The following is a 115,343-nucleotide window of genomic DNA, read 5'->3' as shown; positions in this document are numbered from 1 at the left end:
CGGGTCTGGAGACCGACCTGGACAGCGGCCTGGCGCTGGAACGCGCGCTGTTCACGGGCCTGTTCGCGACCCAGGACCGGGAGACCGGGATGCGCAGCTTCGTGGAGCAGGGACCGGGGAAAGCACAATTCCGCTGAGGCGTTACCCGGTTGAGGTCTGTACGACTCTCGTACAGGCACTCGAACATCGGTAGCCCGCCGGTGGCGGCCTTTCCTTAAGACAGGCTTATGCCAACCTTAAGAATTTTTGTGCCGCCACCGATCACCGGGAAGGTTGGGTTCGGCAACACCGCAGGTCGAATGGGTCGATTCCAGGGAATTCATGCCGCTGGAATATGCCGAAACACACGGGTGGAATGCCGTCCTCCCCCGGGGCAATTCCCCGGGATGGCACGCGGGAGGGCAAGCGGGCGGCCATCATGAAGGCATGGCGGGCAGGGGTGGATCCGAGCGGCCGCAGCGGGTGGAATCCGGTCCCGCGGCGGGCCCCTTACCCGTACTCGCGGCCGGGGCCGAGGGTGCGGAGGCGAGCGCGCTGGATCTGCTGGGCGACCCCTCGCTGGCCGAGGTCCATCTGACCTCGCGGCCCGAGTCGGCGTCCACCGCGCGCCGGATGGCACTGGACGTGCTGCGCAAATGGGCCCTGCCGGCCTACGGCGAGACGGTCGAGCTGCTGGTGTCCGAGCTGGTCGGCAACGCGGTGCGGCACACCGGGGCGCGCAGCTTCGGCCTGCGGTTACGGCGGCGGCGCGGCTGGATCCGGGTCGAGGTGCGCGACCCCTCGCGCGCGCTGCCCTGCCTGCTGCCGGTGCGCGAGACGGACGTCAGTGGACGCGGCCTCTTCCTCGTCGATCACCTGTCCGACCGCTGGGGTGTGGACCTCCAGCCGCGCGGCAAGACCACCTGGTTCGAACTGCGGGTGCAGGACCGCGGCTGATCCCCCCGGTCACACGTGAAGAGGCCCTTCGCGTCGGGGTAACGACAGCTGGAAGGGCCTCTTCATGACCGCCGCGGAGCAGGGGGGTGTGGTCCACGGCGCTTGTGGAACGGCCGGGCTCGGGTCGATCGGCCGTTGAACCGACTCTCGCACGCGGCCCCGCACGCATGCAAACACCCATACGGTACAAGTTGTGCAATTCGGACAAAATACCGCTCACTGTGGGGGTGATGTGCGCCACCCGCCTTGCAAACCACGGAAAGTTCGCACTGCCGTCTTCCAATGTTCCGGTGCGAGCCCTCCGCGGAACCGCGGAGAACCGCGGGAACGTCCCGGCCGCCCGGCTCCTCCTGACAGGGCAGGAGAGAGGGCCGTACCGGCGAGACGGTGGTCCTCGTGACCGAGGAGTCGACATGACCAGCGACGTTTCCGCGACGGGCACCGCACGGCCGGACCTGCCCGATCCGGTGGAGCTGCCCGAGCTGCCCGAGGTGCCCGAACTGCGCGGGCTGCCCGAGGTGCCCGGCGTCCGGCACCGCTTCGTCACCGCGGGCAGCGTGCGCCTGCACGTCGCGGAGGCCGGGGCGGGGGAGCCCGTCGTCCTGCTGCACGGCTTCCCGCAGCACTGGTACGGCTGGCGGCGGATCATCCCGCCGCTCGCCGCCCACCACCGGCTGCTGTGCCTGGACCTGCGCGGCTTCGGCTGGTCCGACGCCCCCGCCCGCGGCTACGACACCGCCACCCGGGTCGCCGACGTCCTGGCCGCGATGGACGCCCTCGGGGTGCCGCGGGCCCGGCTGATCGCCCACGAGTTCGGGGCGTGGACGGGCTTCATGGCGTGCCTGACCGCGCCCGAGCGCTTCAGCCACTTCCTGGCGCTGAACATCGTCCACCCCTGGCCGCTGCACCGCCGCCTGCTGCCGCAGGCCTGGCGCTACTGGTACACCACGCCCCTGGAACTGCCCCTGTCCGGCCGCACCGTGCTGCGCCGCCTTCCCGCCTTCACCCGCTACCTGCTGCGCAAGGGCCTCGCCGACCCCGCCGCCCGGGAGTCCGCGGCGACCGAGGAGTTCGTCCGCTCCGCCGCCGAACCGGACCGGGCGCGGGCGGCCGAGGCGATGTTCCGGCAGTACGCGGTGCGCGACATCGGACGGCTGGTGCGCGGCACGTACCGGGGGCTGCGCCTGACCACGCCGACGGTCCTCCTGTCCGGCGACCGGGACTTCGCGCTGCCGCCGAGCGTGCAGACCGACCCCGGCGAGCGGGCCGACGACCTGCGGATCGAGATCGTGCCGGACTGCGGCCACTTCGTCCACGAGGAGCGGCCCGACGCGGTCGTGCGCGCCGCGCTGGAGCTGTTCGCCCGCGCCTGACGCCGTGCCGCCCGCCCGCGGACCCGGGCCCGCGGGCGGTCAGGCGCCGCGCCGGGCCTCGACACGGCGCCGGGCCCGCTCGATCATCTTCCGCCCGCGGTACGGCCCGAAGCCGCGGGCCGCGAGCAGCGACACCGGGAGCAGGGCGCGGTGCCGGGCGGCCCCCAGCACCGCGAACCGGGTGCCGTCGCCCTCGGGCACCGCGGCCATCCCGCCCACCACGCCCCGGCTCTGCATCAGGCACCAGCCGGGCCGCAGCACCACCTCGAAGTACGCGCGGTGCCCCAGCGGCCCGTACGCCCAGGCCCCGGCCCGCTTGCCGGCGCCGTCCGGGGCGCCCGCGGTGTCCGTGCCGTCCCCGCCGTCCGGGGCGTCGGACATGCGGAACGCGCGGATCGTCGGCACCAGTCGGGGCAGTTCGCCCGGCAGGTCCGAGGCCATCGACCACACCTCGGCGAAGGGCGCGTCCACGTGATCCTCGGCGTACACCGCGGCGCGCAGGACCGCCGCCATCACGCGCAGCCGCCGCACGGGGTCGAGGTCCGTCGCGGGCCATGTGCCGGTCATCGGGTCCATGCCTTCCGGAAGCTGGTGCGGGCCCGGTGCAGCCGGGACCTGACCGTACCGCGGGAGATGTTCAGCACCTCGCCGGCGGCCTTCTCGTCCAGGCCCTCCAGCTCGCGCAGCACCAGGATCGCCCGGTGCTCCGGGGTCATCCGGCGCAGGACGTCGTGGACGTCGCCGGAGAGTTCCGGGCCCGCCGTCGGCGGCAGGCCGTCGACGTGCTCGACGGGGGTCTCGCGCGCCGCGCGCCGGGCCACCCGTACCGCCTCGCGGACCGTGACCACGCGCACCCACCCGTACAGCGCGAGCGGGTCGTGGAGTCTGCCGATGCCGCGGAAGACGGCGATGAGCGCCTCCTGCACCGCGTCGGGCGCGTCCCCCCGCGCGATCGGCGCGCACAGCCGGGTGACGTACGGGGTCAGCAAGTCCAGCAGATCGCCCAGCGCCAGGGCGTCCCCGGTCTGGGCCGCCCGCACCAGCGGGACGGCCGTGACCCACGGCCCGTCACGGGGCTCCCGGGGTTCCTGGGGCTCGGGGGGCGGGTCCGGTGGCCGGGGCGGTGTCCCCTTGCGTACCGGTGGCATGCGCGCGTTCCTCTCCTGGGCGGGTCGTCCACCCCGTGAGGAGGAGGCCCGCGCCGCGGACGATCCCTGCGTGCCGACAATTGTCCGCGCGGATTGCGCTGGGCCCGCAAAGGGGGAGGGGGTGCGCGGGCCGGAGCCCGCGCACCCCCTCGTGCCAGCTTCGTCCCGTACTACGGGCGCAGCCGGATGACCTGCGGGTCGTGGTCGCTGGTCTGGTTCGCGAACTCGGAGTTGATGTGCACGACGTCGTAGTCGACGTGGCTGTCCAGGTTCGGCGAGACCAGGATGTGGTCCAGCACCTGCGAGTTGCCCTCGTAGACGTAGGAGTAGCGCTCCTTGACCGGGAGGGTGTTGACCAGGTCGGTGAGCACCGAGCCGTTGCCGGTCAGGCTCTGCACGGCGGGCGAGAACTGGTAGTCGTTCAGGTCGCCGAGGACGACGACGTCCGCCTTCTTGTCGGCGGTCTCCAGCTGCTGCACGAAGTCGTGCTCCAGGATCGCCTGCCGCACCCGCTGCACCTCGGAGCTGCGCACCGGGGGCTGGAAGCGCGAGTCGATGCCCTGGTCGCCGCCCTTGCTGTCGAAGTGGTTGGCGATGACGAAGAGCTTCTTGCCGCGGAAGGTGAACTGGCCCACCAGCGGCTTGCGGCTGGTGTTCCACGCCTGGTCGTTGGGGGCGATACGGCCCGGGGAAGCGGTCAGCGCGGTCGCGGAGCCGGTGCCGGTGACGCCGACCGCGGTGGTCGAGTCGCCGCCGGGGATGTCGGTGAAGCCGACGCGCTGCGGGTTGAACAGGAAGACCTGGCGGATGTTGCCGCCGGGCTGCCCGCCGTCCTTGTCGTTGACCGGGTCGATGCCGCGCCACTGGTAGCGCGGGCCGCCCGCCGCCACGATCGCGTCGGTGAGCTTGGTCAGCGTCTGGTCGGCGGCCACCGTGCCGTCGTCCGTCGCCCCGTTGTTGTCCTGGATCTCCTCCAGGGCGACGATGTCGGGCGAGCGCAGGTTGTGCACCAGGCCCTGGGCGAGCGCGTCGAACTTCGACTGCGGGTTGCCGGGCGCGAGGTTCTCCACGTTGTACGTGGCCACGGTCGCCTGGTCGGCGGCGGCCTTCGCGGTGACCTCGGGCGTGATGCCGCCGCTCTTGACCGTGCCCAGCTCGCGCGCCTGGACCGCGTACGTCCCGGCGAACTGGTTGTAGTCCAGTGGGCCCGACGTCGTGCCGCGCAGCGTGTCGCCGACGTTCGCGACCGGGAAGGGCGAGGTCGCCGTCGGCAGCAGCGACTGCACCATCAGGCGGCCGGAGTTGGGCTGGTCGTAGCCGGTGTAGAGGGTGCCGCCGCGCTTGGTCGGGTCCTGCTTGGGCTTGACGGTGACCCACAGCTCGGAGTACGGGTCGGTCGCACCGACCACACGGGTGTCCTTGATCTGGACGTTCATGCCCTCCAGCGACGCGTACAGGTCGAGCGCGTAGTCCGCCGGGCGCAGCGGGAGGTCCTCGATGCTGCCGCCGCCGGCGCTCGGCACGAAGGCGTCGGGCACGTGCTTGTCGTCCAGCACGACGGGCGCGGGCAGCGCGTTGCCGGAGGAGACCTTGGTGACGGTGGGCTTGGTGAGTTCGGTGACCGCCTGCACGCCGGTGTCGGCGCCGCCCGGGTAGTACTGGGAGACCGTGCCGGCCACCGTGACGGCGTCGCCGACCGTGACGGTGGGGCTGGAGCTGGTGAAGACGAAGATGCCCTCGCTGGTGCGCGGGTCGGCGTCGGGCTGCGGGTCCTGCATCCAGAAGCCGCGCGAGGAGCCGTAGTCGCGCACGCCGGTGACGATGCCGGTCACGCCGGTCACCGCCTTGCCGGCCAGCGGGCTGTTGCGGGTGTCGCCCTGGATGTCGTGGATCTTCGCCTCGACGCCGGTCGGCGGCGGGGTGGTCGGCGGAGTCGTCGGGGGCGTGGTGGGCGGGTTCGTCGGGCCGCCGGTGCCGCCGGAGTTCTGCGGGGTGGGGTCGCCCGCGGTGAAGTCCGCCGCGTTGTCGTCGGTGTCGGTCAGGCCAGCGCCGCGGGCGACCGAGGCGGAGTTGCTCGCGCCCGCCGCGGCGCCGCTGCCCTCGTGGACGACCGCGGTGCCGTAGCCGACCAGGTCCTTGACCCGCGGGTCGGCGGCGCAGTCGGCGGCCGTCAGGCAGCTCAGCGGGTCGGCGCCGGAGACCAGCGCGACCGTGCCGGTGGTGCCGGACATGTTGATGGCGCCGGTCACGTCCGGGGTGGGCAGCGCGCTGCTGCCGCCGGTGCCCGCCGCCTCCTGGACCAGCAGGTGGCCGCCGCCGGCCAGCGAGCCGGTCAGCGCGGTGGCCTGCCACTTGGAACTGGCGGTGGGCGCGCCGGGCAGGTACTGCACGCTGTAGCCGCTCAGGTCGACGGACGCGCCGCCGGCGTTGGCCAGCTCGATGAAGTCGTTGGTGAAGGTGGCGCCGGAGTTGCCGCCACCTCCGTAGACCTCGGAGATCAGCGCGTCGGCCGAGGGCGCGGCGAAGGCGGCGTGCACGCCGACCCCGGCCAGCACCATGGCGCCCGCTATGCCGATCGGCAGGAAGCGCTTGCGGAGGCCGGCGGGCAGCTGCCCCGCCGGGCGTGGTGACGTCTCGGTGGCCTCAGAGGGGTGCGACACCGGGGGGTATCTCCTTCATGCGGGGCGGTCGTTGGTGACGGCGCGTCACCACGGGGCGGTGCGCGCACGGTCGGGCCTCAAGATACGCGCGTAGACTCGCCGGGGAAGGGGTTTTCCGGTGAATTCTGGGTGCCGGCCGCCGCTCGTGCGGCTTACCGTCCGATACGTCCGGTCCGCGTACGTGACCGCGCGTCACGTACGCCCCACGCGCCCCGGGTACGGGCGGTCGGCGGACGGCTCCGGGGTGGCGCTGCGGTGTCGCGGGGTGACGGGACTCCGCGTGCCGGGCTAGCGGCCGGCGGCGGCTTCCGTGCGGGCGGCGTCGCGGATGCCGCTCATGATCATCTCGATGCCGCGGTCGAAGTAGATCCCGGTGTCGGCGCATTCGGCCAGCGGTTCGGCCGCGGCGACCACGTGCGGGTAGCGGCGCGGGGAGAGCGCGAGCAGCGTCGCGCGCTTGGCGCGCACCGCGTCGTCGGCCGCGTCCGGATCGGCGCCGGGCGGCGGTCCGGGGGCGACGATCGCCAGTGCGACGAGCGAGCCGAGTATGTGGCTCGCGGTCTCCGCGCAGTGCTCGACCGACATCCCGCCCTGCCCCATGAGGGCGAGCGACCGGTCGGTGATCTCCAGTCCGGCTTCCGTCGTGACCATGCCGCGGAAGGCGAGGACGGCGGCGTTGGGGTGCGGGCGCAGCGCCTCGGCGAAGGCGACCAGCACGTCGCGCAGTTGGTCGTACCAGGGCCGGTCGTCCGGCTCGGGCAGCACCGCGCCGGACAGCAGCCGGTCGGCGAGTGCGAGCAGCAGGCCGTCCTTGTCGGGGAAGTGCCGGTAGAGCGCCATGGGGGTGACGTCGTGCTGCTGGGCGACCCGGCGGATGGTGACCGCTTCGAGTCCCTCGGCGTCCGCGACGGCGAGGGCGGTGGTGACCAGGTCCTCTCGGTTCAAACGCTTCTGTGCGGCCATGTCCGCATCCGCACCCTTCACTCGCAGCTCCCCCCGCTCGGTCGACAGCGTACACACGGCCTGCGGAGTGTCGTTGTTTACAGCGTAAGCTCTGTGTGTATGGTTGTGCCGTAAGCATACGGTGTAAACATCCCTCATCCGAGGTAGCAACCATGCGACGCAGTCCCTGGGCCACCCTCGCAGTGCTGGCCCTCGCCCAGTTCATCGTGGTGCTCGACGTCACGATCGTGAACGTCGCCCTCCCGCACATCCAGACCGATCTCGGTTTCTCCCCCGACGGCCTGCAATGGGTCATCAGCGCCTACACCCTGGTCTTCGGCGGCTTCCTGCTGCTCGGCGGCCGCGCGGCCGACCTGCTCGGCCCCCGCCGGATCTTCGTCGCCGGTCTCGTCCTGTTCGGGGTGACCTCGCTGGCCGGCGGCCTGGCCGGCTCGCCCGGCCTGCTCGTCGCCGCCCGCAGCGTCCAGGGCCTCGGCGGCGCGCTCCTCTCGCCCGCCGCCCTCGGCATCCTGACGGTGACCTTCCCGCACGGCAAGGAACGCAACATCGCGATGGGCGTGTGGGGCGCGCTCGCCGGGCTGGGCGGCACCCTCGGCGTGGTCGCGGGCGGCTTCCTCGTCGACGCGCTGAGCTGGCGCTGGGTCTTCATCGTCAACGTCCCCCTGGTCGTCCTCCTGGTCGCCGTCACCCCGCTGTTCGTCCGGCCCATCCCGGCGCAGCGCACCAACCGCTCCTTCGACCTGCTGGGCGCGGTGCTCGCCACCGGCGGCCTGCTCGGCGTCGTCTACGGCGTGGTCCGCGCCGAACCGCTCGGCTGGTCCTCGGCCGAGGTCATCGGCTGCCTGGCCGGCGGGGCGGTGCTGCTCGCCGCCTTCCTCGCCGTCGAGACCCGCACCGCCGCCCCGCTGGTGCCGCTGCGGCTGCTGCGCTCGCGCAGCCTGAGCACCGCGGGCGGCACGATCGCGCTCAACGGCGCGGCCTTCCTGTCGATGTTCTTCCTGACCGCGATCTTCCTCCAGCAGGTGCGCGGCGACAGCGCGCTGCGCACCGGCGTGGAGTTCCTGCCGATGGGCGGCGCCGCCATCGCCTCCGCCGTCGTGGCCAGCCAGCTCGTCACCAAGTTCGGCACCCGCCCGGTGCAGACGGCCGGCAGCGTGTTCGGGGTCGGCGGCCTGCTGCTGCTCTCCCGGGCCGACGCCACCGGTTCCTACCTGGGCCAGATCATGCCCGGCACGGTGCTCTTCGGCCTCGGCTTCATCGCGGTGGCCGTGCCCTCGCAGATCGCCGCCGTCGCCGAGGTGCGGCACGACGACGCGGGCGCGGCCTCCGGCGTCTTCACCGCCTTCCAGCAGGTCGGCGGCGCCATCGGGCTCGCCGTCGTCACCACGCTGGCCAACTCCCGCACCGCACACGAACTGGCCACCGGCGCCTCGCAGTCCGCCGCGCTGGTGGCGGGCTTCCAGCGCGGCCTGCTGGTCGGGGCGGTCTTCGCGGCCGGCACCTTCGCCGTCTCGCTCGTCTCACCCCGCATCGAGCCGACCGCCGAACAGGTCGCCGGGGCGGCGGCAGCGGCGTAACACCCCGGCGTCCGCGGAGCGGGCGGCGGCCGGGCCCCTGACGGGGGAGTGCCCGGCCGCCGCCGCACGTGCGCGGGGCCGCCCCGGACAACGGCCGGAAAACTGCGGCCGACGCTGCCGGGGGAGAGTGCCGGGCGCCCGGCGCCGGAGGAGGGGGACGGCGCCGGGCACCCGGCGGGAGGGGTGGTCTGCGGGAGGCGGCGACGCCACCACATGCGCGGCGGGTCGCGCCGTACCGTTCGCCCGCGGGGGCATTCCTGACGGTATCGCCGCCGCCGCGGCCCGGAGCAACATCTGGCCACCCGGAGCGGCGCCGTCCGCCCGCCCGCCCCCTCCGGGACGCGCCGCGGCCCGGCTCCCGCGGACGGGGAGCCGGGCCGGACGGACCTCGCGCGTACGGTGGTTCAGGCCGCGCGGATCAGGACGTGCGGATCAGGCTGCGCGGATCAGGACGCCGTGCACGTCGGCACCGGAAGAGGCGCGGGCGCCGTCCCGTTGGCGGTGAAGCCGAAGGAGACCGAGGCGCCGGGCGCCACCGCCCCGTTGTAGGGCGCGTTGGTCACCGTGACGGCGCTGCCGCTCTGGGAGAGCGTGCCGTTCCACAGGCTGCTGATCGTCGCACCGGACTGCGTCCACTTCACGCTCCAACCGCCGAGCGCGGAGGCGCCCTTGTTCGTGACGCTCACGTCCGCCTGGAAACCGCCGGACCAGGAGTTGGTCAGGGTGAAGGTGGCCGTGCAGCCGCTGCCCGCGGGCGGGGTGGTGGGCGGAGGTGTCGTGGGCGGCGGGGTGGTCGGCGGAGGAGTGGTCGGCGGGGGCGTGGTGGGCGGCGGGCTGGTGGGCGGCGTCGTGGTGCCGTACGTCAGCCCGTAGCCGTACGGGAAGAGCGGGGTCTTGCCGTCGCCGTCGTTGATCGGCTCCTGCGAGGCGCTCTGCATCCACGACATCGGCAGCTTGCCGGTGGGCGCGTAGTCGCCGAAGAGCACGTCGGAGACGCCGTTGCCCTCGGTGCCGGGCAGCCAGGCCGCCACCAGCGCCTTCCAGTCCGGGAGCTGGGCGGCGATGTCGAGCGGGCGGCCGGACACCAGCACGGTGACGACCGGCACCCCGCTGGCCTTGAGCTTGGCGAGCACGCCCAGGTCGGTCTGGTCCAGGCCCATCGACCCGGTGCGGTCGCCCTGCCCCTCGGCGTACGGGGTCTCGCCGATGACGGCCACGGCCACGTCGTAGGCCGAGGAGATGCCGTCGCCGGTCTTGCTGTACGTCACCTGCGAGGAGTTGTTCACCGCCGACCTGATGCCCTGCAGGATCGTCGTGCCCGGCGTCGTCGCGCCGCTCGCGCCCTGCCAGCTGATCGTCCAGCCGCCGCTCTGGTTGCCGATGTCGTCGGCGGACTTGCCCGCCACGAAGACCTTCGCGGACTTCGCCAGCGGCAGCACCCCGCCGTCGTTCTTGAGCAGCACCTGCGACTCGCGCACCGCCGTGCGGGCCAGCGCCCGGTGGTCGGCCGAGCCGACCGTGGAGGTGTACGAGCGGTCGGTCAACGGGTGCTCGAACAGACCGAGTTCGAACTTCTTGGTGAGAATGCGGCGGTTGGCGTCGTCGATCCGGGCCGTGCTCACGGCGCCGCTGGAGACGTCGCTCTTCAGGTCGGCCACGAATGCCTTGTAGTCGGTCGGCACCATCACCATGTCGATGCCCGCGTTGACGGCGGTCGCGACCTCGGCGGCCGTGAAGCCCTGCGCGCCGTCGATCTTGTCGACGCCCGCCCAGTCGGAGACGACGAAGCCGGAGAAGCCGAGTTCACCCTTGAGCAGGTCGGTGATCAGGTAGTGGTTGGCGTGGTCCTTCACACCGTTCCAACTGCTGTACGATACCATGACCGAGCCGACCCCGCGGTCCACCGCGGCCTTGAACGGCGGCAGATGGATCGCCCGCAGCTCCGCCTCCGTCAGCGTGGCGTTGCCCTCGTTGACACCGCCGTCCGTACCGCCGTCGCCGATGTAGTGCTTGGCGGTGGCCAGGACGGAGGCGGGCCCGCCCAGCGTCTCGCCCTGGAGGCCGGTGATCTCCGACGTCATCTGCGAGGGCAGGTCGGGCGTCTCGCCGAAGGACTCGTACGTACGGCCCCAGCGGTCGTTGCGCGCCACGCACAGGCACGGGGCGAAGTCCCAGTCCACGCCCGTCCCCGACACCTCCTCGGCGGTCGCCCGCCCGATCCGCTGCACGAGCCCGGGGTCGCGCGTCGCGCCCAGCCCGATGTCGTGCGGGAAGATCGTGGCGCCGTAGACGTTGTTGTCGCCGTGCACGGCGTCCACGCCGTAGATCATCGGGATGCCCAGCGGCGTGCCGAGCGCGGTGCGCTGGAAGCCGTCGTACATGTCGGCCCACGAGGTGGCGTTGTTCGGGCTCGGCGCCGAGCCCCCGCCGGAGAGCACCGACCCGATGCGGTACGTGGCCAGGTCGTTCGGCGCCGATGCGAGCGCGGTGCGGTCGACCTGCGTCATCTGCCCGACCTTCTCGTCGAGCGACATCCGCCCGAGCAGGTCGTCCACGCGCTGCGCCACCGGCAGCGACGGATCCTGGTAGGGCAGCCCGGCCGCCTGCGCGGCCGCGTCCGGGGAGGCGGCGCCGGAGGCGTGCACGGCGGCGGTGGTGAGCGAGAGCATCGCGAGCACGGCGCCGAAGGCGAGGGCCGCTCTGCGGTGATGGTGTCTGTGCGTCCTGCTGCTGCTTGGCATGGGAACTCCGTGTGGGGGGTGGCCCGGTGGGGCCCGATGGAGTATGGGAGCGCTCCCATAGATAAGGCCAGCGGTCGCCTGCCGCTGTCAAGGCCGCGGTCGCCTGCGGCGGGCCGGGGCGGTAATCCGCTGGCCGGGCGGCGGGGCGGGTAGGTAGCGTGGCGCGGCCTCCGGCTGTAGGGCGGGGTGTGCTGCGGGCGGCCCGGTTCCGGGCCGGTCGGGCGGGGTGTGCTGCGGGGGGACCTGGTCCGGGGCCGGTCGGGCGGGGTGTACTGCGGGGGGACCTGGTCCGGGGCCGGTCGGGCGGGGTGTACTGCGTAGGGACCGGTCCCGGGCCGGTCGGGCGGGCTGTCCTGCGCGGTGGCCCGGTCCTCGCCCGGCGCGGGCCGACCGCATCGTGACGTGCCCCCGGCCCGTTGGGCGGGTCGTCTCGTACGGTGGCCCGCTTCCGTCGCGCGGGGCGCCCGGGGCCGGGCGCGTACCCGTCGCCCGCCCGCTTCGTATCCCCGACGAGGAGTCCCCGCATGAACCTCCCCGGACCCGACGTGACCGCCGCCTTCGGACTGACCGGACACCCCGTGCCGCTGCCGGGCGGGCAGGGGCAGAGCGTGCGGGTGGGGGACGGTGTGCTCAAGCCCGCCGGGGAGGACACCGGATACGCCGAGTGGCTCGCGGGCGTCATGGCCTCGGTCGTGGCGGACGGCTTCCGGGTCGCCCGCCCGCTGCGGGCCGTGAGCGGCGGCTGGTGCCACGGCGGGTGGACGGCGAGCCGCTACGTGCCCGGCGTCCCGCACCCCGCGGAACCGCGCTGGGGCGACATCCTCGCGGCGGGGCGGGCGTTCAACCGCGCGCTGGCCGGTGAGCCGCGCCCCGACTTCCTCGCCGGGCGCGGTGACCCGTGGGCGGTCGGCGACCGCGTCGCCTGGCAGGAGCAGGCGCCCGACGTGACGCCCGAACTGCTGGCGTCCTACGAGGAGTTGACCGCGCTCGCCGGACCGCCGCCGTCCGCCGACCGGCCGCAGCTCGTGCACGGCGACCTGGCCGGCAACGTCCTCTTCGCCCCCGGACTGCCGCCCGCCGTCATCGACTTCTCGCCCTACTGGCGCCCGCCCGCCTTCGCCGAGGCGATCGTCCTCGCCGACGCCCTGCTCTGGTACGACGCCGGCCCCGGCCTGCTCACCGCGACCACCACCGCGAACGGTACGGGCTTCCTCCGCTACGTCGCCCGCGCCCTCGTCTTCCGCCTCGTGACCGACAGCGAGCGCTTCCGTACCCCCGAGACCCCGCCCGACCTCGACCTCCCGACCGAGTCCCGCCGCTACGCCCGCGCGTCGCGACTGCTGCGCGCCGCGAGCTGAGGCGTGCGTCGGCAGCCCCGGGCGTCGGCTGTGCCGTCCGCCCTGGGAGGCCGGCGAATACCTAGACTGGACGGTGTGCCGGATGTGCTGGGAACAGGTGCGGACGATGGAGGTGCGCGACGACGGTCACCGAGGATCGGTCCCAGATGCTCGCCGAGGAGTTCGAGCGTATTGCCGCCGCAGCTGAGCGGGAGGGCGTTCGGCTGGAGTTCGTCCACGGGAAGCTGGTGGTCAAGGCTGCGCCGGACGGGGATCACGACGAGATCGTCCGCTGGGTCATGGAGCACTGCATGCAGCAGCGCCCCGATCTGTGGCTCTACCCGGAACGCGGACTGAAGGTGGAGACCTACCGCAGGGGCCATGCCAAGCCGGACGGGACCTTGGCGCCCAAGGGCAGTTTCGCCGGTCAGGGGGAGTGGGCGGGCGCCGACCAGGTGGTGATGGTGGTGGAGGTGACGTCGTACGACACCGACGCCGACACCGACAAGCGGGACCGGGAGGAGAAGCCCCGCGCGTATGCCGAGACCGGCATCCCGGTCTACCTGCTCATCGACCGCGAGTCCTGTGAGCTGCTGGTGTACAGCGAGCCTGAGGACGGCACCTACGGCAACATCGCGCGGCGGTCATTCGGCAGGACGACGACCCTGCCCGAGCCCGTGGGGATCACCCTGGACACCGAGCCCTTGAAGGACTGGGTGCGCTGACGCCCGCCGTCATCTGAAGATAGGCGGGTCCCGGCGTGTCGCGGTCAGGGGTGGAGGACGATCTTGCCGTGGGCGTGGCCGCCCTCCAGGTCGCGGAAGGCATCGCGCAAGCCGCGCGTCTCCGGGCCGGTCTCGACCACGACACCGGCCAGGTCGCTGCCCTGCCCGGAGGGGAAGGACGCGGGCCAGCGCCCGTGCCGCGCGCCCTCGCGGATCATCACCTCGCCCGGCTGGATCCCGGCCGCCCGCACCGCGACCAGCACCTGCCCGGGACCGGGCACCGGGCGCTCCACGTCCTCGACCCGCAGCACGTCGATCCCGCCGTACTCGTGGAACCGCACTGCCTTCATGGTGTGCTCACCGCATCTCGTCGTCCGGACAGGGCTGCGACGGCGCCGCGCCGGATGACCGCGGGATCGTCGTCGGGCTCAACGCCCGGGGGAGGAGCGGACTTCCGACGGCCGGGGTGCCCATTCCGGCTGCGGTGGGGGTGAGTTGACGCCCAGGCGTTCTGGCGGCGGCGGCTCGCCCGCCCTAAGGTGCTGCGCGCGTCCCCGGCGTGCTGTCGCCCGTCGGCCCGATCCTCCCCTACCGAGTGGAGAAAACCGTGGGCCACACCATCGTCGTCGCCCGGAGGGCGGCCGCCCTGCTGGGCGCCCTGGCGCTCGCCGTCGTCGGCTCGGCCGCCACCGCGCACGGCACCACCGCGCACAACGCCGCCGGGCACACCGCCGCCGCGCATCCGCACGGCAGTTGCGCGGACGCCCGGGGCGCGCTGCTGTTCTGCGAGGACTTCGAGGGCATGCCGCGCGGGACCACCACCGGCCGGGGCTGGACGGCGAACACCGACAACGGCACGCTCACCGTCGAGCGGGACACCACGCACGGCCGCGAGCATCGGGCCGGGCAGGTGCTGCATGTGCGCACCGAGGCCAACGGGCATGCGTTCGTCCAGGTCAACGGCCTGTCGGCGCCCGGCAACAGCTTCTACGGGCGGATGCGCGTCCGCATCGACGCGCTGCCGACCGCCCCGGACTGGGCCCACTTCACCCTGGTGGAGGCGACCGGCACGGGCGACGGCAGCGTGGTCCGGCCCATCGGCGGCCAGTACGTGCCCACCGTGGGCGGCGGTACGGACCTGTGGGGCGTCGGCTCCGACGGCGGCCCGACCGGCGACTGGACGAACTGGCAGGCGACGTCCCCGGCGCGGGCCGGCCGCTGGACGTGCGTCGAGTGGCGCCTCGACGCCTCCGACAACCGCGTCTCGGTCTGGCTCGACGGCCGCCCCCACCCGGACCTCACCGTCGACACCACCGACCACGGCGGCAACCCGGTGGACTTCGTCCTCCCGCGCGTCGACACCGTCCGCATGGGCTGGCAGCTCTACCAGCCCGGCCCCACCCCGTCCGCCTACGACCTGCGCCTGGACGACCTCGCCCTGTCCACCCACCGGCTGGGCTGCGCGTGACGGTACGCGAGCAGAGCGCTCGTCAAGTCCCCTATGGGGAAGGCGAGATAGGGTCGTCGGCAGCCGCGTCGCCGCCCGGCGGCGGGCTGCGAGGCGAAGGGGGAGAGCCGCGGTGGCCGAGGGGACGATGTTCAGCGTCTACGGGCGGATGACCGCGCTGCCGGGGCGGCGGGACGAACTGGCCGCCGTGCTCGCCGAGGGCTTCCGGGCGGGCGGCGAGGGCAGCGGGCTGCTCGCGTACAGCGTCAACGAGGCCCTCGACGACCCGGACACGCTGTGGCTGACACAGCTGTGGGTCGACAAGGACGCGCACGACACCACCACCCGCTCCACGGCCGTCGCCGCGGTGAGCGCGCGGGTCCCGTCGCTGCTGGCCGCGGCGCCCGAGGGCTGTTACGGGCACGCCGTGCACGTGCGCGGCTCCGCCGTCGGCGGAGCCTGACCGCGGCGCCTCCCACGCTCCCCGCTCCCCGCCTCGCTGCTTCCGCGGAAGTCGGTGGAGCCGGTCTCCCGCCCGGTGCTAGCGTGCGGGAGACCCGGGGGGACCCGGGAGACCGCTGCCGCCCCGTGAAGGACACGCCGTTGTACACCTCGTGAGACACCCCGAGCGCTGAATCCGTCGCGCGTCGCGCCCTGTCCGTGCGCCGCGCTGCTTTTCGCTGCATCTCGCTGTGGTTCTCTCACTGGAAACGGTGTCTGTCTGTGTCCACGACCCCTCGGGCGGGCGTGCCCGCCTGCCTGCTGAACGTTCTCCACCGCTGCCACGGGTGCGCCTGCGGGCGCCCGCGTACGGACGGCGGATTCCTTCCCGACGACCTCTCCGCCGTCTCCGGCGCCTCCACGGGCTGCCTTCGGTGCGTCGCCGTGCTCGCCCTCCCGGAGCGGGCGGGCCTGCCCGGCGGGCGCCGCCGGGCCCGGGGCGACCGGGTCCGGGGCGGGCGCCCCGCCTGGCAGTCGCCGTACGGTCCGGCCCCGCACCGCGCCCCCCGCGACCGGTGGGCGCGCGCGGCGGCGCCGACGCCCACGCGGTCCGTCCCGCGGCGCGGCCACGTGTGCGGGCGCTGCGACTGACGACGGCCCGGGGCCCGTCCGGCGCGATCCCGTCCGCCGGGCGGGCCCGCCGCCCTGGGGCCTGTCGTGTGGATCTCCGCGGCGTCGCGTGCCCCGGCAGGCACCTCTTCCCCCTGCCTGGGCGGACCCCACCGCTTTGCCCCTCGCATCTGCGGGTACCTCCCAGGCGAAGCTCTGGGGGAGCACCGGACCCCGCTCCTCCCTCCACGGAGATCCACACGGCAGGCCCCAGCCCCTACGCTGCCGTGGCATGCAGCAGACGCGTCTCGACCTCGACCGGATCCGGGCGGCCCGCCGGGTCATCGACCCCGTCTTCCTCGACACCCCGCTCTACCGCTGCGACGCGCTCGCGCCCGTGCTCGGCTGCACGGTGAGCGTCAAGCTCGAAACGGCGAACCCCGTGCGCAGCTTCAAGGGCCGCGGTACGGAACTGGTCGCGAGCCTGCTCGCGGCGCAGGGGGCGGCAGCCGCGGTGTGCGCGAGCGCGGGCAACCTCGGGCAGGCCCTGGCCTGGTCCGGGGGACGCCGGGGGCTCGACGTCACCGTCGTGGCGTCGCGCTTCGCCACCGCGGCCAAGCTCGACCGCGTCCGCGCGCTGGGCGCCACGCTCGAACTCGTGGACGGCGACCACGAGTCGGCGCGCGAACGCGCCGCGGACATCGCGCGCCGCGACGGCATACGGCTCGTCGAGGACAGCCTCGCCATCGAGACGTGCGAGGGCGCCGCCACCATCGGCCTCGAACTCGCGGCCGCCGCCGCGCCGTTCGACGCCGTCCTGATCGCCCTCGGCGGCGGCGCGCTGGCCACCGGCGTCGGGCACGTCCTGAGAGCCCTGGCCCCCGCGACCGAGGTGATCTGCGTCCAGCCGCTGGGCGCACCGGCGTTGACGCTCTCGTGGCGGCAGCGGCACGTCGTCACCACCGACACGGCCGTCACCATCGCCGACGGCGTCGCCGGGCGCTACCCCATCCCGGCCGTCCTCGACGACCTCCTGCTCGTCGCCGACGACGCGGTCCTGGTCCGCGAGTCGTCGATCGTCGCGGGTATGCGGCTCCTCTTCGACCACGCGGGCCTCGTCGTCGAACCTTCCGCCGCGCTCGGCGTCGCGGCGATCCTGGAGGACCCCGCCCGTTTCGCCGGTCGCCACGTGGCCACGATCGTGTGCGGCAGCAACGTCGACATGCCCGCCTACCGCGGGTGGGTGGGCGGAGGCCCGTCCCCCGCCGAGAGCTGACCGCCCCCCGCCGGGGGAGGAGCACCCGGGGCCGCGCGCCCGCGCGGCCGGAACCCCCCGCCTCCCGGTTCCGTGCGCTGAACGACGTTCAGCCCGTTGACGGTGCAGCAAGCGCTTGCTACGTTGGCGTGCGCTCACCGCGCCCGTGCGGCAACGGCGGGGCCAACACAGCCCCTCGATCCGCACCCGCGTCAGTAACCGCTTTCACGCACGCACGCTGATCCGAGCTGCCCGCACACGCACCGGGCAGCTCACCCCCCCCACGCACCTTTCGGACGAGAGGTATCAGCACCGTGAAACACACCAGCACCCCCCTTTCCCTCCGCGGACGCGACGTCCGCGCCAAAGCCGCCGCCGGGGTCGCCGCCGCGGGGCTCGCGGCCGCCGGGCTGCTCGCGCTGCACCCCGGCGTCTCGCAGGCGGCGCAGCCGCTCGCACAGCCGCAGCTCAACGCCAACGCGCTGTACGTCGCCCCGAACGGCACCGACGGTGCCGCCGGTACACAGGCCGCGCCGACCACCCTCACGTCGGCGATCGGCCGGGTCACCGCGGGCGGCACGATCTACATGCGCGGCGGCACGTACCACTACGCGCAGACCGTCACCATCGCCGACGGCAACAACGGCTCCTCCGGCGCCCTCAAGGAGTTGTCGGCCTATCCCGGTGAGACGCCGGTGCTGGACTTCTCCGCGCAGAGCGAGGACTCGGCCAACCGCGGGCTGGCGCTCATGGCGTCGTACTGGCATCTCTACGGGCTCACCGTGCAGCACGCGGGCGACAACGGGATCTACGTCGGCGGCAGCAACAACGTCATCGAGCGTGCCGTGACGGCGTTCAACCACGACACCGGGCTGCAACTCGGCCGGATCGCGTCCACCACCCCGCAGAGCAACTGGCCGTCGAACAACCTGATCGTCAGCTCGGAGTCGCACGACAACGCCGACTCCGACGGCGAGGACGCCGACGGCTTCGCCGCCAAGCTCACCACCGGCACGGGCAACGTCTTCCGGTACGACGTGTCGCACAACAACATCGACGACGGGTGGGACCTCTACACCAAGACCGACACCGGTCCGATCGGCCCGGTGACGATCGAGAACTCCCTGTCGTACGACAACGGCACGCTGTCCAACGGCGGCCAGGCCGGCAGCGGTGACCGCAACGGATTCAAGCTCGGCGGCGAGGACATCAAGGTCAACCACATCGTCCGCAACAACATCGCCTACCACAACGGCCACCACGGCTTCACTTACAACAGCAATCCCGGCTCGATGACGATCTCGGGCAATGTGAGCATCGACAACACCGAGCGCAACTTCTCCTTCGACGCGGGCACGTCGGTCTTCCGCAGCAACACGTCCTGCCGCAGCGGCTCCGGCTCCAACGACAAGACCGTGGGCGACGCGGACGGCTCCAACCAGTTCTGGAGCGGCACCAACGGCTCGCGCTGCTCCTCCTACGACGGGGCGCTCAGCTGGTCCTTCGCCTCCGACGGCACCCTCGTGGTGACCTTCGGCGGCTCCACCCCGCCCACGACACCCCCCACCACCCCGCCGACCACCCCGCCCACCACCCCGCCGACGACGCCGCCCACCACCCCGCCGACGACCCCGCCCACGACCCCGCCCACCGGCGGCACGCTGCTCAGCGACGACTTCGAGGACGGCAACGCCAACGGCTGGACGACCACGGGCGGCGCCTGGGCGGTGCGCGCGGCCGGCTCGCACGTCCTCACCCAGTCCACCGTGGCCGGGACCGCGGTCGCGCTGGCCGGGTCGCCGGGCTGGACGGCGCAGAGCGTGCAGGCGTCCGTCACGCCCACGCTCTTCGACGGCTCCGGCGAGTACGTCGCCGTCCTGGCCCGCGCGCAGGACGCCTCCGACTACTACGCCCTCGTGCTGCGCGACGCGAACAAGGCCGAAATCCGCCGGGTCTCGGGCGGTACGAGCAAGGTGCTGGCGAGCGTCTCCTTCCCGGTCGACACCGGTACCGCGTACACGGTGCGGCTGTCCGCCCAGGGCAGCGCGCTGACCGGCTACGTCAACGGCGCGGCCGTGGTGAGCGCGAGCGACGGCACGTACGCCTCCGGTGCGGCGGGCCTGAGCACGTACCAGGGCACGGCCGACTTCGACAACGTCGTGGTCACCACGCCGTAACCGCGTCGTCGCACTGCGTGCGGGCGGTCGGGCCGCGGGAATCGCGGTCTGACCGCCCGCACGCTTTCGGGCGTAGCCTGAGGTGGACAGCGCCTGCTGCCGGTCGGCCCGCGGGAGGTCCTCATGTTCAACATCCTGGAAGATCTGTTCGCGCCGTCCCGCAAGCACACCGACGACGAACGCAACCGCCTGGAGCTGTTCCGCGAGGAGGAGGGCAACGGCGATCCCGCCCGCGGCCCGATAGATCTCTCGTCCGGCAAGGTCGTGATGCGTGCCCAGCGCACGTCCCCGGAGGACGCCCCCACGGGCAGCGCACCGTAACCGCGCGGCTACGCGGCGCCGAACCGGCGCGCGGGCAGCCCCGGCACCGCCGCCGTACGGCGCAGCACCGCGCCGGACAGCGGCCACCGCGCCAGCTGCTCCTCGCTCAGCCCCCGGGAGGCGGACGTGACGAACATCGTCCGCAGGTCCGGGCCGCCGAAGGCGATGCTCGTCGGCCGCAGCACGGGCAGCCCGACGCGTTCGCGCACGGTGCCGTCCGGCGCGAAGCGCGTGAGGTGGGCGCCGTCCCAGAACGCGCACCACAGGTCACCGGACGCGTCCACCCGCAGCCCGTCCGGGACGCCCTCCAGCGCGGTGGTGTCGGCGAGGACCTCGCGGGCGCCGAGCGCGCCGGTCGCCGGGTCGAAGGCGTAGCGGTGGATCCGGTCGCGGCCGGAGTCGACGACGTACATCCACCGGCCGTCCGGCGACCAGTCGATGCCGTTCGCGCACCGGAAGCCCTCGTCGGCCGCACGGTACGAGCCGCCGCTCTCCAGGACGTACAGGTGGCCGTCCGGGCCGGGCGGGTCGTCCTCCAGGGTGCCGGACCAGAAGCGTCCGGCCGCGTCGACGGCGCCGTCGTTGAAGCGGGACGACGGGTGGCCCGGCTCCGGGTCGGCCAGCAGCCGCAGCGCCCCGGTGCGCAGGTCCAGCAGGTGCCAGCCCGTCCGCAGGGCCGCGAGCAGCACATGCGGGTCGGCGGTCAGCCCGAGGCAGCCCACGTCCGTCCCGACCCGGGTCACGCGCGGGCCGTCCGCGTCCTCGCGGCGGCTCAGCACCTCGCCCGCGACGATGTCCACCCAGTGCAGGGTGCGGGTGCGCGCGTCCCACAACGGGCCCTCGCCCAGCCGGTGCCGGCCCGCCGAGAAGACCTCGACCCCACCGGCCCCGCCGGGCCCAGCAGCACTGCTCACGAGACGGCTCCCCTCGGCGGGGCGCGCCCCCGCCGGTAGTTCCGGACAACCGCGAACCGTATCCGACCAGTTCGCGGCGCATCCGCCCGGGTCCGGGCCGGGCGGATCTGACGGAAGGCTTACGGGCACCCGGCGGCCCGTCCCACCGGCCCGCCGGGCGCCTAGCGTGCGGGACATGCGCGTCCTCGTCACCGGCGGAGCCGGGTTCATCGGCTCCCACATCGTCACCGCCCTCGCCGCCGAAGGCCACGAGCCGCTCGTGCTCGACGCCCTGCTGCCCGCCGTCCACCCGGGCCCGCCCGCGATCCCGGCGGGCGCCGCGTTCCTGCGCGGTGACGTCCGCGACGCCGAACAGGTACGGGCCGCGCTGCGCGGCGTGGACGCCGTCTGCCACCAGGCCGCCATGGTCGGCCTCGGCTCCGGCGTCCACGACGCCCCCGCGTACGTCTCCTGCAACGACCTCGGTACCGCCGTCCTGCTCGCCGCCATGGCAGAGGCGGGCGTCCGGCGGCTGCTCCTGGCCGGGTCGATGGTCGTGTACGGGGAGGGCCGCTACGAATGCGCCGAGCACGGAGCCGTACGCCCCGGCCCGCGCCGTGCGGCGGACCTCGACGCCGGGCGCTTCGAACCCCCCTGCCCGCGGTGCGGCGCGCCGCTGCGGCCCGGACTCGTCACGGAGGACGCGCCCACCGACCCGCGCAACGTCTACGCCGCGACGAAACTCGCACAGGAACACCTCGCCGGATCCTGGGCCCGCGCCACCGGCGGACGCGCGGTGGCGCTGCGCTACCACAACGTCTACGGGCCCGGCATGCCCCGGGACACGCCCTACGCGGGCGTCGCGTCCTTCTTCCGCTCCGCCCTCGCCCGCGGCGAGGCACCCCGCGTCTACGAGGACGGCGGCCAGCGGCGGGACTTCGTCCACGTCACGGACGTCGCCGCGGCCAACGTCGCGGCGCTCGCCGCGGTCGGAGGCCGTGCGGAGGGGGTGTGCACCCCCTACAACATCGGCAGCGGCTCCCCCCGCACGGTGGGCGAACTCGCCGCGGCCCTGGCCTCCGCGGCGGGCGGCCCCTCCCCGGTGACCACCGGCGCCTACCGTCTCGGCGACGTCCGCCACATCACCGCGGACTCCGCCGCCGCCCGCCACGACCTCGCCTGGACCCCCCGCACCGCCTTCGCGGCGGGCGTCACCGAATTCGCCACGGCGCCACTGCGCGAGCCGACCGCGGGCTGAGCGTTTCCGCCGGGAGCGTTTCCGCCGGGGGCGGTGAGCAACGGTGTGCGGCTTGCTGCGGGTCCGCGACCGGCCCCCGTCGGGCGCAGGATCGCGGCACCTGCCGCAAGGGGCGATTCGGGGCCCCGTCAGGGAAGGGGCGTGCCCAGGGGGAGGGCCACGTCGAAGCGGCAGCCGCCGGGGACGTTGTGGACGTCGGCGCGGCCCGCGTGGGCCTCGACGATGCCGCGGACGATCGCCAGGCCGAGGCCCGCGCCGGAGGGCGGGGTCCGGGCGGGGGTGCCGCGCCATCCGGTGTCGAAGACCCGCGGCAGGTCCTGTTCGGGGATGCCGCCGCACGCGTCGGTCACGGACAGCAGGGCCGTTCCGTCGTGGCGGGTCACGGACACCGCGACGGTGCCGTCCGGCGGGGTGTGGCGGATCGCGTTGCTCAGCAGGTTCGCGAGTACCCGCGTCATCTCCTTGCCGTCCACCTCCACCGGCACGTGCGCGATGCGGTCGCCCACCAGCCGTACCCCGCGTTCGCGCGCGAGCGGATCCGCGCCGAGCATCGCGTCGGCCGCGAGGTCGCGCAGCGAGACCCGGCTCGGGCTGAGGGTGAGGGCGCCCGCGTGGATGCGGGAGAGTTCGAAGAGGTCGCCGATCATGCCGCCGAGCCGTTCGACCTCGGTGCGGATCTGCCGGTGGTAGCGGGCGGGGTCGGCCGCCATGCCGTCCTCCAGTGCCTCGGCCATCGCGCGCAGCCCGGCGAGCGGGGTGCGCAGGTCGTGCGAGATCCAGGCGACGAGCTCGCGGCGCGACGACTCCAGGGCGCGTTCGCGTGCGCGCGAGTCGGCGAGCCGGTCGCTGGTGGCGGCCAGTTCGCGGGTGAGCGCGGCGAGTTCGGCGGTCGCCGGGACGGGCGGGGCGGCGAAGCTGCCGCCGTCCCCGAAGGCGCGCGCGGCGAGGGTCAGCGCGCGGCTGCGGGCGACCACCCAGCGCCCCATGAGCAGCGCGGTCGCGAGCGACACGACCGCGGCCATGGCCGCGACGAGCGTGACGACCCGCAGGTCGTGCGGCGACAGGAACATCGCCTGGGCGACGGCCAGCGTGCCGCCCAGCATCGTCGTGACGGCGACGACCGCGACGACCGCGAGCGACACGGCGACGGACCGGTGCCGTACGAGCCGCAGCGCGACCGCTCCCGACAGGCCCGCGCACGCGGCGCCGCCGAGCGCGAACAGGGCGATGAGCGCGATGTCCTTCATGACGCCGCCGTCCCGCCCGCCGTGGGGGCGGCCGCCTCCTCCGTGCCCGGCGGGGGGTCGAAGCGGTAGCCGACGCCCCACACCGTGCGGATCAGGCGGGGGGCCGCCGGGTCGTCCTCGATCTTCGCGCGGAGGCGGCGGACGTGAACGGTCACCGTCGACAGGTCGCCGAACTCCCAGCCCCACACCACACGCATCAGCTCCTCCCGGCTGTGGGCCCGGCCGGGGTGCGCCAGGAACCAGGCCAGCAGGTCGAACTCGCGCAGGGTGAGGGTCAGTTCGGCGGCGGCCTTCGCGGCGCGGCGGGCGCCGGTGTCGACGGTGAGGCCTGCCGCGCGCAGCACGCCCGTGGGGCCGGGCGGGGCGCCCGGTCCGGAGCGGGCGCGGCGCAGCACGGAGTCCACCCGCAGGACCAGCTCGCGCGGGCTGAACGGCTTCGTGACGTAGTCGTCCGCGCCCATTTCGAGGCCCGCGATGCGGTCCTCCTCGTCGCCGCGGGCGGTGAGCATGATCACCGGGAGCGGGTGGTCGGCCCGCAGCCGCCGGCAGACCTCCAGGCCGTCGATGCCGGGCAGCATCAGGTCCAGGACGACGAGGTCCACCGCCCCCGCGGCGGCCTCGGCGAGCGCGGCGGGGCCGTCGGGGGCGTGCAGGGCGGTGTGGCCGGCCCGGCGCAGATAGCCGGTGACGACCTCCGCGACGGTCGGGTCGTCGTCGACGACCAGGATCCGGGCCGGTGCTGCTGGCGTACTCATGCCCTCCAGCCTCGCACCGGGCCGCCGTGTGCGGCCTGCCCGGGAGCGCGGGACGGCCCGGCGTCCGCGTTTCGTAAGGAGTCCGTGTCCGCTATGTCCGCCGGGAATTCCTACGGTTGCAGGCGTGACATCTCACCGTGTGGACGCCCCCTCCGCCTCCGCCGCCGCGATCCCGGCCCCCGTCCCGGTACGGGCCGCGGATCCGGCTGCCGTGGGCCCGCCGCCCGTCCTGGACGGAGGTCCGGCAGCGGATCCCGCCGCCGGAGCGGCGGGCGCGGCCCCTTCCGTGGACGTCGTGCTTCCCTGTCTGGACGAGGCCGCGGCCCTGCCGTGGGTGCTCGCGCGGATCCCCGCGGGGTGGCGGGCCCTGGTCGTGGACAACGGTTCGCGGGACGGGTCGGCGGAGGTCGCGCGGCGCCTGGGGGCGGTCGTCGTGCCGGAGGCGGAGCGCGGGTACGGCGCGGCCTGTCACGCCGGGCTGCGCGCGGCGACCGCCGACATCGTGTGCTTCTGCGACTGCGACGCCAGCCTCGACCCCGGTCTGCTCACCCGCTTCGTCGGGGCGGTCGCGCAGGGCCGGGCCGATCTCGTGCTCGGCCGCCGCCGTCCGGTGTCCCGCGGCGCCTGGCCCGTCCACGCGCGGACCGCCAACGTCGCGCTCTCCGTCCTCCTGCACCGCCGTACGGGTCTGCGGCTGCACGACCTCGGCCCGCTGCGGGCCGCCCGCCGCGAGGCACTGCTCTCCCTCGCCCTGACCGACCGGCGCAGCGGCTACCCGCTCCAGACGGTGGTGCGCGCCGCCGACGCGGGGTGGCGGGTGCGCGAGTACGACGTCCCGTACCTCCCCCGGGAGGGCAGGTCCAAGGTCACCGGTACCTGGCGCGGCACCTGGCAGGCCGTGCACGACATGCGCGCGGTGCTGGCGGAGCCCCCGTACGCCCCCGGTGTGCCGCGCGCGGCGGACGGGAGCGGGCGGTGACGGACCTCGTGGTGATCGCCAAGGAGCCCGTCGCCGGGCGGGTGAAGACGCGGCTCATGCCGGACTTCTCGGCCGCCGAGGCCGCGGCGCTCGCGGCGGCGGCGCTCGCCGACACGCTCCGCGCGGTCGCGGCGACGCCCGCCCGGCGGCGCCTGCTGGTGCTCGACGGGCGGCCGGGGGCATGGCTGCCGGACGGCTTCACCGTCGTCCCGCAGTGCGCGGGCGGGCTGGACGTACGGCTGGCCGCGGCCTTCGCCGCGTGCGCGGGGCCCGCGCTGCTGATCGGCATGGACACCCCGCAGGCGACCCCCGCGCTGCTGCGTACGGGCACGGACTTCGCCGGGCACGACGCGTGGTTCGGCCCCGCCGCGGACGGCGGCTTCTGGGCGCTGGGCCTCGCCGCCCCCGACCCCGCGCTGCTGCTCGGCGTGCCGATGTCGGTCGCGGAGACGGGCGCGGTGCTCGCGGCCCGCCTCCACGCGGCGGGCCTGCGCACCGGCCGCCTGCCGGTCCTTCGTGACGTGGACACCGCCGCGGACGCCGCGGCGGTCGCGGCCCTGTGCCCGGACGGCCGCTTCGCCGCGCTGCACGCCCGGTTGACGGGACGCGGGGCGGCGGCGCGTGCTGCTGCCCGGCCCGGGTCCGGTACGGAGGACCCGGCGTGCGGCGGGACAGCGGGCCCTTCCGCGGGCTCCGTCGGCGTCGCGCCGCCTGTCCGGTCGGCGGGACGCCGGGACGCGGCGGACCCGGCGGCGGGCGGGCGCGGCCCGGTGCACGGCGGGGTGACAGGCGCCCCCGCGGTTGCCGTCACCTCCACGGCTGCCGTCGGCGCCGCGGCTCTCGTTGCCTCCACGGCTGCCGTCGGCGCCGCGGAGGCGGGTGGCACGGGGGCCGCCGGGCGCGCGGCCGGGCGCGCCGCGGGCGGTGCCGGGAGGGCGGCGCGGTGATCGAGGCAGGGGGTGGGGCCGTCGTCGTGGGGGTGCGGGGCGGGGCGTGGGGGGAGGACGCGTACGACCGGGCGCTGCGGGCGGGCGGGGGACCGCTGTTCCTGCGGCGGCGGGACGGCTGGCTGCTGCCGCTGGAGGTCGAGCGCTGGCTCGCGGACGCCGACGCCGCCGACGAGAGCGTGCTGGCCCGCTGCCGGGGGGCCGTCCTGGACATCGGGTGCGGGCCCGGACGGCTCGTCGCCGCGCTCGCCGGACGCGGCCACCGCGCGCTCGGGGTGGACGTCAGCTCCGCGGCCGTGCACCGGACGGTGCTGCGCGGTGGAGCCGCGCTCCACCGTTCCGTCTTCCACCCGCTGCCCGGGGAGGGCCGCTGGGCCACCGCCCTGCTGCTGGACGGCAACATCGGCATCGGCGGCGACCCGGCGGCGCTGCTCGCCCGCGTCGCCGAACTCCTCGCGCCCGGCGGCCGGCTGGTCGCCGAGGCGGCCGCGGTGGAGGTGGACGAGCGCTGCGAGGTCCGGCTCGACGGCGGTCGCGGTGACCTCGGCGCCCCCTTCGCGTGGGCCCGACTCGGCCCCGCGGCCCTGCGCCGTACGGCCGACGCCGCCGGCTGGACCACGGCCCGCGCCTGGCGCGCGGCCGACCGGCACTTCGCCGAACTGCGCCCGCCGCAGGCGTAGTCCGGCCACGGGAGCGGAGGCCGCGGGAAGCCGTCAGGCTCCGGCGGAGTCCGCGTCCCCGGGGGCCGGGAGGGCGCCGCGGGCGGCGGGCCATATCCGTCCCGCGTCCGCCCGCGTCAGGCGGCCGACGACGGTACGGCCCCTGCGGATCTCGACCACCGCGGCCGAACCGCGGGGCGCCAGCCGGTCGTCGGCGAGCAGCAGCGCGTCCCGCGTCTGGGCGGCGTGCCCGACACGGGCCTCGGCGTGCCCCGCGACCAGCGACGTCACCCCGTACGCGTCCGGCGCGGCCGGGTCGTCGAGCAGCCGCACGCCGGCGGGCGTGAGGGCGAGGACGAGCCGCTGCCCGTCGAGCACGTCGACGCGGTCGCCGGCACCCGCCCGGAGCCAGGCCGCCGCGACACCGGCGGCCTGGGCCGGACCGCGTGCCTCCCGCACGTCCGAGGGGTTGCGTGGCCCGACCGGGCGTACGACGTCACGCCGGAGGCGGTAGACGGGCGCGGCCTCCCGGCCGGGCGGCGCGTCCGGTGCGTCCGGGTCGATCAGCAGCAGGGGCGCGGACGACGCGATCCCCACGTCGCCCCACGCGCCGTCGAGGCGGTAGCCGTCGGCCGTCGCGGTGAGGGCGTCGACGCCGCCGTGGTCCCGGGATCCGTCCGGATCCGTCGTCGGCGCGGCTCCCCGGCCGGTCCAGCGCAGCTCGCGGACCTCGGGGAAGACGAGGGCGGCCGGGACGCAGCAGAACCGCCTGCCCGGCGGCGGCCGGTACCGGGGGTGCTCCGGCAGCAGGTGGAGTTCCAGCCGCACCGTCAGCACACCGGGGTGCGCGGCGATGTCCAGGACCCGGCTGTCCTCCAGGCGGACGTGGTCGAAGGCGGGGATGTCCGTGATGTCCGGGTAGGGGTTGGTGGTTACGGTGCTCTCCTCACGGGGTGGCTGGGGCCATGATGCCCGCCGCGCCCGCCGCGCCCGCCGCGCCCGCCGCGCCCGCCGGACACGTCAGCGGCGGCGCGGGCCGTGGGACGGGCGGGCCGCGCGGCGGGCACGCAGGGCCGCAGGGGCCGCCGCCGCGAGGGCCGCGAGCGCGGTCGCCGCCAGGAGGACGAGCAGGTTGCGCGCGTACGGCAGCGGCAGCACCGAGGGGTTGGCCGCGGGCCCGGGGCGGAGCAGCGCCGGGAGGGTGACCAGCAGCAGGCTGCCGCCGGTGAGCAGCGCCGTGCGGACCGCCGCCCGCGCGCGCAGCCGCGCCACGGCCAGCCCCGCCGCCAGCACGACGGGGGCGATCACGGCGTCGTGCAGCAGCACCGCACCGGCCAGCCACTCCAGGACGGGATACGGGTCGCGCACCCGCGCGAGCAGCCGTCCGCCCACGGCCAGGAGGAAGAGGCCGGGCACGGCCAGCCCGGCACGCAGCCAGACCATGGCGGGCACAGGACGGTCCCGGCGGAACCGGCGGCGTCCGGCGCGGCGGGCGCCGCACCACCGCGCCCCGGCGGCGACCCGCGCCCCCCAACGGCGGTTGTCGGAAGGGGATTTCACGGTGCCTCCGGTGGTGTGGTGGGGGACACCCCGTCGTCCCGCGGGGGTTCGGGGCGCCGCCGTACGGCCGCGCCTGCGGCGGGAGTTCACCGGATCTCCAGGCGGGTGACCCATTTCGTCTGGAGGACGCCGGGGCGGTTCGGGGCGATGATGCGGGCCGGGTGGCCGTGGTCGGGGGTGAGGGCGGCGCCGTTCAGACGCAGGGCGAGGAGGGTCAGGGGGTCCCACGCGTATTCGGGGCCCATGTCCATGACCCGGTAGGCGCCGTGGCGTTCCAGGGAGACCACGCGTACCGCGGAGCCCGGCGGGGCGCCCGCGCGGTGCAGCAGGTCGCGCAGGCGGACGCCCTCCCAGTGGGCGTTCACGCTCCAGCCCTCGACGCAGGCGATGGGCAGGCGTGCCGCGGTCTGCGGGAGGGCGGCCAGTTCGGGCAGGGTCAGGCGCAGCGGCGCTGCGCCGCCCGTGACGTCGAGGTGCCAGTCGCGTACGGCGGCGGCCGTCACCCCGGCCGCCGCCGCGGTCCGGTTGACGGGCAGGTGCTGCGGACCGTGGTCCGGGTGGCGGGGGGCCAGCAGGTCCAGCCGGGCGAGCGGGGTGAAGGACTGGCCGGCGGTCGTCACCGTCACCGCGCCGACCGCCACGCCCAGCCCGGCCAGCAGCGCCCGGCGGTCGGGGCCGTCGCGCTCCTCGGCGGGCAGCGCCCGGGTTCCGGACGACCGGCGGGTCCAGTGCGCGGCGATCTGCGGCGCCTTCGCCGCGAGGTGCAGCAGCAGCGCGCCCACCAGGACGTACGCCACCGCGTAGTGCACGGGCACGAAGGAGAAGGGCCAGGGGTACCACTGGACGATGTTGAGCAGTCCGCTGAAGACCTCCAGCATCGCGGCGGCCACCAGGACGGCGACCGCGAGGCGTTCCAGCGCGTGCGGCACCGAGCGCACCGGGGGCCGGGCGAAGAGCCGCGGGTAGACCGTCCACAGCTTCGCGAGCAGCAGCGGGATCGCGGCGAGGCCGGACGCGATGTGCAGGCCCTGCGTGAGGCGGTAGCCCCACACGGGGCGGGTCGCGAAGCGGCCGGACATCCAGCCGGTCGGGTGCTGGAGGAAGTGGCTGACCAGGCCGGTCACGAAGCACACCAGCAGCGCGCCGCCGAGCCACCGGCCGATCGCGGTGGCCGTCCGCGGGTCGTGCAGCCGCCCGGAGAAGGCGGGCGGCGGGGCCTCGCGCAGCCGGGTGAGCAGGGTGCGCGGGTGCGGGTCTCCGGTCGTCGTCCTCATGCCGCCATGCAACCCCCGCACGGCGGCCCGTGGCCCGGACGGACACCTTACGAATCACGGACGCCCGCCGTCCCGCCGCAGACCCGGACCGACTCCTTACGAATCACGGACGGCCGCCGCCGTCCCCCGCGTTCGGCCTCCCCGCGGTGCCACGGTGATCAGGTGACCACCCCAGCCGACACCCCCCGCCCCCGCTCACGCCCCCGTCTCCGCGTCCTGCTCACCCTCCTCCCGCTCGCCGGGCTCTGCGCCGCCCTGGTCTGGACGCTGCGGGCCGGAGGGACCGGGTACGCCGCCGGGAGCACCCTTCTGACGTGGCGTTACACGGCCTGCTGGGGGCTGTTCTGCGGGGCCGCGGCGGGGTTGCGGGCCGTGCCGCGCCACCGCGTGGGGGCGCTCGTGGTCGCCGGGGGAGTGGCCGTCGCGCTCACCGGGCTGGTCGCGCCGCCGCGCACGAGCACGGACGTCTACCGCTACGCGTGGGACGGGCGGGTGCAGGCGGCCGGCATCTCGCCGTACGACCACGCGCCCGCCGACCCCGCGCTCGGCGCGCTGCGGGACGGCTGGCTCTTCCCGGCGCCGCAGGACTGCGGGCGGCGCGAGCTCGCCAAGCTGCCCGGCGGGGGCTGTACGCGGATCAACCGGCCGGGTGTGCACACGATCTACCCGCCCACCGCCGAGCTGTACTTCCTCGGGGTGCACGCCGTGTCCCCGCACGGTGTGCGGTACAAGGCGCTGCAGATCGGCGGCGCCGCCCTGTCGGTGGCGACCACGGTGCTGCTGCTGCGCGTCCTGCGGCGGCGCGGTGACCCGCGGTGGGCGGCGTACTGGGCGTGGTGCCCGGCGGTGCCGGTGGAGGCGGTGAACAACGCGCACGCCGACGTGCTCGCCGCCGCGCTGTCGGTCGCGGCGCTGGGTCTCGCGGTGCGCCGCCGCGGTGCGGGCGCGGCCGTGCTGGGCGCGGCGATCGCGGCGAAGCTGCTCCCGGCGGTGCTGCTGCCGGGAGCGCTGTCGGGGGTGCGGCGGTGGCGGGACGCGGCCCTGACGGTGGGGACGGCGGCGGGTGTGACGGCCGCGCTGTACGCGCCGTACCTGGCGGTGTCGCACTCCTCCGTGCTGGGCTACCTCGGCGGCTACGCGCAGGAGGAGGGCTACGACGACGCGGGCGCGGGCCACCGCTACGCGCTGCTGCGGCTGGTGCTGCCCGACGCGTGGGCGCTGCCCGCGGTCGCGCTGGTGACCGCGGGCGTGGCCGCGTACACCGTGCGCCGCGGGGACCCGGAGCGCCCGTGGCGCGGCGCGCTCACCGTCACCGGGACGGCGTTCCTGCTCATGACGCCCGGCTACGCCTGGTACGCGCTGCTGCTGGTCGCGCTCGTGGCGCTGGACGGGCGGTGGGAGTGGCTGGGCGTGGCCGTCGCGGGGGCGGCCGCGTACCTGCTGACGGGGCACTTCGCGGACACCTGCGGATACGCCTACGGGGCCGCCGCCGTGCTGGCGGCGGCCGGGGCCGCCGGACGCCGGGTCAGGCGCCGGGACCCTGCGCGGGAAGGCGAGCGGCGGCCTGGTCACGGGCCGCTTCCAGGACCGCGAGGAGCAGTTCCTTGCTGGAGGAGCGGTTCCGTACGTCGCACAGCACGACGGGCGTCGAAGGGTCCAGGTCCAACGCCGTCCGCACCTGTTCGCTGGAGCAGTCACGACGGCCGTTGAAGCAGTTGACGCCGATCGCGAAGGGGATGTCGCGCGACTCGAAGAAGTCGATCGCGGCGAACGACGCCTCGAGCCGCCGGGTGTCCGCGAGCACGACGGCCGCCAGCGCGCCGGTGGCCAGGTCGTCCCACATGAACCAGAAGCGGTCCTGCCCGGGGGTACCGAACAGGTAGAGGACCAGCTCGGGGGCGATGGTGATGCGCCCGAAGTCCATGGCGACGGTGGTCGAGACCTTGCCCTCGATGCCGGACAGGTCGTCCACGCCGAGGCTGACCGTCGTCATGCGTTCCTCGGTCTCCAGCGGAGGCACCTCGCTGACCGAGCCCACCAGGGTCGTCTTGCCGGCACCGAAGCCGCCCGCTATGAGGATCTTCAGTGCGGTCGGCATGACCGGTTCAGAGCCGACGGATAGCATTCATCACCTTTTCAATGATTTCCACGCTGGGTCGGTCCTCCTGCCCTGGCGGGGCCTGGACCAGGATGAGCGAGGCGTGCAGCAGATCCCCGCAGAGGATCTTCACCACGCTCACCGGCAGGTCGAGGTGCGCGGCGATCTCGGCTATCGCCACCGCGCGGTTGCGGCAGAGCTCCAGGATCTGAACCGACTCCGGTTCCAGGTGCCCCTGGCCCGGATCGTCCACATACCGCGCGGCGACCAGCGTGATCAGTGAGAAGTTGTGCCTACTGTGCCGGGTGCGTCCGCCGGTGATGGCATAAGGCCGCAGGTGGCGTCCCGTCTCCTCGTCGTCGTGCCACCGTGGCTCACGCATCCTGGACGAGACCGCCGGGCTGGCTCGGCACCCGAGGCGCAGCGCTCAGGTACTGGCCGACCTGCTTGACGAGCGTGCCCATCTCGAAGGCCATGACCCCGACGTCGACGCCCTCCGACGCGATCGCCGCCAGACGGGCGCCACGGCCCGCCGCGGTGACGAACAGGAAGGCCCGCTCCATCTGGATGACCGTCTGCTGCACCTCGCCGCCCTGGAAGTGGCGTGCCACCCCGCGGGCGAGGCTGTGCATGCCGGAGCCCACGGCCGACAGGTGCTCGGCGTCGTCCCGGCGCAGGTCCTTGGACTTCCCGATGAGCAGACCGTCCCCGGACAGCACGATGGCGCAGCGGATTTCCGGGACGCGGTCCACGAGCGTGTCGAGGAGCCAGTCCAGTTGAGGTCCGGGCTGCACGTGCTCAGTCATTGAAGTCTCCCTCCCATTGGCCGGCACCCGAATCCCATTGGTTGCCACCCGACCTCCACGAATCCTCCGGCGGCCTGGTCGCACCGCCCGGCTCGCTCGCCTCGGGCGTCCTCGCCCGTTGCAGTCCCTGCTGTATCGCGATCATCGCGCGCGCCGACGCCTCGGGGGAGATACCGCCCGGCTGGCCGTCACCGCCGCGCTGACCGCCGGCGGTGCCGGTGCCACCGCCGTTGCCCTCCATCTCCGTGGCCTCCCTGCGCAGTTGCTGCGCCAGGCTGGCCCCCCGGGTCCGGTGCGGCAGCACCGGCGGGGTCGTCAGATGACGGTTCGGGTCGCTGACTCCGCCCGGCGCGGCGGCCGGGGCCGCGGGCCGCCCGGGAGGCGGGGGAACCGGGCCGGTGCTCGGGCTCAGGCCCGCGCCCCGCCCGGCCGAGGCCGCTCCCATGGGGGTCGCCATCGGCGGCGCCGCGTACTCGCCGGGACGCGGCGGGCCCGCCGGGTAGCCGCCGCGGTCCTGGCCGCCGGGCACGTCGCCCCGCACGGCCGCGCCCCGGATCGTGTCCGGCCGCTGCGGCTGGGGCTGCGGCTGGGGCTCGGCCCGCCGCGGCTCGGGGCGGTAGGGCTGCTGGGGGTGCTCCTGGCCCGCGGACTGGCGGTGCGCCGGGTGCTCCTCGGGCGCGACCCAGCCGGTGGCCGCGGGGCCGGTGGCGGGGGTGCCGGCGGAGATGCCGGGCGCGGGGAACTCCGAGGTGGCGGGCAGCAGTCCGGCGCCGCCGTACTCGGGGAAGCCGCTGTGGTCCGGGATCCGGGTGTGGGTCAGCGGCGTGCCGTCGTCGGGCGCGCCCGCCGTCACCAGGTCCCGGGCCGCGGACGGGTCCGGTGCGCTCGCCGCGGCGCCGACCGCCGGGGCGGGCGCCTCGCGCCGCCCGGCGTCCATCGCCATCATGCCGCTCGCGCTGGCCGCCGACTTGAGCTGGTCCAGGACCGGCGAGTCCAGCTCCTCCAGCAGCGCGCTGGGCAGCAGGACGACGACCATCGTGCCGCCGTACACCGAGTCGCGCAGCTCGACCTTGATGCTGTGCCGCTCGGCGAGCCGGGCGACCACGAAGTGGCCGAGCCGGGGGTCCTCGCTGAGCGCGCGCATGTCGAGCTTGGGCGGGTGCGCCAGCAGCGCGTTGGCGTGGTCGATGACGTCCTGCGGCATGCCGAGGCCGTGGTCCTCGATGTGCACGACCAGGCCCTTGGCCACCTGCGTGGCGCTCACCGACACCTGGGTGTCCGGCGGGGAGAAGGCCGTACCGTTCTCGATCAGCTCGGCGAGCAGGTGGGTGACGTCGGCGACCGCGCGCCCGGCGAGGGCCATGGGCCGCTCGGCGGGCAGGTTCTTCACCCGGACCCTGGTGTACTGCTCGGTCTCGGCGACGGCGCTGCGCAGCACGTCGATGATGGAGACCGGGGTGGCCATCCGCCGGTTGGGCGGCGAACCGCTCAGGATCACCAGGCTCTCGGCGTGCCGCCGGACGCGGGTGGCGAGGTGGTCGACCGCGAAGATGTCCTTCAGCAGGTCGGAGTCCTCGTGCTTGCGCTCCAGGTCGTCCAGCAGCGAGATCAGCCGGTGGATGAGGCTCTGGGTACGGCGGATGAGCTGGCCGAAGACCTTCTCGCCGCCCTCCCGGCCGAGGGACTGGCGCAGCATGTGGTCGGCGGCGACCCGGCCCAGCCGGTCGATCGACGCGGCGAGCTTCTGCACCTCCTCGGCGGACGCGGGGCCCTGCGGGGGCTGCATGGCCGTCGGGTCGATGCGCTCGCCGGCCTCGATCCGCGCCATGAGCCGCGGCAGCCACTGCCGGGACAGCTCGTCGGCGTGCGTCTGGAGCACGGCCAGCCGCCGGGCCAGCATCTTGCGGTCGCGCAGCGACAGGTACGCGCCGCCGGCCAGCGCCGCGAGCGTGGCGAGCGAGCCGAGCAGCAGGCCCAGCAGGGCGTTGTCGGCCCGGTGCGAGGCGGCGTCGGACAGGTCGCTCAGCGCGTCGCTGCTCAGCGTCTGGAGGTTGCCGGTCACGGTGGTCGCGGCGGTGGGCCATGCGGAGACGGAGCCGGGCAGTGCGGTGCCCTGCGCGGCGGCGACGGCGTCCTCGATCTGGGTGAGCGAGGTGAAGCTGATGCTCTCGGTGATCCGCGTCCAGCTCGCGGCGGTGCCGGCGGGCAGGCCGGTCGCGTTCATGCCGGCGCGCAGGGCGCGCTGCACGGCGAGGGCGTCGGTGAACTGCTGGCGGGCGGCGGCGTCCAGCTTGCCGGTGGGGGCCGCGGCGGACAGCAGCGCGTCCTCGCGGGCGAGCATCTCGGCGATCTGCGCGACCGAGGCGGTGGGGGCCGCGCCGCGCGCGAACTCGCCGTCGTCACTGCGCAGCGAGGCGTTCAGCAGGCTGATGCCGTCGGACACCGTGCTGGTGAAGTACTGGAAGGCGTCGGTCGACGACAGGGTCTTGCCGTCGATCGAGTTGCGGCGCTCGGGCAGGAAGACCAGGGCGTCGTCGAGCGCCTTCGCGGACCCGCGGGTCGCGCTGTCGAGCGCGGAGGGTGACGACCGGCGGTAGTCCTGCACCGCCGCGTCGGTCCGGGTGCGCGCGTCGTCGAGGTCCTTGCGGGCCGCGTCGGTGTACCCGGCCTGCCAGATCGCTGTGAAGCGGCGCTCGGCCTGGAGCCGGGCGAGCACGGTCTGGGCGGGGCGGGCGACGGCGGACGTGCTGTCCGCCTCTGAGCTGAACTGGCTGTGCCCGTCGACGAGTCCGGTCGCCACATACCCCCACAGTCCGCACAGGCAGACGGCGGGTACGACCAGGGGCAGGGCGAACGAGAATCGCGAAGATCTACGCGGGGCGGACCGGTGACGCGTCAACCGGTCGCGGGAGCCTGGCATCTGATTCCTCGTACGGCAGCGGAGCGCTGGTGTTCTTCGGGGGGTTATGCAAGAAAAATGCCGATTCTTGTCGGCGCGGCAACTTGACTCACCGTCACCGAAGTGGGCTAACGCGGTGACCCTACCAGGATCATGGCGGAGCGTCAGCGTCTGCCTCTGGCAACTACCGGATGACCGGATCCGACCATCCGGATGTTCGAACAGGGCGGCAAAGCCCCGTGGCGCCCGCTATGAGCAGCCACAGGGGCCACACCCGTCACAGCAGTGACAGAAGTCTAGGCGTGTACAGCGCGCTCGCGGAGACGATTCCGGCGACCATGTCGAAGTAGATCGAGGTGAGTTCGGCGTCCGTCTGCACCGCCCGGAGCAGCGACATCCGCTGCTCGTGCGGTGTGAGCTGCGCGACCGCGAGCGTCGCCTCGTACCCGGGGGTGAGAGTTTCGTCACGCTCGGAGCCGAAGTCCCTGAGTGCGGCGTCGAGTTGGGCGGGGTCACCGGTGAGCTTTCCGGCCACGTGCCGGACCAGAGCCTCGGCCTGGAGGAAGGCGTCGCTGATGCCACGCGCGGTGATCGAGTCCTTGTGGTGCCCGGCGTCGCCCACCAGCGCCCAGCCGGGACCGGCCGCCTGCCGGAAGTAGTTCTGCTGGTCGCCGGTGCCGCGCAGCCGCTCGGCCGGCTCCCGGCCGCCGAGCCGCTCGTGCAGCGCGGGCGCGGTCCTGCGCACGTGCTCCCGGTAGTGCCGCAGTGCGTCGGTGCGCACCTCGGCGAAGCGCGGCTGCGGGAAATAGGCCAGCACGAGGGTGAGCCCGTGGTTGGTGGGCACCGCCGCCGTCCAGCTGCCCGGCGCCTCGTACAGCTCCAGATCGGCCGGCACGCCCTCGAAGTAGGTGTAGTAGGCGCAGGTGAGCAGCGGGTCGCAGGCGGTGAAGGGCGCCTCGACGAGCCGGGCGACCGTGGAGCGCATGCCGTCCGCGCCGATTACCAGCGGGGCGTGCTCGGCGAACGGCACCTCGCCGTACCGCCCCTGGACGCCGGTGACCCGGCCGGTGGCGTCCCGCAGCAGGCCCGTGACCCGGCAGTCCTCGCGCAGCTCGACGCCCGCCGCGACGGCCGCCCGCGCGAGGATCGCGTCCAGCACGTACCGGCGCGGGGCGTAACCGGCCCGCTGGCCCTCCACCCCGCGCGCGCAGCCCTCCAGGTGGATGTCGGCGATCTCGTAGACCACGTTCTCCAGCGGCGGGCAGCCCGTCGCGCGCACGTCGTCCAGCAGCCCCCAGCGGGCCAGCGCGGCGACCCCGGGCTGGTGCAGCAGATGGGTGGACAGGGTGTCGGTGCCGGTCTGCCCCTTGTCGAGCAGCAGCACCCGGTAGCCGGCGCGGGCCAGCAGCATGGCGGTGGGTGCGCCGGCACAGCGCGCGCCCACCACGATGGCGTCGAACATGGTGCCTCATCACAGACGTCGGAACGGGGGACATGGTCGTGCCCGTGCTCGGTCCGCCGACGGCACTGTCGGCGGACCCCTTCTTCCTACGGCTTCGCCGAGAAATCCTGACGGCTTCCTGACAACTTGTCGACGGCTCCTCCGCGGGGTCCCGGCGGGCGCCCGCGCCGCCGCCCGCTCAGCCGGTACGCGCCAGCACCGCGCCCAGCGCCCGGCGGTCGATCTTGCCGTTGGTGTTGAGCGGCAGGCTGTCCAGCACCGATATCCGGCGCGGCAGCATGTAGGGCGGCAGCTGGCCGGTGAGCCCGGCGAACAGCGCGTCGGAGCCGAGCCCCGCGCCCGTGACGGCCGCGTGCAACTCCGGCTCGCCGTCCTCGGTGGGCAGCGCCAGCACCACGGCCTCGCGCACCCCGGGCTGCCGCCGCAGCACCTCCTCCACCTCGCCCAGCTCGATCCGGTGGCCGCGGACCTTCACCTGGTGGTCGATCCGGCCCAGGTGGACCAGCACCCCGTCCTGCACGGCGACCCGGTCGCCGGTGCGGTACCAGTGCCGGCCGGTCAGCTCGCCCCCGGTGAAGGGCTCCTGGTCGGGCGTCAGGAAGCGCCCGGCGTTGTTGCCCGGATCCTGGTATCCGGGGAAGCGCAGGTCGCCGCGGACGCACAGCTCGCCGCTGTCGGCGGGCGAGCCGTCCTCGTCGAGCAGCACGAAGTCCAGGTCGCGGTGGATCGTCCCGATCGGCGCGGTGCCGTTCGGGGTCCGCGGCCAGTCGGCGGGGTCGGCGGGAAGCTCGTAGGAGGTGCAGGAGATGGTCAGCTCGGTCGGCCCGTACAGCACCTCGATACGGCTCGCCGGGGCCGCCGCCTTCCACTCGCGGGCGGCCGCCAGCGGCAGCGCCTCGCCGCCGAAGACGCTCCACCGCAGCGTCGGCATGCTGCCGGGGCCGAGCGTGCCCAGCCGGGAGGCGAAGGTGATGAGCGAGGGCACCGAGAACCAGTGCGTGAGCCGCAGGTTGTTGACCGTGCGCGCGGGCGACAGCAGTTGCCCGCGGGCGGGCACCACGAGGGTGCCGCCGTCCTGCCAGGCCACGAACAGGTCGTGCACGGAGCCGTCGAAGGTCAGCTCGAAGGTCTGCGAGAGCCGGCTGCCCGGCCCGATGCCGTACCGCCCGGCGAAGCGGTCGAGGTAGCGGGCGATGTTGCGGTGCAGGATCGGCACGCCCTTGGGCGCGCCCGTCGAGCCCGACGTGTAGATGAGGTACGCCACGTCCTCCGGCCCGGCGGGCAGCGCGGGCAGGTCCGGGGCCGGCTCCTTGGCCAGCACCTCCAGCTCGCCGGGACCGATCCGGGTCACCGGCACCCCGGGGTCGGTGCCGTCCGCCGACGGGTCGGCCACCACCACGTCCAGCTCCGCGGCGGTCGCGATCTGCCCCGTGCGCGCCTGCGGGTGCTCCGGGTTGAGCGGGACGACGGTCGCGCCCAGCCGCAGCGCGGCCAGGTAGCCGGCGTAGGCGGTCACCGAGCGGCCCGCCAGCAGCCCGACCCGGCGCGGGGCGGTGCCCCCGGCGTGCGCGACCAGATGGGCGGCGAGCCCCTCGGCCAGGTCGCGCAGTTCCCCGTAGCTCAGCCGGTCCTCGCCCACCTCCAGGGCGGTGACGTCGTATCCGTGCTCCGCCGCGGAGCGGGCGAAGCGGTCGTACGCGGTGTGTTCGCCGGTCATCTGGCGCCGGCCTCCAGCCCGCGGGTCCACTGCCGCAGCTCGCCGACGGTACGCAGGCGGCCGAACTCGTCCGGGTCCACCTCCTGGCTGGAGCGTTTGGACAGCTCCACCAGGATGCGCAGCCGGGCGAGCGAGTCGATGCCGATCTCGTTGAGCGTCGAGCCGTCGTCGAAGACGGTTCTGGCGTGCTCGCGCAGCATCCACGCCGCCAGGTCGTTGCTGCCGCCGCCGCTCTCGGCGGCCTGCTGCTCGCCGGGCCAGTAGCGCTGGGTCTGCCACGGGTAGTGGGGGAGCGGGACGAAGTGGCCCGGCGCGCCGAACACCGCCTCCCAGTCCAGCTCCTCGCCCCAGCGGTAGCGCTCGGCGAGTCCGGACAGCGGCTGGCCGCCCAGGCCCGGCAGCCCGGACAGCGCGGCCGTCATCTGCTCGTGGGTCGAGCCGACGACCGCCATCCGGTGCTCCAGGTGCTGGCGGCGGGTGGCCGCGCTGAAGCAGATGTCGCGCAGCGCGTACCGTGAGCCCTCGCCCCAGGGCGCGAGGTAGTCGGCGTAGGAGCGGGCGAGGGCGGTGAGCGCCTCGGGGCTACGCGCGGAGAGCACCAGAAGGTAGGGCGCACCGGGCATCGGCTCGGCCGCCGCCGGGGCGCCGGCGGGCTGCATCTGGCGCAGCACCACATGGGCGTTGAGCGCCGAGGAGCCCTGCCCGGAGACGCCGGCGACGGCCGGGCGGCCGCGGTCGGGCAGCTCGCGCAGCGAGACCGGCACCTCCAGCGGCAGTCCGGCCCAGTCGACCCGCGGGTTCGGGGTGCTCATGTTGAGGCTCGCGGGCACCTGCCCGTGCTCCAGGCACAGCACCGCCTTGATGAGCCCGGCCAGGCCGCCGGCCGCCTCGGCGTGCCCGATGTTGGTCTTGAGCGAGCCGACCAGCAGCGGCCGTTCGGCGGGCCGCCCCTCGCCGAGCACCTGGCCCAGCGCGGTCAGCTCCAGCGGGTCGAGGGCGGGCGAGCCGGAGCCGTGCGCCTCGACGAAGTCGACGTCGCAGGGGGCGATCCCGGCGTCCTCGTAGGCCCAGCGCAGCACCGACTGCTGGCCCTCCAGCGAGGGGTTGAGGACGCTGTCGCTGGTCCGGCCGTCGTTGCCGACCGCGCTGCCGCTGATGACGGCGCGGATCCGGTCACCGTCGGCGAGCGCGTCGCCCAGCCGCTTCAGGACGACCACGGCGACGGCGTCGCTGGGCGCGTGGCCGTCCGCGGCGGCGTCACCGAACTTGCTGCGCCCGTCCCCTGACATGGCGCCGGCCTGGCTCATCACCAGGCCCTCGTCGGGGCGCAGCGTGAGGTTGACGGCGGCGGCGACCGCGAGCGGGGTCTCGCCCGCCCGCAGGCTCTGCACCGCCTGGTGCACGGCCACCAGCGCGGAGGAGCACGCGGTGTCCACCACGACGCTCGGGCCGCGGAAGTCGAAGACGTAACTGAGCCGGGCGGGCAGCAGCGATCGGAAGTTGTGGAGCTGGGCGGCGGTGGCGGCCTGCGGGCCCTGGCGCAGCGCGTTCTCCAGGAAGTCCGCGCGGGCGTTGCCGACGAAGACGCCCGTCCGGGAACCGGCGAGCAGGTCGGGGCGCTGGCCGGCGTCCTCCAGCGCCTCGTAGGTGGTCATGAGCAACAGGCGCTGCTGCGGGTCGAGTTCGACGGCCTCGGTGGTGGACATGGTGAAGAAACCGGCATCGAAGTCGGCGACGTCGCCGAGATATCCGGCCCGGCGGCTGGCGAGCCGTCCGGGCCGCGGAGCCGCCGAGTGCAGTGTGTCGACGTCATAGCGATCGGGAGGCGTCTCGCCGGTGGCGTCCACCTCGTTGCGCAGCAGTGTCCACAGTGCGTCCGTCCCCGTGGCACCCGGGAGGCGGCAGGACATACCGATCACTGCCACGGACCGCGCGTCCACGTCCGACCTGATCATGGGGAAACTCCTTCAATGCTTCGCCACCATCTGTGTGGGGTGGCGGAGTTGACCTTGCCTTATGGCCTCGGAGCGACTGAACGCGGGCTTACCGCCGTCGGACGGCGGTGACATCGCCGTCCGTCGTCCGGTGTAAGGCCCAGGCGCGCGGTGCGGAGTCCGGGGGGACATCGCGTATGTCCGGCTGGCCGAAAAGGTCCTGACCCTGTCTCCGACGCGAGGCCCACAGCTCGGACCACACCTGCCCCACCCCACCGTGCCCTTTCTAGCTGGAAATCGGACATATGGCTCGCGACGGCCTGTGGCGACAGCCGCCTCAGTCCACCCCCGTCGGCGGGTCCGGAACACTGCCTTCCAGCCCCGCCGGTGCGCGGTCACCGCATGATTGTCGTACGTAGCCTCGCATCTGCTCGGTTGTCGCTCAAGGAATGGCGGGAAGTGATCGGCGAAGGTTGAAACCAGGAAGTGTTTGGACAGACTCCCGAGTTGGGCATATGCGCCCGGCCGGTGCTCCGGGGCATGGTCACCCGAACGGCAGGATCCGGTCACTGTGGGTGCCCGGCTCGATCGACTGGGGCACGTGATGCGGACAATATCGGAAGGGGTGATCCGTCGGCGCGGCTCTTCTGATTTGATCTGGTGCCATGGATCCCTTGTCCTCCGATCAGGCCCGACTCGCGGGCGAGCAGCGGAAGTTGAGACTGCAGATTCTTGGGCTGAACACCGTCGACGCGGAGGCCACCTTCGACCGCGTCGCCAGGCTGGCGGCCACCTTCACGCAGTCACCTCTGGCCATGGTCAACTTCATCAACGACGAACAGCAGATGTTCCGGGGGATGTACGTCCCCAACGGTGACGACGACGCCCCAGGTCAGGGCGGCATCGTCTTCGACCTGAGCAACATGGCGCGGGAGGCCCCCGGCGACTACGGCTTCTGCCCCCACGTGGTGGCGCAGGGCTCCCAGCTCGCCCTCGAAGACGTCTTCGACTACCCCCGCTTCAAGGGCAACCCGCTGGTCAACGACATGGGGGTGCGCTCCTACCTGGGTACCCCGCTGGTCGACAACACCGGCATGATCCTCGGCACCGTCTGCGTCGCCGACACCAAGCCGCGCGCGTGGGACCGCAAGCTGCGCGCCGGGATGCAGGAGCTGTCCGAGACGCTGCTGTCGGAGTTCAAGCTGCGCGACAGCCTGCTGGCCCAGCAGCAGGAACTGTTCGCCGTCTTCGACGGGGCGCCCTTCCCCATCATGCTCACCGAGGGCGCCGAGCACCTGCTGCGCTACGCCAACGGACGGCAGGGCGCCGCCTTCGGGATGGTCCCGCAGTTCAGCCCCGGCCGCCAGGTGCTGCCCGGCCTGGACTCGGTCGGCGTCTTCAACGCGATGGACGAGGCCTACCGCTCGGGCGCCCCCACGATGATCAACCAGGCGTCCGTCATGACGTACGACGACCCGGCGCCGCAGAACTTCAACTTCCTGTGCACGCCGGTGCGGACATCGCCCGGCGCGTCCATCAGCGGGGTGCTCACGGTCGCCATGAACACCACCGGGCAGGCGCACGCCGGCCCCGAGCAGCAGGCGTTCGCGGCCAATGTGCAGGAGCGCTTCGAGCGGCTGGGCGCCGGCGGTCTGCCGGGCGCCCCCAGCTACGGGCTCTGAGCCGGCGCCGCACGGCGCAGCACGCGGCGGGTGCGGCCGCGTCACCACGTGACGCGGCCGCAGACCCTGCCGCCACGGGTCCCGCGCAGCCGCAGACCCGCCGCCCTTCGGCCGGGGCGTGACATTCCGGCCAATTCACTTGCCCGGCGCAACCGTCGGCGCCCGCAGCCGTCCGTGACCACCTGCCGGACCGGGGCCGCCGGGGTGCGCCCGGCCGCGTCCGCGGCCGCACCGGCAGTCGCCGCGGCCCCGCCCGGCCGCGCGGGGGGCCGCAACCACGCGTATTCCGCCGCTCCGGCCATTCGCCCGTCCCGCCCGCGGAACCACCGCCGCCGTGCCGTGGAATTCCGACGGTAGGGACCGTCGGCGCGGCCCGGCAATGCGGGGCCGGGAACATAGGGGCCGGATAGGGGTCCGCCGCTTTAATACGGCGGGGATAGGGTCTCAGCGGGCCGGAGAACCGGCCGATATCGGGGACGCGCGGAAAAGGGTGAGGGCAGTGACGGATATCGACACCGGCGGCTGGATCCGTGTCTACCGGCCGCCGGCCGGCGGGCCGCGGCTCTTCTGCTTCCCGCACGCGGGCGGCGCCGCCAGCTACTTCTACCCCTGGTCACGGGCGCTGCGCGACGTCGAGGTGCTGGCCGTGCAGTACCCCGGCCGCCAGGACCGCGCCGCCGAGCCCTTCGTCCACGGCATCCCCGAACTGGCCGACCGCATCCACGAGGCCCTGGCCGGGCAGCTCGACGGGCCGTACGCCTTCTTCGGCCACAGCATGGGCGCGGTCCTCGCCTTCGAGGTGGCCTGCCGGATCGCCGCGGACGGGCAGCCCGGACCGGTGCACCTGTTCGCCTCCGGCCAGCGGGCGCCCTCCCGGGTCAAGCACGAGGTGCTGCACCGGGCGACCACGGAGGAGCTGGTCGCGGAGATGCGCACGCTGGGCGGCACCGACCCGCGGGTGCTGGCCGACCCGCATCTGCTGGAGCTGGTGCTGCCGATCATCCGCGCCGACTACACCGCCGTCGAGACCTACCGCTACGCGGACGCCCCGCCGCTGGACTGCGCGGTCACCGCGCTCATCGGCGACGCCGACCCGAACGTCTCGGTGGACGAGGCCCAGTCCTGGGCCGACCACACCCGCGGCCGCTTCGCCCTGCGCGCCTTCCCCGGCGGCCACTTCTACCTGGAGGACTGCCGGGCCGGGGTGTTCGACGTGCTCTGTTCGGCGCTCTGACCAGCCGGGACGCTACGGGCGGCATTCCGCCGGGGCCACCCCTACCGTACCCCTAGCGCCCCCCTTCCCCTTAAGGGTCGGGTAAGGGTTGGGATTCCTGTCACCGGAAACTAGCGTTGCCGGGTGTGTCGGACCAGAAATACCACAGTCGCGGCACCTTCATTTTCTGGGCACGGCAATCGAGGTGGGATTGAATTGGCAGCGATTGAATACGCACCGGAAAACGCCTGACCGATGGACTTCGAGCTGTCACCGACTCAGGTCGAGCGCCGCGCCGCCGTCACCGCCGCCGTCACCAGGCGGCTGGCCGCGCACGAGACGACCACGGACCCCGAGCTGGTCCGCCTGGCGTGGAAGAACATCGCCGGCAGCGGCCTGACCGGGCTGTGCCTGCCCGTTGAGCACGGCGGATCCGGCCTCGGCGCGCTGGACACCGCGCTGGCCCTGGAGGCCTTCGGCGCGGCCTGCTCCGACATGGGCCTGGTCTTCGGGATCGCCGCGCACCTGCTGTCCTGCGCCGTGCCCGTGGGGGAGTTCGGGGCCCAGGGCGCCAGGGAGCTGCTCGCGGGGATGGCGTCCGGCGACGTGATCGCGGGCAACGCCATGACCGAGGACGAGGCGGGCTCCGACGTCGGCCGCATCCGCACCACCGCGACGCGCACCGACGGCGGCTACGTGCTCGACGGGGAGAAGTCCTTCGTCAGCAACGCGCCCGTCGCGGACGTCTTCGTCACCTACGCGGTCACCGACCCGGCCGCGGGCTTCCTCGGCATCTCGGCCTTCGCCGTGCCGCGCGACCTCGACGGCATCACCGTCGGCGAGCCGCTGCCGAAGATGGGGCTCGACGGCTGCCTCGCCGCGCGGGTGCGCTTCGACGGCTGCGTGGTGCCCGAGCGCTACCTGCTCGGGGCCGAGGGCAGCGGCGGGGCGATCTTCCAGCACTCCATGGCGTGGGAGCGCGGCTGCCTGTTCGCCGCCTACCTCGGCCTGATGGAGCGGCAGCTCGCCGAGTGCGTACGGCACACCACCGAACGGCGGCAGTTCGGGCGGAAGATCGCCGGCTTCCAGGCCGTCTCGCACCGCGTCGCCCGCATGCGGCAGCGGCTGGAGAGCGCCCGGCTGCTGCTCTACCGCGCCTGCTGGCTGCTCGACGTGGGCCGCACCGACGTCACCGCCATCGCCATGGCGAAGACCGCGGTCTCCGAGGCCGCGGTCGCCAACAGCCTGGACGCGGTCCAGCTGTTCGGGTCGGCCGGGTACGTGGCGGGTGCCGGGATCGACCAGCAGCTGCGTGACTGCCTGCCCACCACGATCTTCTCCGGGACGACCGAGATCCAGCTCGAACTCATCGCGAGGGAGACGGGGCTGTGACCCTCCACCAGCTCGTCGTCGACGCCGCCGCCCGGCGGCCCGGCGCCCTGGCCGTGAGCGGCCCGGACGGCGGCCTCAGCTACGCCGAACTCGACACCGCCGCCGACGCGATGGCCGCCCGGCTCGCCCGGCAGGGTGTCCGGCGCGGCGACCGAGTCGTGCTGTGGGCGGCCAAGAGCCCCGCGGTGGTGGCCGCGATGCAGGCGGTGCTGCGGCTCGGCGCGGCCTACGTGCCCGTCGACGGCAGCAGCCCGGTGCACCGGGTCGCCACCATCGCCCGGGACTGCGCGGCCCGCGCCGTCATGACCACCGCGGACCGGATGCAGCGGATTTCGGCCGATCTCGACGCGGGCGTGGTCTGCGACGACCTCGACGCCCCGCTCGACCCGGCCCCGCCCGTCAACACCGCCACCGAGCCCGGCGACCTGGCGTACATCCTGTACACCTCCGGTTCCACCGGCACCCCCAAGGGCGTGTGCCTGACCCACCGCAACGCGCTGGCCTTCGTGAACTGGGCGCACGAGGTGGTGGCGCCGGACGGCGACGACCGGTTCGCCAACCACGCCCCCTTCGCCTTCGACCTGTCGGTGCTCGACCTCTATGTCGCCTTCCGCGCCGGGGCGTCGGTCCACCTGGTGCCGCCGGAGCTGTCCTTCGCCCCGGCCCAGCTCGTCGAGTACCTGCACAGCGAGGCGATCACCGTCTGGTACTCGGTGCCGTCCGCCCTCGCGGTGATGATGCGGTACGGCGGGCTGCTCGACCGCCCCGCCCCGAAGGCCCTGCACACCGTGCTCTTCGCGGGCGAGCCCTTCCCCATCGCCCAGCTGCGCGACCTGGCGGGCTGGACCGGCGCGCGGCTGATGAACCTCTACGGGCCGACCGAGACCAACGTGTGCACCTTCCACGAGGTCGGCAAGGCCGACCTGGACCGCGACCGGCCCGTCCCGATCGGCATCCCCGCCAGCGGCGACCGGGTCTGGGCGGTACGCGACGACGGCGGCACCGCAGGACCCGGCGAGGAGGGCGAACTCGTCGTGGACGGCCCCACCGTGATGGCCGGCTACTGGGGCCACCCCGCGCAGCAGGGCACCTACCGCACCGGCGACCTGGTCCGGATCCTGCCCGGCGGCGCGTTCGACTACGTCGGGCGGCGCGACCACATGGTCAAGATCCGCGGGCACCGCGTCGAACTGGGCGAGGTCGAGGCGGTGCTGGAGAACCACCCGGATGTCGCGGAGGCCGCCGCGGTGGCGGCCGGCGAGGGCGTCGACACCCGGCTGGTCGTCTTCGCGGCGCCGCGGCCGGGCAGCGACCTGGGCGCCCTGGCCCTGCGCCGGCACCTCTCGCAGCACCTGCCGCGCTACATGGTCGCCGACGAGGTGCGGATCCTGACGCCGCTGCCCCGCAACGGCAACGGCAAGATCGACCGCCCGGCGCTGACGACCCGCGCCGGACGGCCGGAGGCGAAGAACCCATGAACCCGAGCACGACGACACCTCCCGGCGGAAGGGACAGCGCAATGACACCCGACGAGGTCAAGCAGCGCATCACGGCCTTCATCAGCGAGACCTTTCTCGACGGCGACCCGAAGGGCGAGCTGACCGAGTCCACCCCGCTCCTGGAGTGGGAGGTCCTCAACTCGATGAACAGCGCGCTGCTGCTGAACTTCCTGCGCGAGGAGCTGCGCGTGGACGTACCCCTGTCGTCGATCAACGCGGCGAACTTCCGAGACATCGCCGCCATCACCAAGCTCGTGTCCGGCCTGCTGCCCCTCCCGACGGAAGGTGTCTGAGAACCATGAGTACCGACTACGACGTCGTGATCGTCGGCGGCGGCCCCGCCGGTTCCAGTGCCGCCTCCTACCTGGCCAAGGCCGGGATGTCCGTCGCCGTCTTCGAGGGTGCCAACTTCCCCCGCCCGCACGTGGGCGAGTCGCTCGTCCCGGCCACCACCCGGGTGCTGCTGGAGACCGGCGCGATGCCGAAGATCGAGGCGGCCGGCTTCCCCCGCAAGTACGGCGCCGCGTGGACGTCCTCCATGCCGCGCAACGTCAGCGGCAGCGCCACGACCGCCTTCACCCACGAACTGGGCACCGCCGACATCCTGTTCAGCGAGCGCGACCAGGACGGTGTGGACCGCGACTACACCTTCCACGTCGACCGCAGCAAGTTCGACCTCATCCTGCTCAAGCACGCCGAGAGCCTGGGCGCCAAGGTCTTCCAGGGCGTCCGCGCGATGCGGGTGGACTTCTCCGACCCCGACCAGGTCACGCTGAACGTCAAGGTCGGCCCCAAGGAGATCGACGTCACCGCCAAGATGGTGATCGACGCCTCCGGCCGGCAGACCCTGCTCGGCCGCCAGCTCGGCCTGAAGGAGCCCGACCCGGTCTTCGACCAGTACGCCATCCACGGCTGGTTCGAGGGCCTGGACCGCTCGGCGGTCGCCAACAGCCCCGAGAAGGTCGACTACATCTACATCCACTTCCTGCCGATCAGCGACACCTGGGTCTGGCAGATCCCGATCACCGACACCGTCACCAGCATCGGCGTCGTCACGCAGAAGTCCCAGTTCGCCAAGGCGAACACGGACCGGGAGAAGTTCTTCTGGAGCTTCCTGGAGAGCCGCCCGGACCTCTACGAGGCGCTCCAGAAGACCACCCAGGTCAAGGAGTTCACGGTCGAGGCCGACTACAGCTACGCCATGACGGAGCTGACCGGCGACCGCTTCGTGCTGCTCGGCGACGCCGCGCGGTTCGTCGACCCGATCTTCTCCAGCGGTGTCAGCGTCGCCCTCAACAGCGCCCGGCTGGCCTGCGCCGACATCGTCAAGGCCAACGAGACCGGCGACTTCTCCAAGGCCGCCTTCGAGGGCTACGAGAAGAAGATCCGCAGCGGCGTGCGCAACTGGTACCAGTTCATCTCGGTCTACTACCGGCTGAACATCCTCTTCACCACCTTCGTGGCCGACCCCCGCTACCGGCTCGACGTCGTCCGGCTGCTCCAGGGCGACGTCTACGACGGCGACGAGCCCGAGGTGCTGCGCGTCATGCGCGAGACGGTGCTCGCCGTAGAGAACGACCCCACCCACCTGTGGCACTCCTACCTGGGCACCCTGCGCGCCCCGGTGCTCGCGCCGACGGTGTAGCCACCCGTACGTCCTCAGCCCCGCGGCCCCGTGCCGTCCCCGCCCGGGGGCGGCGGCGGGTCCGCGGGGAGCGCCAGCGTGCGGGCCACCGCCCGTACGCCCGGCGCCCGGACCGCGACCGCGGCGAGCACGTCGCCCGGCGCGGGGAGATCGGCCAGCGACCACGCGGAGAGGTCACCGCACCCGTCGGGAAGGGACACCACAGCGCCATGGGCCGTCGTGACGATGCCGCGCAACTGCGTGGCCAGTCCGCTGCCCAGCGCCTTGGCGACCGCCTCCTTGCGCGTCCAGAAGCGCAGCACCTGCGCGTCCCGCCGCTCCTCGGGCAGTGCGTCGACGGCCGCGCGCTCACTGCCGGCGAGCGCGGTACGGGCCATCGCGCCACGGTCCGGCAGCGGCCGCAGCCGTTCGACGTCCACCCCGACCGGCGCGTCCCACGCCAGCGCCGCGGCCACCACACCGCCCGCGTGACTGAGGCTCACGTGCAGGCCGCCGGGCTCGACGACCAGCGGGCGCCCCCGCGGATCGCGCTCCCAGGCCTGCTGCTCCGGCGGACACGACGTGTACGCCGCGACCAGCTCCCGGCCGACCCGATGCGCGGCGGCGCGCGTCCCGCGGTAGACCGCGGCGCGCTGCTCCAGATCCTCCGGCGGCCCGCCGGGCGGATCGCCCGCCGCCACCCAGACGACGACGTAGCCGGACCCCGCGAGGTGCGGCTCACCCATCGGTCGCCCCCTTCGGTGTCCCACGGGGATCCCGATGCCGAATTGCGGATGATCATTGTAGAGCAAGGAATTCTTCAATGGCTGAACGACCGCTGACGAGCCCGACCCCTCCGCAGGCCGAACCGATCGCCGTCGTCGGCATCGGCTGCCGCTACCCCGGCGGGGTCCGCGACTTCGCCTCCTTCGGCGCCACCCTGCGCTCGGCGAGCCCCGTCTTCACCGAGGTCCCCGCGACCCGCTGGAGCCGCGAGGCCGCGCACCAGGACGAGGGCGCCACCCACATGGGCGGCTTCCTCGACGACATCGACCGCTTCGACGCCGCCTGGTTCGGGATCTCCCCCCGCGAGGCCGGGGCGATGGACCCCCAGCAGCGGCTGCTGCTCGAAGTGGCGTGGGAGGCGATGAGCGACTCCGGGCGCCCCGCCGACGCCTGGCGCGGCACCCGCACCGGCGCCTACTTCGGCCTGTTCGCCCACGACTACGCCACGCTGCACAGCAAGACCCTCGGCGTCCAGGGCATCGGCCCGCACTACGGCAGCGGCAACGAGTTCAGCTTCGCGGCCGGACGGCTCGCCTACACCTTCGACCTGCGCGGGCCCATGGCCTCGCTCAGCGTCGCGTGCTCCTCCTCGCTGCTCGCGGTGCACCTGGCGAGCCAGAGCCTGCGCTCCGGCGAGACCGACGTCGTGCTCGCGGGCGGCGTCAACCTGATGATGTCGCCCGAGCTGACCGTCTTCATGAACCGCATCGGCGCCATCTCGCCGACCGGCCGCTGCCGCCCCTTCGCGGCCGACGCCGACGGCATCCTGCGCTCCGAGGGCTGCGGCGTCGTCGTCCTCAAACGGCTCTCCGACGCGCTCGCCGACCACGACCGCGTCTACGCCGTCATCCGCTCCTCCGCCGCCAACCACGACGGCCGCAGCCTCGGCATCACCGCCCCCAACGGCGCCGCCCAGGCCGAACTGCTGCGCACCGCCCTCGGCACCGCCGGGCTCGCCGCCTCCGACCTCGACTACGTGGAGGCGCACGGCACCGGCACCCCGCTCGGCGACCAGGTCGAACTCATGGCGCTGCACGAGGTCTACGGGCGCGACCGGGAGAGCGGCCTGCGGCCCCTGTACGTCGGCTCCAACAAGGGCATCTTCGGGCACACCGACGGCGCCGCCGGTGTCGCGGGCCTGCTCAAGGGCCTGTGGGTGATCGGCTCCCAGGAGGTGCCCGCGCAGCCCGACCCCGGGCGGCTCACCTCCGCGGTGCCGTGGAAGCGCGGCACGATGGCCGTCCCCCTCGGCCCCGTCGATCTCACCGGGACCGGCCGCCCGCTGCGGGTCGGCGTCAGCTCCTCGGGCCTCAGCGGCACCAACGTCCACGTCATCGCCGAGGGCGTCGCCCCCGTCCCCGCCGCCGACGCGGAAGAACGCCCCGCAGGCCCCTACGTCCTGCTCGCCTCCGCCTTCCACGAGGAAGGCCTGGCCGGGCAGCTCGCCGGGATGCGCGAACGCCTCGCCGCCGACGGGGACCAGCCCGGCGACCTGCTCGCCTCCGCCGCCACCCGGCGCACCCACGAGCGGCACCGCTTCGCCGCCGTCGCCGCGAGCCTGGCGGACCTGGCCGCGGCCCTGGCCGACGACGACGCCGAAGGCGCCTGCACCGGCACCGCCGACCCCGAGAACGCCCCCGAGCCGGTCTTCGTCTACTCCGGCCAGGGTGCCCAGTGGGCGGGCATGGCCGTCGACCTGTACGAGACCTCGCCCGTCGTCCGGGACGTCCTCGACGAGTACGACGCGCTGATCCGGCAGGACCTGCCCTGGTCGCTCGTCGAGGAACTGCGGCGCGCCGAGGACAGCCGCCTCGACCGCACCGACTACGCCCAGCCCGCGCTGCTCGCCGTCCAGTCGGCGGTGACCGCGTGGCTCGCCTCCGCCGGGATCCGGCCCGCCGCCGTACTCGGCCACAGCGTCGGCGAGATCGCCGCCGCGCACGCCGCGGGCGTCCTCACCCGCGGCGAGGCCGTCACCCTCGCCGTCCGGCGCGGCCAGATCCTCCAGGAGACCGCGGGCCACGGCGCGATGCTCGCCGTCCGCACCGACCGCGCGACCGCCGAGGCGCTGCTCGCCGAAGCCGGGCTTCCGGTCGTGGTCGCCGCCGTCAACGGGCCCGAGGCCGTCGTCCTCAGCGGGCCCGCGGACGCGGTCGACCGGGCCGCAGGCGCCGCCGAGGCACGTGGCCTGCGATGTAAGAAGCTGGCCGGCGACTACGCCTTCCACAGCCCGGTGGTCGCCGCGTGCGGCCCCCTGCTGCGGGAGGCGCTCGCCGGTCTCACCCCCGGCGCCCCCGCGGTGCCGCTGCTCTCCAGCGTGCTGCCCGGCGAGACCGGCGTCACCTTCGACGCCGCCTACTGGGAACGCAACCTCACCGACCCCGTGCTGCTGTGGCCCGCCGTGGACGCGCTGCTCGCCGACGGCGAGCGGGCCCTCGTCGAGATCGGCCCGCACCCCAGCCTGAACCGCCAGCTCACCGACGCCGTACGGCACCGGAGCCGCCGCGGGCCCGTCACCGCGACCCTGCGCCGCGGCGAGGACGGGCTGCTCGCCCTGCACCGCGCCGCCGCCCGCCTGCACGTCGGCGGCGTCGAGGTCGACTGGACCCGCCTCACCGGCACCCCCGCCCGCTACCGCACCCTGCCCACCCCCTCGTGGGGCGGCGCCCGCCACTGGCTCCCGGGCGTCGAGCCCGGCGACCAGGGCGGCACGGCCGCCGCGACGGCGGCCCCGGCCCAGGTCCGGCTGAGCCTGCTGGACGACGCGGGACGCGTCATCGGCGAGATGCTCGCCCACCCGGCGGACGGCTCCGCCGCGGCGAAGGGTGGGGGGTACGCCAACGGTGCGGGCCACGCGGGTGGTTCGGGCCGCGCGGACGGCGCGGACGCGGTCAACGGTGTTGGCCACGCGGGTGGTTCGGGCCGCGAGAACGGCGCGGACGCGGTCAACGGTGTTGGTCACGCGGGTGGTTCGGGCGCCGCGAACGGTGCGGGTGCGCGCGGGCGCGGTGACCGGGAGGTGCTGCGGCGCGTCGAGGAGCACGTCGCCACCGTGCTCGGCTTCGCCGACGGGCAGCGGCCCGCCCGCCGCCGCGGGCTGTTCGACCAGGGCCTCGACTCGCTCACCGCCGTCGAGCTGCGCGACCGGCTCGCCGCCGACTTCGGCGTGGAACTGCCCACCACCATCGTCTTCGAGCAGCCGACCGTGGATGCGCTCGCCGCGTACCTCGCCGAGGCCGCGCCGCAGGACGGCCCCGCCCAGGGCGCCGCCTCGGCGGCTCCCGGCTCGGGCCCCGGCTCCGGCTCCGGCTCCGCGGAGACGGAGGACGACGCCGTCGCCGTCGTCGGCATGGCCTGCCGGCTGCCCGGCGCCAACTCGCCCGACCAGTTCTGGGCGATGCTCACCGAGGGCCGCGACGCCGTCCGCGACCTGCCCGCCGCCCGCCGCGCCGACCCGATGTGGGCCGAGGCCGCGCCCGGCGTGCCGCTGCGCGGCGGCTTCCTCGACGACGTCACCGGCTTCGACGCGCCGTTCTTCCGCGTCTCGCCGCGCGAGGCGAAGGCGCTCGACCCGCAGCACCGGCTGCTGCTGGAGGTCGCCTGGGAGGCGATGGAGGACGCGGGCACGCCGCCCGCGGCGCAGGCGGGCAAGGACGTCGGCGTGTACTTCGGCCTCAACACCGCCGACTACCAGCAACTGCTGACCCGCGACATGGCCGACGTCGACCACTTCTACGGCACCGGCACGACCTTCGCCGCCGCCGTGGGGCGCCTGTCGTACTTCCTCGGGCTCAGCGGCCCCAGCATCGCCGTGGACACCGCGTGCTCCTCCTCGCTGACCGCCGTGCACCTGGCCTGCCAGGGCCTGCGCGAGGGCGACTGCGAGGTCGCCGTCGTCGGCGGCGCCAACGTCGTCGCCGCGCCCACCGTGTCGGTGTCGATGGCGGGCGCGGGCGCGCTCGCCCCCGACGGGCGCTGCAAGACCTTCGACGAGGCCGCCGACGGCTACGGCCGCGGTGAGGGCGCGGCCGCGCTCGTCCTCAAGCCGCTGTCCGCCGCCCGGCGCGACGGCGACCGCGTCTACGCCGTGATCCGCGGCTCGGCCGTCAACCAGGACGGCGCCAGCGGCGGCATGACCGTGCCCAACGCGTCCGCGCAGGTCGCCGTCATCCGCCGCGCGGTGCGGGCCGCGGGCTGGGCCCCGCGCGACGTGGACTACGTCGAGGCGCACGGCACCGGCACCCCGCTGGGCGACCCCATCGAGGTGCGCGCGCTCGCCGAGGCGCTCGGCTCCGGGCGGGCCGCGGACGAGAACCTGCTGATCGGCGCGGCCAAGGCCAGCGTCGGCCACCTGGAGGCCGCCGCCGGCGTCACCGGCCTGCTCAAGGTCGTCCTCGCCGTGCACCGCGGCGAGCTGCCGCCGCAGCCGCTGAACAGGCCCTCCTCGCACATCGACTGGGACACCCTGCCCGTCTCCGTCGTGACCTCGCGCCGTGCCTGGCCCGAACGCGACCACCCGCGGCGCGCGGGCGTCAGCGCCTTCGGCTTCACCGGCAGCAACGCGCACGTCGTCGTCGAGCAGCCGCCCGCGGCCCCCGCGCCCGCGCCGCTGCCGCCGCGCCGCGCCCCGTACGTCCTCATGGTCACCGCGGCGGCCGAACCCGCGCTGCGGCAGGCCGCCGGACGCCTCGCCGCCCGGCTGCGCGCCGCCCCCGCGGAGGTCGACGACATCGTCTTCACCGCCGCCTACCGGCGCTCCTGGCTGGGCCACCGGCTCGCCGTCACCGGCCGGGACGCCGAAGCGCTGGCCGCGGCCCTGGAGGTCGCCGCCCGCGGCGGCAGCACCCCCGCCGTACGGACCGCCCAGGTGTCCGACGGCACCGAACGCACCACCGGCTTCCTCTTCGGCGCCGAACCGCCGTCCGCGCCCCTGCGCGAACAGCTCACCGCGATACCGGAGTACGCGGACGCGCTGCGCGCCTGCGCCGAGCGGCTGACCGCGCTGACCGGCGAACGGATCGACCCCTTCGGCGAGCCGCCCGCCGCACCGGCCGCCGCGTACCTGCTGTGCCACCACGTCGCCGCCGCCCGGCTGTGGACCGCCGTCGGGCTCGCGACCGACGCCGTGACCGGCCAGGGCGCGGGCGAGCTGGGCGCCGCCTGGGCCGCGGGCCGGATCGACCTCGACGACGCGCTGCGGCTGGCCGCCGGGCAGGAGTCCGGCGCCGCACTGCGCCCCGCCGCGCTCCCCGAGATCCCCGCGGACGGCGCGGAACCCGCCGCCAAGCCCGGCGACCTCGCCGCCCGCGCCCGCGGTGTCGCCGCCCCACTGTCCGGCACCCTCGCGGCGGACCTGGCAGCGGAGGGCGTGGACGTCCTCCTCGACGTGCTGCCGCGCGACCTCCCGGAGGAACTGGCCGCACTCGGCGCGCCCGTGGACACCGACGACCCCCTGGAGCGCCTCGCGGCCACCGCCGCCGCACTCCTCGCCGCCGGTGCGGTGCCCGCCCAGCCGAAGTCCGCCCGCCCGCCGGTGAGCCTCCCCGCCTACCCGTGGCAGCACCAGCGCCACTGGTACCGCGAAGAGGCCGAACTCCCCGGCGGCCGCCCCCGGATCCCCTGGGTCCTCTCCGCCGCGAGCGCGACAGGCCTGCGAGCCCGCGCGACCGCCCTCTCAGAGGCGGCCACCCCCGGCGCCGACCTCACAGCAATGGGCGCGGCCCTGGCAGCAGCCGCACCCCCCGACACGTCACCGGGCGCCACCGTGCCCGTATCCGGCGCGACAGCGGAAGCCGCGCTGCCCGGGGCCGACGGGACGCCGGGCGCCACCCTGCCCGGGGCTGGTGTGCTGCCGGACGCCACCGTGCCCGGGACTGGCGCTGTGTCAGGGACCGGCGCGCCCGGGGCGGACGTGCTGTCGGGCGCCACGGTGCCTGGCACCGGCCTGCTGCCGGAGCACACCGTGCCCGGTTCCGGTGTGGCAGCGGGAGTTGAGCTGCCCGGGGCCGACGGGACGCCGGGCGCCACCGTGCCCGTATCCGGCGCGACAGCGGAAGCCGCGCTGCCCGGGACCGACGCGACGCCGGGCGCCACCCTGCCCGGGGCCGGCGCGCTGTCCGGCGCCACCGCGCCCGGCACCGGCACCGGCCTGCTGGCGGACGCCACCCTGCCCGGGGCGGGGGACGCCGCCGTTGCCGGCGGGGTCGGCGGGGAGCTGCTCCGCACGGGAAACGGGGTGCACCGGGCGGTCGTGTTGGCCGCCGATGCCAAGGGGTTCGGGGACGCGCTCGCCGCTCTCGCCGTGGGGCGTACCGTCGCGCATCTGCACCAGGGGGTGGCGGGGGGCGCGAAGATCGCGCTGGTCTTCCCGGGGCAGGGGGCGCAGTGGCCCGGTATGGCGCGGGAGCTGATGGTCGCGGAGCCCGCGTTCGCCGCGCAGATGCGCGAGTGCGCGCAGGCGCTGGCCGAGTTCACCGACTGGTCGCTGACCGATGTCGTGGCCGGTGCGCCGGACGCGGCCCCGCTCGACCGGGTGGATGTCGTGCAGCCCACGCTCTTCGCCGTGATGGTGTCGCTCGCCGCGCTGTGGCGCGCGTACGGCGTGGAACCGGCCGCCGTCGTCGGCCACTCGCAGGGCGAGATCGCCGCCGCTTACGTCGCCGGAGCGCTGTCGCTGCGGGACGCCGCCCGCGTGGTGGCGCTGCGCAGCGCCGAGCTGGCCCGGATGGAGGGCCGGGGCGGCATGGCCTCGGTCGCGCTCGGCGAGGACGCCGTGACCGCGATCCTGGGGCGTTTCGCGGGCCGGCTCTCGGTCGCCGCCGTCAACGGCCCGACCAGCACCGTGGTCGCGGGTGACGTGGACGCGCTGGAGGAGATGGCCGGGGTCTGCGAGCGCGGCGGCATCCGCTTCCGCCGGGTCGACGTGGACTACGCCTCGCACTCGCCGCACGTGGAGCAGATCCGCGAGCGGCTCGCGGAGGTCCTCGCGGGTATCACGCCCCGTCCGGCGGCCGTGCCGTTCTACTCCTCGGCGACCGGCGGGCTGCTCGACACCGCGCGGCTCGGCGCGGACTACTGGTACTACAGCCTGCGCGAGCGCGTCCGCTTCGAGGAGGCGGTCGGCGCGCTGCTCGCTGACGGGCACACCCTGCTCGTCGAGGCGAGCCCGCATCCGGTCCTGACCCCGGCGGTCGAGGAGACCGCCGAGCGGGCGGGCGGCGGGGCGCGCGCCCTGGGCACGCTGCGCCGTGACGACGGCGGCACGAGCCGCTTCCACGCCGCGCTCGCCGACGCCTACGCGCTGGGCGCCCCCGTCGACTGGCGGCCCGCCTTCGCCGGGCGGGAGCCGGAGCCGACCGACGTCCCGGACCTCGCGGGACGTGAACTCGACGCCTGGCGCTACCGCGTGGACTGGCAGCCCGCCGCCGCCCCCGCCGAGGCCGCGCCCACCGGGCGCTGGCTGGTCGTGGCCCCGGCCGGGGGAGAGGGGCAGGCTCTCGCGCAGGCCGCCGCGGCGGCCCTGGCCGAGGGCGGCGCGGAGGTCGTGGCGCTCGACCCGGACGCCGTGCGCGACGGCCGCGAGCAGTTCGCGGAGCTGCTGCGCGGCGCGGACGCCGAACGGGCGGCGGGCGTGCTGTCGCTGCTCGCGCCGGACGGCCGCCCGCACTCCGGCGCCGAGGACGTGCCCGCCGGGACGGCCGCCACGCTGGCCCTCGTACAGGCGCTCGGCGACGTGGGGGCCGACGTGCCGCTGTGGTGCGTCACGACCGGCGCGGTGAGCGCCGAGGGCGGCGACCTGACCGCGCCCGGGCAGGCCCAGGTCTGGGGCATGGCCCGGGTCGCGGGGCTGGAGGCCCCGCAGCGCTGGGGCGGCCTGGTCGATCTGCCCGCCGCGCCCGGCGCGGACCACCTGGCCGCGCTGTGCGCGGTGCTGGGCGGCGGTATGGGCGCCGAGGACCATGTGGCCGTACGCGACAGCGGTGTGCTGGTCCGGCGTCTGGTCCGCGACCCGGTGGACGGGCGCCCGGCCCCGCGCACGTGGCAGCCGAGCGGCAGCGTGCTCGTCACCGGCGGCACCGGGCGGCTCGGGCGGCGGCTGGCCCGCTGGCTCGCGGCGTGCGGCGCCGAGCATGTGATCCTGGCGAGCCTGCGCGGCCCGGACGCCCCGGGCGCGGCCGAACTGGAGACCGAACTCGTCCGCGCCGGAACCGCGGTGACGCTCGCCGCCGCCGACGCGGCCGACCCCGCCGCGATGGCCGCGCTGCTGGACGCGGCCCGCGCCGCCGGGCGCCCGGTGCGCACGGTGCTGCACGCGGCCGTCGTGCCCGAGCCCGGCCCGCTGGCGGGCACGTCGCTCGCGCAGCTCGCGGGCACCCTGCGGGCCAAGGCGACCGGCGCCCGGGTGCTCGACGAGCTGCTGGAGGGCGAGCACGGGGCGGAGGTGGAGTCGTTCGTGCTGTTCTCCTCCGTCGCGGGCGTGTGGGGCGCCGCCGAGAACGGCGCCTTCGCCGCCGCCGACGGCTATCTCGACGCCCTCGCGGTACGGCGCCGCGCCCGCGGCCTGGCCGGGACCGCGGTGGCCTGGAGCTTCTGGAACGCCTTCGGCGACGACGCCGAGGACGCCGAGGTGCAGGAGATGTTCACCAGCCAGTCCGAGCGCCAGGGCCTGCCGCTGCTGGACCCGGCGCAGGCGCTGGCGGCGCTGCGGCAGGTGCTGTGCCGGGACGAGCCGTCCGTGACGATCGCCGACGTCGAGTGGGACCGCTTCGCCCCGCTCTACACCGCCGCCCGTCCCCGGCCCTTCCTGGACACGCTCCCGGAGGTCCGGGGCGCCGCCGCCCAGGGCGCCGCCGGGAGCGGAGACAGCATGCTGGCCCGGCTGCTGGCCGGTACACCGGAGTCGGAACGCGAGTGGGCGGTGCTGGACCTGGTCCGTACCGAGGCCGCGGCCGTGCTCGGCTTCGGCAGGGCGGCCGACGTGGACCCCGACCGGCCCTTCACCGAGATGGGCTCGGACTCCGTCACCGCGGTGGAGTTCCGCACCCGGCTCAACACCGCGACCGGCCTGACGCTGCCCGCGTCCGTCGCTTTCGACTACCCGACCGCCGCGGCCGTCACCGGCTGCCTGCTGGAGCTGATCCCCGGCGCCGCCGCCGCGCAGGAGGCCGCCGTCACCTCCGAGAGCACCTTCGGGATGGACGAGCCGATGGCGATCGTGGGCATGTCCTGCCGGCTGCCCGGCGGGGTGAGCACCCCGGACGAGTACTGGCGGCTGCTCGCCGAGGGCCGCGACGCGGTCACCGGCTTCCCCGCCGACCGCGGCTGGGACCTGGGCGGGCTGTTCGACGACGACCCGGACCGGCTCGGCACGTCGTACGTCAGCGAGAGCGGGTTCCTGCACGAGGCGGGCGAGTTCGACGCGGAGTTCTTCGGGATCTCCCCGCGCGAGGCCGTCACGATGGACCCGCGGCAGCGGCTGCTGCTGGAGGGCGCCTGGGAGCTGTTCGAGAACGCCGGGATCGACCCGCAGACCCTGCGCGGCAGCCGTACCGGTGTCTTCGTCGGCGCCGGTCCCACCGACTACGCGACCGGCGCGCCGCTGGCACCCGCGAGCGCCGAGGGGTACGCCGTCACGGGCAGCACGCCGGCCGTCATCTCGGGCCGGGTGTCGTACTTCTTCGGGCTGGAGGGCCCGGCGGTGACCATCGACACCGCGTGCTCGTCGGCGCTGGTGTCGCTGCACATGGCCTGCCAGGCGCTGCGCTCGGGCGAGTGCACGATGGCGGTGGCCGGAGGTGTCGCGGTGATCTCCAGCCCGAAGGTCTTCGTCGAGTTCAGCAGGCAGCGCGCGCTGTCCGCGGACGGGCGCTGCAAGGCCTTCGCCGAGGCCGCCGACGGTACCGGCTTCTCCGAGGGCATGGGCCTGCTGCTGGTCATGCCGCTGTCGGAGGCCCGCCGCCGGGGCCACGAGGTGCACGCGGTGATCCGCGGCTCCGCGATGAACCAGGACGGCGCCTCCAACGGCCTGACCGCCCCCAACGGCCCCTCCCAGCAGCGGGTGATCCGGCAGGCCGTGGCCAACGCCGGGCTCGCGCTGCGGGACGTGGACGTCGTCGAGGCGCACGGCACCGGCACCACGCTGGGCGACCCCATCGAGGCGCAGGCGCTGCTGGCGACCTACGGGCAGGACCGCCCGGCCGGGAAGCCGCTGCTGCTCGGCTCGGGCAAGTCCAACATCGGCCACACGCAGGCCGCGGCCGGTGCGGTCGGCGTGCTGAAGATGGTGCTGTCCATGCGGCACGGCACCGTGCCCGCGACGCTGCACGTGGACGAGCCCAGCACCAAGGTCGACTGGACGGCCGGGGCGGTCGAACTGGCCGTCAAGGCGCAGCCGTGGCCCGCCGACGACCACCCGCGGCGCGCGGGCGTGTCCTCCTTCGGCGTCAGCGGCACCAACGTCCACCTCATCCTCGAACAGCCGCCCGCCGAACCGGCCGACACACCGCCCGCGGCGCCCGTCCCCACCGACCCGCCCGTGCTGTGGCCCGTGTCCGCGGCCTCCGCGGCCGCGCTGCGGCAGCAGGCGGGCAAGCTGGCCGAGGCGCTGGCGGACGGGTCCGGCGCCGCCGGACCGCTGCCCCGCGACGTCGGCTGGAGCCTGGCCGCGCAGCGCGCCGCGCTGCCGCACCGCGCGGTGGTGCTGGGCGGCGCGGGCGCGGACCACACCGCCCGGCTGGCCCGGCTCGCCGACGGCGAGCCCGACCCCGGGCTGGTGCACGGCACCGCGCGCCGCAAGCCCCGCGTGGTGTTCGTCTTCCCCGGGCAGGGCTCCCAGTGGGCCGGGATGGCGGCCGAACTCCTGGACACCTCACCGGAGTTCGCGGCCTCCGTCGCCGAGTGCGAGCAGGCCCTCGCCCCGTACACCGACTGGTCGCTCACCGGCGTGCTGCGGCAGGCCGAGGGGGCGCCCGGCCTGGAGCGGGTGGACGTCGTGCAGCCCGCGCTGTTCGCGGTGATGGTCTCGCTCGCCCGGCTGTGGCAGCACTACGGGGTGAGCCCGGCGGCCGTCGTCGGCCACTCCCAGGGCGAGATCGCCGCCGCCCACGTGGCCGGGGCGCTGTCGCTGGAGGACGCGGCGCGGATCGTCGCCCTGCGCTCGCTGGCCATCACCAGGCTCACCGGCTCCTCCGGCATGGCCTCGCTCCAGACCGACGAACGGCAGGCGGCCGAACTCCTGGCGCCCGCGGAGGGACGGCTCACGATCGCGACCGTCAACAGCCCCTCGCAGGTCGTCGTCGCCGGGGAGACCGGCGACCTCGACGAGCTGGCCGAGGAGTGCGAGCGGCGCGGCATCCGCATCCGCCGCATCGAGGTCACCTACGCCTCCCACTCCCCGCAGGTCGAGCCGATGCGCGAGGACCTGCTGGCCCAGCTCGGGGGCATCACGCCGCAGCGCGCCCGCATCCCCTTCTACAGCGCGGTGACCGGCGAACCGCTCGACACCACGCAGCTGGACGCCGGTTACTGGTTCCGCAACCTGCGCGAGCCGGTGCTCTTCGCCCGCGCCACCAGGGCGCTGCTGGACAACGGCTTCAGCATGTTCGTCGAGGTCACCCCGCACCCGGTGCTCACCGCCGCCGTCATGGACACCGCGGTGTCCGCCGACGACGCGGCCGAGCCCGTCACCGTCGGCTCGCTGCGCCGCGACGAGGGCGGCCTCGCCCGCTTCACCGCCTCCCTCGCCGAGGCCTGGGTCAACGGCGCCGAACTGGACTGGGGCCGGCTGCTGCCCGGCGGGCGCTCCGTCCCGCTGCCCACCTACGCCTTCGACCGGCAGCGGTTCTGGCTGGAGGAGGACCGCGCCGCCGTCGACCCCGCCGACCTCGGCGTGGGCACCCCCGACCACCCGCTGCTCGGCGCCGCCGTCGAACTCGCCGACAGCGGCGGCCTGGTCCTCACCGGGCGGCTGTCCACCGCCACCCGGCCCTGGCTCGCCGACCACGCCGTCAACGGGGTGGCCCTGCTCCCCGGCACCGGCTTCGCCGAACTCGCCCTGCGCGCCGGGGCCGAGGCGGGCTGCCCGCGCGTCGAGGAACTGACCCTGGAGGCCCCGCTGCTGCTGCGCGGCACCGAAGCGGTGCGCCTCCAGCTCCTGGTCGGCGCCCCCGACGACACCGGGCAGCGCCCGCTCGCCGTCTACTCCCGGCCCGAGGGCCAGGACGGCGAGTGGACCCGGCACGCCTCCGCGCTGCTCGCCGAGGCCGACGGCCCCGACCCCGCCGCCCTCACCGCCTGGCCGCCGCCCGGCGCCGAACCCGTCGCGATGGACCAGGAGTCCTTCTACGCGGCCGGTGCCGAGGCCGGCTACACCTACGGCCCGTCCTTCCAGGGCCTGGCCCGCGCCTGGCTGCGCGGCGACGAGGTCTACGCCGAGGTCGCGCCGCCCGCGGGCGTCCAGGACGAGGCCGGCCGCTACGGCATGCACCCCGCGCTGCTCGACGCCGCCCTGCACGCCATGGTCCTCGCCCCCGACGCCGACCAGGGCGACGGCAAGGGCCGCACCGTGCGGCTGCCGTTCAGCCTCACGGGCGTCCAGCTCTTCGCGTCCGGCGCCCGTACCCTGCGGGTGCGCATCGCACCTGCCGGGCAGGGCGCGGTCGCGCTGACCGCCGCGGACGAGACGGGCGAGCCCGTCCTCGCCGTCGAACGCCTCGTCACCCGGCCGGTGTCGGCCGATGCGCTGTCCGCGGCCGCGGGCCCCGCCCGCTCGCTCTTCCGGCTCGACTGGACGCCCGTCCCGACGCCCAGGACGAGCGCCGCGGGCGACTGGGCGCTCGCCGGTACCGACCCCTTCGGCCTGACCGGAGCGCTGCCCGGAGCCGGGGTCGCCCTCACCGCCCACCCGGACCTGACCGCCCTGCTGGCCGCCCTCGACGGCGGCGCCCCCGCCCCCCGGGTCGCCGTGCTGCCCTGCGCCAAGGAGGCCGGGGCGGTGCTGCCCGGTGCGGTGCTCGACCTGACCGCCGCCCTGCTGGGCGACCTCCAGGCCTGGCTGGACAGCGAACGCACGGCCGACACCCGGCTCGTCGTCGTCACCCGCCGGGCCCTCCCCGCGGGCGAGGGCGACGAGGTGTACGACCTGGCCGCCTCCCCGGTGTGGGGCCTGGTCCGCTCGGCGCAGGCCGAGAACCCGGGCCGGATCGTCCTGGCCGACCTCGACGAGGACGAGTGGGCCACCGCCCTCGTGCACGCCCTCGCCGGGGACGAGCCGCAGCTCGCGATCCGCGGCGGCGCGCTGCTCGTCCCGCGCCTCGCGGCGACCGGCGCCCCGCAGGGGCGGCTGACCCCACCGCTCGGCGGACGCTGGCGGCTCGAACCCGACCCGGCCGGTGTCCTGGACGCCATGACCGCCGTGCCCTGCCCGGACACCGCCGAACCGCTCGCGGCCGACCAGGTGCGGATCCGGGTCCGGGCCGCCGGGATCGCCTTCCACGATCTGCTCGTCGCGCTCGGACTGCCGCCGGACGACGGCCTGTTCATCGGCGGTGAGGGCGCGGGCACGGTCGCCGCGGTCGGCTCCGGCGTGACCGGGCTGAAGCCCGGCGACCGGGTGCTGGGCCTCGTGCCGCGCGCCTTCGCCACCGAGGCGGTCACCGACCACCGCTGGGTCGTGCCGATGCCCGCGGGCTGGACCTGGGAGCAGGCGGCGGCGGTCCCGTCCGCGTACCTCACCGCCTGGTTCGCGCTCACCGGGGCGGCGGGCCTGCGCGCCGGGCAGCGCGTCCTGATCCACGCGGCGGCCGGCGGCGTCGGCACCGCGGCCGTCCGGATCGCCCGGCACCTGGGCGCCGAGGTCTTCGCCACCGCGAGCCCCGGCAAGCACGACACGCTGCGGCTCATGGGCCTGGACGACACGCACATCGCGTCCTCGCGGGACGCCGGATTCGCCGACCGGATCCTGGCCGCGACCGGCGGCGCGGGCGTGGACACCGTCCTCAACTCGCTGACCGGCGACCTCGTCGGCGCAGGCCTGCGGGTGCTGCCGCGCGGCGGGCACTTCGTCGAGCTGGGCAAGACCGACCGGCGCGACCCCGGCCAGGTCGCCGCGGACCACCCCGGCGTCGTCTACACCCCGGTCGACCTGGTGCCGGACCTCGGCCCGCAGCAGGTGCGGGACATGCTCGGCGAGATCGTCGCCCTGCTGCGGGACGGCGCGCTCGCGCCGCTGCCCGTCCGCACCTGGGACGTCCGCGACGCGCCCGCCGCCTTCCGCCACATGGCGCAGGCCAAGCACACCGGCAAGCTCGTCCTGACGATCCCGCCCGTGCCCGACCCCGAGGGCACCGTCCTGGTCACCGGCGGCACCGGAACGCTCGGCGCCCTCGTCGCCCAGCACCTCGCAGGACCGTGGGGCATGCGCCACCTGGTGCTGGCCAGCCGCCAGGGCCCGGACGCGCCGGGCGCGGCCGAACTCGTCGCGCGGCTCGCGGAACTGGGCGCGGAAGCGCGGGTGGCCTCGTGCGACATCGCCGACCGGGACGCGCTCGCCGCGCTGCTCGGCGGCCTGCCCGCCGAACACGGGCTCACCGCGGTGGTGCACACCGCGGGCGTGCTCGACGACACGGTGCTCGGCTCGCTCACCCCCGAGCGGCTCGCCCCCGTCCTGCGGCCCAAGGTCGACGCCGCCGTCCACCTCGACGAGCTGACCGCGGACCTCGACCTCGGCATGTTCGTCATGTACTCCTCGGCCGCGGGCCTGCTCGGCAACCCCGGACAGGCCAACTACGGCGCCGCGAACGTCTTCCTCGACACCCTCGCCGCCGTCCGCCGCTCGCGCGGCCAGGCGGGCAGCTCGCTCGCCTGGGGCCTGTGGGCCAACGACAGCGCGCTGACCGGCCAGATGAACGCCCAGGACCGGGACAGGCTCTCCCGGTCCGGCGCCCGGGCGATGTCCGCCGCCGAGGGCCTCGCGCTCTTCGACCAGGGCGCCATGGCCGCCGAGGCGCTCGTGGTGACCGCGCACATCGACCGCGAGGCACTGCGCGCCCAGGACGCCGCGGGCACCCTGCCGCCGGTCATGCGGCAGCTCGCACCGCGCCGCACCCGGCCCGAGCGCGCCGCCGCCACCGGCGCGGGCACGGCCGACACGGGCGGGGCCGAGCAGTTCGCCGGGATGACGGCGGGCGAGCGGCGGCAGGCGCTCGTGGTGCTGGTCAGGAAGCAGTCCGCCGCGGTGCTGGGCCACGGCTCGGCCGCCGCGCTGGACGTCGACCGCGGGTTCGTCGAGATGGGCTTCGACTCGCTCACCGCCGTCGAACTGCGCAACCGCCTCGCCGGGGCGACCGGACTGCGGCTGCCCGCGACCGTCATCTTCGACTGCCCGACGCCCACCGACCTCGCCCGCCGGCTGGGCGAGATGCTCGCCCCGGCCGGTGAGGCACCCGCCGACGAGCCGGACGCCGCGCCCGGCACGGCACCCGGCACCGCCGACGGCACGGCGGACGGTACGGCGGCCGACGACGACGGCCTGGTCGACGACATGGACGTGGACGAGCTGATCCGCGCCGTCAACTCCGGAGAGTGAGGGTCCGATGAGTGCATCCATCGAAGAGGTCACCAAGGCGCTGCGCGCATCGGTCAAGGAGACCCGGCGGCTGCGGGCGCGCAACGACGAGCTGGAGGCGACGCTGCGCGAACCCGTCGCGATCGTCGCCATGTCCTGCCGCCTGCCCGGCGGCGTCACCTCGCCCGACGAGCTGTGGCGGCTGCTCGCCGACGGCCGCGACGCCGTGACCGGCTTCCCCGCCGACCGCGGCTGGGACCTGGGCGGACTGTACGACCCCGACCCCGACCACCTCGGCACCAGCTATGTCCGCGAGGGCGGCTTCCTGACCGAAGTGGCGGGCTTCGACGCGGAGTTCTTCGGGATCTCCCCGCGCGAGGCGCTCGCCATGGACCCGCGGCAGCGGCTGCTGCTGGAAGGCACCTGGGAGCTGTTCGAGGCCGCCGGGATCGACCCGCAGACCCTGCGCGGCAGCCGCACCGGCGTCTTCGTCGGTGCCGGACCCTCGGACTACCCGCACGGCATGGAGGGCTACGCCGTCGCCGGGACGACGCCGAGCATCCTGTCCGGCCGGGTGAGCTACGTCTTCGGCCTCGAAGGCCCCGCCGTCACCGTCGACACCGCGTGCTCCTCGTCGCTCGTCACCTTGCACATGGCGTGCCAGGCGCTGCGCTCGGGCGAATGCACCATGGCCGTCGCGGGGGGCGTGACCGTCATGTCGAGCCCGCGCGTCATCGTCGAGTTCAGCAGGCAGCGCGCGCTGTCCGCGGACGGGCGCTGCAAGGCCTTCGCCGAGGCCGCCGACGGCTTCGGCTTCGCCGAGGGCCTCGGCCTGCTGCTGGTCGAACCCCTCTCGCGGGCCCGCCGCCTCGGCCACGACGTCCTCGCCGTGATCCGCGGCTCGGCCGTCAACCAGGACGGCGCCTCCAGCGGGCTGACCGCGCCCAACGGCCCCTCCCAGGAACGCGTGATCCGGCAGGCCGTCGCCGCCGCCGGGCTGACGCTGCGGGACGTGGACGTCGTCGAGGCGCACGGCACCGGCACCACGCTGGGCGACCCCATCGAGGCACAGGCGCTGCTCGCCACCTACGGGCAGGACCGCCCGGACGGCAGACCGCTGCTGCTCGGCTCGGTGAAGTCCAACATCGGCCACACGCAGGCGACCGCGGGCGCGGCCGGTGTGATGAAGATGGTGCTCGCGATGCGGCACGGCATGCTGCCCGCGACCCTCCACGTGGACGAGCCGAGCCGGCACGTCGACTGGGAGGCGGGCGACGTCGAACTGGCCGTCCGGGCGCAGCCGTGGCCCGACGCCGGGCAGCCGCGCCGCGCGGGCGTCTCGTCCTTCGGCGTGAGCGGCACGAACGCCCACCTGATCCTCGAACAGGCCCCACCCCCGGAGCCCCCCGCGACCCCCGCGGCCCCGGGAGGAGCCGCAGCCGGTGCGGGCACGGGCGCCGGGGCGGTCGGCGCCGCGGACGCGGGGTCCGCTGCCGGTGCGGGCACGGGCCGTCCCGGGCCTTCGCCCGCTGGCGAGGCAGGCCGCCCGGCGGGCGCCGCGGACGCCGGATCCGCTGCCGGTGCGGGTGCCGGGACCGTCGGCTCCGTGGACGCGGGATCCGCGGTGGGCGCGGGCGCGGCCCGTCCCGGGACCGCTGCGGCCGGGGACCCCGGCCGTGCGGCGGACGCCGGATCCGCAGTTCGTGCGGGCGAGGGCCGTCCCGGAGCCGGTCGCTCCGCGGACGCGGGATCCGCCGCCGCTACCGGCGAGGGACGTACCGGGGCCGGGGCCGCCGACGGCGAACCGGCCGTCGTCGCCTGGCTGTTGTCCGGGCGCGGGGAGCGCGGGCTGCGCGGTCAGGCCGCGCAGCTCGCCGCCCACGTCGCCGGGCACCCGGAGCTGGACGCGCGCGGCACCGCCGCCGCGCTTCTGCGCCGGGCCGCCCTCACCCACCGGGCCGTGGTGCTGGGCCCCGACCGGGACACCCTGCTCGCCGGGCTGCACGCGCTGGCCGAGGGGCGGCCCGCGCCCGGCGTGGTGCAGGGCACGGCCCGCAGCCGCGCCGCCGAGGCCGTGTTCGTCTTCCCCGGCCAGGGCTCGCAGTGGACGGGCATGGCGCTCGGACTGCTCGACGCCGAACCGGTCTTCCGCGACCGGCTCGCCGCGTGCGAGGCCGCGCTCGCCCCCTTCACCGGCTGGTCGGTGCGCGACGTGCTGCGCGGCGCGCCCGGCGCCCCGGACCTGGAGCGGGTGGACGTCGTCCAGCCGGTCCTGTTCGCCGTCATGGTGTCGCTGGCCGCGCTGTGGGAGCACGCCGGGATCGCCCCCGCCGCCGTCGTCGGCCACTCGCAGGGCGAGATCGCCGCGGCCTGCGTCGCGGGCGCGCTGACCCTGGAGGACGCGGCCCGCATCGTGGCGCTGCGCAGCCGCGCCATCGTGGCGCTGTCCGGGCAGGGTGCCATGGCGTCGCTGGGCCTGGGCCGGGAGGAGGCCGAGGCGGCGCTCACCCGCTGGGCGGGACGGCTCGCGGTCGGCGTCGTCAACGGGCCCGGCTCCGTCGTCGTCTCCGGCGACACCGACGCGATCACCGAACTCGTCGACACCTACCGGGACTCCGACGTCCGGGTGCGGCGCCTGCCCGTCGACTACGCCTCCCACTCGCCGCACGTCGAGCGCATCCGCGACGAACTCCTGCGGCAGCTCGCGGGCGTCACCCCGGTGGCCTCCCGGATCCCCTTCTACTCCGCCGTGACCGGTGGCCAGCTCGACACCACCGCGCTCGACACGGACTACTGGTACCGCAACCTGCGCCGGCCGGTGCGCTTCGACGAGGTCACCCGCACCCTCACCGAGCGCGGCTACGAGCTGTTCGTCGAGTCCAGCCCGCACCCGGTGCTGACGATGGGCCTGGAGGAGACGATCGCCGCCGCGGACGCCGCCGCGCTCGTCCTCGGCACCCTGCACCGCGACCGCGGCGGCCCCGACGACTTCCTCGCCTCGGTCGCGCAGGCCCACACCGGCGGCGTGCCCGTCGCGTGGGAGCGGCTGCTCGGCCACCCCGCCGCCCCCGCCACCGCCCTGCCCCCGTACGCCTTCCAGCGGCAGCGCTACTGGCAGGATCAGGAGCAGCCCTCCGGCGACGCCCTCGGCAAGGCCGGGCTGCGCGCGGGCGAGCACCCGATGCTCGGCGCCGCGATCGACGCCGCCGACAACGGGGCCGTCGTGCTCTCCGGGCGGCTGTCGCCGCAGACCCACGGGTGGCTCGCCGACCACGCCGTCGAGGGCCAGGTGCTGCTGCCCGGCACCGCCTTCGTCGAACTCGCGCTGCGCGCCGCCGCCGAGACCGGCTGTTTTGGCGTCAGCGAACTGACGCTGGAGGCCCCGATGGCCGTCCCGCCGGACGGCGCGGTGCAGATCCAGGTAGTCGCCGCGGCCCCGGACGACACCGGCAGCCGCCGGGTGACCGTCTACTCACGGCCCGAGGACGCCTCCTTCGACGGCGAGTGGACGTCCCACGCGGGCGGCGAACTGAGCGGCAGGCCGCTCACCGCGGACGCCGGCGGACTCGCCGTCTGGCCGCCCGCCGGGGCCGAACCGCTCCCCACGGAAGGGCTGTACGAGGACTACGCCGGACGCGGCTACACCTACGGGGAGGCCTTCCGCGGCATCCGCCGGGCCTGGCGGCGCGACGGCGAGGTCTTCGCCGAGGTCGGCCTGGGCGCCGCCCAGCGCGGCGAGGCCGGGCGCTACGGCGTCCACCCCGCGCTGCTGGACGCGGCGATGCAGGCCGCGGGCATCCTCATGGCGGACGAGGACGGGCCCGCGCGGCTGTGGCTGCCCTTCCTCTTCGGCGAGGTCGCCCTCGCCGCCCCCGGCCTGACCGACCTGCGGGTCCGCGTCCGGCGGCTCGGCCCGGACCGTGTCGCGCTGGCCGCCGCCGACCTCGACGGGCGCCCCGTCGCCTCGGTGGGGGAGCTGGTCGTACGGGCGGTCACCGCCGAGCAGTTGCGCGCGGCCGACACCGGGTCGCTGCGCGACGCCCTCTTCCGCGTCGACTGGACGCCGGTCCCCGCCCCCGCGGCGGCCGCCCAGCGGCGCTGGGCCGTCCTCGGCACGGACGAGGAGGCCGCGACCGTCGCCCGCCGCCTCACATCCACCGGCCGCCCCACCACCACCCACCCGGACCTCGCATCCCTCCACACCTCCGTCACCGAGGGCGCCCCCGCCCCGGACATGGTGGTCTGGTGCGCACCGGGCCCACGGGCGCAGGGCGCGACGCAGGCCGCCGCGACCGGCGGCGCGGGCTCAAGCGGCGGGCAGTACCGGCACACCGGGGTCGCCGGGGTTGGCGGGCGGATGCGCGAACTCAGTGCGGCCGTCCTGGGCGTGCTTCAGGAGAAGGCCGTCGACGAGGTCCTGTCCGGGGCGCGGCTGGTGGTCAGGACGCGGGGGGCGGTCGCGGCGGAGGACGGGGCCGGGGTCGCGGATCTCGCCGCCGCCGCGGTGTGGGGGCTGGTGCGCTCCGCGCAGACCGAGCACCCGGACGCCTTCGTGCTGGTCGACGACGACACCGCCGAGGCCGCGTCCGGCGAGCTGTGGGAGGCGGTCGCCGCGTCCGGCGAGCCGCAACTCGCCGTCCGGTCGGGCGCGTTGCTCGCGCCCCGGCTGGCGCGGGCCGCGTCCGGCGAGAGCCTGGTGCCGCCCGCCGGGGCGGCCGCGTGGCGGCTGGAGTGCACCGGCACCCGCACGCTGGAGGGGCTGACCCTCGCCGCGTGCGAGCCGTCCACCGGCGAACTCGGTCCGCGCGAGGTGCGGGTGGCGGTGCGTGCCGCGGGGCTCAACTTCCATGACGTCGTGGTGGCGCTCGGGCTGATCCCGGACGAGGCCGACCTCGGCGGTGAGGGCGCGGGCGTCGTGACCGCCGTCGGCGGCGACGTGACGGGCCTCAAGCCCGGCGACCGCGTCCTCGGGTTGCTCACCCACGCGTTCGGGCCGGTCGCGGTGACCGACGAGCGGCTGCTCGCGCCGATCCCGGAGAACTGGTCGTTCGAGCAGGCCGCGTCCGTGCCGGTGGCCTTCGTCACCGCGCACTACGCGCTGTCCGACCTGGCCGGGCTGGCGCCCGGCGAGTCGGTGCTGGTGCACGCGGCGGCCGGGGGCGTCGGCATGGCCGCCGTCCAGCTCGCCCGGCACCGGGGCGCCGAGGTGTTCGCGACGGCGAGCCCGGCCAAGTGGCCGGTGCTGCGGGCCGCGGGGCTGGACGACGCGCACATCGCGTCCAGCCGCACTCTCGACTTCGAGGAGCGGTTCGCGGCCGAGGCGGGGGAGCGCGGCCTCGACGTCGTCCTCGACTCGCTCGCGGGCGAGTTCGTCGACGCGTCGCTGCGGCTGCTGCGCGGCGGCGGGCGCTTCGTGGAGATGGGCCGGACGGACGTCCGGGACGCCGCGGAGGTCGCCGCCGCCCATCCGGGTGTCGGCTACCGGGCGTTCGTGCTGGACGACGCGGGAGTGGACCGTATCGGCGCGATGCTCGCCGAGGTCATGGACCTCTTCCGGGCCGGTGCGCTGCGGCTGCCGCCGCTGACGACGTGGGACCTGCGGGACGCGATCGGGGCGTTCCGCCACATGAGCCAGGCCCGGCACGTCGGCAAGATCGTGCTGACGGTGCCGCGGCAGCCGGACCCCGAGGGCACGGTGCTGGTCACCGGCGGTACGGGCACGCTCGGCGGCCTCGTCGCCCGCCACCTCGCCGCCCGCGGCGCCCGGCACTTCCTGCTGCTGAGCCGCAGCGGGCCCGCGGCGCCCGGCGCGGACGAGCTGCGGGCCGAACTCGCCGGGCTCGGCGCCACCGCCGACATCGTGGCCTGCGACGCGGGCGACCGGGACGACCTGGCGCGGGTGCTGGCCGCCGTACCGGGGGCGCACCCGCTGACGTCGGTGGTGCACACCGCGGGCGTGCTGGACGACGGCATCCTGGGCTCGCTCACCCCGGAGCGGATCGGCACCGTGCTGCGGCCCAAGGCGGACGCGGCGCTGCATCTGCACGAGCTGACCGCGGGCGCGGACCTCGCCGACTTCGTCCTCTTCTCCTCCGGTGCCGGGCTCACCGGCGCCCCCGCGCAGGGCAACTACGCGGCGGCGAACACCGTGCTGGACGCGCTCGCCCACCACCGGCGCTCGCGCGGCCTGCCCGCGACGTCGGTCGCGTGGGGGCTGTGGGCGCAGACCAGCGCCCTGACGGCCACCCTCACCTCCGCCAGCCGGGCCAGGATGTCCGGCTACTACACCGCGCTGCCCACCCCGCAGGCGCTGGCCCTCTTCGACGCGGCCCGCGGCTCCGCGCAGCCGTTGCTGCTCGCGACGGGCATCCGCACCGGCAGGCTGCGCGCCCTCGCCCGCGAGGGCGGCCTCCCGGCGCTGTGGCGCGGCCTGGTCAGCACGCCGGTGCAGCCGCAGGCGGTCGCGGCCGAGCCCGGCGGCGGGGTGGCGCGGCAGCTCGCGCCGCTGAACGAGGCCGAGCGGCACGCCTTCCTGCTCCAGCTCGTCCGCTCGCACGCGGTCGTCGCCCTGGGCGGCGGCGACGCGGACGCGATGGACCCGGACAGCGCCTTCCGGGACGCCGGGTTCGACTCGCTCACCGCGGTGGACCTGCGCAACCGGCTCGCCGCGGCGACCGGTTGCACCTTCCCGGCGACGCTGGTCTTCGACCATCCGACCCCGGCCGCGCTGGCCCGCCACCTGCGGACGAAGCTCACTTTGGACGAGGGCGCGCAGGCCGCGCCCGAGCCGGTGCTCGACGAGATCGAGAGCCTGGAGCGGTCCCTGCTGGGCTCCGCGCCGGACGAGGAGCTGCGCGGCACGATCACCCGGCGGCTGCGGGCGCTGCTCAGCCGCTGGGACGACGCCGCGCCGCAGGGCACGGAGGCCGCCCCGGGCGACGGGGCGGACGGGACGGAACTGGTCCTGGACACCGCCACCGACGAGGAGCTGTTCGCCCTCCTCGACGGCGGCCTGGCGGAGGGCGACCTCCCGCGCGACTGACCGGCCGTACACCCGGAGCCACGAGGGGCACGACAGGCACGACCGGCGCGGTCCGGCGGAGGGGCGGGAACCCCTCCGTCAGGGCCGGGCCGCCCGCGGGGCTACCTGCTCCCGCACAGCCGCAGCGCGCTCTCCAGGCACAGCGCTTCCGCGTCGTCCGGGAGCAGGTGCCCGGCGGCGACCTCGGCGGCGGCGGCGTGCTGGAGTCCGACGATCGCGGCGGCGAGCCAGGCCGCGGGCAGCGACACGTCGAAGGCGCCGCTGTCCATGCCGCGGGTGACGAGGCGTTCGAGCCGCGGCGGCACCACGTCGGACAGCGCGTTGTGGTTGGGCTCGGGCGTGCGCGGCGCGGTGGGGTTGAGCAGCATCGGGTGGCGGCGCAGGAAGCGCCAGCCCGCGTCCAGGAACTGCGCGAGGGCCTCGGCGGGCGGGGCGCTGTCGAGCCCGGCGGCGTCGAGCGCGGTGAGGTACTCGGCGGCGGCCGCCTCGATGAGCGCGGCGACCAGCGCGTCCCGCGAGGGGAAATGCGCGTAGACGGTCTGCCGTGTGACGCCGGCGGCGGAGGCGATGTCGTCCATGCTCGCGTCCGGGCGCTCGCCGAGCACGACCCGGCTCGCGTTGAGGATGGCGTCGATGCTGCGCTGCGCGTCGGCCCGGCGGCGGCGCGGCGGTGGGGCGGTTTCCTGCGAGTCGACCATTCCCCGACGGTATGCGTTCGGCCGTAACCTTGACAAGCTGTGAGAGATAGTCAACTCTTACGGCATGTCAAAGAATAGCGCGGGCGAGGACCAGCCGGCGGTCGAGGCACGCGGCATGGCCAAGGCCTACGGGGAGAAGCGTGCGCTGGACGGGATCGACCTGACGATCCCGCGCGGCCAGGTGTTCGGGTTCCTGGGCCCGAACGGTGCGGGCAAGACCACCACGATCCGGATCCTTGCCACGCTCATCAAACCGACCGGCGGCACCGCCAAGGTGCTCGGCCACGACGTGCTGACCGAGGCGGACGCGATCCGCGCCCGGGTCTCGCTCACCGGCCAGTACGCCTCGCTCGACGAGGACCTGACGGGCTACGAGAACCTGATCTTCCTCGGCCGCCTCCAGGGCCTGCCCCGCCCCGCCTGCCGGGACCGGGCCGACGCGCTGCTCGCCGCCTTCGACCTGAGCGACGCGGCGGGCCGCCCGGTCAGCGGCTACTCCGGCGGTATGCGCCGCCGCCTCGACATCGCCGCCAGCCTCATCGTGACCCCCGACCTGCTGTTCCTGGACGAGCCGACCACCGGACTCGACCCGCGCAGCCGCAACCAGGTCTGGGAGCTGGTCCGCCGGGTCGCGGCGGCCGGCACCACCGTGCTGCTCACCACGCAGTACCTGGAGGAGGCCGACCAGCTCGCCGAGCAGATCGCCGTCATCGACAACGGCCGGATCGTCGCCGAGGGCACCAGCTCGCAGCTGAAGTCCCGGGTCGGCTCCGGCACCCTGCACGTGCGGCTGCTCGACGAGGAACAGCGCGACCGGGCCCGCCAGATCCTCGGCGAATCCCTCGACGGGAAGGTCGAGCTGGACGCCGACCCGTTCGCACTGTCCGTGCTGCTCGGCACCGCCGGAGCGGACACGGGCGGCAGGGACGTGAGCCGGCTCGTCGGCCGCACCATGACCCGGCTCGCCGACGCCGGTGTGGGCGTCGCCGACCTCTCGCTCGGCCAGCCCAGCCTCGACGAGGCCTTCCTCGCCCTCACCGGCCACCGGACGGCCCCGGCCACCACCGACCACGAGGACCAGACCGCATGAGCAGCCCCACCGCCCCCGCGCGCCCCGCCGCAGCCGGGTCCGACCCCATCGACGCCCTGCTCGCCGCGGGCCGCACCCGCCACCGGGCCGGTCCCGTCGCGGCCTCGGCCGCCTTCGGCAGCCGCGCCATGCTCAAGCTCAAGCACGACCCCAAGCAGCTCGTGGACTCCACCGCCATCCCGATCCTGTTCACGGTGCTGTTCACCTACCTCTTCGGCGGTGCGATCAGCGGCTCCACGTCGGAGTACCTGAAGGTGCTGCTGCCCGGCGTGCTCAGCATGAGCATCGCCATCGTGACGATGTACGGCGGCGGCCGGCTCGCCCAGGACGTCCGCAGCGGCGCCTTCGACCGCTTCCGCGGACTGCCCATCTGGAGCGGCGCGTTCGTGCTCGGCGGCCTGCTCAGCGACGGCGCGCGGTACGTCTTCGCGTCCGTCATCGTCATCGTGCTCGGCGTCGCCATGGGCTACCGCCCCGACAACGGCTTCCTCGGCGTCCTCGGCGCGGTCGCCCTGGTCATCGTGTTCGGCCTCGCGCTGTCGCTGGTGTGGGCCGCGCTCGCGCTCGCGCTGCGCGACCCGGCCGTCGTCATCAGCATCGCCAACGCCGTGCTGATGCCGCTGTCCTTCGCCAGCAACGTCTTCGTCAAGCCCAGCACCATGCCGGGCTGGCTCCAGGCCTTCGTCAAGGTCAACCCGCTCAGCCATGTCGCCACCGCCGCCCGCGACCTGATGAACGGCGGCTCCGGCACCGCCGGCGCGGTCGCCTGGACGCTCGTCGCCAGCGCCGTCATCACCGCCGTCTGCGCCCCGATCTGCCTGCACCTGTACGGCAAGGAGAGCTGACGTTCCGGACGACGGAGCCGGGCCGGCCGACGGGGGCGGCCCGGCTCCGTCGTCGGGGGCTCAGTCGGTCGCGGGCCGCAGCACCGTGGCGAGCCGGGCGACCGTGGGGTTGTCGAAGAGGGTACGCAGGCCCTCGTCCTGGCTCACGGTGGTGCCGAACTCCTTGGCGATGCGCTCCAGGATGCCGATCGCGTGCAGCGAGTCGCCGCCGAGCTCGAAGAAGTTCTCGTCCGTCCCGAAGTCGTCGCGCTCCAGCACCTCCTGCCAGAAGCCCAGCAGCGTGCGCTCCACGTCGTCCTGCGGCGCCGAGTGCGTGCCCGCCTGCTGCTGCTCGCGCGGGGCGGGCAGCGCGGAGGCGTCCACCTTGCCGTTCGCGCTCAGCGGCACCCGCGGGATGACGAGGTAGTGCCGCGGCACCATGTACTCCGGCAGCAGCTCCTCCAACTGCGCCCGCAGCAGCGCCGCGTCCGGGTGGGTGCGCCCCGGCACGGCCTCCCCGTCGTCCGGCACCAGGTAGGCGACCAGCTGGCGGCTGCCCGTGCGCGGGTTGGTGTCCACCGCGACCAGCGCGTCCCGCACCCCGGGGTGGCGGCGCAGCGGCGCGGCGATCTCGCCCAGCTCGATGCGGTAGCCGTTGAGCTTGATCTGCGAGTCCTCGCGGCCGAGGAAGTCGATGTCCCCGCCGGGCAGGAAGCGGCCGAGGTCCCCGGTGCGGTAGAGCCGCTCCCCGGTGCGCGGGTGGGTCACGAAGCGCTCCGCCGTCCGCTCCGGGTCGGCCCAGTAGCCGCGGGCGACACCGCGGCCGCCGATACATATCTCGCCCGTCGCCCACACCGGGCTCGGCTCCAGCCACCCGTCGTACACGTGCATCGTCTGGTTGCCGAGCGCCTTGCCGTACGGGATGCGCGACCACGTCGCGGGCACCTCGCCGATCGGGTGGTGGATCGACCAGATCGACGCCTCGGTGGCGCCGCCCTGGCTCATCAGCACCGTGTCGGGGTAGAAGGCGCGGATCCGGTCCGGGAGCGCGACCGGGATCCAGTCGCCGCTCATCATGACCAGCCGCAGGGCCCGCCCGGGGGGCGGGGCGTCGGCGTCGTGCGCGTCGATCCACACCTGCATCAGCGCCGGGACGCTGTTCCAGACCGTCACACCGTGCCGCTCCGTCAGCTCCGACCAGTGCTGCGGCTCCTGGGCCCGGCCCGGCTCCGGCATCACCACCGCGCCGCCCGCGGCCAGCATGCCGAAGATGTCGTAGACGGACAGGTCGAAGCTCAGCGCGGACAGCGCGAGCGCGCGGTCGGCGGCCGTGACCGCGTAGCGCGCCGTCAGGTCCTGGATGGTGTTGGCGGCCGCCCGGTGGTCGATCATGACGCCCTTGGGGGTGCCCGTCGAGCCGGAGGTGAAGATGACGTACGCCAGGTCCGCCGGGTCGGGACCGGCCGCGGGCGGGGTCGCGGGCGCGGCCCGCACCTCGTCGTCGGCGAAGGTCACCAGCCGGACGCCTTCCGGCCACTCCAGTTCCGTGCGCAGCCGCTCGGACGTCACCACGACCCGCACCCCGCCCTGGTCGAGCAGCTTCGCCCGGCGGGCGGCGGGCCAGCGCGGCTCGACCGGCAGGTACGCCGCCCCGGACCGGGTGACACCGAGCGCCGCGGCGACCTGCTCGTAGCCCTTCTCGCAGATCACGCCGACGAGCGTGTCCCGCGCCGCCCCCGCCGCCTGGAGGACGTGCGCCAGCCGGTGGGAGTCCGCGACGAGTTCGGCGTAGCCGTGCTCACCGTCCGCGGCGATCACCGCGACCGCGTCCGGGGTACGCGCCGCCTGCTCCTCGACCAGGGCGCACAGCGTCCGGTCCGGGATGTCGGCGTAGGTGTCGTTGGCCCGGCGCCGCTCCTCGGCCTGCGCCTGCGGCAGGACGACGACCTCCCGCTCGTCCCAGGCCGCCTCGCCGTCCGCCAGCCGCTCCAGACCCGTCAGGTGCGCCGCGAACATCTCGTCCAGCATGCCGTCGGGGAACAGGCCCTCGACGTAGTCCCAGTTGACCAGCAGTTCCCCGCGGTCCTCCAGCACCTGGTAGTCCAGCCAGACCTGCGGCGTCTGGCTCACGCCGTACACCACGTCGCCGAACACCTGGGCCGTCTCGGTCGGGCCGGAGCCGGAGTCGAAGCCCACCATGCTGGTGAAGACCACCGGCATCGCCGCCCCCGGCCGCCCGCCCAGCCGCCGGGCCCGCTCGCGCAGCACCCGCACCCCGGAGAAGGTCGCGTGCCCCAGGTCCTCCATGAGCTGGAGGTGCAGCCGCTTGGCCCGCCCGGCGAAGGAGTCCCCGGCGTCGGGCCGGGTCTCCAGCAGCACCAGCGAGGTGAAGTCGCCGATCACCTCGCCGATCTGCGGGTGCAGCGGCGGACGGTTGAACAGCGTGAGGTTCATGGTGAGTTCGGGCCGCTTCGACCAGCGGCGCAGCACGTCCGCGTACGCCGCCATGAGCACCGCGGACGGGGTGAGGCCGCGACCGCGGGCCGTCTCCTTGACCGCCGCCCAGCGCTCCCGCGACAGCTTGGCGTGCGCGCGGGCGAACCGCGGCCGGCTGAGCTGTCCGGGCTGCACGGCCAGCGGCAGTTCCGGCGCGGGCGCCAGGGTGTCGAGCCGGTCCAGCCAGTACTGCCGGTCCGCCGCGAAGCGCCGCTCGCCCTGCGCCTGCTGCTCGGCGAGCACACAGTCGCGGAAGGTGACCTCCAGTGGGGCGGGCGGCTCGTCGGGGTTGCGGTAGAAGCGGTACCAGTCGCGCTGGAAGATCCCGAAGCTGAAACCGTCCATGATCAGCATGTCCAGGCTCAGATGCAGCCGCCAGCGCCGCTCGTCCAGCTTCGTCGCCCGCACCTCGAACAGCGGCCAGCGGTCGGCGGGCAGCACCTGGTGCGCCAGCTCGTCGCGGATCTCCTCGATACCGGCCTGCTGCGCGGCCCCGTCCAGCCCGGACAGGTCCGCGACGCGCACCTCGTACGCCGGCACCTCCGGCAGCACGCGCTGCCGCCCGTCCGGCTGGATCACCGCCCGCAGCATGTCGTGCCTCCGCACCAGCATGTCCAGGCTCCGCCCGAGCCGCGGCACGTCGAGGTCGGCGGCGTCGAACTCCAGGTAGCAGTGCGTGGAGTTGCCGCCCAGCTCCACCGCGGGCGTGCGGCCCACCCAGTAGGCCTGCTGGATGTCGGTCAGCGCGAACGGCTCGTGCCGCTCCTCGGGCCGGGGCGTCAGCGTCCCCGCCCCGTCAGCCGCCGCGGCCGAACGCGCGACGGTCTCGACGAGCTCGTCCCGGCGCAGCTTCATCTCCTCGCGCAGTTCGGGAGTCAGCGCACCGGGCGGGGCCGTCACATGCAGCCGGCCGTCGGCCAGCCGCAGCCTGACCCCGCGGCGATACAGCTCGGCGAAGAGATCCGTGGTCATCGTGGCTGCCCTTCTGGCGGGTTAGAGGATGAGTTCTTCGAGTGGCTCGCCCGCCGCCGGCTCCTCGTCGCCGGTCACGACGAGGCTGCGCGCCGCGAGATCCCGGCAGACCAGGTCCACGACGTCCGCCACGGTGGCCTCGCCGAGCAGCTTCTGCGGCGGTACGTCCACGTGCAGGCCCGTGCGGAACTGCTCGCGCAGCCGCATCGCCCGCAGCGAGTCCAGGCCGAGGTCGCCCAGCCGGGAGGCGGGGAAGCGGGTACGGACGCTCGCCGGGTCGTCGGCGAACGCGCCGACCATCGAACTGACCCGGGCGAACAGGGTGTCGGTGAGCGCCAGCCGGGCCGCCCGCGGCTCCTCGACCGCGAGCCGCGCCAGCTCGCCCGCGTCCCACGGCTCGTCGCCCCCGGTGTCCCGCGCGTCCTGCCGCGGCGGTTCGGGCAGTTCGGCGGGGGCGAAGGCCAGCCCGGCGACGCTCACCAGGGGCTCGCCCGCGTCGTCGTACAGCTCCACGTGCGCGGTGCCGTCCCCGGCGCGGCGCGCATGGCACCACACCCGGGCGGGCAGCTCGCGGTGGCACGTCAGCCGCGCGACGGCCGACGGCAGCCACGGTCCGGCTCCCCGGCCCGCGTCAGCGAGCAGCGGCGCCGCGGCCAGCAGGCACAGCTCGAACACGACGGGGTGCAGGACGTACCCCTCGCCGCCCTCCGCGCCGGTCTCCAGCAGCGCCAGCACCTCGTCGTCCCCGCGCCACGACCGCCGCGCGGCCTCCCGGTACACCGGACCGCACCCGACCCCGGCCGCGTCCAGCCACCCGAACAGCACCCCCGGATCGCCCTCCGCCAACCGCTCCCGCAACCGCCCGAGGTCGGCACGGGAAGGGGCGGGCGGATTCTTCTCCGCGGCGCACGCGCTGAAGCGGAGCGTCCAGCGCGGCCGTGCGGGGCTCGCGGGGCCGGCGGGGTCCGGCGTACGCGCGCCGGGCGCGGTCGTCGCGGGGTGGGCGCAGCCGGCGGAGTCCGCCGGGGCCTGCGCCGCTCCCGTGGGTGAGCCGGGCTCGGGGGGCGTTCCGGCATCGTCGGCGGGTCGCGCCGGGCTCGGCGCCTGCGCGGTGAAGCCGCGCACGCGGCGGGTCGCGCCCCGCGTCTCCGCCGCCGTCTGGAGGGGGAGGGCGCGGGCGCCCGTGAGCAGGACCGGGGGGCCGAAGTCCAGGTCCTCGACCGTGCGGACGTCCGCCGGGTCGACGCCGTCGCCCGCGCCGTGCCGGGCGGCGGCCAGCGCCCACTCGGCGAGGGCGGCGGACGGCAGGGCGGCGGCGCCGCGCAGCCGGTACTGCCCGGCGTACCAGGACTCACGTGCCGTCAGGGACCGGGCGAAGCGCCGCTCCGCGGGGTCGGCGAGGTCGATCTCGCCGCCCAGCAGCGGGTGCACGTCCTCGCGGGCGGGCTCGGCGGGGCCGTGGCTGCCGAGGGCGGGCGAGGCGAGCCAGTAGCGGCTGCGCCGGAAGGGGTAACCGGGCAGGCGGACCTGCTCGCCCGGCCCGGCCGGACCGTCGAAGGCCGCCGCCCAGCGCACCGCCGTCCCCGCCGTCCAGGCCGCCGCGAGCCGCGCCAGCAGCTCGTCCACACCGGTGACGGCGCCCGGGTCCAGCTCCAGGCACACCGCCGCGCCCTGCTCCCGCGCGGCGGCCGGGGCGTCGCCGCCCGCGGCCAGGAAGCCACCGGTCGCCCAGCGTTCGGGGTCGTCCGGCGCGCCGCCGGAGGCGAGCACGAGCGTGCGGGCGGGCGTGCCGTACGCGACGCCCTCCGCGGCGGCCCGCAGGGCGCCCGCGTTCTCGTCGGCGCGTGCGGCGGCGGCCGCGAGGGCCGTGGCGTCGGCGGGCGACAGGTCGCCGTCCCCGCGCAGCGCGTCCGTGTCGGCGTCCGCCCGCGCCGCGGCGGCGGCGAGCGCCACCGCGTCGGCGGACGACAGGACCCCGGCCGCGCAGGCCGCGGCGATCTCGCCGATGCCCGCGCCCGCGACGACCTCCGGCTCCACCCCGAAGGAGCGGACCAGCCGGACCATCGCCGTCTGCCACGCGAACACCGCGGCCTGCCGGTAGCCGGCGGGCGGCGCGCCGAGCCGCTCCGCCAGCCGTGCGAGCACCTCGGCGTGCGCCTCGGCGAAGACGGGGAAGCGGGCGGCGAGTTCGCGGGCCGCGTCCACGGCCCCCGGCACGTCGCCGGTGAGCAAGAGTGCGGTGGGCGTGCCGCCCGTACCCGTGGCCGTCCCGGTGAGCAGTCCGGGCGCCGCCTCGCCGCGGGCCAGCGCGGCGAGCGCGGCACGCCGGGCGGCGGGGGAGTCACCCTCGGGCCCGACGACGACGGCACGGTGCGCGAAGGCGCCCCGCGTCCGGGCGAGCGCCCGCCCGACCCCCGCCACGTCCACGCCGGGCCGCGCGTCCAGGAACTCCCCCAGCTCCCCGGCCACGGCCCGCAGCGCCCCCGCGTCCTTGGCCGACACCACCCAGGGCACACCGCCGTCCGCCGTACCGCCCGCGGGGCCCGGTGGCGTCTCCGCGCCGTCGGGCGCGGCCGGTTCCTCCACGATCAGGTGGGCGTTCGTGCCGCTGATGCCGAAGGAGGAGACACCCGCGCGGCGCGGGCGGCCGGGGGACGGCCAGGGGGTGGCCTCCGTGGTGAGGACGACGGAGCCGGCGGACCAGTCGACGTAGGTCGTGGGGTGGTCGATGTTCAGGGTGCGGGCGTGGATGCCTGCGCGCATGGACATGACGATCTTGATGACGCTCGCCACACCGGAGGCGGTCTGCGTGTGGCCGATGTTGGACTTCACCGAGCCCAGCCGCAGCGGCCGCCCCTGCGGCCGGTCCGCGCCGTACGTCGCGATGACGGCCTCCGCCTCGATCGCGTCGCCCAGCGCCGTGCCCGTGCCGTGCCCCTCGACTGCGTCGACCTGGTCGGGAGCCAGCCCGGCGCTGTCGAGGGCCTGCCGGATGACCGCCTCCTGGGCGGAACGGCTGGGCGAGGTCAGGCCGTTGGTGGCGCCGTCCTGGTTGACCGCGGAGCCGCGGACGACCGCGAGGACGCTGTGGCCGTGCCGCCGCGCGGCCGACAGCCGCTCCAGGACGAGCAGTCCGGCGCCCTCGCCGAAGCCCATGCCGTCGGCGCCCGCGGCGAAGGGCTTGCAGCGGCCGTCCCCGGCGAGCGCCCCGCGGCGGCCGAATTCGAGGATGACGTTGGGCGTCGCCATGACGGTGACGCCGCCCGCCAGCGCGAGGTCGCAGTCGCCGCGGCGCAGCGCCTGGCAGGCCAGGTGGATCGCGACGAGCGAGGACGAGCAGGCGGTGTCGATGCTGAGGGCCGGTCCGTGCAGCCCGAGGGCGTACGCGACACGGCCGGAGGCGGTGCTCGGGGCGCCGCCGATGATCTGCTGGTCGGACCCGCCCTCGGGCAGTTCCGGCTGCGGACCGGCGCCGTAGTGGCAGTAGGACACCCCGGCGTAGACGCCGGTGCGGGTGCCGCGCAGGCCCGCGGGGTCGATGCCGGCGTGCTCGACGGCGTCCCACGCGGTCTCCAGCAGCAGGCGCTGCTGGGGGTCCGTCACCAGCGCCTCGTGCGGGGTGATCCCGAAGAAGCCCGCGTCGAAGCGGTCGGCCCCGGCGGGTCCGCCGAGGAAGCCGCCCTGCCGTGCGGCCTCGTCCGGGCGTTTGTCGGGGCTGCCGCCGGGACCCGCGTCCGGGCCCCACCCGCGGTCGCCGGGGAAGGGTGTGATCCCGTCGCCCTCGCCCGCGACGAAATCCCACAGCCCTTCGGGCGAGCGCAGCCCCGGCGGGAAACGGCAGCCCATGCCGACGATCGCGATCGGCTCGGTGTCCTTGAGCTCGGCCTCCTGGAGCTTGCGGGCCGTGACCCGCAGGTCGCCGGTGGCCTTCTTGAGGTACTGACGCAGCTTTTCTTCATCAGCCATTGGCCCGCCGGCTCCCGATTCTCAAGAAATGCGCTGCTGTCGAAAGCAAATGATTTAGGATTCACTTCATCCCGCTCGACCCTACTGTGCAGGGGTCTCTCCTCATACCCCACCCCTACCCCTATGCATAAGTCTTACAGGGTCGGCCAGGGGTGGGATAGGGGTTGATGGGGCATCCGGAATGGGCTAGTGCAAGCCGGTGGCCTGCTGGGATCTCGTCCGGGCGTGCCGGATGCACCTTCGATAGTGAGTTTCTCATATACCGCCACGCTTTTATTACGGTTAATCTGGGCCGCCAGGTGACAACCGTGCCGCGCCGATTCTGCGGGGGAGAGGTACCGTGTCGGGCCAGTCAGTAGCAGTGGATACGCCCTGGGAAAGGGTCGCGGACTCGATCGAGTTCATTCCCGCCGAATACTCGGTGCGGGACCAGCCGGAATCGGTGGCGCAGGAGATGCTGCGCTGCGGACCGGCGGAGATCGACCGGCTGGTCGCCGCCGGCCTGCCGTGCGAGGAGCGCGACGGCGTCCGGCACTTCGACACGAACGACCTCTACAACCTCGGCATGTACTCCAACACCTCCAAGACCCAGCCGGAGCTGGCCTTCCGGATGCTCTTCCGCTTCGCCGGGCGCCCGGTGGACGACCTGCTGCGGGCGAAGACCTGGGACTTCCAGGTCACCCTGGAGTGCCCGGACTGCGCCGGAGAGGCCCCGTGGCGGCTGGAGGCGCCGGACATCGACCGGTTCGGCGGCCGGCTCGCCGAGGTGACCGAGCCGGACCCGGGCGAGGGCTCCGCCGCGTACACCGCGACCGTGACGACGACCGGTGCGCGCACCCCGGTGATCTCCCCGGTGCTGCGCGAGCTGACGCAGGAGTACCTCGCGGCCGGCTACCGCTGGCAGATGATCCCGGTGCCGATGCAGGCCGACTACGGCCTGGTGCACGAGCTGGGCGCGACCAGCTGCATCGCCGCCAGCCTGCTGCTCACCGAGCGCTTCCGGGACGCCGGTTACCGCGCCGAGGCCAAGCGCGGCTGGTTCTGCGGTGTGCTCGGCGGCGCCCTGGACCTGCCGCACGCGTGCGTCGAGGTCGAGGACGACGACGGGACGCTCAAGACCATCGACATCGCCAAGTCGCAGCTGGCCGCGCGGCTCTCGGCGAGCACCGGCGACTTCCAGGAGCTGTGCCTGGGCTCGATCTACAACAAAGTCATTCCGTCCACCGCTTCCGGCAACGCCGCCCTGGGCTACCACGAGTGCGGCTCGAAGACGCCGGTCCACGTGCGCGCGGATATCCGATCGGTGCGTTGAGGAGACGACTGAACCCATGGCTGTACGCGACATCGAGCCGGTCGAACTGGACCTGGACCGCCTGGAGCAACTGGCCTCGTCCGGCTACTACAACCCGTACACGTACTTCGACTGGCCGCAGGCCATCGAGCCGGACAAACCGTGGATGAGCGAGAACCTCACCACGCTGGCCGGCACCGAGATGTGGGACGAGCTGACCCGCGAGCAGCAGGTGGCGCTGACCCGCTACGAGACGATCAACTTCTTCAGCCTCAACATCCACGGCATCCGTGAGCTGATGAGCGAAGTCGTCATGCGCATCCACGAGCGCACCTACGCGGGCGTCTCGGAGTTCATGCACCACTTCATCGGCGAAGAGAACGAGCACATGTGGTTCTTCGCCCAGTTCTGCCTGCGCTACGGCGGCAAGCTCTACCCGGCGCAGCCGAACCTGCAGGCCGACTCGGTCGAGCACCTCTCCCCGCTGGCCCGCGAGCTCATCGTCTTCGCGCGCGTGCTGATCTTCGAGGAGATCGTCGACTACTACAACGCGCACATGGCGACCGACGAGTCGCTGCCGTTCATCGCCCGTGAGATCAACCGGGTGCACCACCAGGACGAGAGCCGGCATGTCGCGTTCGGCCGGATGATCTTCACCAACCTGCTGGAGCAGGTCAAGAAGCGCGACCCCGAAGAGGTCCCGGTGGTCGCGGAGTACCTGGAGAGCTACCTCCAGTACAGCATCGCGACCCTCTACAACCCCGCCGCCTACCGCGACGCGGGCATCCCGGACGCGCTGAAGCTGCGGCGGCGGGCGCTGGAGCACCCGGCCCGCAAGGAGGCGCACGACCAGATCCTCAAGCGCACCCGGCGCTTCCTGGTGAAGGCCGGCGCGAGCGTCGGGGAGTCCACCCAGTCATGAGCGAATCCATGGCGGCCGTCCAGGAGTTCATCCTGGGCCGCAACCCCAAGCTGGACCACCTGGACGGCGACTTCGACCTGATCGACAGCCGCGCCATCAACTCGCTCGCCTTCGTCGAGTTCATCTTCCTGCTGGAGGAGCTGACCGGCGAGGCGATCGACCCCGAGGACATCGACCTCGACGACTTCCGGACCCTCGACGCGATAGAAGCGCGATTCTTCAAGCAGAAGGCGGCGTGATGACCACAGCAACCGACAACGGCCTGGGCGTTCTCGACGGCGGCCAGCTGCGTCTGCTGCGCGCGATCGACTCGGTCTTCCTGCGCTTCGCCGAGGGCTGGCAGGCCCCGGAGTTCCGCTTCCCGTTCCTGATCGGGACGGAGAACCTGGACCGCTTCGACTACTTCGACAACTTCCCGCACCTGGGCCTGGCCGCCACCCGGCTGGACCCGCAGCGGCTCGCCAAGCACCTCACCGACGCCGAGCGCCCGGTCGACCGCGTCCCGCCGGAGGTCATGGAGCCGACGGCCTTCGCGCTGCCGTCCGCGGCCTGCTACGCCGTCTACGTCGACCTGGCGGGACGGACGCTGCCCGCCGACGGGCTCATGCGCACCACGGTGGCCACCTGCTTCCGCAACGAGGACCACTACGCGGGCCTCCAGCGGCTGCTGGGCTTCTCGATGCGCGAGATCGTCTTCATCGGCCCCGAGGAGGGCGCCAAGCAGCACCTGGTGCGCGCCAAGGAGACCGTGCTGGCGCTGTGCGCGAAGCTCGGCCTGGAGGTGAGCGTCGAGGTCGCGACCGACCCGTTCTTCGACAAGAACAGCAGCAAGGCCAAGATGCAGCGGCTCTTCCCCGTCAAGGAGGAGTTCATCGTCAACGGTTTGTCGATCGGTTCGGTCAACTACCACCGCAACTTCTTCGGCGAGCGCTGCACCATCCAGGCCGGCGACGACACCGCGCACACCAGCTGCCTGGCCTTCGGCCTGGAGCGGTGGGTGCACACCCTCACCCAGCGCTTCGGCGACACCGCCGCCGCGCTGGCCGCCGTGGAGGCGCTGGCCTGATGCGCGCCACGTTGGCGGAGGCGCTCGGGATCCGGGTGGGTCTGCTCCAGTCGGGGATGGGCGGCGTCGCCGGTCCCGACCTGGCCTGCGCGGTGTCGGAGGCGGGCGGCGCGGGCTGCCTGGGCGGCTACAAGCTGGCCGGCGAGGCGCTGTCGGCCGCGCTCAAGCGGCTGGTCGCCGGTACCGACCGCCCCGTCGGCGTGAACCTCATCCCGGAGGTCGTCGGGCCCGAGGACCTGGACCTGCAACTCGCCCAGGTGCTGGAGGAGACCCCGCAGCACGTCTACGTCTCGCTGTTCGGGATGCCCGACGACGCCGTGTTTGCGCGCGTCAACGCGGCGGGACGCAAGCTCGTCGTCCAGGTCGGCACGGTCGAGGACGGCGTGCGCGCGGCCGGTCACGGCGCGGTCGTCGTGGTGCAGGGCACCGAGGCGGGCGGCCATCTGCTCGGCACCGCGCTGCGCGACGACCTGGTCGGCGAACTGCGCGCGCTGCTGCCCGACGCCTGCCTGGTGTCGGCCGGCGGCATCGGCTCCGCCGACGAGGCGGCCCGCGCGACGGCCGCGGGCGCCGACGGGGTGCTGCTCGGCACCGCCTTCGTGGTGGCCCGCGAGTCGATGGCCCACCCGGTCTTCAAGAGCGCGGTCGTCGCCTCCGGCGAGGCCGACACCGTCATCTCCGACGTGTACGAGATCGGCTGGCCGGGCCGCCGCCACCGGGTCCTCGCGACCGATGTCACACGCGATCCCGACCAGCCGAAGAAATTCATCGGCCGCACCGTGGTCGAGGGAAAGCCCTATGTCGTGCCGCGGTTCAGTGCCGCGGTGCCCACGACCGCCACGAGCGGTCGTATCGAGGAGATGGCGATGTACTGCGGACTTTCCTGCGGCGCCATTTCCGGTGAACTCCCGGCGGCGGACATCGTCGCCGGATTCGCCCGCGTTCTGCCGGGTGCCGGCGCTGTTGGAACTGAATCTGTGGAGGAATCGCATGGCAGGCTATGAAGAGCTGTCCCGGCTGGACATGACGTACAACGACACCCCCCGTATCCGTACCCGGGAGGGCGTCGAGATCTACTACGAGTCGCGTGGCGAGGGGCCGGACATCACGCTGCTCAACACGTTCTTCCTGCCCGTTCCCGCATGGCGGGTCTACACCGGGGAATTGGAGAAGAACTACCGTCTGCTCAGTTTCGACCTGTGCAACCACGGCGCCTCCTCCAAGGTTCCCGAGGAGCCGACGTGGGAGGAGCACGTCGAGGACCTGATGGGTCTGCTCGACGCGATGGAGATCGAGTCGACGTACCTGGTCGCCCTGTCGACCTCCACCGTCTTCGCCCGGGAGGCCGCGCTGCGGCACCCCGACCGGATCAAGGGCATGGTGCTGACCGGCCCGGCGTTCGGCCCGCGCGGCATGCGGCGGCAGCGGCAGATCCAGCGGGCGTGGCTGCGCACGCTGGAGAGCCACGGCCTGGAGGGGCTCTACGAGCACCTCTACCCGGAGGTCTTCAGCGCGGAGATGAACGAGGCGCTCGGCGCGCCCGGCTTCCTCGGCTTCCGCGAGAGCTTCAGCGCGCTCGCCACCGTCGAGGAGATGACCAACGGCCTCAAGCGCGCCATGCAGGACAAGAGCAGCCCCGAGCTGATCGCCCAGGTCACGGTGCCGACGCTGGTCCTCACCGGTGACGACGACTTCCTGCTCGGCCCGACCGGTGCCCATGAGCTGGCCGAGATCTTCCCCGACGGGCGCTGCGAGATCATCCCGCGGGCCGGCCACATCGCCTTCATCGACGACCCCGAGGGCTATCAGGCAATCGTCCACAAGTTCATCGAAGAAGTGGAGTCCCGTGCCTGACGACGCGTCCGCCGTGCGGCAGAGCATCCGCGGGCTGCTGCGCGACCAGCACGGCGGCGACCGGTTCGTGGACTCGGTGTCGGACTCCGAGTCGCTGCGGCAGGCGGGGATGTCCTCCAACGCCCTGGTGGCGCTGCTGGTGGCGATGGAGGACGAGTTCGGCTTCGAGTGGGACGACGACGTCCACCCCGAGGTGCTGCGCTCGATCGAGTCGCTGGCCGACCACGTCGTGGCGCTGCGCGTCTGACGGCCGGCCGTGGCAGCCCTGCCGGACCTCCCGGCCGGCGCCGCCGCGGGCGCCCGCCTCGCCTGGCGCCCGGTGCGCCGGCCGTACGGACCGCACGAGCAGTCCGCGGCCGGCCGCCGGGCGGCCGCGGCGGCGCTCGCCGCGGCCGGCTCCGCGCGGCGCACCGTGCCGGGCGGCCCCGGCGGCGGCCGGCCGGACTTCCCGCCGGGATTCGCCGGGTCGATCTCGCACACGCAGCGGCTGGCGGTCGCGCTGGTGGTGCCCGGCGCGGCGGCGGTCGGGGTCGATGCCGAAAGCGCGGAGATAGCCCCCCGGGTGGCGCGGTTCGTCCTGCGGGAACAGGAGCGGAATATGCTCCTGGCGCCCGCCGGAGAATATGCCGCACGCGATCTCTTCTCGGCGAAGGAAGCAGCTTTCAAGGCGTTGTCCGGCATTGCCGGAACCGGTGATTTCCTCTTCTGGAGGATCGAACTCACCAGGTCCGGCGATGCCTTGACGGCGTCCTACCGCGATGTGGCGGTGCCCGTGTGGATTCGTTCCACGGAAGACCTCTCGTTTGCCGTCGCCATCCTGCGATGATTTATTGCACTGCCGTACGTGAAATTCTCACCTGTTCCCGGCAGTTGACCGCCTGGTAGCCTTCCATTATGTGGCTGCCGCGGTCTCGGCGGAGGTGCCCGATCTTTTCTGTCTGCTTGACGACGAATTTTCCAATCACGGTGCGGTGAGAAATGACGACGTACGCAACCGTGCTCACTCGAAGTGAGGAGAGACTCGTGGGCGGTCTTGGGAACTCCGCGGCGATCGTGGGAGTGGGCTGTCGGCTACCGGGCGGCATCAACAACCTGGACCAGCTGGAGTCGGCGCTGTTCGCCGGGCTCGACCTGGTGACGGAGGTGCCGCCGGACCGGTTCGACCCGGCGCTGTGGACCGCCCCGGGCGACCACCGGCCGGGGCTGAGCTACACCGCCGCCGGCGGCTTCCTGCAGGATGTCACCGGCTTCGACCCGGGGTTCTTCGGCATCTCCCCGCGCGAGGCGGCGCAGATGGACCCGCAGCAGCGGCTGCTGCTGGAACTGACGATCGAGGCCTTCCACCACGCCGGCATCGACCCGGCGACACTGGAGGGCCAGGACGGCGGCGTGTGGGTCGGCACCTCCACCCGCGGCTACTGGGAGCTGGTCTCCGCGCGGCCCGAGGCCGTCGACGCCCACTCGCTCCAGGGCACCTTGACCTGCAACGCCTCCAACCGGCTGTCCTTCCTGCTGGACTGGCGGGGCCCGTCGTACTCGATCGACACCGCGTGCTCCTCGGCGCTGGTCGCGCTGCACCAGGCCGCCCAGGCGGTGACGTCCGGCAAGGTGCGGACCGCGCTGGCCGCCGGTGTCGGCCTGCTGCTCAACCCCGTCGACTACCTGGGCTTCGCCGAGGCGTCCGTGCTCTCGCCGACCGGCCGCTGCCACGCCTTCTCCGAGCTGGCCGACGGCTTCGTCCGCGGCGAGGGCGCGGGCGTCGTGCTGCTCAAGCGGCTCGACGACGCGATCGCCGACGGCGACCGCGTGCTCGCCGTCATCGCGGGCTCCGGCACCAACACCGACGGCCGCTCGGTCAACGTGATGAGCCAGCCCTCCCCGATCACCCAGCAGGCGCTGCTGGAGGAGGTGTACGCGGAGTCCGGCGTCACCCCCGACGAGCTGGTCTACCTCGAATGCCACGGCACCGGCACCCCGGTCGGCGACCCGGTGGAGTGCACCGCGCTCGGCGCCGCACTCGGCGTGCACCGCGCCGCGGACCGCCCGCTGCCGATCGGCTCGGTCAAGACCAACATCGGGCACCTGGAGTGCGCCTCCGGCATGGCCGGGCTGCTCAAGGCCATGGTCGTGCTGCGCAGCGGCCGTATCCCCCCGTCCCTGCACGTCCAGCCGCGCAACCCGGCGATCGACTTCGACGGTCTCGGCCTGCTGCCGACCGACGTGGAGATCCCGATCGCCCGCGGCAACGGCCGCGCGGCGGCGGGCATCAACTCCTTCGGCATCGGCGGCGCGAACGCCCATGTCGTCCTCGTCGAGCCGGCCGCCCCCGAAGCCCGCGACAGCGCCGCGCCCGCCGCGCCCACCGACGACGAGCGGCTGCCGGTGCTGGTCTCCGCGCGCACCCCGGAGGCGCTCAACGAGGCCGCCTGGGCGATGGCGGAGTACCTGGAGGACACTCCCGGCGACTTCTACGACGCCGCCTACACCTCGGTCCTGCGCCGCCAGCGCTACGAGCACACCGCCGTGGTCTTCGCCGGTGACGCGGCGGGCGCCGCCCAGGACCTCTACAGCATCTCCGCCGGGACGCTGCCGGAGGCCGCCGCCCGCTGCGAGACGGCCGCCGCGGCGGGCACGCCCGTCGGCTTCGTCTTCGCGGGCAACGGCTCCCAGTGGGCCGGCATGGGCTCGGCCCTGATGGGCGAGGGCGCCGGGTCGGACCCCGCGTTCAGCGCCGCCGTGCAGGAGGCCGACGCCCAGCTGACCCCGCTGCTCGGCTGGTCGGTGGCCGAGGCGCTCGCCGACGGCGAGTACGACCTGGCCCGCACCGAGGTCGCGCAGCCGCTGCTGTTCGCCGTCCAGGTGGGTCTGCTGGCCAGCCTGCGCGAACGCGGCGTCACCCCGTCGATGGTCACCGGGCACAGCGTCGGCGAGATCGCCGCCGCCTACGCCGCGGGCATCCTCGACATGGCCGCGGCCTGCACGGTGGTGGCGATCCGCAGCGCCGCGCAGGGCCGTACCGCCGGTACCGGTGCGATGGCCGCGGCCGCGGTGAGCGCCGAGGACGCCGCCGCGCTGATCGCGGCGAGCGGCGCGCAGGTGGAGGTCAGCGCCGTCAACTCGCCCACCGACGTGACCCTTTCCGGCGACCGCGACGCGCTGGAGGAGATCGGCAAGACGCTCGCCGACCGCGGTGTGTTCTTCCGCATGCTGCCGCTCGACTACGCCTTCCACAGCGCCAAGATGGACCCGATCCGGGCCCAGATCCTCGACGAGCTGGGCGGTCTGGCGACCGGCGACCCGGGCCTGCCGATGTACTCCACCGTGACCGGCGCGGCCGTCGCGGACGGCGGCACGATGGACGCCGACTACTGGTGGCGCAACATCCGCGAGCCCGTCCTGATGGCCGAGGCCGTCGCGGCGATGGCCGAGGCGGGCGCGGGCGTGCTCGTCGAGATCGGCCCGCACCCCGTCCTCGCCACCTACCTGCGCCGGATCTCCCAGGCCCCGGACAGCCCCGGTTTCACCGCGACCGAGACGCTGCGCCGCAACCAGAAGCCGGACCTCGACGCGAACGCCGCCGCGGTCCTCGCGGCCGGCGGCGCCGTCGAGCTGCGGACCTGGTTCGAGGCGCCCGGCCGGGTCGCGGACCTGCCCGCCTACCCGTGGCAGCGCGAGCGGCTGTGGGTCGGCGAGCCCTCCTGGTGGGGGCACGGCCCCGGCGACGGCAAGCTCGTCCACCCGCTGCTCGGCGAGCGCGTGCCGGTCGCCGAACCGCAGTGGGAGGGCACGGTCGAGGTCTCCCGGGTGCCGTGGCTGAGCGAGCACTCGGTCGCGGGCTCGATCGTCATGCCCGGCGCGGCCTTCGCCGAGATGGCGCTGACCGCGGGCCCCGCGGCGATCCGCGACCACGCGATCCAGGTGACCGACCTCGCCGTGACGTCGGGCCTGACCATGCCCGCCCCCGGCGACCCGGCACAGGTGCACCTCAGCACCGCCGTCGCGGGTGACATGATCACGATCTCCTCGCGCCGGGACCGCCTCGGCGGCGCCCCCCAGCCGTGGCAGCAGCACGCCCGCGGCAGGCTGCGCGCCGTCACCGGCCCGGCCCCCGAGGCGCTCGACGTCGCGGCCGTCCGCAGCCGCCTGGACGGCGAGATGACGCTCGACCACGACGCGTTCTACGGCATCAGCGACCGCGCGGGCACCGTCTACGGCCCCGGCTTCCGCGCCGTGACGAACGCCTGGTTCCGCTGCGACGAGGCCGGTACGGGCGAGCTGCTCGCCGACTACACGATGCCGCCCGCCCCCGCCGCCGAGATGACCGGCCCCACCAGCCGCTACGTCGCCCACCCCGTGCTGCTCGACGTCGCGCTGCACGCGGGCGGCCCGCTCAACTCCTCGCTGCGCGACGGCTCGATGCTCTTCATGCCCGTCGAGTTCGGGGCCCTGACCGCCTGGACCCGGCCGCCGACGCAGGGCGTCATCCATGTCGTCGCGCACTCCGAGACCGGCCGCGAGGCCGTCTGGGACGTCACGCTGGCCGCGCCGGACGGCACCGTCGCCGTCACCATCAAGGACATGCGGCTGCGCCTCATCGAGGGCCGCCCGCAGCCCGCGCTGGGCATCTGGTCGGCCTTCTCCGAGACCTACGCGCCCGAGTCCGGCGGCTCCGCCGACGCGGACACCGCGGCGGCCCCGACCGCCTGGACGCTGCTCGCGGACGAGGGCGCCCTGCCCTTCGCGCGGTCCCTCGCCGGGCCGCTCGGCGCCGCGGCCCCCGCCGCCGTCGCCCCCGGCGACAGCGCGCGCTGGGCGCAGGCGGTCCGGCAGGCCGCCGACGCCGAGGGCGACGCCGCCGTGGCGCTCGTGCTCTCCGAGGGCGGCGACGACCCCGTCGCGGCCGCCGCGGACGCCGGGCAGATCCTCCGCGACCTGGCCATGGCCTGGCAGCAGCGCCTCGCCGGCACCCCCGACGGGCGGCTGACGGTCTGGCTGGTCACCGGGCCCTGCGGCGTCATGGCGCACCCCGGCACGCGGAGCGCCGGGAGCGCCGCGGCCTCCTCGGCCTGGGGCACCGCGCGCACGATCACCAACGAGGTGCCCGGCGTCACGACCCGCCGGATCGCCGTCGAACCCGCCCTCGACCCGGCGCTGGCCGGGCGCGTCGCCGAGGTGCTCGCCGCCGACACCGGCCAGGAGGACGAGTTCGCCGTCTTCGCCGACGAGGTGCGCGTGCCCCGCGTCGCCCCCGTGGACGTCTCGACGGGCGAGCCCGCGGCCGAGGACACCGCCGGGGAGGCCGCGCGCCGCGGCAGGTCCGCGGGCCAGGCCACGGCCCTCCAGGTGCGCACCATCGCGCTCACCCCGCAGTTCGGGCCCGCCGCGATACCGATGCCCGAGCCCGGCCCCGGCCAGGTCGTCATCGAGGTCAGGGCGGCCGCGCTGAACTACAAGGACGTCATGCTGGCCACCGGCCTGATGCCCATCGAGCCGATGCAGGCCGACTGGCGCGCGGGCGTCAACGCCGGTCCGCTGATCGGCCAGGAGTGCGCCGGCGTCGTCGCGAAGCTCGGCCCCGGCGTCACCGGCCTGGAGGTCGGCCAGGCGGTCATGGCCGTCGGCTGCGGTTCGCTGGCCAGCCACGTCAAGGCCGAGGCCGCCGTCACCGTGCCCGTGCCCGAGGGCATGGACTTCCAGCAGGCGGCCACCCTGCCGCTGGTCTACGCGACCGCCCACTACAGCCTCAACGTTCTGGCCGGCATGGCCGAGGGCGAGATCCTGCTGCTGCCGGGCGCCGCGGGCGGCGTGGGCCTGGCCGCGCTCAACCTGGCGCGGCTGGCCGGGGTACGGGTCATCGCGCTGGCAAGCACCGAGGAGAAGCGGGAGCTGCTGCGCGAGCGCGGCGCCTGGCGCACCCTCGACTCGCGCTCCGCCGAATTCCCCGACCAGGTACGGGAGCTGACCGGCGGCCGGGGCGTGGACATCGTCCTCAACTCGCTCACCGGCACCGCCGCCGTCAACTGCCTCGAACTGCTCGCGCCCGACGGCCGCTTCGTCGAGCTGGGCAAGCGCGACCTGTACGGGGACGCGGGGCTGCGGCTGCGCCCCTTCCTCAACACGCTGTCCTACTTCGCCGTCGACCTCGCCCAGCTCATCGACCGGCGCCCGGACCGCGCCGGGGCCGTCATGCGGGACATCGCCCGGCTCGCCGCCGAGGGCGAGATCGAGCCGCTGCCGCACACCGTCTACCCCTCGGCCGCCCTGGACGACGCCTTCAACCGGCTCAAGCGGTCCGAGCACGTCGGCAAGCTCGTCATCGACACCACCGGCATCGCCGCCCAGCGCGTCACCTTCGACCCCGACGGCGCCTACCTCGTCACCGGCGGCACCGCGGGCTTCGGCGCCGCCACCGCGTGCTGGCTCGTCGACCACGGCGCGGGCCGGGTCATCGTCACCGGCCGCCGCGAGCCCGCCGAGCTGCCGGACCGACCGGGCATCAGCTTCACGGCCGCCGACGTCACCGACCGGGCCGCGATGGCCCGGGTGGTCGAGGAGGCCAGGTCCTGCGCCCCGGGCGGGCTGCGCGGTGTCTTCCACTGCGCCGCCGGTTACGACGACGGCCCGCTGGAGGACCTGACGCGCGAGCGCTGCACGTTCGTCCTCGCCCCGAAGCTGGAGGGCGCCCGCATCCTGGACGAGCTGACGAGCGACTGCGACCTGGACCACTTCGTCCTCTACTCGTCCATCTCCGCCCTGCTCGGCAACCGCCTCCAGGCCTCCTACGCCGCCGGCAACCTGGGCCTGGAGACCCTGGCCCGGCAGCGCCGGGACCGCGGCCTGCCGGCCCTCGCCGTCGGCTGGGGCGCCATCGCGGGCACCGGCGTCGTCGTCCGCGACAACCTGTCCGACTCCATGACCCGGCTCGGCCTCGAACCGATCCCGCCGTCCGAGGCCCTGGACTGCCTGGGCCGTCTCCTGACCGGCGACGCGCCGCACAGCGCGGTGATCGCGCGCGTCGACTGGGAGCGGGCCGGGCTCATGTTCCCCGCCGCCACCGCGGCCCGCTTCTCCCCGCTCGTCACCTCCGCCTCCGGACCGGCCGACCGCAGCGGCGCGAGCCTGCGCGAGCAACTGCTGGCCAGCGGCGAGGCCGAGGCGGAGGAGCTGGCCACCCAGGCGCTCACCGGCGTCATCGCGACCATCCTGCGCACCGAGCCGGAACGCCTCCCGCCCTCCGTACCGCTCAACCGCCTGGGACTCGACTCGATCCTGGCCACCGAGCTGGGCGTCACCCTGCGCCGCCAGCTCGACCTCGACATCCCCACCCTGGAGATCCTTGCCAGCCAAGGCATCCGCGACCTGGCCACCCGCGCCATGTCCGCCGCCGGGGTCAGCCACGCCAAGGAGCAGCACTCGTGAACGACTGGATCGTTCCCATCGTCTCCGACCCGGACGCGCCGGTGTGCATCATCGGCCTGCCGCATCCCGGCGGGGGTCCCAACTTCTACGCGCCCTGGGCCGACGCCACCGGCGTCGAGATCCTCGCCGTCCAGCCGCCGGGCCGCGAGGCCCGTACCGGCGAACTGCCCATCACCGACCTGCCCCGGCTGGTCCGGCAGACCGCGCACGCCATCGCCGGGATCTGCGGCAACCGCCCGACCGCGCTCTTCGGGCACTCCGCGGGTGGCCGCTACGCCTTCGAGGTCGCCCGCGCCCTGGAACGCGCCAACCGCGGCCCGGCGCTGCTGTGCCCCTCCGGCATCTCCGCGCCCGACCACCCGTACTGGACCAGCACCGCCGAGAAGCTGCTCACCGACCCCGTCACCGCGTACCTGATGCTCGGCGGCGAGGCACTGCCCGGACAGCTGGAGCACGACCAGGCCACCGTCGACTCCTTCATCTCGCTGATCCGCGCCGACGCCCGGCTCTACACCGGGCTCGGCATCCAGCCGCCCGTCCCCCTGCGCTGCGCGGTGGCCGCGTTCGCGGGCGACGACGACGCCATCGCCGACCCCGACGACATGACGGGGTGGCGGGACTGGGCGTCCGGCCCGGAGGCCTTCACGCTGCACCGCTACCCGGGCGACCACTTCTACATCCGGCACCACTTCCCGGCGGTCCTGGCGGACCTGCTCGCCGACCTGGCGCAGACCGCGGGCACCGTCGGGGCCGCCGCCCCGGCGAGCTGACCGCCCCCGGCGAAGGCACCACCAGTCACCACCAAGCACCACCAGGCACCGCCGCCCCGCTCCCGGGGCGGCGGTGCCGCGCCCGTGTTCCGCCCCACCGCGCCCCGCACGGAGGAGAGTTGCGATGCCCCTGGACCGTCATCTCCGGCACCTGATCGCCTGGCAGAGCGCCGAGGGCCCGCCGCTCGCCGACCGCGACCTGCCGGTCGGGCAGGCCCGCGCGCGCTACCGGGACAACGCCGTCCGCCGCCACGAGGGCACCGGCGCGCCCGCGGTCACCGCCGAGGACCGGCTCGTCGACGGGCCCGGCGGGACACGGCTGCGGCTGCGCGTCCACACGCCGCGGGACGCCGGGCGGCGCGTCGTCACCTTCCTGCACGGCGGGGGATGGGTGCTGGGCGACCTCGACAGCCACGACTGGGTCTGCCGGGAGCTGGCGGCCGCGCTGCGCGCCGTCGTGGTCGCCGCCGACTACCGGCTGGCGCCCGAGTCCCCCTACCCCGCGGCGCTGCACGACGCGGTGGCCGCGGCCCGCTGGACCGCCCGGACCTACCCCGGCGCCCGGCACGTCGTCGCGGGCGACAGCGCGGGGGCCAGCCTCGCGCTGGGCGTCGGCCTGCACGCGCCCGACGTGCCCCTCGCCGCGCAACTGCTGGTCTACCCGCCGGTGGACCCGAGCCTGATCCTCGCCTCGGCGGGGGAGTGCGCCAAGGGCTACCTGCTCAGCGTCGAGGACATGGCGTGGAACTACGAGCAGTACGTGCCCGACGCGCGGCTGCGCGCCGACCCGGCGGTCGATCTGCTGCGGGCGGACCTGCGGGGCCTGGCGCCCGCGGTCGTCGCCACCGCGGAGTTCGACCCGCTGCGCGACGAGGGCGTGGAGCTGGTGGCGCGGCTGCGCGCCGCGGGCGTGACCGTACGCCACGAGCCGGGCGACGGGCTGGTCCACGGCTACTTCCTGATGCAGGCGATGGTGCCGGCGGCCGCCGCGTGCGCCCGCCGGGTCGTCGGCGAGCTGGAGGCGCTGCTCGGCCCGGATGGGGGCGGCGGCGCGGAAGGCGGCGTGGGCGGCGGGAAGGGCGCGGCGGACGCGGGGGGTGACGGTGGTGGACCGCCCCGGGGCGACGCCGGCTGACGGGTGGGGCGACCGCTCAGACGGGCTCGCCCTGGAGCCGGATGAGCCCCTCGATGAAGACGTTCAGGCCGTAGGCGAACCGCTCGGCCGGGTCCGCGCCGGTCAGCGAGTCGAGCGCGGCCGCGAACTGCGGCGACACCTCGACGTTGAGCCGCTCGTTGCGGTCCCGCCAGTCGTGGTCGCGCGGCAGCTGGAGCTGGGCCTGCTCCTCGATGGTGTGGCCCAGCACGTAGTAGAAGAGCGAGAAGCTGACCCAGCCGGCCTGCGCGGGCGGCAGCCCGGCCCGGCAGAGCACCTGGACGGAGGTGTCCGACCCGATGATGGTGTTGGCCCCGGGCGCGAACGTGCCGGCCACCACCCGCGCCCCGTCGCGGCGGGCGAGCAGGGCCGCGCGCAGCCGGTTGCCCAGGATGCGGATCTGTTCCGGCCAGGCGACGTCCGGCAGCGGGTCGCCGATGCCCGCCACGATCTTGTCCGCCATGGCGTCCAGCAGTGCTTCCTTGTTCGGGAAGTGCCGGTAGAGGGCGCCGCCCTGCACGTTCAGTGCCGCACCGAGCTTGCGCATCGTCAGCTGGTCAAGGCCCTCGGAATCGATGAAGCGCAGGGCCCCGTCGACCACGTCGGCTTCGCGCAGCGGCATCAGTTACTCCCTCTGATTGACATCCCCAGGTCCGTATCGTAGCGTGAACAACGTTCACGTAAACGCTGTTCACGTGAACGGTCGTTCGCTCGTGGTTGTGTTGAGGAGACCTCATGCCCGAGACCCGAACAACCCCCGCAGCACCCGCGGTTCTCCAACCGAACCTCCCCCTCGGTGTTGTCGTGGCCATGTCGTGCCTGGCGCTGTTCATGGTGGTACTGGACTCCACCATCGTCACCGTCGCGCTGCCCGACATGAAGTCCGGTCTCGACCTGTCGAACAGCCAGCAGCAGTGGATCGTCAGCGGCTACCTGATCACCCTGGGCGGCTTCCTGCTGATGGCCGCGCGGGCCGGCGACCTCTACGGGCACAAGCGGGTCTTCCTCTTCGGCGCCGTGGTCTTCACCGCCGCCAGTCTGGTCGGCGGCCTCGCCGGGGACGGCGGCGTGCTGATCGCCGCCCGCATCGCCCAGGGCACCGGCGCCGCGGCGCTGACCCCCGCGAGCCTGAGCCTGATCACCGCCAGCCACACCGACGAGCACGAGCGCGAGAAGGCCCTCGCGCTGTGGAGCATGATGAGCGGCGTGGCCGGCCTGTTCGGCGTGGTCCTCGGCGGTGTGCTCACCGCGGAGATCAACTGGCGCTGGGTGCTCTTCGTCAACGTCCCGCCCGGCATCGCGCTGACCGCCGCCGGTGTGATGTTCCTGCTGCCCGCCGCGGGCTCCCGTGAGACCCGGCTCGACCTGCCCGGCGCGCTGTGCGTCACGCTGGGCATCGGAGCGCTCTCCTACGGCCTCTCGGAGGCCTCCGGCAAGGGCTGGGGCTCCCCGGAGGTGGTGGCGTCCCTCGTCGCCGCAGCGGTCCTCGTGGCGGCCTTCCTGGTCGTCGAGGCGCGCAGCGCCCGGCCGCTCATCCCGCTGGACCTGGTGCGCATGCGGACGCTGCGGGTGGCGAACGTGTTCATGTTCGCGGTGGGCGTCACGCTGACCGCGCTGATGTTCTTCCTGTCGCTCTACCTCCAGCAGGTCATCGGCTACAGCGCGCTGCGCACCGGCATGGCGATGCTGCCGGTCACGGTGGTCTTCATCGCCGGCGGCCTGGTCTCCCGGTCGCTGACCCCGGTGCTCGGCCCGCGCACGATGCTGATCGCCGGCGGCCTGTTCGCCACCGCGGGCACCGCCTGGCTCGCGACCATCCCCACGCACGCCGCCTACGTCTCGCACGTGCTCGGCCCGAACATGGTCGGCGGCTTCGGCGTCAGCATCATGCTGCTCGCCGTCACCGTCAGCGGCACCACCGGCGTCCCGCCGCAGAACGCCGGCGCCGCCTCGGGTCTGCTCAACACCTCCCGGCAGATCGGCGGCGCGCTCGGCCTGGCCGTCCTGGTGACCGTCAGCTCCAGCGTCACCTCGCACGCCGGCGGCAGCCACGCCCACGCGCTCGTCCAGGGCTACCGGGTCGCGTTCCTGGTGATCTCCGGCTGCATGCTGCTCGCCGCGATAGCCGCCCTCGCATTGCCGGGCGCCGCCGCACCCGTCGAAAAGAATGCCGCCGAGGAGCCGCTGGACGGTAAGCCGGTGACCGCCCGGCCGTAACCGCCGGGGGCAGCCTCCAGGATTCTGCCCGAGAAGCGGGCCGGGACACGGAAACGTGTCCCGGCCCGCTCTTTTGTGTGTCCACCGGCGCCCCGGGGCGCTACGATGCGCGAACTCGCCATCCTCGCCGCACCGGCCTCGCCGTCCCGGTCTTGATCGGTTACCCTGAAATCCATTGAAGCAATTCTTGTCGCATTTACTGTAACGGCCAATACCGGAATTTCGGTAATAACCGAACCTGTGCCCGGGGCATGTCTGTCACATGGCCGCGGCGCGGCCTGGGATTGTTCAATGGTCTACCGAACCATTGGCCGAAACCTGTTGACTTGTATCTGGCCGACTGACTATCTTCCATGAAGTCACACGTCGCTCAAAACGGGGGAGCACGGTGCGCTTCTTGATCGCCCACGACGTCTGTCGTACGGTACGGTTCCATCGCCGAGAGGCTGACGCGGTCCTTTTCGGACCCGCCGGCCGTGCCGGTGGAACAGACCCTCGGCGGGTACCCCGCTCCGAGCCCGGTCTCACGGGTGCCGGAGTCTTCGGGACCGCCGGTACGGGTGCTCTCGGCTCACGGCTCGCCCGGACCGGTACGGGGTCGGACGGGCCGCTCCCGGACTGAAGTACAGACCGAAATTCGGCTGGACCTGTTCTTGACAACCGGCGAGTCGTTTCTCATCCCAGGGGGCGTCGATGAGCATCAGAGTGATGTTGTCAGATGAATTACTGCTGTCCCGGAGTGCGCTCGGCGCATTACTGGAAAAGCGTGCTGACATTGTTGTCGCCGGTGCTGTCGGCGGTGATTCGGAGGCGGTTGAATTCGCCGAGACGCATCGCCCGGACGTTGCCATCATAGGATTCGACGGCGCCGACGGCAGGGTGATAAGAGTTGCCGAGAAAATAGGGTCGCTGCCAGAATGCCGGACCCTGCTGCTGGCCGAGAGCTTCACCCGGTCGATCGTTCGCCAGGCCTTCTCCGGCGGAGTCGACGGGATGCTCCAGCGGTGCGTACCACCCAGCTGGTTCTTCGAGGCCCTGCATCGCATTCACCAGGGCGAACGCGTCTTCGACGCCGACTTGACGGTTGCCGCGCTCGCCAACGAGGGCTGCCCGCTCACCTCCCGCCAGCTTTCCGTCCTGGAACGTCTCTCCCAGGGCGACACGACCGTGGAAATAGCATCACGGCTTCATCTCTCCGAGGGCACCGTGCGCAATTACCTCTCGTCACTGGTGACGAAACTCGACGCACGCAACCGCATCGACGCCCTGCGAATCGCCAAGGACGCGCGCTGGATCTGAAAGTGCCGCTTTTCCATGTCGTTCCGCCGAGCAAGGGATGGTAATGAACACGGATGCGCTGACCGCTGATGTCATCGGTGACATCGCCCTCGTCCTCGGGACGTCCAGCCTGCTCGGCGCCCTCGCGCGCAGGATCGGACAGCCCACCGTCGTCGGCCAGATCACCGCGGGTGTCGTCCTCGGACCGAGCGTCCTGGGCCGGCTCCCGGGCAACCTGACGGAACGTCTCTTCACGCACGAGGCCGTGCCCTTCATCTCCCTCATCGCCCAGATCGCCGTGGTCATCTTCATGTTCGGCGTGGGCTACGAGATCGACCTGCGGTCGGTGCGCCGGCACCGAAGACCCGTCACCTTCGTCGCGGTCGGCGCGATCGCCGTCCCGCTGGCCATCGGCACCACGATCGCCCTGACCATGGACCAACTGGACCTCCTGCACGGCGCGCACACCGAAGGCCGCTCCTTCGTCCTCTTCTTCGGCGTGGCGACCTCCATCACCGCGCTCCCGGTGCTCGCGGCGATCGTCCGCGAACGCGGCATCGCCGGCACCACCGTGGGCGACATCGCGACATCTGCGGCCGGATTCATGGACGTCGTCGCCTGGCTGGTTCTCGCCGCCGCCGTCGTCGGCACCGATGTGGCCGGCGACCGGTCCTTACCCCGGACCATCCTGCTGCTCGGGGGCTTCCTCGTCGTGGCAGCGGTGGTCCGTCCCCTGCTCCACTGGACGCTGGTCCGTCCGGACTCCCCCCTGTCGGAGAAGGCCCCGGCCGCGCTCGTCCTCGCCGCGGCGGGTGCCTGGGCCACCGCCTCACTCGGCCTGCACCCCATCTTCGGCGCCTTCGTCGCCGGAATGGTCATGCCCAAGCCCAAGGGCGCCCCGGACAAGGGCCTGCTGCACACGATGGAACGCACCGGCGGCCTGCTGCTGCCGCTGTTCTTCGTGGTCACCGGGCTGACGATGAACATCGGCGCACTCGGCGGCGACGGGTTCGCCCTGCTCGGGGTGGTGCTGGTGTGCGGGATCGGCGGCAAGGTCGGCGCCGGCTACGCGTCCGCCCGGCTCGGCGGCCTCGGCGTCCGGCAGTCCGCCATGATCGGCGCGCTCGTCAACACCCGCGGCCTGACCGAGCTCATCGCCCTCAACGTGGGCCTGAACGCCGGGATCATCGACGCCCGGCTGTTCACCATCCTCGTCCTCATGGCTCTGATCACGACCTTCATGACCGCGCCGCTCATCACTGTGATCGAGCGCCGGCATCCGGCCGCGGCGTACCCGGCCGACCCCCTCACGGCCTCGCCCCCGGAGAGCGGGAGTGCTTCGGAGAGCCCGTACTCGACCGTTCGTCCGCGCTGAATCTGCGCTGCCCCTGATTGCGAGATGGTGAGTTGTCATGGAGAAGCTGGTCGAACGGGACGAGGAAGAGAAAGCCCTCGCCCAGATCTACAGCGAATGCTCGGCGGGACGATGTCAGATGGTCGCCGTCGGCGGCCCGCTCGCGCAGGGAAAGACCGCGCTGCTGGACTCCTTCGCGCGGGAGGCCGACATCGCGGGTGCCACCGTCCTGAAGGCCACCGCCTCCAGCTTCGAGCGCTACCAGCCGCTCGGCGTCATCGACCAGCTCCTGCGCGGCTACCGGCCGCACCTCAGCGGCGCCGACCTGGAGGTGCGCGGGCTGGTGGAGAGCGTCGGCCAGGCCGGGGCGCACCGCCACCGGGAGATCTCCCCGCCCATCCTCGGCCGGCTGCACGGCGCCTTCCAGTACCTCACCGACAGCTCACCGCTCGTGGTGTGCATCGACGACGCGCACTTCATGGACGTCGAGTCGCTCCAGTACCTGCTGGCGCTCATGCGCCGGATGGGCGGCGCGCCGCTGACCGTCGCTTTGGCCTACTGCCCGGGGATGGGCCGCGACACCGTCCAGCGCATCATCCAGGCCGAAGTGCTGCGCATGCCCAACTGCACCCAGCTGGACCTGGAACCGCTGTCGGTCACCGGCGTCGCCGCGGTGCTGGAGGAATACTGCGACCTGGAGACGGCCGGCCGCGTCGCCGCCGACACCGCCGCCCTGTGCGGCGGTCGCCCGCTGCTGGTGCACGCGCTGGCCGAGGACTGCGCCGCCCGAGCCGCCGGACCGGACACCGCGCTGCCGCCCGCCGCCGGGTCCGCCTTCGGACGTGCCGTGCTCAGCTGCCTGTACCGGGCCGAACCCGTCGTCCTGCGGATCGCCCAGGCCATCGCCGCGCTGGGCGAATTCCGCTCGGCCTCCGCCGTCGCGCGGCTGTGCGGCATGGACCCCGGCTCCGTCGAGTGCGTCGTCGCCTCCCCGGGCGTCGGCGGCCTGCTCGACCACGACCTGCTCGGCCTGCACTGCGTCCGCGAGGTGGTGCTCGGCAGCCTGCCCCCCAAGGAGCGGCACGAACTGCGCGGCCGCGCCGCCCGGCTGCTCTACCAGGAGGGCGCCCCCGCTCTCGTCACGGCCGAGCATCTGATGCGGATCGACGACGCGGTCCCGTGGGCCCGCCAGGTGCTGTGCGACGCCGCCGAGCAGGCACTCGCCGGCGGTGAGCACGAACAGGCCATCGGCTATCTGGAACGCGCCCACCGCGAGTGCGTCGACGCCCGGGAGCGCATCGACACTGCCGCCCGGCTCACCGACCTGATGTGGCGCTACGACCCCGCCGCCGTCAAGAGCTACCTGCCCGAACTCGTGGCGGCCGCCGAGCAGGGCGAGCTGTCCGTACGGCAGGGCGTACCGGTGGTCCGCAGCCTGCTGTGGAACGGTCAGGTCGAGCAGGCCACGCGCGTCATGGCCCGCTTCGCCGACGGCACCTGCCCGTCGGCGGGCAAGGACGCCCTGCCGTACGCCGAGCAGATCCGCCGCTGGCTGCCGATCACCTACCCCGGTATCGCCCCCACCGCCGCCGTCGGCGGGGAGAAGACCCGCACCGCGTCCTCCCGCCCCGGCACCGCCGAGCACCGGGCCGCCGCCGCGTTCGGCGCGGTGCTGCGCAACGCCGGGGAGGAGGGCGCGGTGCCGGCCGCCGAGCTGGTGCTGCGCGAGGCGCTGGCCGGAGCGGTCAACCCGGCCTCGTCGCTGGCCGCCCTCATGGTCCTCATCTACTCCGACAACCTCGACAAGGCGTCGGTGTGGTGCGACGCGCTGCGCGCCTCGCTGCGCGGGACGTACGGCCTGGTGTGGAACGCGCTGTTCACCTCCGCGCGCGCCGAGATCCACTACCGCCTCGGCGACCTCGCGAACGCCAACCGGCAGGCGCGGGCGGCTCTCACCCTCATGCCGCGGGAGAGCTGGGGGGCGGCCATCGTCATCCCGCTGTCCCAGCTCGTCCTGACCACCACGGCCATGGGCAAGCTCGCCGAGGCCGAGAGCTATCTCGACATCCCCGTCCCCAGCGCGGCCTTCGGCACCCTGGGCGGGGTCGTCTACCTTGACGCGCGCGGCAACTTCCACCTCGCGCGCGGCCGCTACGACGCCGCCCTCCAGGACTTCCTGGCGGCCGGCCACCTGATGAAGCTCTGGGAGGCGGACTGCCCCTCGGCCGTACCGTGGCGCACCAACGCCGCCCGCGCCTACCTCCACATGGGCCGGGTCGCCCAGGCCAGGGAACTGCTCACCGAGCGCATGTCGCTCTTCCCGCTCGGCCACGCCCGCGCCCGCAGCCTCACCTACCGCGCCGTCGCCGCGACCCTGCGGCCCGACGAGCGGCCCCCGGTGCTGCTGAAGGCCGCGAACATCCTCGACCGCTGCGGCGACTCGCTCAACCTGGCCTACACCCTCGCCGACCTCGGCCGCGCCTACGAGTCGCTGGGCCAGCCGGTGCAGGCCTGCCGGCACGCCCACAAGGCGCGCACCCTCGTGGAACGCTGCGCCGCCGCCCCGCTGCCCGAACCGCCGGCCGCGGTGGCCTCCCGGGAGAAGGCCGAGCCCCGCCCCGCGGGCGACCCCGGCCCCGCCGCCCGCCGGCTCAGCTCGGCGGAGTGGCGCGTGGCGGCGCTGGCCGCCCGGGGCTCCACGAACGAGCAGATCGCGCGCAAGCTCTTCATCACCGTCAGCACGGTCGAGCAGCACCTCACCCGCGCCTACCGCAAACTCGGCATCCGCCGCCGCACCCAGCTCCCCACCTCCCTCGCCCAACTCGTCCCCTGAGGCCCGCCCCGCCCCCGGCCGAACGGCCTCCACGGAGGGCCGTTCGCTCTGCGAGCGCGAGGTGGTGACGTGCTCCGACGGCTGACCCGTCCGCCGCCGTATGACCACGGTCACCGCGTGTTCGTCCGTCAACTGGCTGATACACGCGTGTCCTTACGGTACGAAAGTGATGGGCACAGGCTTCTGTGACGACGTCACCCCGGCGCCCGTCCCGGCCGTCCCGCGGCACCACGGGCCGGTCGGCCGGAGAGGACCGAGGGAAGGACTCCTATGATCGACAGGCGCACTTTCGGCAAGGCGGCAGGACTAGGCACGGGCGCGGCGGCGGCCTCGCTCGCAGGGCTGCAGACCGCGTCGGCCGCGGCACCGCGCGGGACGGCGGCCGGGACCGCCGCGCCGACCGTGCCACTGATCACGCCCGGCACGCACACCACGTTCGCCCCCCTGAAACGGGTCGAGGCCGGTGAGCTGGAGATCGGCTACTCCGAGGCCGGTCCCGCCCACGGCCCCGTCGTCATCTGCCTGCACGGCTGGCCGTACGACATCCACAGCTTCGTGGACGTCGCCCCGCTGCTGGCGGCGCAGGGCTACCGGGTGATCGTCCCCTACCTGCGCGGCCACGGCGCCACCCGCTTCCTGTCCCCGCGGACCTTCCGCAACGCCCAGCAGTCGGTGGTCGCGCTCGACATCGTCGCGCTGATGGACGCCCTGCGGATCGACAGCGCGGTGCTGGCCGGTTTCGACTGGGGCTCCCGGACCGCCGCGATCATCGCGGCCCTGTGGCCGGAGCGCGTCAAGGCCCTGGTCCCGGTGAGCGGTTACCTCGTCACCCACCTGCCCACCCAGCTGAAGCCGATCGCCCCCCGGTCCGAGTACGCCTGGTGGTACCAGTACTACTTCGCCACCGACCGCGGCGCGAAGGCCATGAGCGACGCCACCGACCGGCACGACCTGTGCCGGCTGGTGTGGGACACGGTCTCCCCGTCGTGGGATTTCGACGACGCGACCTTCGAGCGCACCGCCGCGGCCTTCACGAACCCCGACTACGCCGCCATCGTGATCCACAACTACCGCTGGCGCCTGAGCCTCGCCCCGGGCGACCGCCGCTACGACCACCTGGAGGAGCGGCTCGCCGCGATGCCGGCCGTCACAGCGCCGACCGTCGTCCTCGACGCGGAGCTGGACCCGTTCAGCGCGGGCAACGACACCGCCTACCGCGGCCGGTTCACCGGCCCGTACCGCTACCGCCTGCTGGAGGGCATCGGGCACGACCTGCCGCAGGAGGCGCCGACCGCCTTCGCCCAGGCCGTCGTGGACGCCGACCACCTCTGAACCGCGCAGGCGCGCGCCCTGCTCCGCGGGCGGACCGCGGAACAGGGCACGCGCCCGCGCCGGGGTGCGGCGTCAGTGCCGGGAGGGCGCGACGCAGCGGTAGCTCGCGGCCGAGGCAGGGTCACCGTGGCCGGTCCAGCGGGAGACCTCGGGGTAGTGGCACAGGTCGCGGGTGACGGTCCCGCCGGAGGGCGGCGTGGCCGCGGCGCTCAGGGTGCGCGGGGCCTTGCCGTGCTCGACCCACTGGGTCAGGGCGCCCAGGGCGTCGGTGGGCGCCGGGCCCGGGGCCGGGGTGCCGGCGCAGTGGCTGACGCCCGGGGCCAGGAAGAGCCGGTAGAAGTCGTCGACGTTCTTCGTGCCGCCCATCAGCCGGTCGACCCTCTCCCGGTAGTCCACCGTGCCCTGGGCGGGGATGTACTGGTCGGCCAGGCCCTGCCAGCTGAGCAGCTTGCCGCCGGACGCGCGGAAGGCCGTCAGATCCGGGTCGTCGGTGCCGATGACCGCGTCGTACTCGGCCTCGGACTGCCGGAAGAGCTGGGCGAACCGGTCGTAGGTGAGGGTGGTGAGGTCGTAGCCGGGCTGCTTCTCCACGAAGTCCGCGACCCACTGGGCGGGTACGGGGAAGGGATCGCCGCTCACGGTGCCGTCGTCCGCGGTGCGGGTGCCGGCCAGGTCGAAACTCGCGCCGACGGGCACGCCCGCCCACAGCCGCTTGCCCGAGGCGGTGCGCGGGCCGTCCCAGATCTTGCGGACGACGGTCGCGTCCGCGGCCGTGACGGTGATCGGTGTGCCCCCGCAGTCGATCGTCGTGCCGACGAGCTCGCGTGGGTCGTAGTGGCAGTCCCGCGGGTCGCCGATCAGGCCGTCGGGGTTGCCGTCGAGCGAGTCGCAGGCCTTGACCGCGGCTGCGGTGAAGGCGTTGAACTCGCACTGGCTGGGGAAGGTGTGCTCGTTGTTCATGACCACCTGCGGCCACAGGGTGGCGACCTCGAACTCGTCCCAGTTGATCGCGGGCGCGGCGGCGAGGATGCCGTCGTAGTCGTCCGGGTACCGCTGGGCCTCCATGTAGCCCTGGCGGCCGCCGGTCGAGCACCCGGTGAAGTACGCGTAGTCCGGCGGGGTGCCGTAGACACCCGCCACGACCTCCTTGCTCACCACCGCCGTGTCGTGCTCGGCGCGTGCGGCGAAGTCCTCCAGCAGGGGCTTGTCGACGTCGCCCTGGGCGTCCAGCGCCCAGCCGGTGTCGGTGTAGCCGCCGACGCCCGCGTCGGTGGTCGCCGCGGCGTAGCCGTGCTTGATCGCGTCGGCCAGGTTCTGGCCGTAGTCGCCTGCGGCGTACGCGGCCCCGCCGACCGTCTGGAGCCGGCCGGTCCAGCCGGTGCGGGGCAGCCAGACGGTGACCCTCTCACGGTCGCCTGCGCCCGGGTGGGTGAGCGTGAGGACCACCTCGCAGTACGCGGGGACGTCCGGGACGTCCACCGGTCCGGTCGGCGTGACGTCCACATGCACGGTGCCGCCCGGCCGGCTCGTCGCGGTCGCGGACTCCACGGCCGTGCCCGCGGGGCCCCGGACGGACGCCGCCGAACATCGGAAGGGCGTGCCCCCGTGCGACCCGGCGGCGGTGTGCGCGGAGGCGCCCGCCGGGAGGCAGAGGGCCGTGACCAGGGGTACGGCGGTGACGAGGACGGTCAGAAGTCGTCTCATGGCATTCCTTCGCAGAGGAGGCGGCGAGCCGCCCGGCAGCGGACGCGGCGTCAGATCGCTGAAAAGCCGCAGGCCGAAGCCCACTTGGGCCTGGCTTTCGCGGATCAGCAAGAGATTCGCACACCTCGCCGTCACCGGTCAAGCAGGTGACACATGGCTGCGGCGCGCCGTGCGGCACCCCCCACGAGGCGAACCGGCTCGCCCGCGCACCCCGAGCGGCGGCAAGGGCGACGGCGGTGGGGGAGGCGGCGGCAGCTACGCGGTGACCTCGGCGCGGTCAGCGACAGAGCGGTTCGCCAACGGCCGGAGCTGGAACACTTCGGTGAAGAGCGGTGCGCCCGGCGGGATCCCGCTCCTCGGGAAGGCCTCGACGGACGTCACCGTGGACGTCGATCTCTGAACTCGTGCCCGGCCCGGACCGCCGGTTCCCCGGCTTTCGCTACGGGAACCGGCGGCCTGCCCGGACGAAGCGTGTCGGACGGCCGCGGAGGGCTGCCTACGGGTCGATCCGACACCGGGGCTGATGTGTTCGGTTCAGTCGAAGAGGGCCATGCCGTCCGCGAAGGTGCGCAGCCGTTCGAGCGCCGCGCGGCTCTTGCCACGGGCGTACGGACCTTCCGCTGGGGGAGCGGGAATGTGCGGGTGCTCCGGGACCGTCAGTGAGCGAATCCGCGTCTCCCCACCGCAGCCGCGGGCACGTTGGGCCTCGTTCCCCCGTCGGTGACGAACGTCATGATGCCGAACGTCGTGGCAGGCCTTTCTCCTCTCCACGGTGGGCTCCCGGGGCTCCCGGGCCCGCGGTCACGGCAGCAGCACGGCGGCCAGCCGCCGCCAGGCGTCCAGCGGGAGTCCGGTCCGCGTGCCGGCCGTGACGACCTGGAGCGCCAGGTGATCGGCCCCCGCGGCCAGGAACTCCTGGGCGCGCGTCGCGATCGTGTCGGCGTCGCCGAGCGCGAACACCGCGTCCAGCAGCCGGTCGCTGCCGCCGTCGCGCAGGTCGTCCTCGGTGAAGCCGAGCCGCCGCAGGTTGGCGGTGTAGTTGGGCAGCGTGAGGTACATGGCCAGATGCGCGCGGGCCGTCGCGCGGGCGGTCTCCAGGTCCGGGTCGAGCACCGCCTTGAACTCCGGGGCGAGCAGTGCGTCCTGGCCGAGGATCTCGCGCGCCCGCGCGGTGTGCTCCGGGGTGACCAGGTACGGGTGCGCCCCAGCCGTGCGGTCCCTGGCCAGTTCCAGCATCCTGGGGCCGAGCGCGGCCAGCACTCGTCCGGCCGGCGGTACCGGCTCCGGCGCGGAGTCGAGGGCGGTCAGGTACTCGCGCATCGCCGAGTACGGCTTCGCGTAGTCCTTGGCGAGCACGCTGTGGCTCACCCCGAGCCCGAGCAGGAACCGCCCCGGATGGGCGCGTTCGAGCTCCGCCCTCCCGGCGGCGACCTCCGCCGCACCGTGCTGCCAGATGCTGAGGATGCCGGTGGCCACCACGATCCTGGGCGCGGCGGCGAGCAGGGGCGCCGCGTACGCGACGTCCGGGCCGCCGCCGAGCCAGATCGTGCCGTAGCCCAGGGCGTCGAGCTCGGCCGCCGCGTCGTCGTACTCACCCGAGTAGGCCATTCCATCGCCGTTCTGGGCGGTGGTCCAGGCACTGCTCCAGACACCGATCCTGCCCAGGGGGCTGTGCTGTGACATATGAGTCGTCCTCGGTCGAAGGGAATTCGGCGCACATACGTTGTACACGGCGTGGCCCCAGACCGCGGCCTTCATCGACACCGGCCACAGCAACGCCGCCGGCGAGGGCACCCACCGGATCGTCAAGCTGACCGCGCGAGCCCCCCACGGCTTCCGGGACCCGGCCGACCAGCGCCTGCGAACACCCTGCGCCACCACCCGCCCAGGACGAGCGCCTACATGAGGTCGTGGACAGGGCGAATGTCGGCTGATACGGCAGAGGCTGCACTCCGACGGAACAACGCGGTCCACAGGAACGTCACGCCGAAGAGTGCTGACTCGGGCGGCTCCTCCCGCATGCGGCGCAGTTCGATCTCCACCAGGTCAGAGAATATCCAGCGCAGCGATTCGGGTGTGTAGGCGAGGCCGCCCCGCAACTCGCGCTCACGGTAGAGGTCCGCGTCGGCGAGTTCCGAACCCATTCCTCCCTCGCCGGCAGCGAAGCTGGTGAGGGCGAGATGGCCGCCGGGGGCCAGGACGCGGTCGAGGAGACTCAGGTAACCGACCCGGCGGTGCGGCGGCAAGTGGTGGAAGCATCCTGAGTCGACGACCAGGTCGTACGGGCCGCTCACCTCGGTCGCAGGGAGAGCGAAAGCGTCACCGCAGAGGAAGCGGACATCGACGCCGGACTCGCGCGCCCGGTCCTCGCCCCACGCGACGGCCACCGGGGAGAGGTCGACCGCGTCCACCTCGAAGCCGCGCGAGGCGAGGAACAGCGCGTTGCGGCCCGCCCCGCAGCCCAGGTCCAGGGCCCGCCCGCGAGCGATCAAGCCCTGGTCGAGATAGGCGGCCAGGTTCTCGTCGGGCTTCGCCACGAAGAACGGGACCGGCCGCGACCGGTCGGCGTAGAAGCGATCCCAGAAGTCCTTGCCGTCACCGGTCGCCAGGCGGCCGGCCCCGGATTCAGAGGCGAACAGTCCGTCCAAGAGTGCGAGAACGTCCTCAACGGTGCGTACGGTCCGGTCCGTCCGGCCCCCCTTCGACCGAGTGCGATCGTAGGAGCGAGGAGAACGAAAGGCCAGGCCAGGGGGTGTTTCGCGACGCCCGGAGCGGGCGGCTGCCAGCCCCGGAGGAGACCGGAGACACCCCGCGCCGGGCTCCGGCCCCGCGTCCACCCGAGCACCCCTGCGTGGCCGGGAAAGGCCCACCTCCGGCCACGCCCGGCAGACTTTTTCGACGTGTTTCCAGCGGCGCCGCAGGGCGAAATGTCGCCCTCCCCCCCCGCTGTGGGTGCATCGTCCGGATCCGCGTACAGCTCCCGCAGACGCCGTCAGCACTCGATGACGTTGACCGCGAGGCCGCCGCGGGCGGTCTCCTTGTATTTGACCTTCAGGGCGGCGGCTGCTCGGAAGGTGGCGCTGACCTGCGGTTTCAAGGTCAGCTTCGAGAGCTCCAGGTGCGCCAGGGACTTCTCAGGGACTTCCGGCGTCGCGCCGGTGGCGAACCAGGAGTCCATGGACGCGAGCCCGCGCTTGCCCGCTCCTGGCATGAAGTGAGCGTAGTGGTCGAGGGTGATTGTCGGCGAGGAGTGCCCGAGCCAGGCAGAGACGCTGACGATCGATTCGCCGGCTTCCAGCTGCACGCTGGCGTAGGTGTGCCGCAGGACGTGGAACATGTCCCGGCGCGAGCGCTCGAACTCGGGGTGGCGCCGGATGCGGGCTCCGTGGGTCTCGACCTTCTTGCCCACCGTGCGGATGACCCCGGCCGCGACGAGCGCGGGCTTCCAGCTCCGCTCGTTCCACGTCTTGTAGTTGATCCGGAGGTCCCTGGAGGTGCTCAGGACGAGCCGTACGGTGATCGGCTTGCGCTGACGCTCCTCCAGCGGGGTGGTCGGCTCCTCGGGGTTCCGCCACGGGAGCGTGCACTCAACGGGCGGGAAGCGCCGGAAGTGCGCGTGGGCGCGTTGCGCCAGGAAGCGGTGCAGGGGTACGTCCCGCACCTTTCCGCCCTTGGGAAGGCAGAAGTACGGCCGCCCCCGGCTGTCCCAGCGCAGCTGCCGCCGGACGTGCACGACCCCGGCCTCGAAGTCGAAGTCCTCTTCCGCGAGCCCGAACGCCTCTCCTTGCCGCAGCCCCAGGCCGACACCAATGTCGACAGCGAAGCGGTATCGCTCCTGTAGTCCCCTCCGGACAGCGTCAACGCGGGAACGGGTCCATGCCGGCGCCTTGCTCTTGACGGCTTTCGGTCGTTTGACAGTCCGGGAGGTCGCGGCCGGGCTCGTGAGGAGGCGCTTGTCGTCGACGGCGGCGTTCAAGACCGTCGTGAGGTGGATCCAGATGATTTCCGCGGTCGACGCCTCGACCCGGGACAGCAGGCTCGCCTTGAACGACCGCAGCGCGGAGGCGTCGATGTCCCGGAGCGCGTAGGAGCCCAGCAGCGGGATGATGTGCTTCCAGATACGGCTGCGCATGGGCGCGACCGTCGAGGGCTCGTCGGTGCGGCTCGGCCACCAGATCTCCTCGATGTAGTCGGCAAGGGTGATCGCGCCGTCACGCGGATCGACGAACGCACCCCGCCCGGTGTCCGCCGTGGCCGCGGCCAACCAGCTCTTCGCGTCGGCCACGGTTTCGAATGACCTGTCCTTCACGCCCGGTATGCCCTTGACGCGGTAGCGCATGCCCTTGCCCCACGTCGCTGTGCGCTCGCGCTTTCCGGTCGCCTTGCTCGGCCGCTTCTTCAGCCACCGGTCCTCTATGTAACCCGCCACCTGCTGGTACCCCGATCTAGAGGCGTACGTTCCCTGACGTGGTGGTCTGAACGCATCTGATCGCCGAGGTATATCCGGGTGTAGCGGGAAAGTATGATGTCGATTCGGTGTCGGCGCGCGGTGCGGGATCCCTCGTCACCGTGCGCGTCGCTCCGGCTGGCGACTGAGGGGATTGAGCCCAGGAATGGACCGAGAGTCGGCGAGTTCCTGCTCGTTGACCCATTCGTCGAGCGCCGAAATCCGGTACATCACCCGCCCTCCCATACGGAAGCTGGGTGGCCCCTGCCTGCGGTGCCGCCAGACGTATAGCGTGTTGGGCGCGATGCCGAGGTAGAGCGCAGCCTTGTCCAGAGTGAGGAAAGCGGTGTCTGCGGTTGACGTTTTCCTGACGTCCACGAGAGCTCCCTTGGTGCTGTCAAGCTGGTGACGCCAAGGATGTGCGGTCTGTGGAACTTGGTGGCGCCGCATAGTTGTGGTAAGGCGCCGGTGCCGCGGACGTTCCGAATCAGCTAACGCCCAGAAGATTTGCTTGCGGCGATAGCGTCCCCCTACGTGGACGACGGAAGGCAGTACGGGCCGTGCATGGGCCCTTGGCGCATGGGGCACCAACGGCAAGAGCGTCGGAGACCCCGTTCGCGGGACGGCGTCGTGGGGGAAACGGCAGGGAGAAGCTAACACTCGCGGAGAGGCGACATGACTTGACCGTCCAACGCGCTCGTAATGCGTGTTTGGTCCGGGTCGATGCGCGCGGGGTCCTCCGAGCTGAGCAGTTCCTCGAAGGAGGGGTACGGGGCGATCCGCTTTACGGTGACGTCGAGTTCGCGGCCGGTGTCGCGGTCGCGGAAGACGATCGTGTCGTCGGCGTTGATGGCGCGCTTGTTCGGGGGGCCGCCCGCACTTCGATCGTCTTGCGGGCGGCCTGCTTCGGCTTGGCGGTAGTACCGCCCGAGCAGGTGCATGTGGTGCTCCTGCGGTGCGTCTCCGGCCGCCGGGCCCGGGGCGGTTGGGAGTGCTTGCGGGGTGTGGTCAGGCACAAGGTGCCTCCGTTCGATGCGTTCCGCCCGTTGCGGTCGTGGGATCGCAACCGGGCCAGGGCGCGGTGACCGTGCTCCCTGCGTTTCCGGATCGTGGTAAGTGCGGGAAGGCGGACGAGGATGTCGGCACGCTAGTGTGATGCGCCAGAAATCCTGATGCTTAGTTCTGCTCTGTTTTCTGGCCGATGGTTCCGACCTTGGTGAGGTAGTCGGCGAGGGAGTTGAGGATCTCGTCTGCTGCCTTGGTCCAGGCGAAGGGCCGTGGGTTGTCGTTCCAGGTGTCGATCCATGCGGTGATGTCGTCTTCCAGTGCCTTGACGGAGGTGTGGACGCCGCGGCGGATGAGCTTGTCGGTCAGCAGGCCGAACCACCGCTCCACCTGGTTCATCCACGAGGAGCCGGTGGGAGTGAAATGGACGTGGAAGCGGGGGTGTCTGCCCAGCCACGTCCTGATCTCGGCGGTGTTGTGGGTGGCGTAGTTGTCACACACGAGATGCACGTCGAGCCCGGCGGGCACCGCCTTGTCGATCCGGACCAGGAACTTCTTGAACTCGATGGCCCTATGGCGGCGGTGCAGTGCCGATATGACGCTGCCGTCGGCGATGTTGAAGGCAGCGAACAAGCTGGTGATGCCGTGCCTCAGATAGTCGTGGGTACGCCGTTCGGGCATGCCCGGCATCATCGGCAGCACCGGCTGGGACCGGTCCAGCGCCTGGATCTGGCTCTTCTCGTCCACGCAGAGCACGACCGCTTTCTCGGGCGGTTGGTGGTACAGGCCGACAACATCGACGACCTTGGCGACGAACTGCGGATCGGTGGACAGTTTGAAGGAGTCCTGCAGGTGGGGCTTGAGGTCGAACCGCTTCCAGATCCGCCCGACGGTCGACTTCGACAGGCCGGTGCGCTGGGCCATCGAGGCCCGTGACCAGTGCGTGTCCTGGCCGGGGAGCGATTCCAGGGTGGCCACGACGACCTCCTCGACCTGGTCGAGGAGGATCGAGGGCGGCCGGCCCGAGCGCGGCTCGTCCTGCAGGCCATCGAGGCGTTTGGCGATGAACCGGGCCCGCCAGCGGTCCACGGTCGACCGGTCGATGCCGAGGTCGGCTGCGGCCTGCTGGTTCGTCCCGCCCTCCGCGCAACGCAGCACGATCTTCGCGCGAAGCGCCAGATACTGGGCGGTCTTCGCGCGCCTGGACCACTGCTGTCGGCGTACACGCGAAAGTGCCCCATGAGGTACAGATGAACGTGCTCAGCCCGCGAACGGGCAACCGCCCCAGACATCGCTGAGCAGAAGGCATTGAAGACGCCCGGGCGAGGCCTACATGCGGCGCGCTGGCAGATCTTCTCGTGCTCGCCAAAAGTCCGCGTCGCGAGAGTCGGTCAGCCACCCTGCCATACGTTCGGCACATGCCTCGAAAGCCTGGCGCAGCGAGATCTCATCACCCACGACGACCTTGAGGAGGTCGACGTCATGGGTGCCGTGGTCAGCTTCACACCAGCAGCCGACGTTGACCGAAGCTGTCACCTCGTGCTGCCCCAGGTCCGTCCAGCCCACTTGAAGCTGGAACTCCAACCAGTCACCTTCACCCGATGGCTGAACAACGCACAGGACGAGGATCACCCATGTCTGGGACTGCGGACCCGCGAACATCCCGTGAGCCGGCCACCAGTCCCACCCCTTGGCGGTGACCTCCGAGCGATGCCCGCCAACGCTGCGAGCCGTGTGCCTTAGTGATTCAAGATCGGCGGCCGACAGCTTAGGAAAGAGCTCGCCCAGGGGGATGTCGTCGGCGGTGCCCATACCTATCATGAGCTGATCATCCGGTCTCTCCGGCGCGGACGACAAGGGCTCTCCGCCCTCCGTGTCCCGGTAGGGGTAGGTCCTGACAAGTCACGCAGATGAGCACGTTCATCTGTACCTGCCTGAGCACTTCAACCAGTACGCCGACAACTGCATCAACTGAGCCCGTTCAGCGTCGCTCAACACCAGATCGGCCTTCGGTCGGCCGATACGAGCAGCGTCGTCGAGTCCGGCCATCCGCTCAGCCGCGAACTTCCCCCGCCACTTCCTCACCGTTGCGACGGTCACGCCGACTTGCACCGCCACCCTCGCGTTCGGAGCCCCGTCCGCACAGGCCAGCACGATCCGCGCCCGCTCCGCGAAACGCGGAGCCACCGCCCCACTTGCCCAGCCAGTCAGCTCCGCGCGTTCCTCATCAGACAGGCAGACTTCAACGGCACGAGGACCTGGCGACATAACAACAGACTACAGATTTAGCACCGTCATTTCTGGCGCATCACACTAGGGCAGTTCGATCGGTCCGTAGCGCGCTTGGGGCTCGTGCCGCATCAGCGCGTCGTACCGGTCTGCTGCCGAGAAGTGCCAGAATTCGGTCCCGTAGTTGGTAAAACCTGCGTTCTCCATGGCGTTGAGAAGCATCGTGCGGTGGTGACGCGCGCGATCGCTGAGGTTCGGTGCGTGGGTGAAGCAGGCGCCGTCGCTCTCCTCGGGGGAGGCGTTGACGCGGGTGCCGAGGTCGAGTTCGTGGCCGTCCTGGTCGACGAGGGTGACGTCCACGGCCGCGCCCGCGGAGTGAGGCGCGATCTCCGGTGGCGACACGTACCGGCTAGCGGCCTGGTGCAGCTGCTCAGCCGCCCAGCCGGGGTGAGCGGCGGCCAGCTCGTCCCGGTACTCGGTGAAGTAGCGCTGCTGGAGGGCCAGCGGCCGGTAGCCCTCGATGAACAGCAGGTCGGTGCCGGCGGGCAGGAGCGAGCGGGCGTGCTCCAGCCGGGCCAGGACGCCCTCGCGGACGTGTGCGAACGCGCCCAGCGGATCTTCCTTGCGGGGATCGACACGGAAGCTGTGGTCCCGCACGTCGACAAGGGTCTCCCCGCACTCGTGCACCGGAATCGCGGCGACCCGCGGATCGGACATCAACACCAGAGGCCTCACCGAGTCTCCCTGCGACGGCTTGCACTGCGGCGGCAGGGTGGGGGAGGCGGAGGCCAGGTCAGTTTCGCGCAGGATCCGCGCGACGGTGTCGTGCAGCGTGCTGTCGGCCGGGACCACGGTCTCCAGACTGCCGGGCAGCAGGTCCAGCTCGCGGTACCAGGAGGTGAGGTGGGTATCGGTGACCTGCGTAAGGTACGCGGCATCCGCTTTGGACGCGTGTCGGACGAACGTCGTCTCCAACGGCACGTCCAGGTAGTAGCAGCAGGAGAGACCGCGGTGGTCCCGTACCAGAGACGTGATCATGTGGCCGTAGCGATCGGCATACAGGATCCCTTCGAGCACCACGTGAAAGCCGGCGTTCAGTGCTTCGCGCGCGATCCTGCCCAGCAGGGCGATGTTGGAGCCGCCCGCTGTGTCGTGTTCCCTGAGCACGTGCCGGCGGATCACGTCCTGGCCCAGGATCGCGATACCGCGGCCGTAGTGATCTCGCAGGCCCTGGGCGACGCTCGACTTGCCTGATGCCGAGTTTCCGCGAATCACCACCAGGCGGGTGTCCTCGCGGCCGACTGCGGTTGCAGTGGACGCACGACGGAGTGCGTCGATTCGTGTGCCGGTCATGCGGGCCAGCCCGTTTCGGAGTAGAGGCGGCCTGCACGGATGCCCTCGATGGCGACTCGCGTGTAGGGGACG

At 74.0% G+C, this 115,343-nt stretch carries 72 protein-coding genes and 5 pseudogenes (2 of these 77 running past the window's edge); 42 read left to right on the top strand and 35 right to left on the bottom strand.

What is annotated here, in order from left to right; all coding sequences use genetic code 11:
• The 3 genes from ACH4PY_RS23695 to ACH4PY_RS23685 form a co-directional block, all read left to right on the top strand.
• Window positions 1-137 carry the 3' portion of an enoyl-CoA hydratase/isomerase family protein gene (locus ACH4PY_RS23695; RefSeq protein ID WP_398186257.1) on the top strand. 631 nt of this gene lie to the left of the window's left edge, so the window shows 137 of its 768 coding nt (coding positions 632-768); its start codon lies off the left edge, out of view; the stop codon is at window positions 135-137.
• Window positions 138-426: 289 nt separating this feature from the next.
• Window positions 427-936: an ATP-binding protein gene (locus ACH4PY_RS23690; RefSeq protein WP_398186254.1), complete on the top strand. Its 510-nt coding sequence runs from the start codon at window positions 427-429 to the stop codon at window positions 934-936.
• A 413-nt stretch (window positions 937-1,349) separates the two neighbouring features.
• The gene (locus ACH4PY_RS23685; protein WP_398186251.1) at window positions 1,350-2,309 is read left to right on the top strand and encodes an alpha/beta fold hydrolase; all 960 of its coding nucleotides are present in this window, start codon (window positions 1,350-1,352) and stop codon (window positions 2,307-2,309) included.
• A 39-nt stretch (window positions 2,310-2,348) separates the two neighbouring features.
• On the opposite strand, the gene ACH4PY_RS23680 is transcribed toward ACH4PY_RS23685, so the two are convergent.
• The 4 genes from ACH4PY_RS23680 to ACH4PY_RS23665 all read right to left on the bottom strand — a co-directional run bounded on the left by ACH4PY_RS23680 (window position 2,349) and on the right by ACH4PY_RS23665 (window position 7,080).
• Window positions 2,349-2,876, bottom strand: coding sequence for a hypothetical protein (locus tag ACH4PY_RS23680; protein ID WP_398186249.1), 528 nt, complete (start codon window positions 2,874-2,876; stop codon window positions 2,349-2,351).
• Window positions 2,873-3,457 (bottom strand): RNA polymerase sigma factor, encoded by a 585-nt coding sequence (locus tag ACH4PY_RS23675; protein WP_398186246.1) that lies wholly within the window; start codon window positions 3,455-3,457, stop codon window positions 2,873-2,875. Before ACH4PY_RS23675 ends, ACH4PY_RS23680 begins: the two co-directional genes overlap by 4 nt.
• A 170-nt stretch (window positions 3,458-3,627) precedes the next feature.
• Window positions 3,628-6,015 (bottom strand): endonuclease/exonuclease/phosphatase family protein, encoded by a 2,388-nt coding sequence (locus ACH4PY_RS23670; protein WP_398186497.1) that lies wholly within the window; start codon window positions 6,013-6,015, stop codon window positions 3,628-3,630.
• 390 nt (window positions 6,016-6,405) lie between these two features.
• Window positions 6,406-7,080: a TetR/AcrR family transcriptional regulator gene (locus ACH4PY_RS23665; RefSeq protein WP_398186243.1), complete on the bottom strand. Its 675-nt coding sequence runs from the start codon at window positions 7,078-7,080 to the stop codon at window positions 6,406-6,408.
• A gap of 152 nt (window positions 7,081-7,232) precedes the next feature.
• On the opposite strand from ACH4PY_RS23665, the gene ACH4PY_RS23660 reads away from it, so the two are divergent.
• Window positions 7,233-8,657 carry an MFS transporter gene (locus ACH4PY_RS23660; RefSeq protein ID WP_398186240.1) on the top strand — a complete coding sequence of 475 codons (1,425 nt, stop codon included), beginning with the start codon at window positions 7,233-7,235 and terminating at the stop codon, window positions 8,655-8,657.
• Window positions 8,658-9,103: 446 nt separating this feature from the next.
• Here the strand turns inward: ACH4PY_RS23660 and ACH4PY_RS23655 are convergent, their stop codons facing one another.
• Window positions 9,104-11,398 (bottom strand): glycoside hydrolase family 3 N-terminal domain-containing protein, encoded by a 2,295-nt coding sequence (locus ACH4PY_RS23655; RefSeq protein WP_398186237.1) that lies wholly within the window; start codon window positions 11,396-11,398, stop codon window positions 9,104-9,106.
• Window positions 11,399-11,922: 524 nt separating this feature from the next.
• Here ACH4PY_RS23655 and ACH4PY_RS23650 point away from each other — a divergent pair.
• Both ACH4PY_RS23650 and ACH4PY_RS23645 read left to right on the top strand, forming a co-directional pair.
• Window positions 11,923-12,756 carry a phosphotransferase gene (locus tag ACH4PY_RS23650; protein WP_398186234.1) on the top strand — a complete coding sequence of 278 codons (834 nt, stop codon included), beginning with the start codon at window positions 11,923-11,925 and terminating at the stop codon, window positions 12,754-12,756.
• A gap of 146 nt (window positions 12,757-12,902) precedes the next feature.
• Window positions 12,903-13,460, top strand: coding sequence for a Uma2 family endonuclease (locus ACH4PY_RS23645; RefSeq protein WP_398186231.1), 558 nt, complete (start codon window positions 12,903-12,905; stop codon window positions 13,458-13,460).
• Between the two features lie 110 nt (window positions 13,461-13,570).
• Here the strand turns inward: ACH4PY_RS23645 and ACH4PY_RS23640 are convergent.
• A pseudogene (locus tag ACH4PY_RS23640) lies at window positions 13,571-13,810 on the bottom strand (alcohol dehydrogenase catalytic domain-containing protein); the annotation flags it as partial.
• A gap of 257 nt (window positions 13,811-14,067) precedes the next feature.
• Here ACH4PY_RS23640 and ACH4PY_RS23635 point away from each other — a divergent pair.
• The 5 genes and pseudogenes from ACH4PY_RS23635 to ACH4PY_RS23615 all read left to right on the top strand — a co-directional run bounded on the left by ACH4PY_RS23635 (window position 14,068) and on the right by ACH4PY_RS23615 (window position 19,710).
• A complete protein-coding gene (locus ACH4PY_RS23635) occupies window positions 14,068-14,928 on the top strand; it encodes a hypothetical protein (RefSeq protein WP_398186227.1) in 861 nt (286 codons plus the stop codon).
• A 112-nt stretch (window positions 14,929-15,040) separates the two neighbouring features.
• Window positions 15,041-15,370: a putative quinol monooxygenase gene (locus ACH4PY_RS23630; protein ID WP_398186224.1), complete on the top strand. Its 330-nt coding sequence runs from the start codon at window positions 15,041-15,043 to the stop codon at window positions 15,368-15,370.
• A gap of 879 nt (window positions 15,371-16,249) precedes the next feature.
• Complete coding sequence (locus ACH4PY_RS23625; RefSeq protein ID WP_398186222.1) at window positions 16,250-17,233, top strand: threonine/serine dehydratase; 984 nt, start codon at window positions 16,250-16,252, stop codon at window positions 17,231-17,233.
• 389 nt (window positions 17,234-17,622) lie between these two features.
• Window positions 17,623-18,756 (top strand): annotated as a pseudogene (locus tag ACH4PY_RS23620) (right-handed parallel beta-helix repeat-containing protein); the annotation flags it as partial.
• A gap of 756 nt (window positions 18,757-19,512) precedes the next feature.
• Complete coding sequence (locus tag ACH4PY_RS23615; RefSeq protein ID WP_398186219.1) at window positions 19,513-19,710, top strand: DUF6191 domain-containing protein; 198 nt, start codon at window positions 19,513-19,515, stop codon at window positions 19,708-19,710.
• Between the two features lie 8 nt (window positions 19,711-19,718).
• Here the strand turns inward: ACH4PY_RS23615 and ACH4PY_RS23610 are convergent, their stop codons facing one another.
• Complete coding sequence (locus ACH4PY_RS23610; protein ID WP_398186216.1) at window positions 19,719-20,624, bottom strand: SMP-30/gluconolactonase/LRE family protein; 906 nt, start codon at window positions 20,622-20,624, stop codon at window positions 19,719-19,721.
• A gap of 175 nt (window positions 20,625-20,799) precedes the next feature.
• Between ACH4PY_RS23610 and ACH4PY_RS23605 the strand changes: the two genes are divergently transcribed.
• On the top strand, window positions 20,800-21,861 hold the full coding sequence (locus tag ACH4PY_RS23605) for an NAD-dependent epimerase/dehydratase family protein (protein ID WP_398186213.1): 1,062 nt from the start codon (window positions 20,800-20,802) through the stop codon (window positions 21,859-21,861).
• A 128-nt stretch (window positions 21,862-21,989) separates the two neighbouring features.
• Here ACH4PY_RS23605 and ACH4PY_RS23600 read toward each other — a convergent pair whose 3' ends face one another.
• Window positions 21,990-23,108, bottom strand: a complete 1,119-nt coding sequence (locus ACH4PY_RS23600; RefSeq protein ID WP_398186210.1) for a sensor histidine kinase — start codon at window positions 23,106-23,108, stop codon at window positions 21,990-21,992.
• Complete coding sequence (locus ACH4PY_RS23595) at window positions 23,105-23,863, bottom strand: response regulator transcription factor (RefSeq protein WP_398186207.1); 759 nt, start codon at window positions 23,861-23,863, stop codon at window positions 23,105-23,107. Before ACH4PY_RS23595 ends, ACH4PY_RS23600 begins: the two co-directional genes overlap by 4 nt.
• A 229-nt stretch (window positions 23,864-24,092) precedes the next feature.
• Here ACH4PY_RS23595 and ACH4PY_RS23590 point away from each other — a divergent pair, with 229 nt between their 5' ends.
• The 3 genes and pseudogenes from ACH4PY_RS23590 (at window position 24,093) to ACH4PY_RS23580 (ending at window position 26,469) form a co-directional block, all read left to right on the top strand.
• Window positions 24,093-24,842, top strand: a complete 750-nt coding sequence (locus ACH4PY_RS23590; protein ID WP_398186495.1) for a glycosyltransferase family 2 protein — start codon at window positions 24,093-24,095, stop codon at window positions 24,840-24,842.
• Window positions 24,839-25,444 (top strand): annotated as a pseudogene (locus ACH4PY_RS23585) (DUF2064 domain-containing protein); the annotation flags it as partial. The gene ACH4PY_RS23590 and the pseudogene ACH4PY_RS23585, both read left to right, overlap by 4 nt.
• 341 nt (window positions 25,445-25,785) lie before the next feature.
• Entirely contained in the window at window positions 25,786-26,469 is a 684-nt protein-coding gene (locus ACH4PY_RS23580) for a methyltransferase domain-containing protein (protein ID WP_398186204.1), read from the top strand.
• 33 nt (window positions 26,470-26,502) lie between these two features.
• Here the strand turns inward: ACH4PY_RS23580 and ACH4PY_RS23575 are convergent, their stop codons facing one another.
• From ACH4PY_RS23575 to ACH4PY_RS23565, 3 genes are all read right to left on the bottom strand, one after another.
• Window positions 26,503-27,285: a hypothetical protein gene (locus tag ACH4PY_RS23575; RefSeq protein WP_398186202.1), complete on the bottom strand. Its 783-nt coding sequence runs from the start codon at window positions 27,283-27,285 to the stop codon at window positions 26,503-26,505.
• A 183-nt stretch (window positions 27,286-27,468) separates the two neighbouring features.
• Window positions 27,469-27,891, bottom strand: coding sequence for a hypothetical protein (locus ACH4PY_RS23570; RefSeq protein ID WP_398186200.1), 423 nt, complete (start codon window positions 27,889-27,891; stop codon window positions 27,469-27,471).
• Between the two features lie 203 nt (window positions 27,892-28,094).
• Window positions 28,095-29,282, bottom strand: a complete 1,188-nt coding sequence (locus ACH4PY_RS23565; RefSeq protein WP_398186197.1) for a molybdopterin-dependent oxidoreductase — start codon at window positions 29,280-29,282, stop codon at window positions 28,095-28,097.
• 6 nt (window positions 29,283-29,288) lie between these two features.
• On the opposite strand from ACH4PY_RS23565, the pseudogene ACH4PY_RS23560 reads away from it, so the two are divergent.
• Window positions 29,289-30,611, top strand: a pseudogene (locus tag ACH4PY_RS23560) (glycosyltransferase 87 family protein); the annotation flags it as partial.
• Between the two features lie 196 nt (window positions 30,612-30,807).
• On the opposite strand, the gene ACH4PY_RS23555 reads toward ACH4PY_RS23560, so the two are convergent.
• The 7 genes from ACH4PY_RS23555 to ACH4PY_RS23525 all read right to left on the bottom strand — a co-directional run bounded on the left by ACH4PY_RS23555 (window position 30,808) and on the right by ACH4PY_RS23525 (window position 40,219).
• Window positions 30,808-31,407: a GTP-binding protein gene (locus ACH4PY_RS23555; RefSeq protein ID WP_398186194.1), complete on the bottom strand. Its 600-nt coding sequence runs from the start codon at window positions 31,405-31,407 to the stop codon at window positions 30,808-30,810.
• Window positions 31,388-31,762 (bottom strand): DUF742 domain-containing protein, encoded by a 375-nt coding sequence (locus tag ACH4PY_RS23550; RefSeq protein ID WP_398186191.1) that lies wholly within the window; start codon window positions 31,760-31,762, stop codon window positions 31,388-31,390. Before ACH4PY_RS23550 ends, ACH4PY_RS23555 begins: the two co-directional genes overlap by 20 nt.
• The gene (locus ACH4PY_RS23545; protein ID WP_031522778.1) at window positions 31,755-32,186 is read right to left on the bottom strand and encodes a roadblock/LC7 domain-containing protein; all 432 of its coding nucleotides are present in this window, start codon (window positions 32,184-32,186) and stop codon (window positions 31,755-31,757) included. Before ACH4PY_RS23545 ends, ACH4PY_RS23550 begins: the two co-directional genes overlap by 8 nt.
• The gene (locus tag ACH4PY_RS23540; RefSeq protein WP_398186187.1) at window positions 32,179-34,986 is read right to left on the bottom strand and encodes a nitrate- and nitrite sensing domain-containing protein; all 2,808 of its coding nucleotides are present in this window, start codon (window positions 34,984-34,986) and stop codon (window positions 32,179-32,181) included. The genes ACH4PY_RS23545 and ACH4PY_RS23540 overlap by 8 nt, the downstream gene beginning before the upstream one ends.
• Window positions 34,987-35,362: 376 nt before the next feature.
• Complete coding sequence (locus ACH4PY_RS23535) at window positions 35,363-36,547, bottom strand: FAD-dependent oxidoreductase (protein WP_398186184.1); 1,185 nt, start codon at window positions 36,545-36,547, stop codon at window positions 35,363-35,365.
• Between the two features lie 178 nt (window positions 36,548-36,725).
• Entirely contained in the window at window positions 36,726-38,264 is a 1,539-nt protein-coding gene (locus tag ACH4PY_RS23530; RefSeq protein ID WP_398186180.1) for an amino acid adenylation domain-containing protein, read from the bottom strand.
• Window positions 38,261-40,219 carry a beta-ketoacyl synthase N-terminal-like domain-containing protein gene (locus ACH4PY_RS23525; protein ID WP_398186177.1) on the bottom strand — a complete coding sequence of 653 codons (1,959 nt, stop codon included), beginning with the start codon at window positions 40,217-40,219 and terminating at the stop codon, window positions 38,261-38,263. Before ACH4PY_RS23525 ends, ACH4PY_RS23530 begins: the two co-directional genes overlap by 4 nt.
• A gap of 695 nt (window positions 40,220-40,914) precedes the next feature.
• Here ACH4PY_RS23525 and ACH4PY_RS23520 point away from each other — a divergent pair.
• The 6 genes from ACH4PY_RS23520 to ACH4PY_RS23495 all read left to right on the top strand — a co-directional run bounded on the left by ACH4PY_RS23520 (window position 40,915) and on the right by ACH4PY_RS23495 (window position 47,629).
• Entirely contained in the window at window positions 40,915-41,880 is a 966-nt protein-coding gene (locus tag ACH4PY_RS23520) for a GAF domain-containing protein (RefSeq protein WP_398186174.1), read from the top strand.
• Between the two features lie 499 nt (window positions 41,881-42,379).
• Window positions 42,380-43,114 carry a thioesterase II family protein gene (locus ACH4PY_RS23515; RefSeq protein ID WP_398186171.1) on the top strand — a complete coding sequence of 245 codons (735 nt, stop codon included), beginning with the start codon at window positions 42,380-42,382 and terminating at the stop codon, window positions 43,112-43,114.
• Window positions 43,115-43,348: 234 nt separating this feature from the next.
• Complete coding sequence (locus ACH4PY_RS23510) at window positions 43,349-44,485, top strand: acyl-CoA dehydrogenase family protein (protein ID WP_398186168.1); 1,137 nt, start codon at window positions 43,349-43,351, stop codon at window positions 44,483-44,485.
• Window positions 44,482-45,963, top strand: coding sequence for an amino acid adenylation domain-containing protein (locus tag ACH4PY_RS23505; RefSeq protein WP_398186165.1), 1,482 nt, complete (start codon window positions 44,482-44,484; stop codon window positions 45,961-45,963). Before ACH4PY_RS23510 ends, ACH4PY_RS23505 begins: the two co-directional genes overlap by 4 nt.
• 41 nt (window positions 45,964-46,004) lie before the next feature.
• Entirely contained in the window at window positions 46,005-46,277 is a 273-nt protein-coding gene (locus ACH4PY_RS23500; protein ID WP_031522765.1) for an acyl carrier protein, read from the top strand.
• A 5-nt stretch (window positions 46,278-46,282) separates the two neighbouring features.
• Complete coding sequence (locus tag ACH4PY_RS23495; protein ID WP_398186162.1) at window positions 46,283-47,629, top strand: NAD(P)/FAD-dependent oxidoreductase; 1,347 nt, start codon at window positions 46,283-46,285, stop codon at window positions 47,627-47,629.
• Between the two features lie 14 nt (window positions 47,630-47,643).
• On the opposite strand, the gene ACH4PY_RS23490 is transcribed toward ACH4PY_RS23495, so the two are convergent.
• Window positions 47,644-48,354 (bottom strand): 4'-phosphopantetheinyl transferase family protein, encoded by a 711-nt coding sequence (locus tag ACH4PY_RS23490; protein WP_398186159.1) that lies wholly within the window; start codon window positions 48,352-48,354, stop codon window positions 47,644-47,646.
• 77 nt (window positions 48,355-48,431) lie between these two features.
• On the opposite strand from ACH4PY_RS23490, the gene ACH4PY_RS23485 reads away from it, so the two are divergent.
• Together ACH4PY_RS23485 and ACH4PY_RS23480 are read left to right on the top strand one after the other, a co-directional pair.
• Complete coding sequence (locus tag ACH4PY_RS23485; protein WP_398186155.1) at window positions 48,432-63,977, top strand: SDR family NAD(P)-dependent oxidoreductase; 15,546 nt, start codon at window positions 48,432-48,434, stop codon at window positions 63,975-63,977.
• Between the two features lie 7 nt (window positions 63,978-63,984).
• On the top strand, window positions 63,985-70,998 hold the full coding sequence (locus ACH4PY_RS23480) for an SDR family NAD(P)-dependent oxidoreductase (protein ID WP_398186152.1): 7,014 nt from the start codon (window positions 63,985-63,987) through the stop codon (window positions 70,996-70,998).
• Between the two features lie 101 nt (window positions 70,999-71,099).
• On the opposite strand, the gene ACH4PY_RS23475 is transcribed toward ACH4PY_RS23480, so the two are convergent.
• On the bottom strand, window positions 71,100-71,696 hold the full coding sequence (locus ACH4PY_RS23475; RefSeq protein WP_398186150.1) for a TetR/AcrR family transcriptional regulator: 597 nt from the start codon (window positions 71,694-71,696) through the stop codon (window positions 71,100-71,102).
• Window positions 71,697-71,760: 64 nt separating this feature from the next.
• Here ACH4PY_RS23475 and ACH4PY_RS23470 point away from each other — a divergent pair, with 64 nt between their 5' ends.
• Both ACH4PY_RS23470 and ACH4PY_RS23465 read left to right on the top strand, forming a co-directional pair.
• Window positions 71,761-72,786: an ATP-binding cassette domain-containing protein gene (locus tag ACH4PY_RS23470; RefSeq protein ID WP_398186147.1), complete on the top strand. Its 1,026-nt coding sequence runs from the start codon at window positions 71,761-71,763 to the stop codon at window positions 72,784-72,786.
• Window positions 72,783-73,631 carry an ABC transporter permease gene (locus tag ACH4PY_RS23465; protein ID WP_398186145.1) on the top strand — a complete coding sequence of 283 codons (849 nt, stop codon included), beginning with the start codon at window positions 72,783-72,785 and terminating at the stop codon, window positions 73,629-73,631. Before ACH4PY_RS23470 ends, ACH4PY_RS23465 begins: the two co-directional genes overlap by 4 nt.
• 60 nt (window positions 73,632-73,691) lie before the next feature.
• Here the strand turns inward: ACH4PY_RS23465 and ACH4PY_RS23460 are convergent, their stop codons facing one another.
• On the bottom strand, window positions 73,692-77,078 hold the full coding sequence (locus ACH4PY_RS23460) for an amino acid adenylation domain-containing protein (RefSeq protein ID WP_398186142.1): 3,387 nt from the start codon (window positions 77,076-77,078) through the stop codon (window positions 73,692-73,694).
• A gap of 21 nt (window positions 77,079-77,099) precedes the next feature.
• Window positions 77,100-81,044 (bottom strand): type I polyketide synthase, encoded by a 3,945-nt coding sequence (locus ACH4PY_RS23455; RefSeq protein ID WP_398186139.1) that lies wholly within the window; start codon window positions 81,042-81,044, stop codon window positions 77,100-77,102.
• A gap of 361 nt (window positions 81,045-81,405) precedes the next feature.
• On the opposite strand from ACH4PY_RS23455, the gene ACH4PY_RS23450 reads away from it, so the two are divergent.
• From ACH4PY_RS23450 to ACH4PY_RS23400, 11 genes are all read left to right on the top strand, one after another.
• Window positions 81,406-82,356, top strand: a complete 951-nt coding sequence (locus tag ACH4PY_RS23450; protein ID WP_398186137.1) for a hypothetical protein — start codon at window positions 81,406-81,408, stop codon at window positions 82,354-82,356.
• A 16-nt stretch (window positions 82,357-82,372) separates the two neighbouring features.
• Entirely contained in the window at window positions 82,373-83,257 is an 885-nt protein-coding gene (locus tag ACH4PY_RS23445; RefSeq protein WP_398186134.1) for a diiron oxygenase, read from the top strand.
• Window positions 83,254-83,496, top strand: a complete 243-nt coding sequence (locus ACH4PY_RS23440; protein ID WP_398186131.1) for an acyl carrier protein — start codon at window positions 83,254-83,256, stop codon at window positions 83,494-83,496. Before ACH4PY_RS23445 ends, ACH4PY_RS23440 begins: the two co-directional genes overlap by 4 nt.
• On the top strand, window positions 83,496-84,323 hold the full coding sequence (locus ACH4PY_RS23435; RefSeq protein ID WP_398186128.1) for a hypothetical protein: 828 nt from the start codon (window positions 83,496-83,498) through the stop codon (window positions 84,321-84,323). Before ACH4PY_RS23440 ends, ACH4PY_RS23435 begins: the two co-directional genes overlap by 1 nt.
• Entirely contained in the window at window positions 84,323-85,327 is a 1,005-nt protein-coding gene (locus ACH4PY_RS23430) for an NAD(P)H-dependent flavin oxidoreductase (protein ID WP_398186125.1), read from the top strand. The genes ACH4PY_RS23435 and ACH4PY_RS23430 overlap by 1 nt, the downstream gene beginning before the upstream one ends.
• Complete coding sequence (locus ACH4PY_RS23425; protein WP_398186122.1) at window positions 85,314-86,177, top strand: alpha/beta fold hydrolase; 864 nt, start codon at window positions 85,314-85,316, stop codon at window positions 86,175-86,177. The genes ACH4PY_RS23430 and ACH4PY_RS23425 overlap by 14 nt, the downstream gene beginning before the upstream one ends.
• Window positions 86,170-86,424 (top strand): phosphopantetheine-binding protein, encoded by a 255-nt coding sequence (locus ACH4PY_RS23420; protein ID WP_398186119.1) that lies wholly within the window; start codon window positions 86,170-86,172, stop codon window positions 86,422-86,424. The genes ACH4PY_RS23425 and ACH4PY_RS23420 overlap by 8 nt, the downstream gene beginning before the upstream one ends.
• A 9-nt stretch (window positions 86,425-86,433) precedes the next feature.
• Window positions 86,434-87,003 (top strand): 4'-phosphopantetheinyl transferase superfamily protein, encoded by a 570-nt coding sequence (locus ACH4PY_RS23415; RefSeq protein WP_398186116.1) that lies wholly within the window; start codon window positions 86,434-86,436, stop codon window positions 87,001-87,003.
• A gap of 197 nt (window positions 87,004-87,200) precedes the next feature.
• Window positions 87,201-93,596: an SDR family NAD(P)-dependent oxidoreductase gene (locus tag ACH4PY_RS23410; RefSeq protein ID WP_398186113.1), complete on the top strand. Its 6,396-nt coding sequence runs from the start codon at window positions 87,201-87,203 to the stop codon at window positions 93,594-93,596.
• Window positions 93,593-94,366, top strand: a complete 774-nt coding sequence (locus ACH4PY_RS23405) for a thioesterase II family protein (RefSeq protein WP_398186109.1) — start codon at window positions 93,593-93,595, stop codon at window positions 94,364-94,366. The genes ACH4PY_RS23410 and ACH4PY_RS23405 overlap by 4 nt, the downstream gene beginning before the upstream one ends.
• Before the next feature lie 124 nt (window positions 94,367-94,490).
• A complete protein-coding gene (locus ACH4PY_RS23400) occupies window positions 94,491-95,501 on the top strand; it encodes an alpha/beta hydrolase (RefSeq protein ID WP_398186106.1) in 1,011 nt (336 codons plus the stop codon).
• 16 nt (window positions 95,502-95,517) lie between these two features.
• Here ACH4PY_RS23400 and ACH4PY_RS23395 read toward each other — a convergent pair whose 3' ends face one another.
• Window positions 95,518-96,141 carry a TetR/AcrR family transcriptional regulator C-terminal domain-containing protein gene (locus tag ACH4PY_RS23395; RefSeq protein WP_398186103.1) on the bottom strand — a complete coding sequence of 208 codons (624 nt, stop codon included), beginning with the start codon at window positions 96,139-96,141 and terminating at the stop codon, window positions 95,518-95,520.
• 113 nt (window positions 96,142-96,254) lie between these two features.
• On the opposite strand from ACH4PY_RS23395, the gene ACH4PY_RS23390 reads away from it, so the two are divergent.
• From ACH4PY_RS23390 to ACH4PY_RS23370, 5 genes are all read left to right on the top strand, one after another.
• Window positions 96,255-97,736 carry an MFS transporter gene (locus tag ACH4PY_RS23390; RefSeq protein ID WP_398186100.1) on the top strand — a complete coding sequence of 494 codons (1,482 nt, stop codon included), beginning with the start codon at window positions 96,255-96,257 and terminating at the stop codon, window positions 97,734-97,736.
• Window positions 97,737-98,429: 693 nt separating this feature from the next.
• Window positions 98,430-99,035, top strand: a complete 606-nt coding sequence (locus tag ACH4PY_RS23385) for a response regulator transcription factor (protein WP_398186097.1) — start codon at window positions 98,430-98,432, stop codon at window positions 99,033-99,035.
• A gap of 43 nt (window positions 99,036-99,078) precedes the next feature.
• Window positions 99,079-100,389 carry a cation:proton antiporter gene (locus tag ACH4PY_RS23380; protein ID WP_398186094.1) on the top strand — a complete coding sequence of 437 codons (1,311 nt, stop codon included), beginning with the start codon at window positions 99,079-99,081 and terminating at the stop codon, window positions 100,387-100,389.
• Between the two features lie 37 nt (window positions 100,390-100,426).
• Window positions 100,427-103,201, top strand: a complete 2,775-nt coding sequence (locus tag ACH4PY_RS23375) for an AAA family ATPase (protein WP_398186091.1) — start codon at window positions 100,427-100,429, stop codon at window positions 103,199-103,201.
• 270 nt (window positions 103,202-103,471) lie between these two features.
• A complete protein-coding gene (locus ACH4PY_RS23370) occupies window positions 103,472-104,533 on the top strand; it encodes an alpha/beta fold hydrolase (protein WP_398186088.1) in 1,062 nt (353 codons plus the stop codon).
• Between the two features lie 72 nt (window positions 104,534-104,605).
• On the opposite strand, the gene ACH4PY_RS23365 is transcribed toward ACH4PY_RS23370, so the two are convergent.
• From ACH4PY_RS23365 to ACH4PY_RS23315, 11 genes and pseudogenes are all read right to left on the bottom strand, one after another.
• On the bottom strand, window positions 104,606-106,237 hold the full coding sequence (locus ACH4PY_RS23365) for a DUF6351 family protein (RefSeq protein WP_398186085.1): 1,632 nt from the start codon (window positions 106,235-106,237) through the stop codon (window positions 104,606-104,608).
• Window positions 106,238-107,038: 801 nt separating this feature from the next.
• Window positions 107,039-107,920 (bottom strand): LLM class F420-dependent oxidoreductase, encoded by an 882-nt coding sequence (locus ACH4PY_RS23360; protein ID WP_398186083.1) that lies wholly within the window; start codon window positions 107,918-107,920, stop codon window positions 107,039-107,041.
• Window positions 107,921-108,135: 215 nt separating this feature from the next.
• The gene (locus tag ACH4PY_RS23355; RefSeq protein WP_398186080.1) at window positions 108,136-108,885 is read right to left on the bottom strand and encodes a class I SAM-dependent methyltransferase; all 750 of its coding nucleotides are present in this window, start codon (window positions 108,883-108,885) and stop codon (window positions 108,136-108,138) included.
• A gap of 344 nt (window positions 108,886-109,229) precedes the next feature.
• Complete coding sequence (locus tag ACH4PY_RS23350) at window positions 109,230-110,576, bottom strand: tyrosine-type recombinase/integrase (RefSeq protein WP_398186078.1); 1,347 nt, start codon at window positions 110,574-110,576, stop codon at window positions 109,230-109,232.
• A 225-nt stretch (window positions 110,577-110,801) separates the two neighbouring features.
• Window positions 110,802-111,062 (bottom strand): helix-turn-helix transcriptional regulator, encoded by a 261-nt coding sequence (locus ACH4PY_RS23345; RefSeq protein ID WP_398186074.1) that lies wholly within the window; start codon window positions 111,060-111,062, stop codon window positions 110,802-110,804.
• A 275-nt stretch (window positions 111,063-111,337) separates the two neighbouring features.
• On the bottom strand, window positions 111,338-111,625 hold the full coding sequence (locus ACH4PY_RS23340; protein ID WP_398186071.1) for a hypothetical protein: 288 nt from the start codon (window positions 111,623-111,625) through the stop codon (window positions 111,338-111,340).
• A gap of 235 nt (window positions 111,626-111,860) precedes the next feature.
• A pseudogene (locus ACH4PY_RS23335) lies at window positions 111,861-112,916 on the bottom strand (IS630 family transposase); the annotation flags it as partial.
• A 102-nt stretch (window positions 112,917-113,018) separates the two neighbouring features.
• Window positions 113,019-113,501: a hypothetical protein gene (locus ACH4PY_RS23330; protein ID WP_398186068.1), complete on the bottom strand. Its 483-nt coding sequence runs from the start codon at window positions 113,499-113,501 to the stop codon at window positions 113,019-113,021.
• A gap of 108 nt (window positions 113,502-113,609) precedes the next feature.
• Complete coding sequence (locus ACH4PY_RS23325) at window positions 113,610-113,957, bottom strand: transposase (protein ID WP_398186065.1); 348 nt, start codon at window positions 113,955-113,957, stop codon at window positions 113,610-113,612.
• A gap of 45 nt (window positions 113,958-114,002) precedes the next feature.
• Window positions 114,003-115,271, bottom strand: a complete 1,269-nt coding sequence (locus tag ACH4PY_RS23320) for a M15 family metallopeptidase (RefSeq protein WP_398186063.1) — start codon at window positions 115,269-115,271, stop codon at window positions 114,003-114,005.
• On the bottom strand, window positions 115,268-115,343 hold the 3' end of the coding sequence (locus ACH4PY_RS23315; protein ID WP_398186060.1) for an NUDIX domain-containing protein. It continues 1,406 nt past the right edge of the window; 76 of the gene's 1,482 nt are visible here — the last part of the coding sequence; the start codon falls outside the window, past its right edge; it ends in the stop codon at window positions 115,268-115,270. Before ACH4PY_RS23315 ends, ACH4PY_RS23320 begins: the two co-directional genes overlap by 4 nt.

Source organism: Streptomyces sp. NPDC021224 (assembly GCF_044332905.1).
Classification (GTDB): domain Bacteria; phylum Actinomycetota; class Actinomycetes; order Streptomycetales; family Streptomycetaceae; genus Actinacidiphila.
Note: the sequence above shows the minus strand (reverse complement) of the source record. Positions and strands in the feature narration are given on the sequence as shown.

Bases quoted from the DNA above. Each gene is read 5' to 3' on its own strand.
- ACH4PY_RS23690 (WP_398186254.1), top strand. From the start codon at position 427: ATGGCGGGCAGGGGTGGATCCGAGCGGCCGCAGCGGGTGGAATCCGGT.
- ACH4PY_RS23685 (WP_398186251.1), top strand. From the start codon at position 1,350: ATGACCAGCGACGTTTCCGCGACGGGCACCGCACGGCCGGACCTGCCC.
- ACH4PY_RS23680 (WP_398186249.1), bottom strand. From the start codon at position 2,876: ATGACCGGCACATGGCCCGCGACGGACCTCGACCCCGTGCGGCGGCTG.
- ACH4PY_RS23675 (WP_398186246.1), bottom strand. From the start codon at position 3,457: ATGCCACCGGTACGCAAGGGGACACCGCCCCGGCCACCGGACCCGCCC.
- ACH4PY_RS23670 (WP_398186497.1), bottom strand. From the start codon at position 6,015: ATGGTGCTGGCCGGGGTCGGCGTGCACGCCGCCTTCGCCGCGCCCTCG.
- ACH4PY_RS23665 (WP_398186243.1), bottom strand. From the start codon at position 7,080: ATGGCCGCACAGAAGCGTTTGAACCGAGAGGACCTGGTCACCACCGCC.
- ACH4PY_RS23660 (WP_398186240.1), top strand. From the start codon at position 7,233: ATGCGACGCAGTCCCTGGGCCACCCTCGCAGTGCTGGCCCTCGCCCAG.
- ACH4PY_RS23655 (WP_398186237.1), bottom strand. From the start codon at position 11,398: ATGCCAAGCAGCAGCAGGACGCACAGACACCATCACCGCAGAGCGGCC.
- ACH4PY_RS23650 (WP_398186234.1), top strand. From the start codon at position 11,923: ATGAACCTCCCCGGACCCGACGTGACCGCCGCCTTCGGACTGACCGGA.
- ACH4PY_RS23645 (WP_398186231.1), top strand. From the start codon at position 12,903: ATGCTCGCCGAGGAGTTCGAGCGTATTGCCGCCGCAGCTGAGCGGGAG.
- ACH4PY_RS23625 (WP_398186222.1), top strand. From the start codon at position 16,250: ATGCAGCAGACGCGTCTCGACCTCGACCGGATCCGGGCGGCCCGCCGG.
- ACH4PY_RS23615 (WP_398186219.1), top strand. From the start codon at position 19,513: ATGTTCAACATCCTGGAAGATCTGTTCGCGCCGTCCCGCAAGCACACC.
- ACH4PY_RS23605 (WP_398186213.1), top strand. From the start codon at position 20,800: ATGCGCGTCCTCGTCACCGGCGGAGCCGGGTTCATCGGCTCCCACATC.
- ACH4PY_RS23600 (WP_398186210.1), bottom strand. From the start codon at position 23,108: ATGAAGGACATCGCGCTCATCGCCCTGTTCGCGCTCGGCGGCGCCGCG.
- ACH4PY_RS23595 (WP_398186207.1), bottom strand. From the start codon at position 23,863: ATGAGTACGCCAGCAGCACCGGCCCGGATCCTGGTCGTCGACGACGAC.
- ACH4PY_RS23570 (WP_398186200.1), bottom strand. From the start codon at position 27,891: ATGGTCTGGCTGCGTGCCGGGCTGGCCGTGCCCGGCCTCTTCCTCCTG.
- ACH4PY_RS23565 (WP_398186197.1), bottom strand. From the start codon at position 29,282: ATGAGGACGACGACCGGAGACCCGCACCCGCGCACCCTGCTCACCCGG.
- ACH4PY_RS23555 (WP_398186194.1), bottom strand. From the start codon at position 31,407: ATGCTATCCGTCGGCTCTGAACCGGTCATGCCGACCGCACTGAAGATC.
- ACH4PY_RS23550 (WP_398186191.1), bottom strand. From the start codon at position 31,762: ATGCGTGAGCCACGGTGGCACGACGACGAGGAGACGGGACGCCACCTG.
- ACH4PY_RS23545 (WP_031522778.1), bottom strand. From the start codon at position 32,186: ATGACTGAGCACGTGCAGCCCGGACCTCAACTGGACTGGCTCCTCGAC.
- ACH4PY_RS23535 (WP_398186184.1), bottom strand. From the start codon at position 36,547: ATGTTCGACGCCATCGTGGTGGGCGCGCGCTGTGCCGGCGCACCCACC.
- ACH4PY_RS23530 (WP_398186180.1), bottom strand. From the start codon at position 38,264: ATGACCGGCGAACACACCGCGTACGACCGCTTCGCCCGCTCCGCGGCG.
- ACH4PY_RS23525 (WP_398186177.1), bottom strand. From the start codon at position 40,219: ATGATCAGGTCGGACGTGGACGCGCGGTCCGTGGCAGTGATCGGTATG.
- ACH4PY_RS23510 (WP_398186168.1), top strand. From the start codon at position 43,349: ATGGACTTCGAGCTGTCACCGACTCAGGTCGAGCGCCGCGCCGCCGTC.
- ACH4PY_RS23500 (WP_031522765.1), top strand. From the start codon at position 46,005: ATGACACCCGACGAGGTCAAGCAGCGCATCACGGCCTTCATCAGCGAG.
- ACH4PY_RS23495 (WP_398186162.1), top strand. From the start codon at position 46,283: ATGAGTACCGACTACGACGTCGTGATCGTCGGCGGCGGCCCCGCCGGT.
- ACH4PY_RS23490 (WP_398186159.1), bottom strand. From the start codon at position 48,354: ATGGGTGAGCCGCACCTCGCGGGGTCCGGCTACGTCGTCGTCTGGGTG.
- ACH4PY_RS23485 (WP_398186155.1), top strand. From the start codon at position 48,432: ATGGCTGAACGACCGCTGACGAGCCCGACCCCTCCGCAGGCCGAACCG.
- ACH4PY_RS23480 (WP_398186152.1), top strand. From the start codon at position 63,985: ATGAGTGCATCCATCGAAGAGGTCACCAAGGCGCTGCGCGCATCGGTC.
- ACH4PY_RS23475 (WP_398186150.1), bottom strand. From the start codon at position 71,696: ATGGTCGACTCGCAGGAAACCGCCCCACCGCCGCGCCGCCGCCGGGCC.
- ACH4PY_RS23470 (WP_398186147.1), top strand. From the start codon at position 71,761: ATGTCAAAGAATAGCGCGGGCGAGGACCAGCCGGCGGTCGAGGCACGC.
- ACH4PY_RS23465 (WP_398186145.1), top strand. From the start codon at position 72,783: ATGAGCAGCCCCACCGCCCCCGCGCGCCCCGCCGCAGCCGGGTCCGAC.
- ACH4PY_RS23460 (WP_398186142.1), bottom strand. From the start codon at position 77,078: ATGACCACGGATCTCTTCGCCGAGCTGTATCGCCGCGGGGTCAGGCTG.
- ACH4PY_RS23455 (WP_398186139.1), bottom strand. From the start codon at position 81,044: ATGGCTGATGAAGAAAAGCTGCGTCAGTACCTCAAGAAGGCCACCGGC.
- ACH4PY_RS23445 (WP_398186134.1), top strand. From the start codon at position 82,373: ATGGCTGTACGCGACATCGAGCCGGTCGAACTGGACCTGGACCGCCTG.
- ACH4PY_RS23440 (WP_398186131.1), top strand. From the start codon at position 83,254: ATGAGCGAATCCATGGCGGCCGTCCAGGAGTTCATCCTGGGCCGCAAC.
- ACH4PY_RS23435 (WP_398186128.1), top strand. From the start codon at position 83,496: ATGACCACAGCAACCGACAACGGCCTGGGCGTTCTCGACGGCGGCCAG.
- ACH4PY_RS23430 (WP_398186125.1), top strand. From the start codon at position 84,323: ATGCGCGCCACGTTGGCGGAGGCGCTCGGGATCCGGGTGGGTCTGCTC.
- ACH4PY_RS23425 (WP_398186122.1), top strand. From the start codon at position 85,314: ATGGCAGGCTATGAAGAGCTGTCCCGGCTGGACATGACGTACAACGAC.
- ACH4PY_RS23400 (WP_398186106.1), top strand. From the start codon at position 94,491: ATGCCCCTGGACCGTCATCTCCGGCACCTGATCGCCTGGCAGAGCGCC.
- ACH4PY_RS23395 (WP_398186103.1), bottom strand. From the start codon at position 96,141: ATGCCGCTGCGCGAAGCCGACGTGGTCGACGGGGCCCTGCGCTTCATC.
- ACH4PY_RS23390 (WP_398186100.1), top strand. From the start codon at position 96,255: ATGCCCGAGACCCGAACAACCCCCGCAGCACCCGCGGTTCTCCAACCG.
- ACH4PY_RS23385 (WP_398186097.1), top strand. From the start codon at position 98,430: ATGAGCATCAGAGTGATGTTGTCAGATGAATTACTGCTGTCCCGGAGT.
- ACH4PY_RS23380 (WP_398186094.1), top strand. From the start codon at position 99,079: ATGAACACGGATGCGCTGACCGCTGATGTCATCGGTGACATCGCCCTC.
- ACH4PY_RS23375 (WP_398186091.1), top strand. From the start codon at position 100,427: ATGGAGAAGCTGGTCGAACGGGACGAGGAAGAGAAAGCCCTCGCCCAG.
- ACH4PY_RS23370 (WP_398186088.1), top strand. From the start codon at position 103,472: ATGATCGACAGGCGCACTTTCGGCAAGGCGGCAGGACTAGGCACGGGC.
- ACH4PY_RS23365 (WP_398186085.1), bottom strand. From the start codon at position 106,237: ATGAGACGACTTCTGACCGTCCTCGTCACCGCCGTACCCCTGGTCACG.
- ACH4PY_RS23360 (WP_398186083.1), bottom strand. From the start codon at position 107,920: ATGTCACAGCACAGCCCCCTGGGCAGGATCGGTGTCTGGAGCAGTGCC.
- ACH4PY_RS23350 (WP_398186078.1), bottom strand. From the start codon at position 110,576: ATGCGCTACCGCGTCAAGGGCATACCGGGCGTGAAGGACAGGTCATTC.
- ACH4PY_RS23340 (WP_398186071.1), bottom strand. From the start codon at position 111,625: ATGCACCTGCTCGGGCGGTACTACCGCCAAGCCGAAGCAGGCCGCCCG.
- ACH4PY_RS23330 (WP_398186068.1), bottom strand. From the start codon at position 113,501: ATGGGCACCGCCGACGACATCCCCCTGGGCGAGCTCTTTCCTAAGCTG.
- ACH4PY_RS23325 (WP_398186065.1), bottom strand. From the start codon at position 113,957: ATGTCGCCAGGTCCTCGTGCCGTTGAAGTCTGCCTGTCTGATGAGGAA.
- ACH4PY_RS23320 (WP_398186063.1), bottom strand. From the start codon at position 115,271: ATGACCGGCACACGAATCGACGCACTCCGTCGTGCGTCCACTGCAACC.